Below are 115343 nucleotides of genomic sequence, written 5' to 3' on the forward strand. Positions count from 1 at the left end.
GCACTTCCTGTTCTTTGGCCGGACTGGAGCTGAACGCGGTAACCTCGCAGCCCATCGCGTGCAGCAGCTTAATGGCGATATGGCCGAGGCCGCCGATACCGATCACCCCAACGCGACTGGTGGCGGTAACGTGGTGCATCAGCAGCGGTTTGAAGACGGTGATGCCGCCGCACAGCAGAGGGCCTGCGGATTCAATATCGATGCTTTCTGGAAGCGGGATCACCCATTGCCAGTCTGCTCGCAGCTTCTCGGCAAAGCCGCCGCGATTGAGGATAGTCGGCACCGATCCTTCCAGACAGTTAATCTGATTGCCGCTGATACAGGCATCGCAGTGCCCGCAGCTGCGCGCCGTCCAGCCAATCCCGACGCGTTGACCTACCTTCAGACCTTTATCCTGCGCGGCGCTGCCGAGTGCCACGACGCGGCCAATTACCTCATGCCCGGCAACCAGCGGATACTGAGAAAAGCCCCATTCGTTGTCGATCATCGACAGATCGGAGTGGCAGATACCGCAGTAATCTACCTGTACCTCAACATCTTCCGGCTTGAGTTCACCCGCATCATATTCATAGAGTTCAAGTTCGCTGCCCGCCTCTTTTGCGGCATAGCTTTTTATAATAGACATCGTGTTTCCCTCAGTGTGGTGTTGAACTGGAAGTGTAGAGTATGGGAAACGGAGTCGCTTCGCAGAAGGAGGGGTTAAGGAGGTGCCCGCCGTGGGGTTGTGCTGATTTTTTCAACACTTAGCGAGCCGGGCATATGCTACCGCTTGCATGGTGGCGTGTGACAGGTATAATCCACAACGTTTTCCGCATACCTCTTCAGTGCCGAAGTGGCGAAATCGGTAGACGCAGTTGATTCAAAATCAACCGTAGAAATACGTGCCGGTTCGAGTCCGGCCTTCGGCACCATAAGCATGTAAATGGACCTCAACTGAGGTCTTTTTTTATGCCTGAAATCCGCGCTACACAAGGCTTTCCGCGATTTTCCTTTCAATAGAAGTCAATCTGAGTCAACCCACATCAAGTCGCTTGTGAGTATAGAACCGAGTATATATGCTGGTTCGATAATGGTTGTATACTCACAGCGGCACATGGAAGGAGAACTTTTATGGCTCTGACAGATATTAAAGTACGTTCTGCAAAACCGCAGGAAAAGGAGTACACCTTAGTCGATGGGGATGGCATGTTTTTGCTCATTCACCCTAACGGCTCAAAATACTGGCGGTTCCGCTTTCGCTTTGGTGGTAAGCAGCACCTGATGGCGTTTGGGGTTTATCCTGAAACTTCATTAGCTGATGCTCGTCAAAAGAGGGAAGAGGCCAGAAAGCTTGTTGCTGCAGGTATCGATCCCCGTGAACACAAACGTGCAGTGAAAGAAGAGCAGGCGAAAGAGGCTATTACCTTTGAGTCAGTTGCCAGAGAGTGGCACGCAGCAAATAAAAAATGGTCAGAAGAGCATAGCCGACGGGTGCTGAAGAGCTTGGAAGATAATTTGTTCCCAGCAATTGGGAAGCGCAGTATTGATAGTTTTAGTACGCGCGATCTCCTTGTTCCTATCAAAGTAGTTGAGGCTACAGGGCGTCTTGAGGTGGCTTCGCGTCTTCAGCAGCGTACCAATGCGATTATGCGTTATGCAGTGCAAAGCGGTTTGATCGATTACAATCCTGCTCAGGAGATGGCTGGGGCAGTTGCTTCAAGTAATCGTGTCCATCGACCAGCACTTGAACTGAAACGCTTACCTGAACTACTCCACCGAATTGATAGCTACAACGGACGGCTTTTAACCCGTCTGGCAGTTGAGCTCACGTTATTAATCTTTATTCGTTCCAGTGAATTGCGCTTTGCGCGTTGGTCTGAAATCGATTTTGAAACGGCAATGTGGACAATACCGGCTGAACGAGAAGCTATTGAAGGAGTGAAGCATTCACAGCGTGGCTCGAAAATGCGTACGCCTCATTTAGTACCGCTGTCTCGCCAGGCATTAGAAATTCTGAAACAGGTTCACAAGCTTAGTGGCGAGCGTGATTTTGTTTTCGTTGGCGATCATAACCCTCGTAAACCGATGAGTGAAAACACGGTGAACAAGGCGCTGCGCGTGATGGGATACGACACGAAGGTTGAGGTTTGCGGGCATGGATTCAGGACGATGGCATGTAGCTCGTTGATTGAATCGGGGTTATGGTCAAGGGATGCGGTAGAACGACAGATGAGTCATATGGAACGTAACTCTGTTCGGGCGGCATACATTCATAAGGCTGAGCATTTGGATGAGAGACGATTGATGCTGCAGTGGTGGGCGGATTATCTGGATGAGAATCGGAATAGAATGGTTAGTCCATTTGACTTTGGGAAGAAAAGTTAGACTTTAGTTTTTAACCAGCTGTTGAAATCGGCGATTTAATGTGATCATTATCATTGATAATGATTATAGAATCTAGTTATGACGCTTACAGCGTGAGTCTAAGTTAATGATTCTTTATATAAGGTTGTTTACAATTGCTGGTTGTTTTTTCAACATAATCATGCTGTTATGTTATTTTTGAGATGGTTTGACACGATGGGAAATGATAAAAATGTGAAGCTGGGTAGATCGAGGTCTAGTATGATTATCTTGTATCTGCTAGAGTCTCGTATAAGGGAAAATAGAGAAAGATATAAATGAGCGACATTGAGAAAGACAATATGCTACTAAATAAAGTCACCTCGAGTTCTAAAGGTGATAAAGCCTATTGGTCATTTAAGGGGCGAGCAAAAAGACAATATTGTCATGCTTTGATTCAATATCCAGCAATGATGGTTCCAGCTATGCAAGGGGAACTTATAGATGCTGTACTAGAAATAGATTCAAACATAACAAGTATAATCGATCCCTTTGTCGGTTCTGGTACTACTCTTGGTGAAGCTATGTGCCGAGGCCTTGATTTTGTTGGGATTGATATCAATCCCCTTTCAATATTGGCATGTGAGGTTAAGAGTGGTCCATTATATATCGAAGCATTTAAGGAAAAATGCCATATTTTACTTGAGAAAGTGCGTTCTGATATTCGAGTAGATGTGGCTGTTCAAATAACAAATATTGATAAATGGTTTACTAAAGAGGTTCAGTTGGCTCTAAGTAAGATATATAGAGCTATTCAAAGTGAAAATTCTAAGTGGGCTAGGAAAATATTTTGGCTCTGCATGAGTAATACTGTTCGTACAGTATGTAATTCTAGAGGCTCAACGTTTAAACTTCATATTAAATCAATTGAGCAAATAGGAAATACCCCTAATACCTTGGATGTTTTTACAAAAAACATTGAAAAAACTATAGTCGCATTACGTGAACAAAAAAAAATACTTAGTGAAATGGGAAGCTTAAATAAGTCTATTTCTAAGAGTAAAATAAAAATAATACATACTGATACCTCGAAAAAAATAGGTAAAGATATTCAATGTGATCTTCTGGTCAGTTCACCACCATATGGTGATAATAATACTACCGTAACATATGGGCAATTTTCTTATTTATCCTTGAAGTGGATCGATGAAAAGGACATTGATAATCTAAAAATCAAAGGCTTACTTGAAACTCAAAATAAAATCGATTCGAGTAGCCTTGGTGGATCCATTAAGGGGGCGAGTGAGAAATTTGAGCTGCTAAAATATAAGTCTTCTTCTTTATGTAATACTGTGAAGGCGATTTCAGCCGTTAATTCAGAGAATGTTAAAAAACTAATTACGTTTGTTTTTGATCTGGACCTTGCCTTGGATAATGCATTATTAACTCTGCGTAAGAATGCATACATGATTTGGACATTAGGTAATAGAAGAATTTCAAATATTGAAGTGCCTCTTGACAAAATAATGAGGGAAATTCTAGAGCATAAAGGCTGTGTCTTTATTCATCAAGTGGAAAGGGAAATTTTATCCAAAAGAATGGCAATAAAAAATAGTATTGCAAATACAATGGATAAAGAGTTGATTCTGATGATGAGAAAATAACTCTATTTCAGGTGGTGTTATTTTTATATTAAAGTAAGGGTTTTGTATATGGTTTCTACTTCATTAAAGTTTGGAGGGAAAATAATTGAGGAACTATCTCAAAAAATTCCCTCATCATTATTTGCGTTAAATGAGTTGGTTAAGAATTCGTATGATGCGTTCTCTCCTGATGTTAGTATTACAGTAGTACCATCGGAATTGATGATAATTATTTCTGATAATGGCAATGGCATGTCAATAGAAGAAATTAATTCGTTATTTCATATTTCAAAAAGCAGTAAGGAATATGGGCGAGAAATAAGCCAAGATGGCGTGACTAGAATTATTCAAGGTTCAAAGGGACTAGGTTTTTTATCAGCTTTTAAGTTCGGAAATACAGTGGAATGGAAAACATGTAAAAATGGCGTGCGCAGTGTATTTTCTGTACGAAAAGCAGATTTGATTAATAAAGATGATATCTCTGGTATTGTCATCCCGATTAAAACTGATTCCAGTACCGAGAAAGGAACTGAAATTAAGATATATACTGATCAGCTGGGGATGGATGAACTACTTTCTGATTTATCAGATGACAAAGTCTCGAGTAAATTAGCGGCATCTATGCTCGATGAATCATTTAATATAAAAATTAAAATTGAAGGTAAAGATAGAGTAATATCAACAAATAGATTAAAGCCATTTATTTCTGAATGTGAAAATAGTCAGCTTTTTTATGTGAAATATAATTCAGTTAGAGAGATGATTGATTTTTATCATAAGGGTGATTTAATTGAGCAAACTCCTCTATCTATAGAGCGCACTGACTATAGTATTGATGTTGAACTTATTATTTTCCTTTTTAAAAAAGGTAAAAATACTAAATCAATATCTAATCTTCATAAAAGATTACATGATGGTTCTCTTTATCCTTTAGTATATATTAATAAAAATCTTTTTAATAATGTCACGATATTCGATCCGGATTTACTTCGAAAAAGAAGCTCAGGAAGTTCTTTACCTCAAATGATTGGTCGAGTGTCAATTCGAAGCCAAAATGGAAATATTGAATTTAACTCCGACAGAACTCATTTTGTTGAAAATAGCATCACTAAAAGTTTAACTGGCAGCCTTAAAAAATTGAATGAAACTATTCAGACCCGAGGGGCAGAACTAAAAAACCAATTAAAGGTTAACTCATCTTCTTCATTAACTGGGAAAGCATTTCCAAGTGATGATGCTACAATGATAAAAAATAAACCAGCATCAATTTCTGTAGATAGAAAGAAAATAACAAAATTTTATATTCCCTCGGAACAAATTGATTTGGATGAATATATTTATGCAATAAAAGATAGTAATGGGAATGATATTGATAAAAATAATGTAATAATAAGTGTTGATGATGTTGAGTCTACTAGCAGAATATTGGAAGCTATTGAAGAACCATGTGATTTACGTGTAGTGTTTCGATATGAAGATAGTATTACTGGCCTTGTTTCAGCGGATGTTTTTCTATCGTTTGAAAAGAAAATATCTAATATATCAGGAAGTAAAGAGGATAAATCATTATTTACAATACAATCCGCGTCTGGATATACAGTTAGAACTGGAACAGTGTCATCAATTATATATGCTATAGATAAGCTATATTCGTTAAAAGAAAAAGAGGGGTTTCTTCCTCTTATTGCATGTTCAATTCGTTCGATTTTTGAAATATCGCAAGATAAGCTTTTTAGAACTCATGGTTTTCTATTCCCTAAGTTTAAAACTCAGCTTTATACACCAGAAGCTAAAAGGGAGATGCAGGATCAATTACTTGGTAATATTATACATGTAATGCTATTATTGAAAAATAATCCAAAGCTACTTACAAAAGTGGCCGAAAGATTAGATATAAGTTACAAAACATTTGTTAATTCACTGAATATTGACGACTTTAAAGCTGCTGTAAAATATTCTCATGTTGGAGCTCATCAATCCACTCGTTTCTTATCAAAGCCAAAAATAGAATCTTGTGCAGACACTTGTGGTCTATTTGCTGTAATTTGTGATGTGTTGATTCATATGAAAAAAAATGACATTAATAGTCTGGGTATAAATAAGGTTGATGTGGCAGATCTAAATAACCACTTTAGAGTTTAGATTTATTCGTCTCAGGCGGGGATATGCACTAAGATAGACTATGTTGAGTTATTAGAATAATATAGTACGCTTGGTGTATATCTTTTGTTATTGTATTGTTTTTTGTTGCTAGTGTTTTCTTGGGCGTGAGCGGATTGTATTTAATGTTTTAGCATGATTTTTTTAAAGTAATGTGAATGTCTGAGGGGATGAAGATATAATTGATTGTCTTATAATGATAGTAACTCTCTATAGCCATACCTCAATGGGGAGCAGGTCAATGTTGCCCTGGATACTGTCGATAACAGGCGCACCTGGTGCTTCGGTATCAACAATGATGGTCCTCGGATTAGACGTCTTTAGACGTGTAGCTCGTTGATTTTTCGATGATAATGGAATAATTGCATGTGCCATCGACCAATTCAGATGGTTCAAAACGCCAGCCGCCATCGACGTTGACAATAGCAGTGCCGATTTCGGTACCATTCTGTTTAATGATGATATTCCGTTACCGGAAAAACGAGTTTAGGTCTAATACGCAATTATTTTAATCGGCGGCTGGTGATTTCTGGTGTTGACTAGTCGGTTACCCTCGGGAGTCTTCGCTAGGTTCCAGCCATACTCTCTGAGTTTGTCGATAATAAACCACTGAGCTTTATCAACATCGATAAGATTAGCGTGTTCAGTCACAAATGTGGCGTAAGCACGAATCGCCGACTCTCTTTTCTTATAAAAAAAATAATTTCTCAACGGGTGCTTCTTCGCTGCACAGACGGGGACGTTCAGGCCCTGGTAGGTTTCACCCAACCAAGGCTCAAACTGATCATTGGTTAAATCGTATACCCTAGCATTAAGCTCCACCCAATAGTGATGCTCATCCTTCGTTCGGTGGCTGCCTTTTACGATGCAGATAACCGCGCCTGGGTAAAGCCAGGTAAAGAACAGCCCAAGGAATACAGATGCTCCCTGACATGCATTTTTAGGAAAACTATAAAAAAACGGGATCCCTGCTTCATCCAGTTCACTATGCGTATGGTCAAATACCAGACGCAGATCTCTGGCAAACTGAATAGCCAATTTATCCATAACGCCCTCTTACGCCTTCATTCATTATCAATGACATGGAAAATACTCATTTCAAAGCCACAAAAATAAATATCACAATCGCTATAAGTACCAACAACATTATTTTATTGTTGTTTCCATAAGACGCATTCACAATGCTTCTTTTTTTCGCAAGCGTTACATCCATCGAGGGAAATACCTCTCTGAGGTTATCCTCACTACTTTTAATTTCTTTATTACGAATTTGTTCTACCGATAATTTTAGTTGTTCCGCCCACTTAGATTGTTTAAGCATCTCTTTATCAATACTCAATTTTTTGCTCAGCGTATTTAGCATCCTTTTCACCGTTGCTTTCGGATTCAGGTATAGCGCATCAACACAGCTTTGCAGCGCACCTTCACTATCCCCCATAAATACCTGAATCTCAGCACGAGCTTTTAATGCAGACGCACCATACGATATCCCATGTAACATCGAGAAGCAGGAGGTCAGGAACCGTTCAAGCGATGCCATTGCCACAGCGCATGTCTCAGGAGTTTTGCCATGTAGCTCGAAAAAATCAGGAAGGGCATTCGTCGTTCCGTAATCTGCAATGTTCACCCGGTGCAGATAGTACCCAGACCGATCGACAATATTTCCACCATCATCAATTTGCCACGAGCCGTAATGCCCCGACTCCACCATAAGAGCGCCATGGTCCGTAAAGGCATAGCCACTAGCCCAACCCCACTCTGGAAAAACTGAATAAATTTTCTCTCCAGTGGCGGTATCAATCTTTATAAACTTCCCCGCATCCTCTGTCTTCGAATTGCAGAGCTGTACATACAGGTATTTTTCACACGGCGACAATGTATAATTAAAATTCAGCGCACCTAACTTCACCCTAACCTTCGAGCTATCACTCACAATAAAAAACGTAGTTTCCAGTTTAGGTAGTGCTTCCTTAGTCGATACCTTTATACCCATTTCCCCTCCCTGCAACTCACCAACCCACCAGCCAAATAGATTAACACTGTGTCGGTCTCTGACCTCATATTCGGAAACGATTCATTCAACGTTGATTGATAACTATCAACCTGATGATAGCCAGTAGCCTAACGTCGTAGAGAAACCTGAGCAACGTCGACGCGACAATAAATTTCCCCTGTTACTGTAAATGTTCCTGGTGGCCCGCCGGCAAACTTCTGTAGCTTCGAATGCGCATCATGAGCGCCATTTTTAATTTAGCTTGGCACATATCATCATGGGCGATGAGCGAAAATGGCTCTGGATCCCGATGCCTGAATGATGGATGATAATGAAATAAATAATATCCAGAGACTGGAGTAAGGATGACCGCCCTAGTCCCTGAACTTGTGAATGCAGCAATTGATGCTACCGTATCACCAAGCGATTTGTTACGCCGGGGACTGGTTGTTGCGCGACGCTTGGCCGTACCTGAACGAGTCGACTGGCTCAGTTGCGAGCTGAATGGTTACTACTCGGAAGAGGTTCCTGACTATCGGCACTTACAGGGACAATTAATGGTCGAAAACCCTGTTCGCGGCCCAATCCCTTTTTTTGCGCCACCAGAAATGGCTGCACTGTTGTCAGACTTCGAAGTGAGACAGTCGGTGCCTGAGTTGATTGGGCTTGCTCAGAGTACAACAGGCCTCTACTGCCACTTCCCGGCAGACCTCGAACACATACTGATGAAAATGATACGCGAGGCAAACGGCGTGACGATGCGCCCAACACTGAAATTTTCCACCATACAGGTTCAGGGCATTATCGAGAAAGTGAGGAGCCGGATTCTTGAATGGGCGCTCGATCTGGAGGGGCAGGGAGTACTCGGTGAAGGAATGACATTTACACAGCAGGAGAAACAGATTGTGCAGCCACAACATTACCACTTCAGAGATGTAAGCAGTTCCCAAATTCAGATTGGCTCGAATAGCTCAAGTCAGACCCAGACACAAACAGGTGGTGACATGGCAGCGTTGTCGGCCTTGATCGCGCTATTACATGATGCTATCAGGCAGGGAAACATCGAGACGGAAGCTCGTGAAGAATTACAGGCCGAACTGGCGACCCTGCAAGAGCAAGCGGCATCACCAAAGCCCAAATGGGCCGTCATAAAAGCTACAGCAGGGAGTATCAAAGCTGTGCTGGAAAACGCTGCTGGCGGCATCCTTGCGGCCCAGGCGCTACCATACCTGACTGCGCTTCTGTGATGCTTGTGCAAAACCACCTGAACTACCTGATTATAATTCACAGTTGAGTTCCCCTCGCCAGTTAACGGGAATGTATTAATGTGTTAACCCGTCCCCGTTTTTGCTGTCGCCAGCGGTTGACACATAGCCTGAACATGTGTTTGCAACTGGTTCAATGGCGCACTAAAAGTGCCTTTACCCGTGCGATTAACGATAATTGGAGTAATGTTCGTGACACTACAGTGATCAGTGTCCGTCACGGTCAGCCATGCATCACGGATGATCTCACTTATTGCCTGCTGGGCATTCTCAATAAGTTGTACGTTGCTTATAGCCCCCAGCGTATCGAGATTCATCAGCAACACCATTTTGCACTCTGCCATACTAACCGACTCCCATATCCATCGCAGGATAGTTGGCGGTGAACTCTGGCGCGCCTGCTGACGTTGCCACGAATATTCACCAATGCACTGCCAGACCTCGGTACGGAAGCGCGCAATCAATGTCGGCTTATCCGCCATGGTTTCACTATGTGGTAACAACGCAGTAAAGCTGAATGCTACCAGTCGAGGATAATGGTCAACAGCCTGTTGCAAAAAAGCACGTATGTTTAGCCCTTCCGCCGCATTATCAGTGGCCAGGGTGACTGGGTTATGATTCATAATGGATTGTCTTTGTTCTTTTGCGGAAAAAATTGGGGGTCATGGATTGTTGCTCTGATAACTTGCTCATCACCATTCGAAATGGTGAGTGCCAGCAACAGGGGAGTTTTTAAGAAGCGGTCGCTAAACGCCGCGGGAACCCAACGGGGCATACAGAAATCCGGCAAGCACTTGCCACGCGTAAAGCCAGCGGCAGTAATGCATAACGGATGATGCGGCCCTTCCAGGCTGACCGTGGTCATCCAGGGCTAATGTCGCAGCAGTAATTCAGTTGCCGGCTGGATTTTTCAATGCTGTAAATGCCCGTCCCACACGACACACAATATTTATCCTCGCTGTAATGACCACCGTACCAGACGCAGTACCAGGAGAGCGTTGTCACCGGCGCATCCAGTTTGTTGATGATACTGCGTAATTTTCTGTGGCGGGCCTCCGCCTTCGCTTCCGGATCCAGATGGGCACAGTTCATCAGTACTTGCCGTGCCACTGAGCGCTGGTTGTGTTCAAACCAGGCCGGGTCGCCTGAAGAACCGGCATGCAGTACCATGCGACAACCACAGGAGGCGCAACTCCATATCTGCCCCGGTGCGCTCATGGCTTCGTCAGCCGTCACAAAATGACCTTCACGGTTATTTGCCAGGTGGCATTTCAACATGCGCATGCCATCACCTCCACTGTCTGCTTTTCAGCATCAGAAAGCATATGGCTGTGCTCACCGGTGCAGCAGGTCAGACAGTAGCGTTCACCGTGGTAATCACTGCCGCAGCCGTTACAGTGCCAGTCGGCCAGGAAAACCAGTGGGTGGGCATCCGGTACATAACATTGCAGTTGCCGGATATAACGGCTCTCCTTCACACCGGGCTTAACATACGGGCAGTGCTGCTGACCGTTCTTCGTGAGACCTTCCACTGTGTGCTCAAACCACGGCCGTTCCGTGTTGTATTCAGGATGGTATTGCAGTGCACTGCCGCAGAGGTGGCAGGTATAGCGGTCGTAAGGGGCGGTCTGTGCGGTACGGGCACCGGTCAGGAGACCGTTACCGTCGAGAGCGATAAAGGATTTTGCGTACATAGTATAGTTCCTTACCGCCAGACAGCACGCAGGCGTCAGCCGTCCCGGTATGGGCAGCATAGTCAGTGAGTGAATGGCGGATTAGTTAAGTGTTATCAGAGGAAGCGAAGTAAGCCCGTGTGGACTGTCGTTACTGTTCTTTGGTTGTCACATTAAGGCGTTGTGACGTAAAAAAACTCTCAGAGACTGCGTCGTGGTCGTCCCGTCAGTGGGTGCGGTGGTACTTCGTTGCAGCCGTAGAGCGGCAGGCCATGCTTCTGCTGGATTTTGGTCATATACGCCAGTACCTGACGGATGTTGTCGATACTGTCTGGGTCGCTGTAGCGTACCGGAATGTTGATATTGGCCTCGTAATGCTCTTTAAACTCACATCGGTGATACCAGCCTTCCCGGTCAGTGATATCGCTCCAGTACAAACCGGCTTGCTGCGCCCAGGGATAGGTATTCTGAGTTTTACTACCATCCAGCCAGAATACGACATGGGCATGGTAGTGGTGATCTTCGGTCCATTCGATAACCCAGAAGAAACCGACAACGGCTTCGAGTTGCATCATACGGTTCATCAGCTTTCTGACATCCCATTCGAGTTGCCGGTGATCCTGCAAGAAAAACTTAGCGGTATGATCCTGGTAGAATAGATCGATGCGTAAAGCACGCAGGCAGGAATAGCGTTCAACCATTTTGTCTATATGGTTGTTCAGGAGGGCTCCCAGGAACCAGTCTTGTTCCCATCGTTGTTTGTTTTGCATAGGATGAATTTCTTTAGTGCTGGTGAGGGCCAGCCAGTGAATGCACCAGGCCTTCAGGAGGGGCTATGGCTGAAGGAGTTGTATGGATTAGGGAGATGGTTGTAAAAAGGGAGTGCCTATTAATTAACCTAAATTAATTTTTACTCCCCAATTACCCCCAAATCCCTTGCAGGACTATGGATAAAGCCTAACTCAGTGGTTCCGCTGTCGTTCGCCACGCAAAGCAGACATACTCGTCCATCAGACGGGTCAGCGCAGGGTTTTCAGCCTGCCGGTCATTGATCCAGATATCCATCTCTTTGTCTTTTTTGAACCTAAAGTTGTCGGTCCAGTCATCAAGGCAATTACCCAGCATCAAATCGTACCAGCACAGCCAGACCAGCTTCAGACGCAGCTCAGCTACCGCTGAACTGGCGGAACAAACTGATGAGCCTGTTTGCCAGAGGACGCTGTTTTAAACGCACGCACTCAGACAGCAGAATACCTTCCAGCATGGGATGGTGAGCCAGCAGATGTTCCTTCCTAGGTAAATAAACTGACGCTCAGGTCATCATTGACCGTCAGCGATGCTGCTGCTCTGCCATAAATAATCCGGTGCAGGTACTGGGGGACAATAGCAATAACCTCTTCCGCTCCCGGAAACCTAAGGCTGCCAACCGTCAGGGTATGATGGTGGTAGATATTCTGGTGACACATGCCCGATCTAACCGTCAGCTTCGTAAAATCAGTCAACCAGGTTTGGTAGCATTTATAGAGTTCTTCGTAACGAGGTTTATAGTCTTTCATGGTTTATATTCCTTAAGGCTTAAATCGCAGACAGCAGAAAACCGCCGAGCGAGTCGGATAGTTATTTCCTTGCCGGGGGTTAGGTCAGAGTGGTGTTATTTACGGGACTGGTTAATACGTTCCTGAAGCCAGTTTTCTACTTCGCTCTTTAACCAGCGGGAACTTCGTCCCAGTTTGACTGGTTTGGGGAAGGCACCATCTTTGATGAGCTTATAAAACCATTTATCAGTAAGCCCTGTCAGGCTAGTGATAAATACCATGTCAATGAACTGGTCTTCCGCTCCTTTGATTCTGGCTGATGACGGGTCAGGAAGGCCTCGAGATGAGTGCGGCGGATGACGAACAGAGCGTCAGGAGGCAGCGTGTCCTGCAGGTAGCAGACGGACAGATTGAGCCGGGATTTAAGGTCATTGCGACCATTACCATACAGCTGGCCAATCAGCAGATGCAACTCTTCCTGGAGGTTGTTCTGCGTGGCGAGCAGTTCCAGTAAAAGCTCTCGTAACGATTTGCGGCAACAGAGTTGGTAGTAGCTGTCGTTCTCATCGCAGACCACAATACCAATCTGATTGCAGCAGTGGGTATCATTGGGGCAAGGATGATTCAGCGTCTGCGCCAGTTGCTGGTGGAGTAGCAGGCGTTCAAGGCCGATTAAGGGCAAATTCCACAGATGGCTGGTGGTCAGTTGCAGAGTCGGGTCGCGTCTGCACGGCGGCGAGTTCGCCATCACTTTGCGGTTGCCGGGTTTGTTGCACTGCGAAGGTGGAAAAGGAGGCTTGCTGAATCGGCAGGCAAAGCGGCAAGGGGGATTGAGTGGTCTCAGAAGTACGGGTGAAGGGAAGTAGACCGAGAGCGACAGATCACCGTGCAGGGCATGGCGGATCAGGTCGGCGGGCAGCAATGTGATGTTGTGCTGCTGGATGACTTCTGCGGCCTCGTCCAGCGTCAGCCACTCCTGGCGGATTTTGTGTGGGGGCATGGGGCGTTCCTTTTTGTTTTGTTGGTTGCGTGTGTGCTTGTTGATTGTGATAACCGGTGTGAGATGTTTTTGCTAAAACAACTAACCTGATCAGTTTAGTGAATTATTTTATTATTGGGTAAGAGCCAAAAGGTATTATGGTAATATAATGATTGAGTTAAAGTGTTATGCAGGTGAAAACAATAAGGTGATTAATTCTATATCGTTAATATGCTAATTGTTATAAATGGGCATTGGTCTATTAAATATGAACCATATTCAATGCTTGCAAATTCGACTTGAATTATTTATACCTATACTCATAGCCACTAATGGAGGGTATGTGATGTTGTCATTTGATACGAAGGCCGCGTTGGAACTGATCACACACTCTGCTGGTGGTTTTAGCTATGACACTCTTGCTAGGGCATTGATTTCAGATAAAAAAGTACAACCTTCCCAACATCTTTTGGCTGATTGCCGTGAGTTTTGCGAATCCCTGGAGTCGCAGGGGATTATTCAGCGGTGTGCATCCTGTCGCGAAGTTCAGGATGTGTATTACGAATATCGTGCCCACTAGACTGAACGTCAGTGTAGGGAAACACATTTTTATTTGTTCAGGCTTGCAACCTAATCTCTCATGCTGTAGCTTTGTGCGGGGATTTCTGAGGGTATTACTGTGAGCCAAATTAATCTGATAACAACATGTACAAATGGTAAGCACAGTAACGGTTATCCGATACTGAATCTAGCAACGTGGTCAACTTCTCTTTCCTGTTCCCAAAATTTAATCCAGGCATGGTGTAAGGCTGTTGATACGTCTATTTCTACTGGACATACTTTACCGGTCGAGAAAATGTATAAAGGTGGGCATTGGGCGACGGCAATGTCTATACATCAGCTATATCAAGTTGAATTGTGGGTCCTTTCTGCTGGACTAGGACTACTAAAACGTGGCGATAAGGTTGTACCATACCAGGCAACTTTTGCGGTTGGTCATAATGACTCTATTCCATTATTCAATGAATCGTATAACGGAAAAGAATTTCATCAGAGATGGTGGTCTGAATTAAATAAACATTCACCATTTCAGGAGAAGCATCCTGTTTCGTTGACTGATCTAATGAAGACCAGACCTGATGAGTATTTTATCATTTGCGGTTCGCCTGATTATATTAGCGCAGTTGGCCCAGATGTTATTACCGGTTTGCCTTATTTAAATTCAGCAAAAAAACAGGTATTGATAATATCTTCCTCTCGAGTTAAGTCGCCATTAAACCATTATTTACTGGAAAGTAACAAGCGAATTGCTGAATGGCTAAATTGCAACATGCTGATGCTGAATATAAAAATCGCGCAGTATGTAATAGAGCAGTTTACTCGAGAAGAATATGATAATTTGGGGTTATTAGCCGATAGGTTGAATAAACAGTTCTCTTCGTTGCCAGCGGCCTGCAAGAAACAAGGCGTGCGCAGGACTCCGGAAGAGGTCGAAGCCTGGGTATTACAACATCTCAAAGAGGTGCCTGATACCAGCGCATCACGTGCTCTGCGTGTCTTTCGTGATAGCGGCAACAGTTTTGAAGAGAAGCGATTTCGTGCCTTGTTCCACACTGTGCAGTTGCGCAATCAGTAATGTCCCAACAATGATAATGTGGTAAGATCCCGCGTTTTTTGAGACCAGACAGAGGCGTCACAGGAGAGCAGGGTTGTCGAAGCTAAAATACTTTTTCCCCGATAGTCAGGATTTTATCGATCCCAGTTTCGACTTCGTTCGCGAAACGCGCAACGAGCATCGCGTTCGTCAGCGTGACGACCACTATCCACATGAGGTCTTCCCACATCCTTACGACGGTATGCTGGTATCAAAAGCAGTGGTTGACGGTCTGGGCGGTGGGGAAAGTAAATACACCCGAGCACAGCGTTTACGCTACTTCCGTAATGGGATGAAACATTTCTTTCGTCTGCCTGATAATATGCAGACGATGGGTGACTGCGGCGCATTTACTTATGTAAATCAAGACGTCCCACCATATCGCGTCGAAGAAGTTATCGAGTTCTATGAAACATCCCGCTTCAACTATGGGGTTTCGCTCGACCATATTGTTTTTGGCTATGAAAAGCCGGGCGAGGTATTCGAAGCATCATTTTTGGCTGAGTGCCGCCGCCGCCAGGATATTACCCTGACTCTGGCTCAGGAGTTCTTAGTCAAGTCACAGAAAAGTTGTTTTACGCCTTTTGGTGTGGCGCACGGTTGGAGTAAGGAGTCTTACCGACAGTCAGTTGAAGCACTGTTGGCGATGGGGTATAAGAATATCACCATGGGGGGTATGGTACCGCTGAAAACGGCGCAGATCCTTGAAACCCTCGAAGAGATTAAACCGCTTCTCAAAAGCGATACCCAAGTTCATCTGCTCGGTATTGCTCGTCCGGAGAGCTTTACGGATTTTATTCGCCTTGGTGTTACCAGTATTGACTCCACCACACCGCTTCAGCAGGCGTTTAAAGATCGCAAAAACAATTACCACACGCCAGAAGGTCGTGCCTATACAGCAGTGCGCGTGCCGCAGTTCGATGCTAACCCAAGTCTAAGTCGTAAGATAAAATCTGGAGTGATCGACCAGGATGTGGCTCGTCATCTCGAGAAAGATGCTATGCATGCGCTGTTTGAGTACGATAACAACGCTTTATCTCTGGAGAAAACGCTGGAAGCTGTGTTGGCTTATGAGCGTTTACACTCAGGAGAGAAAGAGGCAGAGAAAATCCGAGTCGATTACGAACGTACTTTGGGTGATCGCCCCTGGCGGAAGTGCCAGTGCAATATTTGTAAATCCATTGGTATCAACGTGATTATTTTCCGTGGCGCCGAGCGCAATCGCCGGCGTGGGTTCCACAATATTCAAGTACTGTACAATCGCTTACAGCACACATTGTCATTACGCTCAGAGGATAAATCATGAGTGAGTTCCGTGTCCCCGCCTTGCGTATCCGCCAAGGTGAGAAGAGACAACTTTTTAGCCTGGCTATTGAAGGCAAACAAATTAATAAAATTGCCGCCATTTCACGTATTCGACGTGGAGATGAGAACCTGGTTGGGTATCAGCGTCCGGAAGTACGTAGCCATATTAAGGAAATCCAGCGCTACATTGAAAGCTCCAATCCAATGATTCCCAATCCGGTCATTATTGCTTTTGACCAGCGTGTTCGTTTTGAACCGCTGATGGAAAACAGTGATATGGGGCATCTCGTTATTCCGTATTCTGAAGAAGCCAATTTCGAGAAACCGGGGTTTATCGTTGATGGGCAGCAACGTACCGCTGCGTTACGAGAAGCGGACATCAACTCTTTTATGATGCCGGTCTCTGCGTTTATCGCTAATGATGCAGAAGAACAACGCGAACAGTTTATGCTGGTGAATTCCACCAAACCGCTGCCGAAAACGCTGTTGTACGAACTGGCCCCGCATACGCATGGCCGCTTGCCTTCCGATCTGCAACTGCGCAAATTCCCTTCACTGCTGACACAACGTCTTAACTTTGGTGAGGGACCATTGGCTGGGCGAATTAAGACTGCGACCAACCCGGACGGAGTGATTGCTGATAACTCAATGATCAAAATGATCGACTCAAGTTTACGTGAGGGAGCATTGTATCGCTTTCGTGATCCGGCAACTGGGCTTGGCGATGAAGCCAAAATGGTCAAGTTGCTGAATAACTTCTGGTCTGCTGTAGAAACTGTGTTTACTGACGATTGGGATAAAAAGCCTCGTTACTCTCGCTTGTTACACGGTGTGGGGATTCTTGCTCTCGGTAGCCTGATGGATGAAATTGATCAGGTGCATCAGGATTACAAAGGTGAACTAGGGTGGACCGAGATCCCTTCCTATTCTCGCTTTGTTGAAGAGTTAAATCGTATCAAGCCGCTTTGCGCATGGAGCAGTGGGGTGTGGAACTTAGGCACGGATATAGATGGTCATCCGATCGTTCGTAAGTGGAACGAGGTTCAGAATTTATCGAAAGATATATCATTGGTTACAGATTATCTGGTAACCAATTATATTAAAACAGCTAATGCTGATATTTAATTTTTTAGTTAAATCTAAAGCCTCATATTGTTAAATAGAGGCTTTATTTTTTTAATGAAATTATTTCATGATGGTACTAAGAGAGAGGTAATTAAGGTTTGTTTGATTTACTTTAATTTGACGGTATTAACTGATTGATTTAAATCTCTAAGTTATGTGATCAAGATCACCTACTAATTTATGTAGTAGCCCGACCTTGCCCTCCTGCAGATTTGCTTCATTGGTCTATACGCCGTATATTCATTCTAGATTGATTCATTTTTTGCGAATTACTTTCACTTCCTGATAGTTTAAAAATCATAATGACTACACATACTGGCGCGTTTTCCGAAGGTGACCTGGTAACATCGTCATTATTTGACGGTATTGCTAAAATTGTGAGCATTCTCTCTACTGAGCGTGCGGAGATAGCTTGGTTCTACTCTCCTTTAGAGGAGGAGGTTAACCGTCAGGAGGTGGACATTCACACACTGACGGTTGCTCCTCTATATGAGGAGAGCACCATTTACTTCCGCTCACCAGATAGCGGTATCTGGTGCAGGGGCCGATATGGCGGGCCACGACCAGACAATAAGCATTTGCTGATTATCCGTTCGGGCGACCATGCGGTCGTTGATTTGGCGGAGATGTACTACCCCAACTATGGGCAAGGGCAGGCAATGAACCCCGCTCATTTTCTGGCGGCACGCTCAAATGATGCCCCCTATTTCTACCCCCTGCGGGAAAAATTTGTCAGTGCGTGGATCAAACAGCGTGCTGCCTGTCGGTCAATGTCGTCGTTAATCAGCAGTCGTGTAGAGATTGAACCTCATCAAATAGCGGTTGTTCGCTGCATTCTTCAGGACCAGAACCCTAAATATCTGCTGGCAGACGAAGTCGGATTGGGCAAAACCATCGAAGCGGGACTGGTCATCCGCGAGCATATTCTGGAATGTAAACGTGAAGCCCGCGTACTAGTGGTGGTGCCGCAGGTATTGCAAGGACAATGGACGCAGGAACTGGTCGATCGCTTTGCTCTACAGGAAGTAATGAGCGGAGGGCGAAACAACCAGATCCGCCTGTGCTCTCCGGAAGAACTTTGCCAGCCAGAACTGATCGGCTGGAAGCCCACAATGATGGTAATCGACGAGGCCCATCAATTAGCCCGGCAGGCATGGGTCAATGATGAAGACGAACAGGCACAGTATGCCGCAATGACTGCGTTGTGCCATCAGGCCCGCATTGTGTTGCTCCTGTCTGGCACGCCGATGCACGGTAACGAACGTCACTTCCTGGCAATGCTGCACTGCATAAATCCACAGGCGTGGCAACTTAATGCTGTGGGAATCGAAAAATTTATGCGCCGCGTGGCAGAGCGCGAGCGTCTGGGTGGAATTTACAGTTCCTTGACCCCTGAAACGCCAAATGGGGTACTGGAAGAGGTTATCGAAGAGTTACGTCAGCTTTTTGCCGATGATGAGCAACTGCAGGCGCGGATTGATGTGCTGAGTCCTCTGGTCGACTTTTTTGCTCCTGATGAAAGCGAAGAGCGAACAGCGGCCATTCTGGTATTACGCCAGTGGATCGGCGAGCGCTACCGTCTTTTTCATCGCTTGCTACGTAACCGGCGTGAAGATCCCGCGTTGGAATATCTCTTTCCTGGGCTGGCCGGCCTGGAAAAATGTGTCTGGCCCGTCGCCTCGACCGAGCTCACGCTGGATGAAACCTTTGATGCCTGGCGTGCTGCAGCCTTACGTAATCCCGTGCAACACCAACATCTAGATGCCACGACGCTTGATAAATGGGTAGATGCGCTATTTCTCAACCCGCTGGTGATGTCCCGCCTGGCTAAAAATGCACTGGCAAACGGGACTGCCAGCGAAGAAGAGTCCAATTTTCTTGAGCAGATTATTGAAACGTCCCAGCAAGAGCAGAAAGCCAAAGATGCGGCGCTAATGAAGGCGCTGACCGGTTGGTTTGAAAAATGTCCTGATGGCAAAGCGGTCATCTTTTGCGGTGAAAGCTCTGAAGCCGCCTTCCTATCTACCAAACTGCAAATTCAGGCCCCCTGGGCGGTGGTTCGTCATTCGCCGGACCTGCGTAAGCAGAGCGAACTTCCGGATGACAGTTGGCAGGTACTGATCTGTGACAGGCGCGGTGAAGACGGACTGAATCTGCACGGAAAAAATCGTCTTGCGGTCCATTATAGTCTGAGCCGCGACTTTAACCGTTTTGAACAGCGGTTGGGGCGCTTTAACCGCTATTCTGGAAATCTACGCGGCGTTAAGCCTGTGAAAAGCCTGATTTTACTGCCGGAGCGTGATGGGCTACGTGCTGACTGGGTGAAACTACTGGACGAAGGCACGGGATTGTTTCATCGAAGCGTCGCCAGCCTGCAATTTGTTCTGTCTGAACAATTAGAGATGGTATGGCGTGATTACGTCGGGCAGGGGCTTGCCGTCTTCCATGAGGCGCAACAGCGCCTTTCGGGAGAAAACGGCTTCATCGCCCAGGAACGTAAGCGCGTTCTGGCTCAGGAAAACTTGTTATCCATGGAGCAGGAGGTCATTGCTGCACGCGAGTTTTCTGAGCAACTGGCCGAATCTGAAGATGAGGCTGAAGCGCAGGCAAAAGATATGCTGACCTGGATGCGCAAGGCATTAGGGTTTAAGCGAGAGCAATATCCTGAAGGAGGATTTCGTCTGCGCTTCGAGCGTGGCGAATATCAACGGCAAACGCTGGTGGACGTAGGAACGTTTATTGATAACTGCCTGCTTGGTCTGGATTTTTCAGAAGGATATCCCCCTTCCACAGCGTTGATGAGCTTGTCTCGAACGGAAGCCGGTAACCACAAACACGTTTACCCCTTGCGCTATGGACAGCCTTTTGCCGAAACCGTATGGCAACTGATGCAGAGCGATCCGCGAGGAGCAAGTATGGCGCTGCTTCGGGTTCTCTCCCCAGCGGTTGCGCTGAAGCAACCGCGCACCTGGTTCCATTTCCAGTGGCTGAGTGAAGCGCAGGTTGAAGGTGAAAATCAGCTAGCCGCGCAGCGTCGTGGTGATGAGTGCTTCAGCCCGGAGGTTCACAATTTCTGGCTGGATGACGGTGGAAAAGAGGCGGATCCGCAGGTCGTTGTTTCCCTGCTGGATAAACCTTACGATGAAGATGGCAATAGCTTGTTCCAGGATATTAATCTTCGGGAAGAGGTCTGGATGCGAATGCCGGATTGGTTTGAGCCGCATAACTGGAAAGAGACCGTACTTGCTGCCGCGGAGCAGGCCCGGAGAAACGTGGATGCTCACTATGGCGATCGTCCCGTCCGCCATCAATTGCTTGCAATGAAGGCGATTATTCTGTGTACCCGCGACATGCTGTAATCGGAAGCAACCATGGAAAATCAATGGCAACAACTTCGCGCGGTTCTGAACGGAGAACATAGCGAACGCGACGGGCTGAGTGGTCAGTTTTTTAACCGCCTGCTTTACTGTCTGGATGATGTACAGGCGGGAGAATGCGACCGCCTGCACGCATTTTATGATGCACTGCAATGCGCACGGGCATTTGGGCTGATGCCGTTAAGGCTGCCGTACCGACACCTTACCGAAGGCGCAATGCTCCAGCATTTTGGTTTGAGACGGGATCGTGACTACCCAGGTGAACTGTTTCTGACGCGCGAAGCGGAAGAGATTGATCCCTCTCTCTTACCCGTCTGGAAAGGCGAGCAGCGCCGTTTTCTGGAAACCCCACCGCTGGATGTCCTTTTGCCCTCTGTACTCAACGATCCGCGTTATACGCACTACACATCTGCAGGGCAACAGCAGGCGGTACGCACGGTGTTGACCAGCGACAGAGATAAAACGCTGCTGGTGAACCTGCCCACCGGAGCCGGCAAAACCTTTGTGATTCACTCCCAGATGCTGACTTCACCGCGCAGGCTCCTGACGCTGGTGATTGTGCCAACCGTAGCGCTGGCAATTGAACAGGCTCTGCGGGCGCAAGAGGTGATGCAACAGGCCGGGCAGGATCACGGTGGCAGCTACGTCTGGCATAGCGGCCAGTCGATTGAAGAACGGAATATGATGAAGTTGCGGCTGGCATCCGGCGAGCAGCGAGCGTTATTTTGCTCTCCGGAAGCAGCGACAGGCGGGCTCTTGTTACAGCTGTTCTCGCTTGCGGAGCGCGGACTACTGGGCGCCGTGATAGTGGATGAAGCTCACCTTATCGATCAATGGGGGGCGGAGTTCCGTCCCGAGTTTCAGCTACTGGCACCCCTGGTGCGATCGTTGAAGGCTACCTCTTCAGACGGTGTCAAAGTCGTTCTGCTTTCTGCCACGTTTAGTCAAAGCACCCTGAATACGCTCAAAGCGCTCTTTACCGGTAAACGACAGGCATCAGTGATTGAAGTGAACGGCAGTTTTCTGCGTCCGGAACCCGTGTGGTATGTCAGCGAAGCTGTCAGCCACGAGGATTACCTTACGCAGGTGGAAAACGCCATTGCTCGCTTGCCAGCGCCAATGATCCTCTACACAACCGAAGTGGAACAGGCCAAATTCTGGTACCAGTATCTACGTGAGCGTGGTTATCGGCGATGTGGATTATTCCATGGTGCAACGCCAATGCAGGAACGCGAAGGTCTTATCCACGCTTGGCGTAACGATGGGCTGGATATCATGGTGGCGACGTCGGCATTTGGCGTGGGGATGGATAAAAATAATGTCCGTTCCGTTCTGCATGTCGCAGTGCCTGAAAATTTTGATCGTCTCTACCAGGAGAGCGGTCGTGGCGGTCGTGATGGTAAAGCATCGGTCGCTCACATTATTTTCCATCACAAACAACTACAGATCGCACGCAACATTAACCGAACCAAACTGATCGGGGCCAGCAAAGGATATTTGCGCTGGGCCAAGATGCACCAGTTGCGCGAGCAGCATCAACCGGGTCAGTTCACCGTCCCGCTACGCGCGAAGCATGCCGACATTCGCATGGATTCGCAGAGCAATGTGGACTGGAATCTGCGTACCTTACTGTTAATGCAGCGCGCCGGTTTTATCGATATCACCTATCCACCGCCGGATCTTAGCGCTATCGCCCCGGACGAGCGTGATGAGTCCAGGGTCCATGCGTGGTTTGACCATTATTTCAACCATATTCAGATTTCTGTTCTCTGTGACGGCCATATGGATGAAGCGCAGTGGCAGAAGGAGATTCAGGCCCACCGTTCGCATGAACTGGCGATGCGAAAACAGGGATTTAGCGCGTTAGAAGGGTGGCTCAATGACCACACAATATCGTTGTGCCAGACGTTAGCGCAATTTTATACCCTCGATGGCTTTGTGCCGGAAATAGCCTGTGGCGGGTGTCCGGCCTGTCGGAGTAAAGGGTATCCTCCCTTTACTCCGACGCTCGGTCGTATAGCACACGTGACGGGCGAGACGATGCGGAACGTCATGGGAAATGAGCAACGCGTTTATTATTCTACTACGCTGACGAACCGGTTACTGCTGCGTCAGTGGAGTGACTGGATTGCCCGACTGCTGGCCAATCGCCAGATTCAGGCTATCCGCGCCAGCCAGAGCGTGCTCGCCCGGCTTGGTGAGGTCCTGTCCGCAGGTTTGCCTTTCTGGTGTTCACTTGCCGTTGATGAAGAAAACACCTGCTGGGATGAACTGGTACTAGTGTTGCCCGGCGAAACGATGCCTGAACTGGACATCTTCGCCAGCATCAATCGCATTATTGTTGCACCGGAACGTTTACAAGAACCGGGCTACCGCGGGCGTCGCTGGTGGGATGTTGATACCGGTGCCGTGGCATTAGAACAATTTCAGAGGAATATCAGCTAGTGGCAATTACCAACAACGCTGCCGCAGGGAGCCAGATCCGTCTGCTCTGCATGATCGATCGGGTGCTGAATCGGCGACTCGGAGAGGCCATCCCGATGGCAGATTTGATTGAATTACTGCGCCCGGAGATGCTGCCCGTCAGCGATGGGGCGAGAAAACGCCTGCCTGCCGAAGTCTCTTTCTGGGCAAAAGAAGGGTTATGGAAAAATGAGAGCGCTGGCCTCAGTCAACAGTCGCCACTTTCCAGCGAACGTAATCTGCCCGCACGGGTTTTGCGTACGCTAATTGACAGTGAGAAAACGACGCCGCTGCTGACCGGAACGCGCGGCCAGCCCTTGCTGATGTGCGTTACCTCCATGCTGGCGCAGGACAAATATACGATCCGCGGAAACACGCCGCTGACAAAAGAGGCGGTGCCGTTGGCCGTTGGCCCGATGATTAACAATAAATTAGCCGGTGAGGGGCGACGTAACCTCAACGTCTCTAACGAAGCAGAGCCATTCCTCGATTACTCATATTTCCTCGGTTTTACAGAACCTTATCTGGATGGCTGGGTGATGGACCCTACCCGCGCCATTGAAGGGGTTTTGGATAACCTGTCGCTTACCGCTGCGATGCCAATTCAGACATTCCTCAGCCAACTGGCAGAGCTTCTGCCAATGCTGGATGGAGGAGCCTACCGCCAGCAGGTTGAACCGATGATCTCCGCTGACAACTGGCAACCGCTGGAGAAACATATGATCAGCGCCGCGTTGAGCCAGGCGCTGCTCCGGCTTGAACTGACAATGCAGTTGGTTTTCACCACTCGTTCCGATGACCTTGACGCCATGGTCCTGCAAGCTCCGGATGGCAGTCTACGCCGTATCAGTACCGTGAGCCCAGGGGGGGCAAGAAAATGAGAATGATCGATTACTGGCCTTCCCTGCAAAACATCAATGAATGTATTCGCACCGAGGCGGAAGAGCTGGCGGAGTACACCTTACTGGCAGTGCATCAACCGGTGAATTTGCTGCGTCTCGATAAAGACGGCAACAACCTCGGACATGCGAAAGAAGAAGATTTGCTCAAGCACTTTCTGGAAACGCCGCGCCCAATTCCGATTGTGGGCAAAGCCGGAGTGGGTAAATCACACATCATCCGCTGGCTGGATGCGAAACTGCGGCTGCGTAAGGAGTACAAAGACAAGAAGTGGCATATTGTCCGTATTCCAAAAAGTGCCAGCTTGCGTGAGGTTCTCACCTCTATGCTGGCGGGCCTGGAGGGCGAGATCTTTGACGAAGCGCGGGAAGACATCAATAAGGTGTCGGAAAAACGTACGCCTCGCGAGATCGCTGAATGGCTGCTGATGCTGATGGGGCAAGAGCTGCGTAACCTGCATGAACGTAACAAGCAGGATATGGAAGCGCTGAAAAAACAGATGGCGGGTAGTACGCCTGAGCAGTTAATAGCTATCAAACCACAGGCGACCCGGCTACAGAAAATCCACGTCCACGCTGAAGATAATGCATTGCCAACGCTGATTAACGATGCTTACTTCAAGCAGTTTTTGCTGAAAGAAGAGCATTGTCTCTATCGCCTTGCCAACCGTCTGACCAACGGTGCAACCAGCAGCGATCTCGACGAGGGGGAACAGCAACTCCAGGCCAAAGATCTTGATTTCAGCTTTAATATTAACGATCTCAGTCTGCCTGCGCGTCAGTATATTCAGAAAAGCCGCCTGAATACGCATGAGGACGGGCGCAAAGATGCTTCGGAGATTCTCAACCTGGTGCTGGTTAAAGCGACGCAGGCGCTGTTTAACCAGCTCTTCAACTTCCGTGGCCGCAGTTTCTCTGACCTGTTTACCCAGATCCGTCAGGCGCTACATGAAAAGCAGATGACGCTGATGGTGCTGGTAGAGGATATGTCGCTCATCACCGCGATCGAGGATGTACTGATCGACAGCCTTGAAAGGGAAGGGATCCGCGACGGGAAAGAAGTGCTATGCCCGGTGTGTTCAGCTATTGCTGTTACTGACGGTTATCAGGGGTATGCCCGCCGTCGTCAGGGGATGCTGGATCGCGCGAAGGGTGAATGGGTGATCGAAGAGGTAGGGAGCGGGCGCGAAGAGACGCGACTGCGTATTGTCGATTTTTGTGGTCGATACATCAACGCGGCCCGCTTTGGGGGTGAAGCCTTACGCCAGCGTTGGGAGCAATCTGCTGATAAATCACACTGGCCACCTGACTGGGAAGCCAGCGCAAACGGCGACGAAATGGCCGAAGTGTTTGGTCGCAGCGAGCAAGGCTTTTCGCTGTTTCCCTTTAACACAAATGCTATCCATGCGTTGGCAGAGACATTCTGCCGCGACGATCGCAACGAATTAAAATTCAACCCACGTCAGATCATCAACCAGATTCTGTTGCGTGTACTGCAGCACTGTCGCCGTGATGCCGATGAGGGACGTTTTCCGCCGCCGCATCTTGGCGATGTTGCGGCGCCAGCAGGGCTTCGAAGCTGGCTGTTCCGTCAGGGCTTCGCCGACACCGAGCGTGCTGAATCCGTGGTCGCGCTGTGGGGTTATCCCGCCGATTCCGATGGCACTCTGGCAAGCACTCTGCCGCCTGATGTTGCCCGCAGTTTCGGTCTGGACGATCTGGCGCAGGTGTTGGAAATCACAAAAAGTGCTCCGGTCCATATTCAGCCGGTGGTGCCTACGCGGGTGACCAAAGTTGAGCCGCAGGTTAAAAAAACTGTTAAGCCAGAACCCACAACAGTTAAACCGAAAGTGAAAGAAGATAAAGATACCCTGGCTATCCGAGCGCTGGATGCGGCGGTGGGTGACTGGATGCTGAAAGGTGCGACGCTTGAGATCGATCCCGCGCGTTATATCAAAAGCTCCCTGGCCTTCTTCTTTGATAAGCGCGTCGTGGCGGAATGGGCGGGCAGTACCTATCGGCCAACACTTTGGTTAGGTAAATCCAACTTTGTCGCCGTTGAGTTACCTAACGCACAGGGCAACCGTGGCGTGCATGTGGTGAAATTTATTCCTCAGGCCGAATACGATAAGCGCTCGGTGCAACTAACGGATGCCGCGATGGCGTTAGCACGGTTTGGCTACTACAGAGAAAACTCCTTATCTAAAACCGAGGACTGGAGCTACGCAGATGGCAAAACGGATTACCTGATTATTCAGAGCTTCTGCGATCGCTGGGTTAACTATGCGCTGACGGAACTCGTTAAGCATAAGCGCAACGATCTGCCGCTGCTGCTCAGCGAGCAGATTGCGCTGGCCGACGCGCTGGGGGCCATTAAAACGGCGGATGGTTCGAAAGAGGTGCTTGCACGACTGCTGCAAAACAGCAAAACGCTTTCTGTGCAGTTTCGTTCCGGGATCACGAAGGCAATCACTGAACTGCGGGCAGAGGCATTAGCGAAGTGGGATGATGCCCAGGACGCATGGCTCAGCCTTGTGGCGCTAAACGATCATGCGCTGGAAGGCGATCTCCTGCTAAGTGCGATACAAAAGGCATTGAAGAAACGCTCAAAAAATACACATGCCGCCGTGGTGAAAAAGTCGCTCAGTGAAATCCGCCCCATACTGGATACCGCTGCTCTGTTTGCCGACTGTGAAAATGCGGATGATTTTTCCGAACTCGTCACCGGTTTGGCTACGTTAGTTAAATCTCTTGGGGACAGCGGCGATTATCCTGCGGATATCTCCCCGGACAGCAGCACGCTGACGGATTCACTGAATGCGCTAACTGAGGGGGGCATCTGGATGACGATCCTCAAATTGCGAGGCATTAATCAATCTGAAGATCCGCTGCGTCAATGGCAACTACTTTGCGAACTGGACGGTGTTTTAATTAACCGGCTCATGATGACAATGCAAAGCTGGCAGCAGGTACACAAACGTGTACTGGCGAATATTACCGCCTACAACCATTCACACGGTGGGCATCAGATCAGCGAATTTCGCACGCAGATTGAAAGCACGTTGCAGGAACTTCATCAGGTCCTCGACGCCATGCAGTCCGTTGCAGGGGAACAGTATGACAACGCTTAAGACCCAATTTACGCAACTGTGGGAGCAGTATCAGATAAAACAGCAGGTTCAGTCGCTGGAAGAGGTCTACGATCGGTACCGCACCATACGTGACGGCTTGCTGGATGTTGCCGAACCGCTGCAAAAAGCCCAAAAGAAATTTGAGGTGATCGGCATGCTACCGGAACCACATTCCACTATCGATTTTTCGCAAGAGGCGGCGCTTTTCGGCGGTGCCAAAACGCAGTTGGATGCGCTGACGGCACGCTTCAAAGAAAGTGGCGATAAAACCGAGCAGAGCGGGTTTTGGGAAACGGTGCGGGTTCTGAAGAGTGTACAGGAAAGTATTGATGATAAGGTGGATGCAACCTGGAAAGCGTTTGTTGCCGATCTTGAAGCACGCGCAATGCTGGATTCCGTCTTTTTGGAACAACAGCGCACGCTGGGGAACGTGTTGGTGTATGACGATTATCGCAAAGCGCGCGATAACTTTAATCGGCAGAAGTTAAGCGGACCAGACAGCCTGTCGGTGGTAAAAAACCTGCAGAAGTATAGTGATGAGATGGTCGCGCTTAAACGTTCAATGGACCCGGATGCACCAGACGATGTTCTGCGCTTTTTTGAGGCGTTGGACAGACATAATCATGCCTCGCTTACGCTGCTGACGCCGGGCGTGATTGCCTGGCTGGAAGAAAAAGGTATGCTGCCAGCGTTTAACGTGACACGTAAGAGAATGATTTAATGAAGGGAATCGAGCTTTCGCTTTTGCAACGCGTGCTGGATGCGCTGGAAGAACAAGAAAATGCGCTCCTGGTATGGGGCGACACGGGCGGTTTTTTTAATCTGGATGAGCTGTTAAGCACTATCGGACGGGTGTTACCTGAAGAAGATGCTGAAAAGGTTCTGGATGAGATGCTAGACGCCGCCATGTTGATTCAGGTGCCGCACATCAGTGGCACGCCTGTCTGGCGAACCCGAATGGGGGAAACGGTCCATCTCATGCGCAACCTACGCCAGTGGATGCATGAGCAAAAGCTGGAACAGAGCAAAACGCTGGTATCGGACTATCGCTTTATTCGTCGACCGCGCAGCTATCCCGATCGCGTTTACGAACCGGCAACGCTGATTACCGGCTGGAAAAAACAGCTGAACTTAAGCGATCGCGTCTGTGACATTATGTGCCAGGCCCTGGCGTCAGATAAGCCCTTCTTGCTGGCGGGTTTTCAGGTTCGCGCGACCGAACGCATTATGCAGTGCTGGCTGGAACATCAGGTGAAAAGCAATACGGCCAGCGGGACAATCGTCTGTGCTGGCACCGGTAGCGGTAAAACGTTGTCGTTTTACCTGCCTGCGCTAACCCGTCTTGCCGAAGAGATTTGTAACAACCCTGAGCGCAAGGTGCGCATTCTCGCCATCTATCCGCGAAAAGAACTGCTCAAGGATCAGTTTGCCGAAACGTTTTCACAGTGCCGCAAGCTTGACGAATTTATGCTGACGGCCGCCGGACGCAAGATTCGTATCGGTGCCTTTTTTGGCGATACACCGGTGAAGGCAGAATGGTCGAAGAAAGACGTTAAAGGGAAGGTTGGTCTACCGTTCGGCCTGATGAAATGCCAGCAGCCCCACCCGCAGCATCCTAAGCAGACTTGCGGAGGGGCGCTCATTTGGCGTCGTGAAGACATCTTTGACGAGCGTGAGGTGCTTACCTGTACGCAATGCCAGCATCAGCTGGATCAGAGTGAAATCATGATCACCCGTAATGCGCAGCAACAGCGCGGCGACGCCCCGGACATTCTGTTTACTACGACGGAAATGCTGAACCTCCAGATGAACTCCACCTGGAGCAACCATCTGTTTGGTGTCGGTGAAGGCTATGGGCCAACGTTGGTTCTGCTCGACGAGGTCCATACCTACAGCGGAACCACCGGCGCACAAACCGCGCTGCTGCTGCGGCGTTGGATGCAGCGCACCGATTGTTTGCCGCATTTTGTTGGACTATCGGCAACGCTTGCTGACGCGCAGCACTTCTTTGCCAGGCTGGTGGGTGCCCCTGAAGAGGAGGTAGCCCTGATCCAGCCCTACGCGGAAGAGATGATCGAAGAGGGGGCTGAGTACCTGCTGGCACTGCGAGGCGATCCTGTCTCTGAAACGGCATTACTCTCCACCACCATCCAAGCCAGTATGCTAATGGCGCGCATGCTGGATAGCAAAGCGAACAAGTCACAAGGTACCTGGGGGAAGAAAACTTTCATCTTCACTGATACCCTCGACGGTAACAACCGATTGTACCACGACCTCAGCGATGCCGAAGGCTGGGAGACGGGGCCAGGACAGTCGCGCATTGATCATTCACCGTTGGCCGTGTTACGTAGTCCTTTTGATAAAATGGCATCTGAGCGGTCGAAAACTGAACTGGGGCAGAACTGGAAGGCGGCTATGGATATTGGCCACGACCTCGCGGAAAACAAAGTCATTTCCCGAACGTCGAGTCAGGATGCCGGTGTTGATGCATCAGCAGATGTCGTGGTCGCCACTTCTTCTCTCGAGGTGGGATATAACGATCCGTTGGTTGGTGCCGTTCTTCAGCATAAGGCGCCGAACGATGTCGCCTCCTATTTGCAGCGTAAAGGACGTGCCGGTCGTCCAAGAGGCATGCGCCCCTGGATGCTGGTGGTGCTCTCCGAGTTTGGCCGCGATCGTGTTGAGTTCCAGCGTTATGAAGGGCTGATGAGCCCGGAGATCAAACGTCAGGGCCTGCCGTTGGGTAACCAGCACGTGCAGAAAATGCAGGCCGCAATGGCGGCCCTCGACTGGATCAGCAAAGTTGGTAAATTCAAAGATCTGTGGGGCATGCTGAAAAAAGCTGAGCATAATCAGCTGAAATATGATCGAATGTATGCCCCGCTTATCCGACTGATTGAAGAGGTACTGAGTGGTGGAAGACGGCTAAACGAGTTGACGCGCTACCTTCAGGACGCTCTGCAATTATCTGACGGTGCGGTGCAAAATATCCTTTGGAGCCCGCCGCGCTCAATTATGTTTGAGTTTCTCCCCTCCCTACTGCGTAACCTCAGAACGCGCTGGTCGGTTAACGGCGTGGAGTGGGCCGGTCTGCGCCCGAGTCAACCGAATGACGAGAGCGAACAACATCGGAGCAATTCACCCGCTCCGGAATACATCCCGCAAAATCTGTTCAGCGAGTTGAATTTGCCGGAACTGGACATTCGCCTGAAGCGTGGACGTGATGACGAAGAACAGTGGGAAACCCTCTCGTTCTGGCAGGGGATGCGTGAGTTTGCGCCAGGGCGTCTGTCTAAACGCTACGCCATTAAATCGAACAAAAGTACGGATTGGCTGGTCCCGCAAACATACGAACCGGTGGCAGGAGAAGGGCGGCAATATGTTGATTTCCAGATAAGCGATGCGTTCGGCGATAGCTGGCAAAAAGAGTGTGAAGTCGAGTATCAGGGAAAAACGATCAAGGTTGTTAAACCGTCAAAGGTCATGACCACCCGGGCTGATATTCGTCGTATAAATGATAAAAGTAATGCGCAACTGCAGTGGGTACTCCACGTCATTAACCCTGCGGTTGCGACGCCCGACGAGGTGCCAAAGGGACCCTGGAAGCAAACTCTGCACGATATCACGTTTTACAACCACCAGCATATGACGTCGCTGGAACTGGTTCGCTTTTCTACCGGATCGCAGGCGTCGCTCCGGTTCAGAAATAAGGAACGGGCTCACGTTGATTTCACCTGGGTGAATGGAGAGGAACAGGTTGGCGTAGGAAGTCGTCAATGGGTGGATGCAATGCGCTTGCGTTTTAACCTCTCGTGTGATGACGTGATGGGCCTGCTGCATCAGGCAGAAATCCAGCGAGGCATGCGCCCCGTTTATTTTCAACATCTTGTAAGGCAGTCATCTGAATTTGAATTTGATAGCTTTAACGCGGACTGGGCTATTGAATGTTTTATGGCTCAGCTTGCGGAGACGTTGGCAAGCGGCGCTCACACCTCGGTTGAGTCGGCGCTGCGAGAAATGGCTTCCGAAAAAGGGATGAAAAGGCTGGCTGATATCCCGGCCAGCCTGTTCCAGCCGGATACCGAAAATGAGGCTGGCACTGACCAAGCGCTACAGATCGGCCTCCATAAACTCCTTGAAAGACCGGATATACAGCAACTGCTGTTGAACTGCGCACAGGCACTCTGGAAACCCTTGGCTGAGATCGGCGGCTTTGTCGAATGGGCGCGGCAGGTATTAGCGGACACCTTGGCTGCGGGTGTGCAGCAAACGCTAAGTACGCTACTTCCGGATGTTGATGAGCGGGCGGTCGTGACAGACTCCTGCTGGATGAGCGATCTCCGCACGGGAGCAGAATGGCTGGAAATCTGGCTCTGCGAGATGGAGTCAGGCGGAAGCGGGATTTTGATCCGTTTACAGAAGAAGTGGGCTGAAGACCCTGTATCCTTCCTCAATGTGCTTGTGCGAAATCTTTCAGCCAGCGACTACGAGCAGATCGATTACGATCTGCGCACCGTGTTGCAGATGCTGCAAACAGATTACGCGCTTCGTATGGCGATCTCTGCCGTTCGTGAAGCCAGTAACATGGACGCCCGGCGGGAGGCTAACAAGAATCTTCATTTGCAGCTTTCACAGCGCGGTTTGCGCCTTTCCCACAGCTTTACAACGGTGCTGTACTCGCGGATCCTGCGGGCGGGTAGCGGCGATGACACAGACGCCCAGCTTTATCAGCTACTGTCGGACTGGTCGTCTCTTGAAACAAGAACGGGTATTGAGTTCAGTATGAATACCATGGCGCACGCACTGGCGGTGAATGCGCTTGGCGTCAAAACCGATGCATCCTTAGTGTTTAACGCGCAGTGCCGGAACCAAAACCTGCTCTGGCCGCGTGGTTACACGGTCCGGCAGGCAGAACTCGGTTTTTACAATATGTTTTGCTCGCGTAAAGTTACGACTGAGCGCCTGCTTGCCGGCGCGCTATTTAGTGAGCAGATCGAAAAGATCTCCCTTGATGAGGCTGACTGGCTTGGGCAACTGCATATGGCGTTGTGTAAAGCCGGTCGAGTTGAGCTACAACTCACGCGCGCGCAGCGAAATCAATTACATCAGATCATTAACACCGTGCAAATTGAACCCGTCGATCATTTAGGACTGCTGCTATATCCACGTCTTGGTGAAGTTCGTCGTGAGCAGGACGTGCTCATTTTACGTATTGAACTTGCGGAGGCGATGCAATGATCGGACGTGCAAAACAGCGCCAGATTTTTTTACACGGTGCCGCAGGGCAACGGCAATTGCGGGAAGTACTCAGCGCCCAACTTATCGCACTGATTATGCAGCCAGAGCCAATCTGGCTGGTGTCGCCGTGGGTGAGTAACTTCTCACTGTTGGACAATCGTTCAGGCAACTGGGACAGCATTGATCCCGCGTGGGGAGGCAGGGAGGTAGATTTCATTGAGCTGTTGGCCTGTGCGGTGAATAACGGCGCGCCGCTTTCGCTGGTGACCCGCGACGAACCGATGAACCGTATTTTTGTAAAAGCGCTGGAAAAACGTCTGAGCAACTTTGCAAACTTTCGTCTGGAATGGCGTAATCATCTGCATATAAAAGGTTTTCTGACGCAAAATGTGTTCCTCAAGGGCTCAATGAATTTTACCCGCAGCGGCGTTAATCGAAATGAAGAGTTTGTCGAACTGAACTGCGATTCGCATATGATCGGTGAAGCGATAACCGAATTTGAACGTCAGTATCTTTTTATTGGATCACAGGAAGCGTTCTGATGTGTGCAGACTGGCTGAAAAATTATTACGCTAAAGATAAATATCTGGATTATGACAAGGCGATGGTGGGGGGATACGGCATCCCACAAATGAACACGCTGATTCAACAGGCCGCAGCGTTACGGATGCCCTGCATCGTTCCTTCAACGCGAAAGAGAAAAACGGTGTTTTATGCCCTGGCAGAGAATGCAAAAAGCCTTGAAGAATTACGACGTATTCTAACCGCGGCGCTGGGTTCCGCTGACACTACTCCCGACATTAAATCGATCTTTCAATCTGACGATGACGGGGAACAGTTGCTGCTGGAGAAATCCCCGGACGGAATACTGGCCTTCGATTTCTTACCGGTGCCGGACGGCTCACCTCAGCAGGTAAAAGAGTGGCAGGTAGCGCGAATGAAGCGGGTATACGCCATGCTGCAACTGGTGATGGATCTTTATCATCAGCGACCCATTTTACATTCGCTAGTCAGTCGGCAAACCGGACGGATTCTCAGGGATTTCTACACGGCATGCCACGCGCGCGACGGCAAGATTGCCGAACAGTATCTGGAGGAGCTACGCGGTAATCAGGCACTGTCTTCTCTTAATCTCCTGTTTCTTGAACTACAGGGGATGGCGGCTTCGGCAAAATGGGGCGAGATTCTCAACCATCCTCGGCTGGAAGTATTGTTGCGCGGTCGTGTGCCGGAGCGTATCCAGCGCCTGTTGTTGCGATCCTCTGGCCATTTAATGCTTAACGCCATCCGCGATGCGCACTTCCCACTGGACAGGCGTGAAGACGCCAGGCGACTGGTACTGGGCTTATTGCCGCTGTACAAGCATAAGCCCCGCTTTGCTCATCAGGCGAGTTTCCTGCCTGACTGGCAACTGTGGACCATGGGGGCCGCGCTGCTGGGGATCGACGAATGGCAAACGGCGACGCCTCTGTTAGATACTGACTGGATACAGCAGGTCGAAGGGTGGGCGACAGGTGCAAGTTCGCTGCCAGCGCCGGTAGAAGCGGAAGAACAGGTGCTGATCCAGGCTCCAGTTATCATGCTGATAAGCCTTGAAAATGCTATCGATTTGCTACTCGAAGCCCTACTGGCGGACGCTGAGCGCGAAAGTGAGATATACGCGCAACTGGCGGCGATGCCTGAAGCAACACGACAGGCATTGGAAAAAATACCCAAACTATGGGAGGCGTGGCAGGCGCTGAAAAATCGCTGTGAACCGCAGGACTATGGTTGGAGTAGCTGGCTTGGAGATTTACAACAGTCTACGGAATCTGAACGGTTTGAATCACTGCGCCAGCAGGCGACTGTTCACTACATGGACTGGACACCGTCAACCTTCAGCGAAACGCAGTGGCATGCGCTGCTAGAGCAGCAGTCCAACGCCCAGTTGAGTAAAGTTTTACGAGACGTACTGCCAACCCTTCTGAACTGGCTGGAAGAATATGACGTTCAGGTATCTGCCTCCTTGTGGCCGGACTGGCTTATGCTGCTGGCTGTTGAGGATATCCGCTCAGAGGAGGATGTGCGTCTCGGTGGGATGATTCTGGATAAATTCCTTTCTGGTACCTTCACCCGCGAGGAATATGCGTCCGCAATTGAATCGGTAGCAATGCTGTGCTCTGAAAACCTGTCGGTAAGAACCTTAGGCTACTCGCTTGATATTGCTGAACTTCTTTATGATAAAATCTCCGCTGACGACGCCGCCAGATTAGGTTTTTGGGTCACGTTGCAGGAGTTGCTCAAGCAGCGCTGGGAGCGTCTGGATGTCAGTATGCAACTTTCCGCGCGCATGGTGGAAAGACTCTATCTCGGCGAACATGCCGGACACGTTTTCCCGGAAGAGGACAGTACGCCGGGCGTAGCGTCTTCGCTTCATCGCGATCTCGACGGTAAAACGTTGGCAATTTACAGCCTGATGGAAGGTGCGGCGAGACGCGGAAAAGAGGCTCTACTTAAGTTATATCCTGGGTTGAATGTGGAACTCAATCACGATCACGTAGCTACTCCGGCGCTGATAAATCTGGCGGAAAAAGCTGACTACTTTATCTTCGCCAGCGCTAGCTCAAAGCATCAGGCGTTCTATACCGTGACTGATTATCGCAAAGAGATAATCTATCCCTCAGGTAAAGGGGCGTCGAGTATGATCGCTGCCTTCGTCAGTGCGCTGGATTGAGTAAAAAAGGAATAGCTTCTGCTATTCCTTTTTTGTTATTCACCACGGTAGATGCAGCCTGCAGAGCATGTCTCTTTCACGATGACTGCGCTCAGGATCGGGAGTTGTGGTTTAACCTGATTCCAGATCCATTGAGCCAGCACTTCGCTTGTTGGGTTCTCAAGGCCAGGAATATCGTTGAGATAATAGTGGTCCAGGCTATCCAGCGTCGGTTTGAAGATAGCTTTCAGTTCAGCGAAATCAATAATCCACCCCGTGTGCTTATCCACCTCTCCGGTGATTTCAAGGCGAACAACGAACGAGTGCCCGTGTAAACGTCCGCACTTATGCCCATCAGGTACATTGGGTAGTCGGTGTGCGGCTTCAAATGTGAAATCTTTATACAGAGTCGTTTTCATAAGCACCTCAATTTTTGTTATAATGTAACAAATCAAAACTGAGATAGGAAGTACGTAACTTGAGTATGTTAAATAAAAATCTGGGTAGTTTGGCCAAGGTGCATTAACTCATTCATTTGTTAAACAAGTAAGATTGATTGGTTAGTTAGATGTATTGTCCTTACCGGCACCTTTCGTACGACGTATCACGCAACTACGTGGCCCTGCAGGAAAGTGACTATACCCACTACGCATTCAGCATCGCGCCAGAGGATTTTGAGCCGTTCTCGTATAAGCTGAAACAGGCGGGAGTGACGATCTGGAAAGACAATAAAAGCGAAGGGCAATCTTTCTATTTTCTTGACCCGGATGGCCATAAGCTGGAGCTGCATGTCGAAGATTTATCATCTCGACTGGCGCAATGCCGTGAGAAGCCTTACTCTGGAATGTGTTTCGGTCCTGGAAAATAATCACGCAACTTTGTGATCTTCCACGCAGTATTCAATTTTATGTCCCATTCTGGGGGCGAATCCCCTAATTAAAACCTCACAATCCATTAATTTTCAAGAAATTAAACGAAAAGGCGAGTCCGGCCTTCGCACTTATCCCCTTAACACCTCTCTCATGTACCATTCTACAAGCCCTTCCTGTTCATAATTCTTTCACACTTACGGCACGTCAATCAGCTTGTCGGCAGAACACAGAACAGCCTGTCGACAATCCTGCCTCCATTCATCATCTTCGACATCTGTACGTGCATAGTCTCGTTTGGTCCAATCGTTCCTTTATCAAAGCTTTTATGATGGGCCACATTGTTTGCGTATCTGTTGGATAGCGAATCCCACCTCGTCAGCAGAGAGTAATGTTCTTCATCAAAACCACTGGCAACGTTGTGTTCGACGGTCTCTTTTTATTCTCAAACTACGTGAACTTTGCTGCTTATCTACTCTCCCCAAATCCATGCCAAAAAATGTGAACCTCATCCCTGAAGCAAATCGTAATCTCTGAAATCGATCCGTATCGTAAACTTTACTTTACACTTTTGGTGATGTCAGTCACAAAATTAAGCGCGGAGGGTGATCGCAATCTCATAATATCCTGGTATACAAAATCGACAATGTGAGCGGAAAAGAGGCTGGAAAGTTAAGTTTTCACTGCTTTCTCTCTTTTACCGCGTCTGGAGGGAAACTGCAATTCAAAAGATAAAAAATAACTTGTTGAAATTGAGTCAGTAAAAAAATGCTATGTGATTTAAATCACGCGTATTTACAGATTTTATGATTTACGCCAATGGCGAATATTGACGGAGCTATTTTCTTCATGAATTAAATCTTGCATAGTGCCCTCACATTATTTCTCCCCCTGAATCAGGAGGCGGATAGTTATATTCCATCAATCTTTATTGATGGACCAGGTATGCTTTACTTCACATTAATACGAACATGACCACTGTTAACTGGAGAAACAAAATGAATTATCCGGCAGAACCCTTCCGTATTAAAAGCGTTGAAACTGTATCTATGATCTCGCGTGATGAGCGCATCCAAAAAATGCAGGAAGCGGGCTACAATACCTTCCTGTTGAACTCGAAAGATATCTATATCGACCTGCTGACGGACAGTGGTACGAACGCCATGAGTGATAAGCAGTGGGCCGGGATGATGATTGGTGATGAGGCCTACGCAGGCAGTGAAAACTTTTATCATCTGGAAAGAACGGTTCAGGAGCTGTTTGGCTTTAAACATATTGTTCCTACGCACCAGGGGCGCGGGGCGGAAAACCTGCTATCGCAGCTGGCGATTAAACCGGGGCAATATGTTGCGGGGAATATGTATTTCACCACCACGCGTTATCATCAGGAAAAAAATGGTGCCACCTTTGTGGATATCGTCCGTGATGAGGCGCACGATGCCGGTCTGAATATCGCCTTTAAAGGCGATATCGATCTTAAAAAGCTGCAAAAACTGATTGACGAAAAGGGCGCTGAAAATATTGCCTATATCTGTCTGGCGGTGACGGTGAACCTTGCGGGCGGCCAGCCGGTCTCGATGGCGAATATGCGTGCCGTCAGGGAGTTGACGCAGGCGCATGGCATTAAAGTCTTCTACGATGCAACCCGCTGCGTAGAGAACGCCTATTTCATCAAAGAGCAGGAAAAAGGCTTTGAGAACAAGAGCATCAAAGAGATCGTCCATGAAATGTTCAGCTACGCCGATGGGTGTACCATGAGCGGGAAAAAAGACTGCCTGGTGAATATCGGTGGGTTCCTGTGCATGAACGATGATGAGATGTTCTCGGCGGCTAAAGAGCTGGTGGTGGTATATGAAGGGATGCCATCCTACGGCGGTCTGGCCGGGCGCGACATGGAAGCAATGGCCATTGGTCTGCGTGAATCCATGCAGTTTGAGTACATTGAGCACCGTGTGAAGCAGGTTCGTTATCTGGGCGATAAGCTGAAGGCGGCAGGTGTGCCGATTGTTGAACCGGTAGGCGGCCATGCGGTATTCCTCGATGCTCGTCGCTTCTGCGAACACCTGACCCAGGACCAGTTCCCGGCGCAGAGTCTGGCGGCAAGCATCTATATGGAAACGGGCGTGCGCAGCATGGAGCGTGGCATCATCTCCGCAGGGCGTAATAAAGAGACGGGCGATCACCACCGGCCAAAACTGGAAACGGTACGCCTGACTATTCCACGCCGCGTTTATACTTATGCGCATATGGATGTGGTGGCCGATGGCATTATTAAACTCTATAAGCATAAAGAGGATATTCGCGGGCTGAAGTTTATTTATGAGCCTAAGCAGTTGCGCTTCTTTACTGCACGTTTTGATTATATTTAATGGTATTGATAGCCCCATTTTTAAATGGGGCTTTTTGTTTTTTATTATCCGAAGATGTACAAATGACAGCCGTAATTATAATTAATAGTCAACAGGAACATTTATCATGGATATTAATGCCATTGAACGACAGAGTTCCCCCGGACTTATTAGCGGGACGATGCTTGTCATCGCAACGGTAGTCGGCGGGGGAATGTTCTCCCTGCCTATTGCGATGGCGGGAGTCTGGTTTCCCGGCGCCTCTGTTATTCTGATCGTTATTGCCATCATGATGTTATTAACCGGCCTGATGCTGGTGGAAGTGAACCTTCACTATGGTGCCGGAGCCAGTTTTAACACCTTTACTCAGGATCTATTAGGGCGAAAGTGGAATATCGTGGTTGGTATCGCCTTTGGTTTTGTACTCTATATTTTAACCTATGCGTATATCTCCGGGTCATCGGCGGTGATGGCGCAGACGGTGTTTAAATATAGCGGTTTTCGTTTCCCGGCAAACATCTCCGTTATTGTCGTCAGTATGCTGGTTGGCGTAATCGCCTGGTACAGCTCGCTGCTGGTCGGGCGGATCACCACCATTCTGATCGTCGGTAAGTTTGTGGCGTTCTTTGCCACGTTCTCCGGGCTAATCGGCCATATTGAGGTGGCGAAACTGGTCGATAGCGTCGCCATCGCACTGCCGAATACGCAATATCTGCCCTATATTCTGATGACGCTGCCGTTCTGCATTATCTCCTTTGGTTTTCACGGCAATGTGCCGAGTCTGGTGAAACTGTATGGCACCCACGGCGTATCCCATATTACGCGTTCCATCGTGATTGGCACCCTGTTTGCCGTGCTGCTCTATATCTTCTGGCTGGCGGTGACGATGGGCAATATCAGCCGCGCCGAGTTTTCGCCGATCATTGCCAAAGGCGGCAATATTGATGTGTTTGTGGAAGCCATCAGTGGGCTGTTTACCAGTCGCTATATGGATTTAATCCTGACCTTTTTCGGTAACTTTGCCGTTGCCAGTTCGCTGCTGGCCGCTACGCTGGGTCTGTTTGATTATATTGCCGATCTGTTCCACTTCCCGGATAACGGCATCGGCAGACTGAAAACCGCGCTGGTGACCTATTTCCCGCCCGCTGCCGTCTGTTTCTTTTTCCCGAATGGTTTTGTCCACGCGATTGGCTATGCGGGACTGGCGTTTACCATCTGGAGCGTGATCCTGCCGCCATTTCTGGTGAAAGCGTCCCGTAAGCGTTTTGCCACGGCGCGTTATACCGCCCCCTGTAACAATACGGTGCTGAATCTGGTGATTGTCGGTGGAGGGATTGTGTATCTGACAGTGGTGCTGGATGTGTTTGGTTTGCTGCCGACGTTCCGTTAGCGGGAGGCGCTATGTTTCTGACATTACTCAGGTTACAGCATCCGCTGGTTTATCGTTACGCCTGGCTGAGGGTGTGGGTGGTGGTGTTAAGAAAATGCGGACTGCGCAAGAGTAAAACTCACAAAAGCAATCAGGCCTGTCGTTGACAGGCCTGCCTGGATTTACACCCGGAAGTAGCGTGGTGGAATCAACGTTGAGAACGCGTCGATCTTCTTCACCATCTTTTTCCAGAACAACATAACAACAATCCTCTGTTTAAAATGCAGGCGCTATTTTAGTCAGCGCAGGCATTGCGTAAAAGATCGCCGCGTCGTTCTTATCGTGTGCGCGGTGTAAAGCTTTTTGTTCACTCTGCAAAATGTGGATGAGTAACACGATCGGCAACCCTGCCGCCGGGTTGACAAGCGTTAAAATAGTATGGTGGGCAATCCCAGCCCGCGTTTCACTTCCCGTAGCGTTGTCTGTGTGACCTCATGCGCCCGTTCACTGCCTTGTTGCAGTATCTGCATCAGCATGCCTTTATCCTGAATATAGGTTGCCCGCCGCTCGCGCATTGGGGCAATCAACTCCTGCAAACAGGCTTCCAGTTCGTTTTTACAGGTGCGATCGCCAAGCCCGCCCTGCTGATAATGCGCTTTCATCGCCGCGACTTTCGTTTTGTCCGGGTGAAAGGCATCCAGCCAGGTGAACACGACATTTCCTTCGATCTGACCCGGATCGCTGACGTTAAGGTGGTGAGGATCGGTGTACATGGCGCTAACCGCTTTGTGGATCGTCTCTTCACTGGCGGAGAGTTGCAGGGTATTGCCGAGAGATTTTGACATTTTAGCGCCGCCATCGATGCCGGGCAGGCGGCCGGTGTCGCTCAGAATCGCCTGACAGTGGCGTAGCAGCGGGGCAGGCAGCAGGCTGTTCATCTTGTGTACGATTTCGTTAGTCTGCTCGATCATCGGCAACTGATCGTCTCCTACGGGCACATATTCCGCTTTAAACGCGGTGATATCCGCCGCCTGGCTGATGGGGTAGACCATAAATCCGACCGGTAACGAGCGGGTAAAGCCTTTCTGCGCAATTTCATTTTTCACCGTCGGATTACGTTCTACGCGGGCGACAGTGACGACATTCATATACAGCATGGTCAGTTCCGCCAGTGCAGGTAAGGTGGATTGCAGGCAGAGCGTGGTGAGTTCAGGGTCGATACCGGCGGCCAGATAATCCGCCAGCACTTCCGGGATGTTGTCGCGGATCTTTTGCGGGTTCGTACCGTTATCGGTCAGCCCTTGCAGGTCGGCAATCAGCACAAATTGTTGATGGGTATGCTGCAAAGCAACGCGCTGGCGCAGTGAGCCAATGTAGTGCCCGAGGTGCAGGGCGCCCGTAGGGCGATCGCCGGTCAGAATGGTGGGTTTTGTGTTCATCAAAGACTCCTTTACGTGAAAAAACCGAAAGACGTCTCTGGAACGCAATAGCCGCCTTTCGGCGGCTATTAATACGGGGATAAAACAGAACCGTGCCGCCTTTAGTCAGGCAGCCACCAGCGGTTATGGCGTTGGGGAATCGTAGTCTGTTTATTCATAAAAATGACCGTATCACGGTTAAGCGCAGGGGTAAACCTGCTATGTCAGGGTTGTTAATGGGCAACCTGTTCACTCTGCTTGCCATCAGCGCTCTTCAGCATTCTCTTTTTTGCGTAAACTGCCGCTGCTTAACAAGTTGAATCATGCTGATGACGGCGCCGAAAAATAAGGCCGCAGCGCCGCAAAGCGTTGCACTGGCGATCGCCTCCGTGCCGCTGCCTAACAGGCTGGTTAACAGTGGGCCGACGATCTGACCGATGCCGTAGGTAAGCGTGACAAGACCCAACAGATTGATATTCCCCGGCACGCTCAGCTGCCGCGCCAGCGGCATCACCAGAGAGGTTGTCCCCATGAACGTCGCGCCAAAACCAATGCTGCTGATAATAAGAAGCGGCAGTGCGTCGCTGGCGAGCGTGAGTATGACGCAGACCCCCTGAATCAGCAGATTCGCCGTCAGGCATTGTAATACGCCCCAGCGCTTTGCCGCCCACAGCCAGCCAAAACAACCGGGAACGATCGCCAGTCCCACCAGTGACCAAAGATGGGCGGTGAGTAGCGGCGAGCCCGCGTTTTTCGCCATCAGCGGCAGATAGGTGGCGACGATGATGTAGCCAAATCCGGCGAAGCCATACAGCAGCGCCAGTTGCCACCAGCGCATCAGCGGATGATGCGTCGGCGCCGGAGGGGCGGGCGGCAACGCGTGGGCGCGGGCAGGGATGAGGAACGCCAGGAGCAGCAGCAACACGGCGGAGATAACGGCAGCGCCTGACCACAGTGCATGGGAAGAAAGCGCATAGCGTAAACCGGCGATAACATATTCGTTGCCCAGCAAGATACCGGCGCCAACGCCGGAGAAAAGCGACGCAATCACAAACGGGTGACGGGTATGTTGCAGGACGATCATCGAGCCAAAAATCATCATTCCGGCGCTGGCGACCCCGGCCAGAAAACGGATCAGCATCACGATGGCAGGTTGCGTAAATATCGCCATCGCAAGGATTAATCCCCCGGTTGCTACCGCCGATGTCAACAGCATTGGCCGTAAGCGAGAGGGGAGGTGAAAGGCGCCGAAGGAGAACAACAGGCTGCCCGCCAGATACCCCGCGTAGTTGGCGCTGGCAATCCAGGAAAGCGCCGCGAAGGTAAACTGACCTTCAGACAGCAGGACTGGTAGCATAGGGGTATACAGAAAACGTCCGATCCCCATTCCCAGCGTTAGTACCATTAAGCCGAAGAGTGCCGTACTGATGGCATGACGGTTTGAATCGGCATTGCCCTGAACCATACTTGCTCTCACTTAGCGCGTTAATTTGTGTTTGTTATATTACATGTGTAAATGATAATAAAAAGTAAAAAATAGAGGGTGTGTGAGAGCCTGGCAAGGCATACGCGTTGGGAAATTCAGCAGGCGTCGATCGTTTTTACGCAGTGCCAGCCATCATCCATGCAGCGATAGATGGATTCGGTATGACCGGGGATAATCCACTGCGTTTCTTCGCCGGGGGCGCAGCGCAGGTAAATACATAACCCGCAGCCGCCGCGTAGCTGGCGTGGAATATCCGCCACCCGAAAGGTCATTCCCGCAGCCTGAAGCGCTTTGCGGGTCTGAATGACGCCCACCGTCGAATGAAATAAAAACAGATATTCCGTCATCCGCGTTTTCTCTGGCGTTGACCAATCAGCGCCGCACCAATGGCCCCGGCAAACTGCGCGTCAGGATGGGTGTAAACCGGCATCGCAACGTGGCTTTCCAGCATACGCGCGAATGCCGCACAGTGGCTGACGCCGCCGGTAAACAGCAAAGGTCCCCCGGCAGACAGTCGGCCGATAAAATTAGCGCTACGTCTGGCCATCGCGTTGATCACGCCGGAAAGAATGGCTTCTGGCGCAACGCCCGCAGAGCGCAGGCTGATCACTTCAGACTCGGCAAAAACCGTGCACATGCTGGTGATGGCATGAGGCTCAACGCCGTCGGTGATCGTATCCAGTTGATCCACGCTGGCGCCGAGGGTGCGCGAAATCACCTCCAGAAAACGCCCGGTTCCGGCGGCACATTTATCATTCATCAGAAAGTCGGTGAGATTACCGTCGTTATCTAGTTGAATAACCTTGCTGTCCTGGCCGCCAATGTCGATGACCGTGCGGGTTTCAGGAGCCAGAAAGCGCGCCCCCAGCCCGTGGCAGGAGATTTCCGTCACCTGTTTATCGGCAAAATCAACCAACTGGCGTCCGTAGCCGGTTAGCGTCAGAAACGGGCGCGTGTCCAGCCCTGCGCTTAGCGCTTCCCACGCCTGGTGGATAGCATCGGCGGGGCGAAACGGCGTGGGGCAGAGGAAACGGCGTGTGATAACACCCTCCGCCAGCAAAACGCCTTTTGTCGCCGTGGAGCCGGAATCAATGCCAATCGAATACGTCACGGGCGCTCCTTACAGCATTTCGATAAAGGCCGCGACGCGGGTGCTGAGTTGCCCGATATCCGAAGTGGAGTAGTCCGTTTCGATGGCGATATAAGGGATGTTGTGCTGCTGGCGTACGTGGCGCTTAATCGCCATAGACTCAACGGCATAGGTATGACAGGCCTGCAAAATCACATCCACGACGCCGTCCGCCTGATACTCCTCTACCATCTGGCTGAGCAACGTCAGCCGCTGGTCGTTGGGCGAAATGCAGGAACAGCCAATTGCGAGGTATTTGTCGGTCAGCGCGTCATAGGCATCGCCCGTCTCTTCAACGCACTGTTCGGTGGCTTTTGCCCCCGTGCAGTTTTCAAATCCGACGACCCAACCGCCGTTTTCTTCAATGGCGCGTACCACTTTTTCTGCCGCGCCGCCAATCGGGCAGCCGGTGATCAGAATACGCGGGCGGGCGTCCAGCCGCTTGCCGTCCTGCCACTCCTGGCGCACGCGGTCAGCCATGCCGTTGAGCTCGTCGATAAGCGCTTCTTTATCAAAACGAAACGTCGCGCCGTACACCACTTTCAGGATATCGCTGCCGCTAAGAGCAGGAGGATTAAGCTGGCCGACGCGGTAGAAATTGGCCAGCGCGCGGCGTTCGCGGTTTTTCAATACGATCGCATCGCGCAGGGCGGCTTCGCTGATGGGGCGGCCAAAATGCGTTTCCACAGCCTGTTGCAGACGCAGGATCTCTGCTTTCCATAACGCACGGGAGGCGGCGTCATTGGCGCTGTTGGGCAGTTGCATGACGTGTACGGCCTTAAATTCGGCCATGTATTCGTACATTTTCTTTTTGCCGTCGCAGGTGGTTTCGCCCACCACCAGATCGGAAAAATAAAAGTAGGGGCATTTGTCCGTTTTGCCGAAGCCGTAGCTGCTTTTGATCAGCGGACACAGGTTGCGCGGCAGATCCTTTTCGGCTTCTTCGATGGTTTCGTCCGACGTTGAACACAGGGAAACGACAACCGCACCCGCCGCCATTGGGATCTCCTGCGGCATAAACGTGCAGTAGGTGCCGACCAGCGGGGTCCCCTGTTCTTTAAGATCCATGACGGTGAGAAAGCCTTTCTGACGGGCGTCGGAGAACTGGTTAAAAATGGCGGGTAGATCGGTGATAAGCGACATGGTTTTCCTTCCCCGTAACACGGGAGACAATGAAAAGACCACGCATTATAACCCTGTAAAAACCAGGTGTTTATTGATCTGCTTAAAAGTTGGGTAACGTCAGCAGGGACGGTATTTGCGACAGCAGATACAAGACCAGCCCGATGGAGCCGCCGACCAGCGTGCCGTTGACGCGGATAAACTGCAAATCTTTGCCGATGTTCAGCTCTATCTGGCGTGACATATCGCGGGCATCCCAGCTCTTTACCGTGTCGCTGATGTGGCGCGTCAGAAACGCGGCGAACTCCGGCGCGACCCGGTGCGCAGCCTGTTCCAGATGGCCGTTGAGCGAAGCGCGAAGGGCATCATCCGCCACCAGCGTCTCGCCGAACCATTGCCCGGCATGGGCGATCCGCTGCTTCACGCGGGAACCCTCTGCGTTAATATCTGCCTTCAGCCACTGGCGTAAATCAGCCCAGAGTTCACCAAGATAATGGTTAAACGCCTCATCTTCTTTCAGGTACGCTTTGATGCTTTCCGCCCGGGAGGCCATCTCTGGATCGTTTTTGAGTTTGTCGATCAGCTTAAAGGTGGCGCGATCGAAGGCGTGGCGGATCTGGTGCGCCTGGTCGTGGCTGATATCATCCAGCAGCGAATTCACTGCGTCGGAAACCAGTTCTGCGCTGTGTTCCCCCAGCCATTCGGTCGGTAAAATTTTTGCTTTTAGCGGATGTTCCGTCTCCAGCCAGCGCACGATTTGCTGTGCGATAAACGCGCGTGAGCTGTCGCGCTGAAGCAGGGCGATCAACTGCGCGATCAGGGTGTCCAGCAGTACCTGATGACGATCGTTTTTGGTCATGCTCTCCAGCATTAACGCGCTGGTGCCAGAGAAGTCCACTTTATCGATCGCTTTGTGTACCGCCCGCTTGAGCAGGCGCTGAATACGTGCGTCGTCCGTCAGTTCGAGAAAACCGCTCATGATTTGCAGCAAATGCATCCCAACCCGCCGGGCGTTATCCGGCTGACTGAACCAGTTGCCGATCAGCAAGGCCGGTTCATGACGGCGAATGAGCGCGACCAGCGACTGGGTATCAAGAAATTTCTCCTGCACGAACTGGCCAAGATTTTCGCCGATTCGATCCTTATTACGCGGGATAATGGCGGTATGCTGCGCGATAAACGGGATCGGCACCCGACGAAACAGCGCCACGACGGCGAACCAGTCTGCCAGTGCGCCCACCATTGCCGCTTCCGCAATGGCTTTAATGCCGAGTACCCAAAAATTTGGCGGCAGGAAAAGCGTCGTGATGAACGTGGCGGCGGCAATCAGCAGCAGCGAGAGCGCCAGTCGTTTGGCGCGTTTGAGTTCAGCAATTTTATTCATAGCGTTAAGGATAGAGCCAGACGGGGGGATCGTGCAAAAGATCATCCCGGGATCCAGTTATCCCATGCAGGCAAGGTTCCCAGTTCCGCCACCAGAAAATCGATAAACGAACGCACCTTCGGGTTGCTGTATTTACTCGGGAAATAGAGCGCATAAAGGGCGTGCGTTTCGCAGGTGATGGTGCCGTCGAGCATCAGCGGCGTGATCTCCTCTTTCTGGATGTGATCGCCAATCAGGTAGGTCGGCAGATAAGCCACGCCCTGGTCTTCCAGCACCGATTTTAGCAATACCAGACTGCTGTTGGCCTGGATCGGCATATGCAGCTTTAACTGGTGCAGGCGCTCCTGCTCGTCCGCCACTTTAAGCACCGGGGTGAGTCCGGGATAGACCAGGCAATCATGGTTCACCAGCTCGACGCGACGCTGCGGCATCCCTTTTTTCGCCAGATAGCCGGGGGAGGCGCACCACGCCCAGCGGATCGGCACCAGCTTGCGCATGGCATAGTTTTGCGGCGGCGCGGTGGAGATGCGCAGAGCGATATCGAAATCCGTTTCGTTCAGATTCACAAAATTATCGTTGAGGTCGATGTAGAGATTCACGTCTGGATATTGAGTACGGTATTTATCCACCAGATTAACTAATCGGGAATATCCAAAGGCAATTGAACAGGTTATGCGTAATTCACCTTGTGGGCTGTGATAATAACCGGAAGTGGTATTTAAGGTTTCATCAAACTCGTTGAGTAATTTAGTCGCACGGTTAAATAAATATTGCCCGGCATCGGTCAGGGTAATACTGCGGGTGGTACGTTTAATTAACGTTGTACCCAGCGTATCTTCCATTGCTGCCAGACTTTTACTTACCGCTGAAGGTGACACGTTAAGCTGGGCAGCGGCTTCAGATAATCCACCGCAATCCACAATCTTGATAAAAAACTCTAAATGCTTCAGGGAAATGGATGTGTTCATTGTTTCCTTTTATTCACAAGTGATTTGCAAAAACGGTACGAATAGGCCGTTACATTCGCGTTTGAAACATGTAACTATTGAATCACAGGAAATAACTTGCTGACAAAATGAAAAAATAACAACTTAAGTGAGTTATGTCACAAATTAAACAGGAGGCAAAAGAAAGAACGCGAAAAATTGTGAATTTAATCTCATTTAATATAATTTAAATTAAAAGGTGCCTGTTATGTGGTCACGACTCGAACCCTACAGATCTTCACTTATTTTATTACTCGCTCTGGTTGTCGGCGGCTTATTAGGTATTTATGCTCCGACGTTTGCAAGTCAACTCCAGCCGATAGGTCAGATTTTCCTGAACCTGTTATTTATGATTATCGTTCCGCTGGTGGGGATCAGCGTAATGTCTTCTATCGCCAGCATGACCGACCTGAAACGTCTGGGACGCATTATGGCGATTATCTTTATCGTCTCTATCGCGATGGCTTTTATTCCGGCCGCCGGAATTGTGGCGCTCGCGCTCTGGTATAACCCGGCGCAGGGGGTGACTATCGATCTTTCACAATCCGTGCAGGCGGGCAGCGGCAAGATGGATTTTGTCAGTATGATCACCACCAGCGACTTTATCGGACTGTTTTCTAAATCGAATATTCTGGCGCTGATCGTGATGGCGATTATCGCCGGGATCGCCATTGGGCAGTCAGAACAGGCGGGCAAACGCATCGCCTCACTGCTGGAAGACGCCAACACGGTGATCATGAAGATTGTGGCGATCATCATGAAGGTGGCTCCCATCGGCCTCGGCTGTTACTTCGCTGCGACGATGGCCAGTCAGGACTCCGGCCTGTTGCTGACCTTTGCCCGGGCTATCGGCCTGTTCATGGTTGCCACTCTGGTTTACTACATCTTCGGTTCTGTTCTTTACTCCTACATTGGCGGCGGACTACCTGCGGTGAAGGCCTTCTGGCGTAACGCCATTGAACCTTCGGTGACCGCGCTGGGGACGTGTTCCTCGCTCGGCACGCTGCCGGTGACTCTGCGTGCGGGTAAGGCGATGGGCATTAACCCGGAAATCGTTGATGTCTCCATCCCGCTACTGGTTAACCTCAATAAGGGCGGCGTGGCGATGATTGCCGCATTGAAGATTGTTTTTATCTATTCCGTTTTAGGCATGGAGTTCACCACCGAAACGTTCTTCCTGACGATGCTGATTGCCGTACTCTCGGCGATTATCGTCGGCGGCGTCCCTGGCGGCGCATTCCTCGGTGAGATCTTTATTGTCACCACACTGGGGTTGCCGATGGAGGCCATTCCAATGCTGGTGGTGCTGGGCACGATTACGGATGCGCCAGCAACGCTTATCAACGTAATTCATGATTTGAACGCGGCGCAGATTGTGGAGCGTTTCGCCGGAAAGAAACCGGTGAACGCTGATATCAACACCACGGACGCAGTAGTCCCGGCTTTCCGCATGGATTAAGGATGTAACAGGAGACGTTATGAAAGATTCAGTTAAGCTCGACACGCAGTTAATTATCGCCGGACGCGACAAACGTTATACCCAGGGAGCGGTGAACCCGGTGATCCAGCGCGCTTCTTCACTGGTGTTTGATACCGTGAAGGACAAAAAATTTGCGACGGCCAATCGTGCGAACGGCGAGCTGTTCTATGGTCGCCGTGGTACTTATACCCACTTCGCATTTCAGAAGGCGATGAGTGAGCTGGAAGGCGGCGTTGGCTGTGCGCTCTATCCTTGCGGCGCAGCGGCGGTGACGAATGCGATTCTCGCCTTTGTGCAGGGCGGCGATCATCTCCTGATGACCGGTGCGGCCTATGAACCCACGCAGGACTTTTGCAATAAGATTCTGAGCAAGTTTGATGTATCAACGACGTATTACGATCCGCTGATTGGCGCGGGCATTGTCGATTTGATCCGCCCGGAGACCAAAGTGGTGTTCCTCGAATCACCCAGTTCCATCACTATGGAAGTTCAGGATGTACCGGGCATGGTGAAGGCGATCCGTGCGGTGAACCCGGAGATTGTCATTATGATCGACAATACCTGGGCGGCCGGCGTACTGTTTAAGGCGCTCGACTACGGCGTGGACATTTCAATTCAGGCGGGTACTAAATACACCATCGGCCATTCCGACGGTATGCTGGGAACAGCGGTGTCTAACGCCCGCTGCTGGGATCGTCTGCGGGAGAACTCTTATCTGATGGGGCAGACGCTGGATGCTGATACTGCTTATAACGGCAGCCGCGGTTTACGCACGCTGTCAGTTCGCCTGAAGCAGCACCAGGAGAGCAGTATTCAGATTGCCCGCTGGCTGTCGGCTCGCCCGGAAGTGGCGCGAGTGAACCACCCGGCGCTGCCGGAGTGCCCTGGACATGAGTACTTCCGGCGTGACTTTTCCGGTAGCTCTGGCCTGTTTTCATTCGTGCTGAAAAAGCGGCTGACCGATGAGCAGATGGCAAATTTCCTCGATAACTTCTCGCTGTTCCATATGGCCTACTCATGGGGCGGATTTGAGTCGTTGATTCTGGCGAACCAACCGGAAGAACTGAACAGTATCCGTCCTGCTGGCGATGTTGATTTCAGCGGCACGCTGGTCAGGGTGCATATCGGGCTGGAAGATGTGGGCGATCTTATCGCAGACCTGGACGCCGGGTTTGCGCGTATCGCTTAAAAAAGCAGGCCCCGTATAGCGGGGCCTGCTGTCGGCGCAGATAAGCGTAGCGCCATCAGGCATGAGTTTATTTCTCAGTTGCCAGTTCAGTCACCTCATACTGACGCACGCGCTGTAATAGCCCTCTCAATGTGAACACCGCCGCAATTCCTGCCACCACCGCCAACAGATGAAACGGAATCTTGCCGCCGTTAAACCACAGCCCGCGTCCGACTTCGATAGCGACGGCCATGACTGTCAGGATGACGATATTCAGCGACGCTGAGACGGTGCCTTTAGGCAGAGTGTTGGAAAACAGCGTAAAGCGGAACAACGTCGAGAAAATCATCCCGATCCCGAAAGCGTACAGACTGGTGCCCAGCACTGACCACAGCCAGACATGAGGCCACAACAGATTTCCTGCGATCAGGATGGCCAGACCGACAAGCTGTATCGGCGGCGCGCGCCAGATAAAACGCGGATCGCCAGGATCTTTCACCACCCGAGCGACCATCATATTGGCGATGATTACCGCGCCAAACACCGGCACCTGCGCCCAGGCGAACTGCGCGGTGGTCATGCCGCCCGCGTCGATTAAGATTACTGGCGAGACCGCCACCCAACTCATTAGCGGGATGTAGCTCAGCGAAAGCGTTGCGGCGCCGAAGAGGAAAATCCGGTTGTGAAAGACGTGGCGAAAATCACGGAGGACAGCGGGAATGCTAAACGGCGCCGCGCCGCGTTGTACCGTCTCTGGCATCGCCAGCGCCAGGCCGCACAGGGCGATCAGCCCCATCAGCGCAATAATGCCGAACAGGGCTTTCCAGTGAACAAAGTGCATTAGCGCAGCGCCTGAGAGCGGGCCGATAACCGGCGCAACCAGAACTATTGAGGTGATGATCGCCATCAGTTTTATGGCTTTGGTCTGGCCGAAGGCTTCCTGCACGGTGACGTAACCGACCGTGGCGATAAAACAGATGCTGGTGCCCTGAATGAAACGCGCGACCAGAAACTGCGTCATTGACGTTGTAAGGAGCGTGGCGGCGCAGGCAACGGTGAAAATAAGCGCGCCCGTAATCAGCACCGGTCGGCGGCCAATCCGGTCGGAAAGCGGGCCGAGCAACCACTGCAATGCCATCCCTCCGGCCAGATAGAGACTGACGGATGCCGGAGCCAGACTGACATCGGCATTGAAATCATGCACGACATGGATGATGCCCGGCTGAATCAAATCCGTCGACAGGTAGGCGGCAAAGTCGTACAGAATCAGCGCCATCGGGAAAAATAGCGTTGTCGCGCGCCGGGAGAAGAATTGACGTATCCGTTGCATATAAATCGCACTCCATGTCGGAGAAAACCCTGAACGGGTACAGTGAAACATTTCTGCGTGGCGTATTCAGAAAAAATGTACGCCTTGCAGAAAGGTGAATTTATCGTTGATAGCGCCTCGCAGCAACGCATAATACCGAATGTCGTTGGCATCCTGACAAGGTAAGGTGACGCCGGGTTGTTTAACACGCGATGGATTGCCATGAAAAAAGGAACGACATCCACCCCGCATGATGCGGTTTTCAAAACGTTTTTATGTCACCCCAATACCGCACGTGATTTTCTTGAAATCCATCTTCCTCTTGCGCTGCTTGAGCTTTGTGACTTGAGCACGCTGAAGCTGGAGTCCGGGAGCTTTATCGAGGAGGATTTGCGCGCTTATTATTCTGATGTGCTCTGGTCGCTGAAAACGACAGAGGGAGATGGCTATATTTATGTTGTGATTGAGCATCAGAGTTCACCGGATGCGCATATGGCGTTTCGTTTGATGCGTTATGCGATTGCCGCGATGCAACATCACCTGGATGCCGGGCATAAACGACTCCCCCTGGTGGTGCCGATGTTGTTTTATCACGGTATCGACAGCCCCTATCCCTATTCCTTATGCTGGCTGGATGAGTTTGCCGACCCGGAACTGGCGAGGCGGCTTTATGCTGCGGCCTTTCCGCTGGTGGATATCACCGTGACGCCGGATAGTGAGATCATGCAACATCGGCGTATTGCCTTGCTGGAGTTGATACAAAAACATATCCGCCAGCGTGACCTGATGGGGCTGGTGGAGCAACTGGCCTCACTTTTGGTGATGGGATACACTACCGACAGCCAGCTTAAAGTGCTGTTTAATTATATGATGCAGTGCGGCGATGCATCTCGTTTTAGCCAGTTTATTCACGAGGTGGCCGAACGTTCCCCCCAACACAAGGAGAGTCTGATGACGATAGCTGAACGATTACATGAAGCGGGTCGCCAGGAGGGTATGCAGCAAGGCCAACGGGCTGAGGCGCAGCGTATCGCGCGTACAATGCTGGAAGACGGCATCGATCGCGATACGGTTTTACGTATCACCGGACTTGCTGTTGAAGAGGTTATCGCGCTGAACCACTAAACACATATCCACCAGCGCATCACTGGCCCGGTAAACGCCGTTCTGCCGGGCGGGCTTATTCCATCGCCACTTTCACCGCCTCTCCAAGTTTTTGCATCACTTCACGATGTTTCTCGTTCGGCGGTAACGCACAGTTGATGCGCACGCAGTTGCGATACTTCCCGGAGGCGGAAAACAGTGACCCCGGCGCGACCTGGATTTTCAGGCGGCATAGCTGTCTGGCGACGCAGACCATATCGATATGCTCCGGCAGCTCGACCCATAGCATAAAGCCGCCTTTTGGTCGGGTGACGCAGATCCCGCAGGGAAAATATTCGCGTACCCAGCAGGTATAGATCTCCATGTTGCGCTGGTAGATTTGGCGCATTCGCCGGACATGACGGTGATAGTGGCCCTCGCGGACGAAGGTGGCCGCCGCCAGCTGCGTGGCGGGAACGTTGGTGCCGATGACGGCGTATTTCATATGCAGCAGGCGATCGTGGTAACGACCCGGAGCGACCCAGCCTACGCGCAGGCCCGGCGCGACGGATTTGGTAAACGAACTGCACAATAGCACCCGACCATCGATATCCCAGGAGTGGATGGTGCGGGGGCGCGGGTAATCCGTCGCCAGCTCGCCATACACGTCATCTTCAAAAATCACAATATCGTGGCGCTGCGCGAGGCTGAGCACTGCCCGTTTGCGTGCGTCCGGCATAATAAACCCGAGGGGATTATTGCAGTTTGGTACGAGGATAACCCCTTTAATCGGCCACTGATCCAGCGCCAGTTCCAGTGCTTCAATACTGATACCGGTATCCGGGTCGGTCGGGATTTCAATGACTTTTATTCCTAAGCCGCGCAGGAGCTGCATGGTGCCGTAATAGGCGGGGGATTCGACGGCGACAATATCACCCGCCTGGCAGACGGTCAGCAGCGCCAGCGACAAACCGCTCTGGCTACCGTTGGTGATAACGATATCATCAGCGCTGACGACCGAACCGCTGTCAAGCATCAGGCGGGCGATCTGTTCCCGCAGTTCGCGGTATCCGGCCAGTTCATCGTAGCCCAGCACCGCCCCCAGGTTATGTTGCGCCACGCGGCTTAGCTCGCGCCAGAGCGGTTTCAGGCTGGGTTGGTGGATATCGGGGACGCCGCTGCTGAAAGGAATAATTGATTTGTCGTTGTGCCCTTCCAGCATGTCCAGCACCTGATCCCACTGGGTGATCTCTACCGGTCGCTGTACCGGGCGTGACATCAGCGGCACCGGCGGTTGCGCCTTGCGCGGGGCGACAAAGTAGCCGGAACGCGGCTGTGGAGTGATAAGCTGCAACGTCTCCAGCGTCTGATATGCCTGCTGTACGGTACTGATGCTCACCCCATGCTCCTGACTCAGGCTACGCACCGAGGGCAATTTTTCCCCGTGGCGATACAGCCCTTGCTCAATACGCTCGGCCAGCAGATTAGCCAGATGTTGGTAACGCGTCATGCTGTATCCCTCACTCTTGCCATACAGATGGAAAAACCAGTACAGAACGGTGGTCGAAATCGCGTTCAGATACCGTTTTAGCCAATCTGTATGGCAAAGAAAAGTATTTTTTGAATCTGTATTGTGGTGGTGAAGATCCGGGAAGATAAAGCCTCTGACCAGGTGGGGAGGTGGAGTATGGAATTTCACGAGAATCGCGCAAAACAGCCGTTTATTGGTTTTGTTCAGGTCTGGCGGGCAATAAAAAGATGGCGACTGCGGGCGCAGACGCAGCGCGTATTGCAACGCATGAACGATGAACAGTTAAAGGATGTGGGGCTGCGACGGGATCAGATTGAGTGATCCACCGTAACATCACAGAGGCTGGGCTGTATTCAGTCCGGCCTTTTTTACATTCACGTAATTTATCAATTGATGCTTCCTTATCAGCTGTTTCTTGATACTTATCCTGATAAGTATTATTTTCCCATCTGCTAAGAGGGGAAAGAGAGATGACTGAAGATGAGCTGTTTGCCCGCCGTCCGATGGGGATGCGCATGGCAATGGTGGTACGCCAGTGGCGTGCAATTATTGATGCTGCCATCACCGATACCGGCCTGACGCAGTCAAGCTGGACGGTGCTGATGCAACTGCATCAGTTGGGTGATAACGTCTCGGTCAGCGAACTGGCGGAGGTGCAGGGCATTGAGCTGCCACCGCTGATGCGTACCCTCACGCAACTGGAAAAACAGGGCTATCTGGTGCGTTCAACATCGCCATATGACAAACGCATCCGCCTGCTGACGCTGACAGCGCAAGGCCGTTCAAGGCTGGAAGAACTGAACCGGGTGATTGAGACCTATCAGCAACGCGTCACCCGCACTATCCCGGAAGCGGAACTTGCCGCCTTCAGCGCCACATTAAATCAAATCGCCTGCAATCTGCGGTTAATCCGCGAAGAAGATAATTAACTCTAAAAAACTATGATGACCCCAGAACAAAAATTTGCCCGTTGGGTAAGGGTGAGTATTGCCGCTTTCCTTGCAATATTCGCCTGGTTTATTGTTGCCGATATCTGGATCCCGCTGACGCCGGATTCCACCGTGATGCGTGTGGTGACGCCGGTCTCCTCGCGCGTCTCCGGCTATGTCTCACACGTCTACGTACGCAACAATAGCCAGGTGAAAAAGGGCGACCTGTTGTATGAACTGGACCCAACGCCGTTTATCAATAAAGTTGAAGCCGCACAGATTGCCTTTGAGCAGGCGAAGCTGAGCAACCAACAGTTGGATGCGCAGATCGCCTCTGCGCGCGCCAACCTGCGCACCGCGCAATACACCGCCCGCAACGATAAGCTCACGCTTGACCGCTATCAGCGGCTGAGTGCGATGCAGAATGTTTCGCAGTCGGATCTGGATAAAGTGCGCACCACCTGGCAGACCAGCGAGCAGTCGGTGGCGGCGCTGAATGCCAGTATCCAGAACCTGCTGATCCAGCGTGGTGAACGTGACGACAGTCGCAATGTGACGCTGCAAAAATACCGCAATGCGCTGGAGGAGGCGCAACTGAACCTGGGCTGGACGAAGGTGCGGGCGGAAACCGACGGGACGGTGAGCAATCTCCAGCTCAACCCTGGGCTTTACGCCACCGCTGCCACGCCTTTGATGGCACTGGTCAGTAACCAGACCGATATTGTGGCCGATTTTCGTGAGAAAAGTCTGCGTCACACCCGCGTAAATACCGATGCCGCAGTGGTGTTTGACGCCATGCCGGGCAAAGTGTTTCCTGCGCATGTGACCAGCAGCGATGCCGGGATTCTGGCCGGGCAGGAAGCGGTTAACGGACAGCTGTCGCAGCCGGAACAGTCGACGCGCTGGGTGCGCGATGCCCAGCGTATGCGCATTCACGTTGCGTTGGATACCCCGCTGGAGAACCCCCTGCCGACCGGCGCTCGCGCTACGGTGCAGTTGTATAACAGCGAGGGGATGTTTGCCCGCACCTTTGCAGGGGCGCAGATCCACCTGGTAAGCTGGCTTCACTATGTCTATTAACACCCTGGCCCACGTCTTTACGCCGCACGGGAATATTGTCTACACCGCCAATGATTTTCGCCAGACTGTGCGTATTTCCGTTGCCGGGACGATAGCGTTGAGTATCTCGACCTTTTACAACGTGCAGTACGGCGTGTTTTTTGTGGTTTATCCGCTGATGCTGTTGTCGCTGGTGCCGGTGTTTAACCGCCATGTGGCTCGTCAGTTTGTATTCAGCGCAGCGGTGAACTGCGTTGAAATGGTGTTGATTGTCGGCTATCTCTCACAGTGGCCGGTAATTATGACGCTGGTGGTGTTTGGCCTGTACGTGATGCGCTTTCGTTTTATGAGCAAGGGGCCGCTGTTTTTGCTGGGGTCGATGGGCGTGGTGTGCCAGAGCACGATGCTCAACTTTATGAGTTACCCTGGCACCAACTGGCACACGCTGATGTTCTCCAATATGGAGGCCTGCGTGATGGCGGTAGCCCTGAGCGCGCTGCTGCACTATCTGATCCCGGATGTCGAACCGCGTCAGCCGCCGCCGCGTATTGAGAAAGATGATGCCCGTATTCGCCATGAGTCGCTGCTTTCCGGCACCGTGGCGACGATGATCTTTGTGATTTTCCAGATCTGCGATTTGAGCGATTCGCTGTCGGCGCTGATGGCGGGAATTTTGATTTTGTTTCCGATGCATTATCGTGGTGCGGTGATCAGCTCTATCTGGCGTGTCGTCGGCGTGGTGCTGGCCTGCCTGTATATTCTGCTGGTGCAACTGCTCATTTATGACTTCAGCAACCATATGCTACTGATGATGCCGCTGATCGGCCTCGGGCTAGGCTTCAGCGCTCGTCTGCATGTGATGGAAAAGGTTGGCGCGGGCGTCGGTTTTGCCAGTATCACCACCATCGGCATTATGTTCGGCCAGAACCTGCACCCGGACAGCGATCTGGTGTTCAGCGATCTGTACCGCATCACCTCAGTCACCGTCGCGCTGGTAGCGACGCTGACGATGGTGTTTCTGGTCCACCGCATCCTCAACTGCTTTGCAGCGACACGGTTTGTGATTACTGAGTGAGTGGGGGGAGGGGGAGTGAGTGCCGGATGGCGGCTGCGCCTTATCCGGCCTACGTAGTTGATTTGTAGGCCCGGTAAGCGCAGCGCCACCGGGCAATCCAGAATGAGGGTTACTTCTTCAGCCCCGCAAACGCGGCTCTGATCTCATCTTCCGGCAGTTGAATGCCGATAAACACCAGCGTGCTGTGCGGCTGTTCGTCGCCCCACGGGCGGTCCCAGTCGGCGCTGTATAGACGCTGGACGCCCTGGAACAGCAGGCGGTTCGGTTCGCCTTCAATCCATAGCATTCCTTTGTAGCGCAACAGTTTCTCGGCGGACTCCAGCAGCAGGTTTTCCATGACGCGGGAAACGTCGCTGATGTCTACCGGATAATCCAGCTCCACCACAATTGATGAGATATCGTTTTGTTTGTCGGCGATAAAGTGGAAGCGCGGTGTGGCGCTGACCACGTTCTCCTCCAGCATAAAGCCGTTGGTGTCGAACAACAGGGAGAGGTCGATATCGCCGTGCGTGACGGTGTAAACCGGGGCGCGGGCGTTGATGCGCGCTAAGCGTTCACGCAGTTTTTCGCTAACTCCCGCCACGTCGGTTTTGGTCAACAGGATGCGGTCGGCATAACCGACCTGCGACTGGGCGATGGTGAACTGGTTCATCTGCTCGTTGGCGTGTACCGCATCGACCAGCGAAATCACGCCGTCCAGCAGGTAGCGCTGGCAAATCACGTCATGGGAGAAAAAGGTCTGAATAATCGGGCCGGGGTCGGCCATGCCGGTACACTCAATCACCAGACGGTCGAAATGGATGTTGCCCTGGTCGAGATTGTCGAGCAGGTCTAACAGCGCGTCTTCCAGTTCACTGGAGCGGGTGCAGCAAATGCAGCCGTTAGTCAGGGTTTTGATCTGGGTGGCGCGATCGCCAATCAGCTGATCGTCAACGGAAACTTCGCCGAATTCGTTTTCGATAACGGCAATCTTGTAGCCGTGCTTTTCGTTAAGAATATGGCGCAGCAGGGTGGTTTTACCCGCGCCGAGAAAACCGGTGAGTAGGGTAACTGCAATCGGGGTCATCAGTGCCTCCATTAACAGCAGCGCATGCCGCCTTTTCCGTCGCCGCCGTAACGTGCCTGCTGGCGCTCGCGGAAGAATTCTTCATAGCTCATGTACGGCTTGTCTGGATGGTTGGTTTGCATATGCTCGACATAGTTGTCGTAGTCTGGAATGCCAATCAACATCTTCGCCGCCTGGCCGAGATATTTTTTTGCCTGACCTAAGTTACCAAACATTTTCTCATCCAGATATGAATAAAGCCCAGCGAACCGGGCGTTGGTTTTGCCGGATGGCGGCTTGCGCCTTATCCGGCCTACGTTAACTGCATTTTGTAGGCCGGGTAAGCGTAGCGCCACCCGGCATCCGATTAATGGTGTGAAGAGGTCTTCACGCCGCCTTCCGGCACCGGTACATACGGCGTCTCTTTATCGGTACGACCGTTGATGGTGCGGGCTTTCTGCCAGGTACGGAACCCATAGAAGATGATGCTGTACACCACTACCAGGAACAGAATACTCAGGCCTGCGTTGGTGTAGTTGTTCACGACGATGTGGTTCATATTGGCAATTTGCTGTGCGGTCAGTTCGCTGCCGTTGGCAATCTTCTCTTTGTACTGGTTAGCCATGTAGAAGAAGCCTTCCATCTGCGGGTTGGTGCTGAACAGTTTCAGACCCAGCGCCCAGGTGGTGCAGATCAGCAGCCATACTGCCGGGATAACGGTAACCCAGATGTATTTGGTGCGCTGCATTTTAACCAGTACCACGGTACCCAGAACCAGCGCCACGGCGGCCAGCATCTGGTTGGAGATACCGAACAGCGGCCACAGGCTCTTAACGCCGCCCAGCGGATCAACCACGCCCTGATACAGCAGGTAGCCCCACAGACCGACGCAACCCGCAGTACCGATGACGCCAGCAACCAGAGAGTCGGTTTTCTTCAGGAACGGGACGAAGTTACCCAGCAGATCCTGCAACATAAAGCGGCCGGAGCGGGTGCCTGCATCCAGCGCGGTCAGGATGAACAGCGCTTCGAACAGAATACCGAAGTGATACCAGAAGCCCATGTCAGCCATCGGCAACACTTTGTGGAATACGTGAGCGATACCGACCGCCAGCGTCGGTGCGCCACCTGCGCGGTTCAGTACCGACGGTTCGCCGATGTCTTTCGCGGTTTGCAGGATCTGCTCAGGCGAAATTACAAAGCCCCAGGAGCTGACGGTTGCCGCCGCGTGTGCGGTGACGTCTTTCAGCTGCGCCATAATCAGCGGCGCGTTCTCGCCACCCATTTCGTGCAGGTTCGGCATGGTGATACCGAGGCCCGCTGGCGGGGTGTTCATCGCGAAGTAGAGACCCGGTTCGATGATAGACGCCGCAACCAGCGCCATGATCGCCACGAAGGACTCCATCAGCATTGCGCCATAGCCGATGAAACGCGCGTCGGTTTCACAAGCCAGCAGTTTCGGCGTCGTACCGGAAGAGATCAGCGCGTGGAAGCCAGATACCGCGCCACAGGCGATGGTGATGAACAGGAACGGGAACAGCGCGCCTTTCCACAGCGGGCCTGTACCGTCGATGTACTGGGTCATCGCTGGCATTTTCAGCTCAGGGTTGAGGATCAGAATCCCCAGCGCCAGACCGACGATAACGCCGATTTTCAGGAAGGTTGCCAGATAGTCGCGCGGGGCGAGGATCAGCCATACCGGCAGCAGTGCGGAAATAAACGCGTAACCGATCAGCGCGAAGGTAATGGTGGTGTCTTTAAAGGTCAGCGCCGGGCCCCAGTACGGGTCGTGCGCAATCACGCCGCCGAAGTAAATAGAAGCAACCAGCAGCACGATGCCAATAACGGAGACTTCACCCACACGTCCCGGACGCAGGAAGCGCATGTAGATCCCCATAAACAGCGCGATAGGTACGGTTGAGCAAACGGTGAAGACGCCCCACGGGCTTTCGGCCAGCGCTTTTACCACGATCAGCGCCAGTACCGCGAGGATGATGATCATGATTAAGAAGCAGCCAAACAGGGCGATGGTGCCCGGCACCGGGCCCATCTCTTCTTTGATCATCTCACCGAGAGACGCGCCGTTACGGCGGGAAGAGATAAACAGCACCATGAAGTCCTGTACCGCACCGGCCAGCACTACGCCCGCCAGCAGCCACAGCGTACCCGGCAGGTAGCCCATTTGCGCGGCCAGAACCGGGCCGACCAGCGGGCCGGCGCCAGCGATAGCGGCAAAGTGGTGACCAAACAGTACGTAACGGTTTGTCGGGACGTAGTTCAGGCCGTCGTTATTAATGACCGCAGGCGTAGCACGCGTTGGGTCGAGTTTCATCACCTTCTGGGCGATGTACAGGCTGTAGTAGCGATAAGCCACCAGATAAACAGAGACGGAAGCGACCACGATCCACAGGGCGCTGACGTGCTCACCTCTGCGTAAGGCGACTACCGAGAGGCAGAATGCACCGATGATTCCAAGAATCACCCAGGGTATGTGCTTGAATATCTTTTTCGTATCCATAGTAAAACCTGGTTTTTAAGATTAATAATTGGCCGAAGCCGTTGGGTTTGAGTCTGTGTTTGAGGAGGTAAATTGACTGCTATGCTGAGGTGATCCTGCCAGAGATACGCGCGCGTAAAGTAAGGTAAATAAGTGAGTGGTTATATGTGGGCTTAAGCGGTCAGGAGTGTCAGTGAGTGGTTTTTCCGACGGAGGGATACGGTCATTTATGTGATTGAGATCGCTAATTAAAATCCAGCATTTCTTTTTCGTCGATCGTGAACGGCGAATCATTCGTGCTGATATCGTCCCAACCAGTACGAATTCGGTAAAGTTTTCCCTTTCCAGGCCGAAAATTCTGGTATCTGTCTAGCGGAAAGAGAAAACATGTTAAAACGAATCAAGATTGTGACCAGCTTGCTGCTGGTCCTGGCAATATTTGGCCTTTTACAACTCACCTCAGGCGGTTTGTTCTTTAACTCATTGAAGAATGACAAAGAGAACTTCACCGTTCTGCAAACCATTCGTCAGCAACAGTCCACGCTGAACGCCAGCTGGGTTGCGCTGCTGCAAACGCGAAACACCCTGAACCGGGCGGGTATCCGTTACATGATGGATCAGAACAATATTGGCAGCGGTGCGACCGTTACCGATCTGATGCAAATTGCGACGACCTCTCTGAAACTGGCGGAAAAACACTGGGCTGAGTACGAGGCGTTGCCTCGCGATCCGCGCCAGAGTGAAACGGCGGCAGTGGAGATCAAGCGTAACTACGATATCTACCACAATGCGCTGGCGGAGCTGATCCAGCTGTTGGGCGCAGGTAAGATCAACGACTTCTTCGATCAGCCCACTCAGGGTTATCAGGACGGTTTTGAGAAGCAGTATGTTAACTACATGCAGCAGAACGATCGTCTGTATGACATTGCGGTAGAAGATAATAACCGTTCATACAGCCAGGCAATGTGGGTACTGGCGAGCGTGTTAATTGTTGTACTGCTGGTGATCGTCGCCGTTTGGTTCGGTATTAAGCTCTCTCTGATCGCGCCGATGAACCGTCTGATCGAAAGTATTCGTCATATTGCGAACGGCGATCTGGTGAAACGCATTGATGTGGAAGGCTCTAACGAAATGGGACAACTGGCGCAGAGCCTGCGTCATATGCAGGGCGAGCTGGTTCGTACCGTCGGTGATGTGCGTAACGGCGCGAATGCGATTTACAGCGGCGCCAGCGAAATCGCTATGGGCAACAACGATCTCTCTTCCCGTACTGAACAGCAGGCCGCCTCTCTGGAAGAGACCGCCGCCAGCATGGAAGAGCTGACCGCCACGGTGAAACAGAACGCCGAGAACGCGCGTCAGGCCAGCCATCTGGCATTGAGCGCGTCTGAAACCGCGCAGAAAGGCGGTAAAGTGGTGGATAACGTCGTGCAAACGATGCGTGATATTGCTTCCAGTTCGCAGAAAATTGCCGACATCATCAGTGTGATCGACGGTATTGCTTTCCAGACCAACATCCTGGCGCTGAACGCGGCGGTAGAAGCGGCGCGTGCGGGTGAACAGGGTCGTGGTTTTGCCGTGGTAGCGGGTGAAGTTCGCAACCTGGCGCAACGCAGTGCGCAGGCGGCGCGTGAGATCAAGAGCCTGATAGAAGACTCCGTCAGCCGTGTGGATGTGGGCTCAACGCTGGTCGAAAGCGCCGGTGAAACGATGGATGAAATCGTGAACGCGGTGACGCGTGTGACCGATATCATGGGGGAAATCGCCTCGGCATCTGATGAGCAAAGCCGTGGTATCGACCAGGTTGGCCTGGCGGTAGCGGAGATGGATCGCGTTACCCAGCAGAACGCCTCGCTGGTGGAAGAGTCTGCCGCCGCCGCTGCCGCGCTGGAAGAGCAGGCCAGCCGCTTGACGCAGGCCGTTGCCGTATTCCGCATTCAGCAGGAACAGCAGCGTGCGCGTGATGCCGCAGCGGTGAAACCGGCTTCTGCGTCTGTACTGCCGCGTAAAGCAGCCGTCGCGGATAGCGGCGATAACTGGGAAACCTTCTAAGCCGTCATGCCGGATGGCGCTGGCGCTTATCCGGCCTACGGGTAGGGAGCTGCTGTGTTGCCGGATGGCGCTAACGCTTATCCGGCCTACGGGCAGGGAGCTGCTGTGTTGCCGGATGGCGCTAACGCTTATCCGGCCTACGGATAGGGAGCTGCTGTGATGCCGGATGAATCCGGCCTACGGTATGGATGCGGTGCTATGTAGGCCCGATAAGGCGACAGCCGCCATCGGGCGCTTCAGACCAGCCTCAGGCGCATGGCGCAGCGTGATTCATACGCCAGACCGTGCGCCGCTTCTTCCTCTCGCTTTTGACGTAACCCTGGCGACAGGTTCTCATCATCCAGCACCACAAATCCCATTCGCGCATAGAGCGGCGCATTCCACGCCACGTCCCGAAAGGTGGTAAGCGTCAGCGCATCAAAACCGCTGCTGCGCGCCTGCTCCGCGACGTACGCAATCAGTTGACGGCCAATGCCTTTTCCCTGCCATTCACACAGCAGAGACACCTCGGCGATAAACAGCGATGAATCCAGCGCTTCGGCCAGTAAAAAACCGACAGGACGCTCATCGGCCAGCGCCAGCCAGCTCAATCCTTTTGCGGTGTGTTCCCGGTGTTGTTCAACTGAAATAACAGGGCCGTCGGCTATCCATGCCAGCGCAGGCACGTCCCGAAAGCGTTGACCCGCAGAGCGTTCAATGGCGGGCATGACGGTGATATCAGCCAGCGTGGTAGGGCGAAAAGTCATCTTCATGCGCGGGAGTATAGCGTGGATTGCTCAGACCCGATAAACGTTGTGTTATCGGGCCTGTACTAAGGATTAGCCTTCGGCATTCACCACTTTAATCTCAACCATCCCGATACCGAGCTTACGCGGGGAGTGGCCGAGAATATTGCCTTCATTGGTCGATACCGGGTCGGGCGGCACAATCACCAGCGTACTGGCATTTGACGGGTTATCAAAATGCAGCGTTGTTGTGGTGACTTCGTTCTCTAACACCAGCGTCTGTTCTTCCTTGCCTACGCGAACAGGAATAGGGCGATTAGCATTCGCGCCAAAGGCTTTGGCGGTGATCACCAGATCGAATTTCTTCGGTAACGGCGTGTTGTATTCAATCTTCACTTCATCACCCAGTTGCGCATTAGACCAGCGCCCCCACGATTCCGGTCGTGAAATCCCGCTGAACTGCTTCACCTCTTCCGGCGCGCCAGCCACGTTAAAGATAAAACTGTCGGCTTTATAACGAATGTCGTTATCGACGATCTTCAACGTATCAACGTTGCCTTTGTAACGCTCCATATCGATAACCGTATCTTTAAACGCCGTTTTGCCTTTCCACTGTGCTTTATCGACGTGCTGGACGCTTTGTTGCCCGCCCAGTTGCCCTTGTGAAACGCACCAGTCGGTGGAGAGCGCCAGCTCCGGCGCCCACAGTTGCGCCATTTTGTAGCAGCGATCGACCCAGACGAAGTTATCGCGTGGGGCAAAATTAGCCAGCTGGAAACGCAGCGGGGCGGAGTATTCACTTTCCGGCAGCGGTTCGACGCGCTTATCCGACACTCGCAACAGCAGCGGCAGGCGGAAGTGGCTCCCTGAGAAAGCGATCATGTCTTTATCCCGATCGACGGTAAAATCCTTCATCTCTTTCGGGAAGTTCCACAGGCGAATAATGTCCGGCTTCATCGCCAGGATCTTCTCTTTGCTGTTCAGGAAGACTTCCGACAGCGACTGGCCGGAGAGGCTGCTGCGTCCCAGGCCGATAAAGTTATCCCCGCCCAGAATATCCAGCACGGTCGCGCCGTTATCCATCGTGTTGCGTTTCACCGCCAGCGTATCCTGCTGAGGCTGGTCGCCGCGCAGCACGAAAAACAGGTTGTTGCGATCCTGTTTGTTCAGGTACTTCCACGCGGTGTTGTTCATCGCCAGATGGTCGGAGGAAACCACGATGACGGTATTTTTAAACCACGGCGACGCTTTGATTTTATTGATAAATTCGGCAATGTTCTCCTGGCTGCAACTGACGGCGCTAAAGGACTGGTTCGGCTTACCGTCGAAGTCGTAACGCTTGCGGTTACAGGTGCGTGAGATAAACCCGTCCGGGTGGTGAGTATCCACCGTCAGCGTAAACAGCGAGAAACGCTGGCCGGAGCGAGAGAGTTCTTCAAACTTTTTCCATGCCTCGTCGAGCACCGTATCGTCGTAAAAGCCCCAGTCGTTACGATAGCTCGGGTCTGCCACCACGGTTTTTAACTCTTCCGCACCATACAGGTGATCGAAACCGTGGGATTTGAGGAACACGTCTTTTCCGGCGAAACGCAGATTTGCGCCCTGCACAAAATAGTTCTGATAGCCGGAGTTTTTCAGGATATCGCCCAGGCAGATATTCTGCGGGAAGAAGCTGGATACGGAAGCCGACGCGTTGCCTTCAAACGGCGCAAACAGCGGGATGCCGCACTGCGAGGCGACCATTCCGGCGATGGTGTAATCTGTGCCCGGCAATTGCATGGTGTGGCTGAAATCCAGCCCTTCGTTTTTCAGCGCTCCGAGTTCCGGCGTGAGATCCGGGAAGGCATCGTTATCAAAATAGGTGCGCTCCAGGCTTTCACCGTAGATATAGACCAGGTTGAGCTGCGGATTCGGGATCGTTTTCGACGGTTCTTTGTAATAAGCCGGGAAGTCCGGGTCGCCATCGCGCGACTGGGATTTGACCAGTTCGGAGATCTGGCGGAATGCCGGGCTGGCATCCACCGATCCCAGCGCCAGTAAGAGCGCCAGCAGGCTGTAGCCAAAATGGTGAGGATGGTGGCGACGCCTGCGCAGAACCCAGCCTAACGCGCCAAATACGGCGGCCAGCGCAAGTACGATACCGGCGCCGGGCAGAATATATTTGCTGACGCCGGCACCCGTCAGGCTGTTGGTCAGCGTGTAGAGAACCGCATCGTTAATGCCGTCACCGGTAAAGTAATCACTGGCATAGAGCGTAATATTTAAGACAACAAAAAGCCCAAGTACCGCTAAAATGGCGGCAAACCACCAGGTGTTGCGACCCGCTTTCCACGCATAAATCAGCACGGACGCGAGAAACAGGGCGATGGAAAGTAACTCAGACAACTGATGATCCTCAATAAATCTGCATTCGGCAGGCGGCGTAATCTCTTTTCAGGACATACAATGTAATGGCGATGTCATATTGCTGCAATTATGGTGACATTAAAATGTGCAGTGATTAAGAATTGGTTTAGAACCTGGCTTTTTTGATCGTCGTCACTTCCCGTGATGCGGGGAAGGCGAGACAGAGAGAAGTAGAAAGAGAGAGGTCAGGCCGCGCTCAACGCTAAACGGTTGAAACGCGGCATGTTGGCGTATCAGGAAATGAAGTTCATCCCCTGTTTTAACACCAGGTCGCAGGCTTTGGTTTTCACTTTTTCCGCCAGCGGCGTGCTGCCAATGTTATCCAGGCTAAGCTGTTCGCCGTTTTGGGTATTCAGCAGACCCTGAATGCCATCCAGATAATTGGTGTCCTGCTTCTGTTCGGCGGCGCCAAGTCCCAGTTTATCCAGCACCTGGTTTTTAACGTTTTCCGCATCGGTAACGGAAGTCAGTTTCTGTTTCGCGCAATACTGCAAAATACCCGCCGCGTTGTTCATGTTATCAGCGCTTAATGCCTGATTGCCGCCATTCAGCAGGCTGGTCAGAGAAGACAGCGACATGCCGCCCTGCTGTGAAGAACTGCTTTGTTTGCTCAGTTCGCTGGCGGCGCTGGAGAGAGAATCCTGCCAGGACGCGGCGAAAGCGCTGGTGGCGATAAACGCGCTGGCGGCAACCGCGCAGCACAGAAGACGTTTTGTGGTTTTCATCGTTATGACTCGTGTGTGTGTACCTTTCGTCGCAGTATAGCGCTTGCCTGGGTCGGAATGGTCTTAATACTCTTTGCCGGTGACGCGGCTACGGTAGCTTTCCCAGTTGAAGATCACCCACAGACTGTTTCCCAGACGCATACGATCCATTACGCGTTCGCCAAGGAGTTTGGTCATCTCATCCATATTGCTGTTGGTTAACATCCCGGTAGGGCGTTTGGATGATGAGCGGCGATCGACGATCTGGTTGATGATCACTTTTTCATAGCGGGATTCGGTCTGCATGCCGATCTCGTCGATCACCAGCAGATCCACATTGCTGAGATCGTTGAGCAACTGCTCTTCGCTGGTTTCGCGATTGCTAAAGGTGCCTTTCATCGCGGACATAATATCGGCGACGGTAATGATCAAAACCGATTTTCCGCGCAGCAGCAGTTCATTGCAGATTGCCGCCGCGAGATGGTTTTTCCCGGTGCCGGGTTTGCCCGAAAAGATAAAGCTGGCGATGTTGCCGTCGAACTCTTCGACGTACTGCCGCGCTTTGCTCAGCGCGTTCATCTGCCCGTCGTTCTCAACACGATAGTTATCAAACGAGCAGTTTTGATGCAGCGGACGGATGCCGGAACGGTTGAACGTGCGCTGCATTTTCATCGCCCGGTTTTCACGCGCCAGCGCTGCCGCACGCATTTCGCCTTGCTCTTTCTGCCATGCCAGCAGTTCTTCGCCCGTTTTGAATGCAGGCTCAACATTTGCTGGCATCATTTTTTGCAGACGTTTCATCAGGTCGCCAACGTTTTTCATCGTTACCCTCGAAAACCAGGTGGAATATGGTCGTCAGGTTCGCTGACGTTGTTCACATCACGTTTCGGCATACCGCCGTTACTGGCCCGGCTGATTTGCACGCTGCGCGCCAGCTTTTGCTGCCACTGGATGTGGTGAAAAATCTTACCTTCCGCTTGCCAGTAAGCCACAAACGAGGCCAGCTCTTCGGCGGTGACGGGTTCCCTTAGCGCGACGCCCCACAGCGCAGCCTGCCGCTGGAAGTCAGCATCCGGCTGCCAGTCTGCGTACATGGCGAATTTCCCCAGCGGAACGGCCACAGGCGCGGCCTGGGAGTCTCCGTAGAGTTGAGCATCCAGTGTGACATCGCTTCCCGGGCGCGATAACTTTTCCTCCAGTGCCAGCAGTTCCGCCAGACGTGCCGGCGTCACGGCATAAAATGCGGGCGCGTTATTGGCGAAGACCGCCACCGCGCCGCTTGCCGATTTTGCCAGCACCGCGTTGTGATCGTGTAATAAGGCGTCAATACCGATGACGTCCGGGGTCAAAATTCTGGAAGACATAATGTTTCTCAACAGGGAACCACAACCGAGAAGGAATACTGTTTTTATAGTAACACACAGACGGGAGATATCGGCAGGGTGAGGGAAAGCAGCCTCACCCTGCCTGAGAGCAGGGAGAAAAGCATCACACCCGTGGGCGTTTGCGATACAGCCACAGACCGGGAACGGAAAGCCCAATGGAAAGCGCGCCGACAATAGAGGAGGCTTTCAGGAAATTGGTCAGCAATGTGATCATCAACGGTTCGCTGTAGCCAAAGTGGCTGATTTTGACGGCGGATATCATTGCCGTATAGGCGGATATCCCCGGAAACATCGGGATGACTGCCGCGACGGTAAAGACTTTGGGGTGCGCCAGATACCAGCGTGACCACTGAATGCCGATGCTCCCTACCAGCAGCGAGGCCATAAAGGTCGACCATTCGATATTAAACCCGGCGGTCATCATCACCATGCGTGAGCCGTGGCCCAGCGCGCCGAGCAACGCACACCAGGGGAGCGCCCGGTGCGGCACGTTGAACACCATCGCAAAGCCCACTGCCGGGATTGCGGAGAGAATCATGTCCTGCATCAGCGCCAGAAGAAAATCGATTACACCCATCCGCGTAGCCCCCACAGCGTCATCGACATCACCACGCCGACGCACGTCGCCAGCGTTAACAGACTGGCAATCGCCCAGCGCGCCAGACCGGTATTAATGTGGCCCTTAAACATATCCGCGACGGAATTAATCAGCGGAAACCCCGGCACCAGCAGTAAGACGCTGGCGGCCATGGCGATGGTCGGGGTATGGCTGAAAGTGGGCAAGCGAAGCAAAAGGCCGGAAATGGTGGTGGCGACAAAAGCGGTGATGCAAAAGTTGATTTGTGGGTGTAAATGCCGGTGCGCCAGCATCTGGCGAATATACATCGCCACCATGCTGGCGAAAAAGGTAATCACCGCGCCATCCCATCCGCCGTTATTCAGTTTGCAGAAGCAGGCGCAGGAAAGCCCGACCATCAGCGACACCAGCCACCGCGGGTAGCGCAACGGTCTGAGCTGGCTAAAGCGCTTCTCTACGCCTTTTATATCCAGCAAATTATGTTCGGCCAGGATGACAATATGCTGCACCTCCGTGACAACGTGCATATTAATGCCGCGATCCTGGTTCTTACGTGTCGATGTCAGACACTGCCCATCTTTAATGGTGGTGAGAACGATAGCGTTGGAGGAGATGGCGCTTTCCACGCTGTCCATCCCTAACGCCAGCCCCAGGCGGGTGGAGAGTTCATCAACCAGCGCGCTCTCCGCGCCGTGTTGCAGTAAAAAAAGCCCGCATTGAATACATAACCGTGTAACCGTTCGCTGTAACGACTGCTCTGTTTGCATGACTCGCCCTGACTGAAAAGACGCGTTGCGTACCATCTGAATGACGAAAGTCTTCTTTGTATCATGAAGCCCGACCCTTTTGGCTCTGGCTAAGATCAATTTTGTGATGAAAAAAGAGGCAGGATGCCAGACAATCAGTCGCTGAATGTCATAATTGCAGTATATTGAATGCCTTACGTCGGACGTGAATGACAGGGAATGAAGTATCGTCTGTAACCTCTGAAATTAATGAGACGATATTCTTTTTTTGTGCTTCCTGAAAGCATAACTATCTGATGCAAAACATAGCGTGAGTTTATTAAATTCCCCTTGCATATGTTAGAAATGCTAATGATCTAATTTAGTTAATTTAATTGTACCGCAATTATTTTTAGCGGTAATTATGCAATAATAGTTTGGTGATTTTATACTATGCGGATCATTGTATAGAGTCGTTATTGCTATAACATTTCAAATAAAAGCCAAGGATAAACAATTCACTTCGTCTATTACCACGTCTGTTTTTCTCATTAATTATATTATTTATTAATGAGTGAACAGGAGGGGAGACCTGTGGATATGGAGGAGATATGTTGCCAGGATGCCGCAAAAACATAATTATTATCAGTAAAATACCTGTTATACAGACGGGGTTAAAAGAGGTGGTGCAGGGCCATTTCCCTGCTTATGAACTGATGTACTGCCGTTCCGTAGAAGAACTGACATTAATGCAGTTGCGCCGCTCCGATGTAGTGATTACGGATTTAACGGGAGAATGTAAACATCCCCGCGCTGTCTGCGAGCAATTTTACGCTTTATTATCTCAATACCATGATATTCACTGGATATTTCTTGTTTCCCGTGCGTTTTACTCACAGGCGATTGAGCTTCTGATGAGCCCCTTCAGTACGTTGCTGTCTGACGTTGAACCGGTTGAGAATCTGGTAAACGTGATTGAAGCAGGCAATGCCCATACGGACAGGATCAGTAAGACGCTGCTATCTCCCGCTCTGCCAGACGTCTCGAGTTTTGGCCATCGTCCGGTTGTTCTTACGCTGTCGGAACGGAAAGTGTTACGGCTTCTGGGTAAGGGTTGGGGGATTAATCAGATAGCGATGTTGCTTAAGAAGAGTAATAAAACGATTAGCGCGCAGAAAAACAGTGCGATGCGGCGTCTGTCAATACACAGCAATGCTGAGATGTATGCCTGGATAAACAGTTCTCAGGGAGCAAGAGAATTGAATTTACCTTCAGTTTATGGAGATGCTACTGAATGGAAAACAGAATTGCCAAGGGAAATGTCGCACTCATAGAGAAGTGCGTAATGAGCAGTATTGGAATGAAAAGTTTATTTGACGCGTTTCCTGATTGCCAATATAAACTTCATATTTTTCCAACTCAATCTGCTTTCCAGAAAGCGATGTTAAGTACTCCTTTTTCCGTCGTTATTTTTTCACTTTCTGCGATGCGGGAAGATCGCCGGTTGGGGCTGGCTTATCTGGCGGAACTGGCTGTGAATTTTCCTCGTGTGCGCCGACTAGTCATCGCGGATGATGATGCGGAAGCCCGGTTAATTGATTCGCTGTCGCCTTCGCCGTTAGATGGGGTCTTAAGTAAAGCGTCGTCACTGGCCAGTTTGCAGGAAAAGCTCTTTTTATTATTGAACAGTAAGCGAGAGGTGACGGAACATACTCTGAACCTCTGGTATCTCAATCAGAGTCGAATGATAAGCCCCACTGAGCGTGAAATTCTGCGTTTTATGTCGAATGGTTATTCGATGCCACAGATAGCCGTTCAGCTGGAACGCAATATCAAGACGATTCGCGCCCATAAATTTAATGTGATGTCTAAACTGGGCGTCAGCTCAGATGCCGGATTGCTTGATGCGGCGGATATCCTGCTGTCTCTGCGCGCCGAAAAGCCGGGTCGCTTATCCGCGTAATTCTGTAGTCGCTCTGTATTTACAGGTTGCTTGTGCCGGGTTTATCGCCCGGGCACAAATAGCATCACTGGCACACATCAATCCAGGTTGCTGAAGTGAGTTCTGCCATTCTGTCGGGGGAAATTCGGACTGCACTGTGCGTTGCCCCTGCTGCTGGTAAGACTTCAGCATAATGTTTTAATGAGACGTCGCAATAGACGGGCAGAGGCGTTTCCAGCCCGAAAGGGCAGACACCGCCGACCGGGTGCCCTGTGGCGATCACGACTTCATCGCTGCTGAGCATTCGCGCTTTCGCGCCAAACGTGCTCTTGAGTTTCTTATTGTCCAGGCGGGCATCGCCTTTGGCGACAACCAGAATAATGTCGTCTTTCACCTTAAGCGAAAGCGTTTTTGCTATCTGTCCTGGCGCGACATTGTGCGCTTTCGCTGCCAGTTCCACCGTCGCCGTACTCTGATTTAATTCGATGATTTCAATATCCGGGGCACGTTCGGCCAGAAACTGCCGTACCGATTGCAGACTCATTCTTTTCTCCTGACGCTGTATTAGCAGTCCTGTTTTTCAGAAAACCGCGTGGCGTAATTTGTCATAAGGAAAGCGGCACTGTAAATAATTTATGTAATAAACCAGCAGCATGAACGATTTTTCGATCGTCTTCACATTCACGGAAACCGGTTACAGTAACCGGTTGCAGTCCGGCGGGCGGGGATTAATACTGAACCTGTCACTTCCTCTGTATCACATAATAAGAGCCATTTATGAAACTTCATTCTCTCTGCTGTATCGCTGGTGTTCTCCCCGGCGCGGTCGCGAAAAGTAGTAATGGACCCTTACACGGCGGTGCTGCTGCCAGCACGTCTATGTTGTTTTGACTGACAGGAGAACGCTATGTCTACCAACCATGCTGTGTTTAATGTGATTTTTCGGTTTGTCGAAAACTACGTGAGTCCCGTTGCCGGACGTATTTCCTCACAACGTCATGTTATGGCAATTCGTGATGGCTTCATTTCGGCAATGCCGTTTATGATTGTCGGCTCCTTCCTGCTGGTTTTCGCCTATCCTCCTTTCTCACCGGACACCACCTGGGGATTTGCCCGTGGCTGGCTGGCGCTGGCGAAACAGTTTGAAAGCCAGATTTTGACGCCGTTTGATATGACGATGGGGATCATGTCCATCTATATCTGTGCGGCCATTGCCTATAACCTGGGCAAACACTATGTTAAATCGCATCAGTTAGATCCGTTTATGTGCGCCATGCTCTCGATCATGGCCTTCTTGCTGGTTGCCGCGCCGAAAACAAACGGCACTATGCCAGTTGACAGCCTGGGAGGAACGGGGATTTTTACCGCGATTCTGGTGGCGATTTACTGTGTTGAAATGATGCGCTTCCTGAAGGCGCATAACATTGGCATTCGCCTGCCCGACCAGGTGCCGCCGATGATCAAGAACTCCTTTGATCTGCTGATCCCGGTGCTGGTGGTGGTTCTGACCTTGTATCCGCTGAGCCTGGCGATCCAGTCGCAGTTCGATATGCTGATCCCACAGGCGATCATGGCGATCTTTAAACCGCTGGTTTCCGCTGCGGATTCGTTGCCCGCTATTTTGCTGGCGGTGCTGATTGGGCATCTACTGTGGTTTGCGGGGATTCACGGAGCGGCGATTGTCTCCGGGATGCTGCAAATGTTCTGGCTGACCAATCTCGGTATGAACCAGACCGCGTTGGCGCAGGGGGCGCCGTTGCCGCACATTTTCATGGAAGCCTTCTGGACTTTCTTCATCGTCATTGGCGGTTCTGGCGCCACGATGGGGCTGGTGATTTGTTATTTACGCAGCCGTTCCGTACATTTGCGCTCTATTGGCCGCTTAAGCGTCGTGCCGAGTATCTTTAATATCAACGAACCGGTTATTTTCGGGACGCCGATTGTGATGAACCCGGTGTTCTTTATCCCGTTCCTGCTGGCGCCAATGGTGAACGCCGTGCTGGCGTGGGCGGCGATGAAGCTGGATCTGATTGGGCGGGTGATTTCCGTGGTGCCGTGGACTGCGCCCGCACCGGTTGGCGCTGCGTGGGCACTGGGCTGGGACTATCGTGCGGCGATCCTGGTGGTCATACTGGCGCTGGTGTCCGCCATCATATACTTCCCGTTCTTTAAGGTTTATGAGAAGCAGCTTCTGGCGCAAGAGGCAGAAGAGGCCGGGCGTGCAGAAGAGGAGAGCCAGCAGATGGCCTGACGTGTTGAGCAAGGCGCTGCGGCGCCTTGTTTATTTCAGCGTACAGTCACCGCATTGCTGAACGTCTGGCAACCGGTAGCGTTGACAGCAGGTTCGGCGCACCAGCAGACCTTCGCGAGGGACGACGGTACGCCACAGCGGGTTATCCTGACCGCTGGAAAGTTGCTTTTCGAAGAAGCAGCTCTGGCGCAGCGTTGCCAACAATGCTTCGCCAAGCAGCGGTTTCATTTCGGTCAGATACCAGTTGATCAGATACCCGGTGTTACTCCAGATAAGCTTACCGTTAATATCGCCGGTTGATTCCAGTGCCTGAACGACCGGCATCAGCGCAGAGACGATCAGCGTTTCCATTCTCTGTTGAGGAGAATGCGCGGTTGCCCGCTCGTCCTGATGAACATCAACCCAAAAACAGGCTGCGCGTCCGGTTTCGTGGAACTCAACGTGCATGTGCTCGGGCGAAACGTCAATGGCCCTTTCCTGGGTGAGCAGGGCAAGCATCAGAGGCGGTACCATCAGACCGATATACCATTGCGCCCAAAGCGAAATGAGCGGCTTATTTTCGCGTGGTTGCGTCGGTTGATGACGATAAATATGGTCGGAATAGATAGCCAGCAGAGAGCGCATCGTACCCGGTCGAGCCCACTGCGCCAGCGTCATGGCGCCCGTTGGGTGCGGTTCGTCCAGCCGAATAAAATCAAGAAGATGTTCGCGCGTCCGGGTTATCGTTTCACGCACGGCTTCAGCCAGCGAGGGCATCTCAGGCTGGAGATGGGCTCGCCAGGTGACATCTTCAATGATCGGTGCGGAACGGTAAGGCATAGCGCTGTATATAAGGATAGTAATCTAAATGATAATGATTGCTAATCCTAATGATGGCGATAGCTGATGGCAAGCGCTTTGTCGTGACGCTGTGCGCGGTAGCACGATGATATCGCCCTGTGTCAGACCGTACGCAGTTCGTCACTCGCAAGAATGTTGTTGCGCCCCAGGTTTTTGGCTTCATACAGCGCTTTATCCGCCTTGACGATTGCAGCCTCCATGTCCTGACCCAGTAGCGGCGCGATGCCAACGCTGATGGTGACATTGGTCGCCACGCTGACATTAAACATATGTGGGATTTTGAGATCGTAGACCTTCTGGCGAATATGTTCGGCGGTCGTGCGCGCCTCCTGTGGATCGGTCGCGGTCAGCAGGACCATAAACTCTTCGCCGCCAAAACGGGTGACAATATCCCGGGAACGGACAGCGTCACGAATCGCGGCTGAAACGCGAATGAGAGCCTGGTCGCCCATCATGTGCCCATAGTGATCGTTATAAGCTTTGAAGTGATCGATATCCAGCAGCAATACGTAGTGTTCTTCGTGCGTTTCCAGAGCAAGGAGCGTATTCAGCTTATTTTGCAGGCCGCGGCGATTATACAGGCCAGTCAAAGGATCGAGCATACTCAGCCCGTTCAGCGTTTCTCTCTCTTCCAGCAGTTTGTACATCAGCTGTTGAGCGAAATCGTCATAGCGTTTTTGAATAACATGCTGGATGGCAATGCCCGCCATCGGGAGCGCCATGAGATAAATAATCCGTATGCCGTGTTCGCTGCCATTAAGCCACAGGCAGGCCAGAACGGAAGGCAATGAATGGAACGTAAACGCAATGATATTATTAGCAAAGGCGATGGAGCCAATAAATAACACGCAGAGAAGGGCGATGAGTAGAAAAGTATAATCGCTATGGTTCATAGCATTATATTTCAGTGTGATATGCCAGGCCCACAATATGCCTGATATAACAGAAATAAAGGGGATATTAATCTTTTTATGCGTATATTTTCCGTGCCATATCAGAAGTAACGTACTTGCAACAAAGAGCAGTATTGCCGGGACTGAAACAGCCCTGACCTCATAAAGAGGAAAGACAAGCGTAAACAGCCCGGACACCGCATTGAGAAACAGAAAAAGGCGTAAAGAGAATTGATATTTTTTGGTGCGTAGTGCGCGCCAGGATTGAGCTGTCATATCTGAATGTCGTTATTTATCTATGAATTACGCTGGTTGGGGCCAAAATGAAAAATAACGTGCGGGAAAAAGCCCGCATAAATAAACGTTTTTATTGTTTGTAAGTTAACCACTGCCCAATCTATCACCTTGCTGAATTCATGTCATCAATTGTTAAGACAATCTCATACAAGGAAGTGTGACGAACTGCTGACAAATGAGAAATTTTATCATATGCTATTGGTTATCATTATCGGTATCAGAGGTAAAGCCATGTTGCAGCGTACACTGGGCAGTGGATGGGGGATATTGTTGCCGGGTATTTTTATTACCGGACTGGCGTTTGCCGGCCTCTCCATTGACGCATGGAAGGTACTGATTGTATTAGGGTTACTGCTGACTTCGTTGATGCTGTATCACAAACGCTTACGGCATTTCGTCCTGCTGCCGTCATGTGTCGCGCTGATCAGCGGCATGGTGCTGGTTATGATGAATTTGAATCAGGGATGAACAAACAAGACGTAAAGCAGAGAAGGGAAATAAGATAATTGGTGCGAGGGGGGGGACTTGAACCCCCACGTCCGTAAGGACACTAACACCTGAAGCTAGCGCGTCTACCAATTCCGCCACCTTCGCACAGTCATCTTACTTTTTTGATATCGCCTCGTTGGTGCGAGGGGGGGGACTTGAACCCCCACGTCCGTAAGAACACTAACACCTGAAGCTAGCGCGTCTACCAATTCCGCCACCTTCGCCCAGTGCGAGCAATATCAACGTGGTTTTGGTGCGAGGGGGGGGACTTGAACCCCCACGTCCGTAAGGACACTAACACCTGAAGCTAGCGCGTCTACCAATTCCGCCACCTTCGCATACCATCGATTCTTAAAAAGAATCGCTACCACGGAGGCGCATTCTAGTGGTTTTCAGCTTTTCGTCAATAGTTAATTACGCAGGATGGATTGATTGCTGCAAAAATGGGCGCTAACCGTAGGCCGGATAAGCGAAGTGCCATCCGGCATCCGCAAACCATGCCGGATGGCGGTGCAGGCACCTTATCCGGCCTACGATGACCACTCTACTTCTTCGCCTGGCGCGTCATCACCGTGCGGTAAACTTTAAAGCGCCCGGTTTGCGCAATCACTTCGTGGAAGCCAAACGTTTCATCCAGCACTTTCGGGTAGGGCAGGAAGGCGTTAGCCACGATGCGCAGCTCACCGCCGCTGTTGAGGTGGCGAACCGCGCCGCGAATCAGCGTTTGCGCGGCATCCAGGCTGGTTTGTATTCCATCGTGGAACGGCGGGTTAGAGATGATCATATCAAAACGCCCTTTTACGTCAGAAAAGACGTTACTGGCGAACACCTCACCTTCAACGCCGTTTGCCGCAAGCGTTGCGCGACTGGCCTCAACGGCAGGCGCGGAAACATCACACAGGGTTAAACGCACTTTTGGCGAGTGGCTGGCTAAGGCCGCAGAGAGCACGCCTGCGCCGCAACCGACATCCAGCACTTTGCCTTTGGTATGTGGCGTCAGCGTGGAAAGCAGCAACTGGCTGCCGACATCCAGACCGTCGCGGCTGAAAACGCCGGGCAGCGTTTTGATGGTCAGATCGTTAATGCGGTACTCGCCCCAGTATTTTTCCGCATCAAAGACAGGCTGTTTTTCCAGACGGCCATGATACAGCCCGCAACGGCGCGCGCTGTCGATTTTGTTCAGCGGCGCGTAGTCGGCCAGCATTTGCTCTGCGCTGCGAACGCCGCTACGGTTTTCGCCCACCACGAAGATGTCGGTGCCGAGCGGCAGCAGCGACAGGATATTCATCAACTGGAACTGGGCTTCAGGTTTATTTTTCGGCCAGTAGTAGATCAGTGTGTCGCAGTCCGCGACGTCGTCAGCGTGGGCGACCAGGCTAAAGCGCGCCTTCTCGCCCATCAGCTGGCTTAACAGCTGCCAGTGGTGGAATTGTTGCGTATGCACGCGGCTGGCGGCGCTTTCGAAGCGGGCTGGCAGGTCATCCTGCAAATCTCCGGCAAACAGAATACGGCTTTGTTCGAAATCATCACTGTGGCGCAGCAAGACTTCACTTGCCGGGGTAAAAGCAGACATGAAAGGTTCCTCTATTGTTCCTGGCGGCGATTATAGTTGTTTGTTGGCGCAGTTTCGACGAATTTGCTATATTTGCGCCCCTGACAGACAGGAGCGTTTCGCTATGACATCCCGACGAGACTGGCAATTACAGCAACTGGGCATTACCCAGTGGTCGCTGCGTCGCCCTGGCGCGCTACAGGGGGAAATCGCGATTTCCCTTCCGGCGCACGTTCGTCTGGTGGTCGTGGCGGAAGAATTACCGGCGCTGACCGAACCCCTGATGAGCGATATTTTGCGCGCATTGACCGTCAGTCCAGACCAGGTATTACCGTTGACGCCTGACCGCGTCGCCATGCTGCCGGAAGGCAGCCGGTGCAACAGCTGGCGGCTGGGTACTGAAGAGCCTTTGCTGCTGGAAGGCGCTCAGGTGACAAGTCCTGCGTTTAATGAATTACGGGCAAACCCAACGGCACGCGCCGCACTATGGCAACAAATTTGCGCATATGAACACGATTTCTTCCCTCAATCCGACTGATTTACCTGCTGCGTTTCTGATTGAAAAACGCGCCCATGCGTTTCCGTGGAGTGAAAAAACCTTTGCCAGCAATCAGGGCGAACGTTACCTCAACTATCAACTGACGGTCGGCGGAAAGATGGCGGCGTTCGCGATTACGCAGGTGGTGCTGGATGAGGCGACGCTGTTCAATATTGCGGTCGACCCGGATTTTCAGCGTCGGGGGCTGGGGCGAGAACTGCTGGAACATCTGATTGATGAACTGGAAAAACGCGGCGTCCTGACGTTATGGCTGGAGGTGCGCGCCTCAAATGCCGCCGCCATCGCACTCTATGAAAGTTTAGGTTTTAATGAGGCAACGGTGCGCCGTAATTACTACCCGACGGCTGACGGGCGTGAGGACGCGATAATCATGGCATTGCCAATCAGTATGTAAGACAAGGTGGAATAATGAAGTGGGACTGGATTTTCTTTGATGCCGACGAAACGCTGTTTACGTTTGACTCGTTTACCGGCTTACAGCGGATGTTTCTCGACTATAGCGTCACCTTTACCGCTGAAGATTTTCAGGACTACCAGGCCGTCAATAAACCGCTGTGGGTGGATTATCAGAACGGCGCTATCACTTCGCTTCAGCTTCAGCGCCAGCGCTTTGTCGGCTGGGGCGAGCAGCTGAACGTCCCGCCTGAAGAGTTAAATGATGCGTTTATGAATGCTATGGCGGAGATTTGCGCACCGCTGCCGGGTGCGGTTTCGCTGGTTAACGCCCTGCACGGTAAGGTGAAGATGGGCATCATTACCAACGGATTCACCTCATTGCAGCAAATTCGCCTTGAACGAACAGGGCTTCGCGATCGTTTTGATCTGCTGGTTATTTCTGAAGAAGTGGGCGTGGCAAAGCCCGATCCGCGCATCTTTGATTACGCGCTGGAGCAGGCGGGCAGCCCTGACCGTTCTCGCGTGTTAATGGTCGGCGATACCGCAGAGTCTGATATTCTCGGCGGCATGAACGCCGGGCTTTCCACCTGCTGGTTGAATGCGCACCATCGCGAGCAGCCTGCGGGCATTGAACCGACCTGGACCGTGGCGTCATTAAGCGAACTGGAGCAACTCCTGTGTAAACACTGATTGCCTCCCCCCCGTTGATGGGTAAAATAGCCGCAATTTTTCGTATTCAACATGCGTGGTCAGACGCCGCGCTTACTCAAGAAGATTGAACTATGACGTTGTCTCCTTATTTGCAAGAGGTGGCTAAGCGCCGCACTTTTGCCATTATTTCTCACCCGGATGCCGGTAAAACCACTATCACTGAGAAAGTATTGCTGTTCGGACAGGCTATCCAGACTGCCGGGACGGTAAAAGGCCGTGGCTCCAGCCAGCATGCAAAATCTGACTGGATGGAAATGGAAAAGCAGCGTGGTATTTCTATTACCACGTCGGTAATGCAGTTCCCGTATCATGATTGCCTGGTCAACCTGCTGGACACCCCCGGGCACGAAGACTTTTCGGAAGATACCTACCGCACGCTGACGGCGGTGGACTGCTGTCTGATGGTGATTGACGCGGCAAAAGGCGTCGAAGATCGTACCCGTAAGCTGATGGAAGTAACCCGCCTGCGCGATACGCCGATCCTCACCTTTATGAACAAACTCGACCGTGACATCCGCGACCCGATGGAGCTGCTGGATGAAGTTGAGAACGAACTGAAAATCGGCTGTGCGCCGATCACCTGGCCGATTGGCTGCGGGAAGTTGTTCAAAGGCGTCTATCACCTTTATAAAGACGAAACTTACCTGTACCAGACCGGTAAAGGCCACACTATCCAGGAAGTGCGCATTGTAAAAGGTCTGGATAACCCGGAACTTGACGCTGCCGTAGGGGAAAACCTGGCGCAGCAGCTGCGCGACGAGCTGGAGCTGGTGCAGGGCGCGTCCAACGAGTTCGACCATGAGCTGTTCCTGGCAGGTGAAATCACCCCGGTCTTCTTTGGTACTGCGCTGGGTAACTTCGGCGTTGACCATATGCTGGATGGCCTGGTGGAGTGGGCGCCTGCGCCGATGCCGCGCCAGACCGATACCCGTACGGTAGAAGCGAAAGAAGAGAAGTTCACCGGTTTCGTGTTTAAGATTCAGGCCAATATGGACCCAAAACACCGCGACCGCGTGGCGTTTATGCGAGTGGTCTCCGGTAAGTACGAGAAAGGCATGAAAATGCGGCAGGTACGTATCGGCAAAGACGTGGTGATTTCTGATGCGCTGACCTTTATGGCGGGCGACCGTTCTCACGTTGAAGAGGCGTATCCGGGCGATATTCTGGGCCTGCACAACCACGGCACCATTCAGATCGGCGACACCTTCACTCAGGGCGAAATGATGAAGTTCACTGGTATACCGAACTTCGCGCCGGAGCTGTTCCGTCGTATCCGCCTGAAAGATCCGCTGAAGCAAAAACAGCTGCTGAAAGGGCTGGTTCAGCTGTCTGAAGAAGGCGCGGTACAGGTGTTCCGTCCGATCGCCAACAACGATCTGATCGTGGGCGCTGTCGGCGTGTTGCAGTTTGACGTGGTGGTTGCCCGTCTGAAGAGCGAATACAACGTTGAGGCTATCTATGAGTCCGTCAACGTCGCCACCGCACGCTGGGTTGAATGTACTGACGCGAAGAAATTCGAAGAGTTCAAGCGTAAGAACGAAGTACAACTGGCGCTGGATGGCGGTGATAACCTCACCTATATCGCACCGACAATGGTTAACCTGAACCTGACGCAGGAACGCTACCCTGACGTTCAGTTCCGCAAAACGCGCGAGCACTAATTGTCCCTCCAGGGCGCGTCATCCGGCGCGCCCTGTTACTTTCCCTGCCTTTTTAACCGCTTGCGGAATGTTCTTAAATCCCTCAGTTTTTCTTATGGTTGCTTGTTTTTTAAGCGTATCAGCAAGCGATTTTGCGATTGTGATCTATATTTAACAAAGTGATGACATAAATGACGACTTTTAACACTGTTCAATGCGTGAATACTGGTTGTTAAGGCCGTCATTTATCTTGTCTGCGATATTAATAACTGAATAAAGATGGGATTAGCGCCGCGATTCTGCATAAGTATGTTGATTGTGACGGCTGCCATCCATACAGGAATGAATCGATGACGACGACAAGACTGAAGATTTCTAAAACTCTCCTGGCCGTAATGTTGACCTCCGCTGTCGCGACCGGTTCTGCATTTGCGGAAACCTCTACGCTGGATAAGGCACAGTCCAGCGCAGAAAGCGCGGGACAGAAAGTCGATAGCTCTATGAATAAAGTCGGTAACTTCATGGATGACAGCGCCATCACCGCAAAAGTGAAAGCGGCGTTGGTGGATCATGAAAGTATTAAGAGCACCGATATCTCGGTCAAAACCGATAACAAAGTGGTGACATTAAGCGGCTTTGTTGAAAGCCAGGCTCAGGCTGAAGAAGCCGTGAAAGTGGCGGAAGGCGTTGAGGGTGTGACCTCCGTCAGCGACAAACTACATGTTCGCGACAGCAAGTCCGGCACGATGAAAGGCTATGCCGGGGATACGGCCACTACCAGCGAGATCAAAGCGAAACTGTTGGCGGATGACATCGTGCCTTCCCGCAAAGTGAAAGTCGAAACCACCGACGGCGTGGTGCAGCTCTCAGGAACCGTAGATTCTCAGGCGCAAATCGACCGTGCTGAAAGTATCGCAAAAGCGGTTGATGGTGTGAAAAGCGTCAAAAATGACCTGAAAACTCAGTAATTCGTCTTAATTCGCCCTCCCGACGTTTGTCGGGAGGCGCAATGTACACCACACTAAAAATATCGCGAATGAGCAACCTGAACGCTCATATCAAGCGGTCGACATTAACTATGGTAAAGGAGAGGCTTATGTTTCGTTGGGGCATTATATTTCTGGTTATCGCGTTAATTGCCGCCGCTCTGGGTTTTGGTGGACTGGCAGGCACCGCGGCTAGCGCAGCGAAAATTGTCTTCGTCGTCGGGATTGTCCTGTTCCTGATCAGCCTGTTTATGGGCCGTAAACGACCCTAGCACGTCACCCGTAATACCCATGATTCATGCTAAGCCAGTCCATCGGACTGGCTTTTACGGTTTTAGCTATCGCGAATTTGCGTTACTTTGTCATTCTATAAAATAAAACACAGGAAGGCAGAGGTGGGGCAGCGAATACCCGTGACGCTCGGCAATATTGCGCCATTATCATTAAACGCGTTCCGACCAGGCCGAATGGCTCTGGTGTGCGAGGGCGGAGGGCAGCGGGGAATCTTTACCGCTGGCGTGCTGGATGAGTTTATGCGCGCGAAGTTCAATCCGTTCGACCTCTACCTCGGCACCTCTGCCGGGGCGCAAAACCTTTCCGCCTATCTCTGTAACCAGCCCGGCTATGGGCGCAAAGTTATTATGCGTTACACCACGAAGCGGGAGTTCTTCGACCCGGTGCGTTTTGTTCGCGGGGGGAACCTGATCGATCTCGACTGGCTGGTGGACGCGACATCCGGGCAGATGCCGCTGGCGATGGACACCGCCGCGAGTCTGTTCGATAGCGGAAAATCCTTCTATATGTGCGCCTGTCGTGGGGATGACTACACGGCGAACTATTTCTCGCCAACGAAGCAAAACTGGCTCGATATTATTCGTGCGACCAGCGCGATTCCGGGGTTCTACCGTACAGGCGTGGCGCTGGATGGCATCAATTATCTGGACGGCGGGATCAGTGATGCGATCCCGGTACAGGAGGCGGCAAAGCGTGGCGCGAAAACGATTGTGGTGATCCGCACGGTGCCTTCGCAAATGTACTATACGCCGCAGTGGTTTAAGCGCATGGAGCGCTGGCTGGGGGAGAGCAGTTTGCAGCCGCTGGTGAATCTGGTACAGCACCACGAAACCAGCTATAGCGCCATTCAGCGTTTTATTGAGAAGCCGCCGGGTAAGCTGCGTATCATTGAAATCTACCCGCCGAAACCGCTGCAAAGCATGGCGTTGGGTAGCCGTCTTCCTGCGCTGCGCGAAGATTACAAAATCGGACGCCTGTGCGGGCGCTATTTTCTGGCGACGGTGGGGAAACTGCTGACGGAGAAACCGCCGCTCTCCCGCCACACGCCGAAGATTGTCATTCCTGGCCCGGTGGTGGTGCCTCCGGCGGCGGTGGCCAACGGTATGCACGTAGCAACGGTCAGCGGCGCGGCGCAGGCCAACGACACTACCTTCAATAATGAGGATCTGGCGTGAGTTGCCGATTTATCGACACGCATTGTCATTTTGATTTTCCGCCTTTCACCGGTGATGAAGCGGCCAGCATTCAGCGTGCCGCTGACGCGGGGGTTGGCAAAATCATTGTTCCGGCGACGGCTGCGGCCTGTTTTTCACGCGTGCTGGCGCTGGCGGAACGCTTCCCGCCGCTGTTCGCGGCGCTGGGGCTGCACCCTGTGTTTATTGAGCAGCACGCAGATGACAGTCTGGATCGCCTGCAACAGGCACTGGATCAACGCCCGCAGAAAGTCGTGGCGGTAGGGGAGATCGGACTGGATCTTTACCGCGATAATCCTCAGTTCGATGAACAAGAACGGCTCCTGGAGGCGCAGCTTAAACTGGCGAAACGCTACGATCTGCCGGTGATCCTTCACTCGCGTCGCACCCATGACAAGCTGGCGATGCATCTCAAACGCCACGCCCTGGCGCGAACCGGGGTGGTACACGGTTTTTCCGGCAGTCTGCAACAGGCGGAACGCTTTGTTCAGTTAGGCTACAAAATTGGCGTTGGCGGCACGATTACTTATCCGCGCGCCAGTAAAACGCGTGATGTGATGGCACAACTGCCGCTGGATGCATTGCTGCTGGAGACCGACGCGCCGGATATGCCGCTAAATGGTTTTCAGGGACAGCCAAACCGCCCGGAGCAGGCGGCACGGGTATTCAGCGAGCTGTGTGCGCTACGCGATGAACCCTCTGAGGTGATAGCCGAAACGCTGTATCGCAATACGGCGGCGCTATTTCGTCTCTGATTGCCGGATGCGACGCAAAAGCGTCTTATCCGGCCTACGGGCCGACATCATTTGTGGGCCAGATAAGGCGGCCAACGGGTCGACATCATTTGTAGGCCGGATAAGGCGCAGCCGCCATCCGGCGATTCACAAATATAAAGCTGGGAAAATCAGGTTATGCACCCCGTGCGCCCATAAGGCGTTTGCCAGTTGTTGCACGTCGTCAGGCGTTGCGCCCGGCCACGCTTTTGCTTCGCCATACACCCCATGCGCATGGAAAGCGTTTAACCGGACGGGAATATCGCCCAGACGGGAGATAAACGCGGCCAGCGGCGCTATCTGTTGCAGGTAATCCACCTGACCAGGAATCACCAGTAGCCGTAGCTCGGCCAGCTTGCCATGCTCCGCCAATATCCTGATGCTGTGCTTGATCTGCGCGTTATCCCGCCCGGTAAGACGCTGATGGCAGGCGCTATCCCAGGCTTTTAGATCGAGCATCGCGCCATCACAAACGGGCAGCAGTTTCTGCCAGCCGGTTTCGCTCAACAGGCCGTTGCTGTCGACCAGACACGTCAGCGTACACAACTGCGGATCGGCCTTGATCGCGGCAAACAGCGCGCAAATAAACGGTAACTGGGTGGTGGCTTCGCCCCCGCTGACGGTGATGCCTTCAATAAATGGCGACGCCTTACGGATATGGCCCAGCACCTCATCGACGCTCATCGTCTGCGCCATCGGCGTGGCCTGCTGCGGGCACATCCGTAAACAGGTATCGCACTGCTCGCAGACGTCAGCCTGCCACACCACTTTCCCCGCGCTGAAGCCCAGCGCCTGATGAGGGCACTGGGGAACGCACTCACCGCAGTCGTTGCAGCGCCCAATCGTCCACGGATTATGGCAATTCTTACAGCGCAGGTTGCACCCTTGTAAGAACAGGGCCAGACGACTGCCGGGGCCGTCTACGCAGGAGAACGGTATGATTTTACTGACTAAACACTTCATCCTTCGAACTGCCTCTTTGTTGGCTGCACTTATTCACCCCAGTCACGTACTACGTGTACGCTCCTGGGGGTCATTCGCTTGCCGCCTCGATGCCTCTCGAATGATTTTGCGTTAGGAAGCGCATCTGCTGTTCATGACTTATTACGCGTGCTTGTCGTTCCAGAATGCGCGTATTGCGCGCGGCTTCTTCCCCCAGCCAGGTGGTGTTTGTTCGCGATCCTTCGGCGCGATATTTTTCCAGATCCGACAGGCGCACCATATACCCGGTAACGCGCACCAGATCGTTGCCGCTGACGTTGGCGGTAAATTCCCGCATGCCGGCCTTGAACGCGCCCAGACAAAGCTGCACCAGCGCCTGAGGATTCCGCTTGATGGTTTCGTCCAGCGTCAGGATGTCGCTGATCCCGGCATGGTAGTGAGCATGATGGGGGGCGACGGTTTGCAGGTGGGTAATGGGATCGGGTTCATCGCCGTACGGTAAACGCGCGCCCGGCGTCGTACCGATATCGGAGCTGATGCCTGACTGGGCATGCAGCATCGCCCGCTGTTTCCAGCCATGCTTAACGGGCGTGTTTGCGACGAAATCGGCCAACTGCGCGCTGATGCGATAGCCCAGCGCATTGGCCGCGTCGTCTTTCCCGTAGCGCGCGTTCATCCCCGCGTTTTCACACAGCAGGTTTACCGCTTCGGCCAGGCCATACATCCCAAACATCGGTACAAGACGTCCGGGATCAAGCAACCCTTCTTGCACCAGGAAGCTATTCTCAAAGAAATGTGATTGTTCATAGAGGAAGTCACATCGGGCATCAATGATGGCGATCTGCTGCTGGCAGTAGTGCGGTAGCGTGCGCGTAAAGAAGTCATCGACAGAGGTGCTGCGCTCTGCAACGGCTTTCAGATTGATCCTGACCAGCGTGCTGCCGCCGCCCGCAAGCGGCAGAGAGTTGTAACAACTGACGACGCCATATTGACCTTTTGTGAAAATTTTATCATTTACCGGGCCATTAGAAATATGCGGTTTGCTGCATTCACAAATGTTTTTAGCGACATCAAGCAGTAAATCATCCGGTGTGATATCGGGATCGTAGATAAACGTCAGGTTAGGTGAAACCTGCTTTAACTCAGCATCGGCACGTAAAATAGCGCGGGTGACAGGCGTGTCGGCCGGGCCAATATTGGCATGCATAAAGGCGTCCGGCAGCGTTCTGTCGAGATAGCGCCAGAAACGTTTTATTCGAATATCGATCTCGTCTTGTGTTAGAATTTTAACATACGGCTGCAACAGCGCATCCAGTTGCCCCAGATAGACCGGCATCGATGTTACGGAAGGAACGTGATGGTAGAGGATGGTCAGCAAAGATAGCGCGTCATCCAGATCTTTTGCGCCTTCCAGCTCCAGCCACTGTGAGCCATTAGCCAGAAAACGGGCGTAATCGGGCAAAACATAACGAGGTTTGAACGGGGCATGACCTTCGAACATATCGCAGATAACCCCGTCGTCCAGCGCCTGGCGAGCCTCTGCGGGCAAGGCCGGATAAGGCAAAGCGTTCTCAGCTTCCAGCGCCAGAAAATGACGTTTTTGTTCGGGGCTGAGCACCGGACTGGTCACAATTTGCTGGCAACGATGTTGCAGCGCGGTTTCGCATGAAGTGGGCATCTTCGTTTCCTTTTTTGTGCCGAAGGTTAAGCGCCATTGTAGGAAGTTGCGTGATGATGGCTTTTGATCAGGATGCGCCTGTTGCCCACTCGCGAGGCCGGGAAAGGTCATTTATTTGAAGTAGATCTCGTTACAGTAATGCAAATTTGTACGTAGTTTTCATTAACTGTGATGTATATCGAAGTGTAATGGCGAGCGGATGTTAGAATACTAACAAACTCGCAAGGTGAAATTTTATACCGGCGATGAGCCAGGAGAATGTAATGACTGATTTAACCGCAAGCAGCCTGCGTGCGCTGAAACTGATGGACCTGACCACCCTGAATGACGACGACACCAATGAAAAAGTGATCGCGCTGTGTCATCAGGCGAAAACCCCGGTTGGGAATACTGCCGCTATCTGCATCTACCCGCGTTTTATTCCGATTGCGCGTAAGACTCTGAAAGAGCAGGGCACGCCGGATATCCGCATTGCGACCGTCACCAACTTCCCGCACGGTAATGACGACATTGACATCGCGCTGGCAGAAACCCGCGCAGCCATCGCGTACGGCGCGGACGAAGTTGACGTGGTATTCCCGTACCGCGCATTGATCGCCGGTAACGAGCAGGTGGGCTTCGATCTGGTGAAAGCCTGTAAAGACGCCTGTGCGGCGGCAAACGTGCTGCTGAAAGTGATCATTGAAACCGGTGAGCTGAAAGAAGAAGCGTTAATCCGTAAAGCATCTGAAATCTCCATCAAAGCCGGTGCGGATTTCATCAAAACCTCTACCGGTAAGGTTCCGGTTAACGCAACGCCGGAAAGCGCACGCATCATGATGGAAGTGATCCGCGATATGGGGGTTTCCAAAACCGTTGGTTTCAAACCGGCTGGCGGCGTGCGTACCGCTGAAGATGCACAGCAGTTCCTGGCCATTGCTGACGAACTGTTTGGCGCTGACTGGGCGGATTCCCGTCACTACCGTTTCGGCGCATCCAGCCTGCTGGCAAGCCTGCTGAAAGCGCTGGGTCACGGGGACGGCAAGAGCGCAAGCAGCTACTAAGCCTTATATTGCCGGAGTTGTAGTGACGTAGGCCGGATAAGGCGCAGCCACCATCCGGCATCAATACGACTGCCGGGTGGCGCGTTGCTTACCCGGCCTACAATGGCCTTCTACTCTTTTCCCCTGGGGGTTACCGTGTTTCTCGCACAAGAAATTATTCGTAAAAAACGTGATGGTCATCCGTTAAGCGACGAAGAGATCCGCTTCTTTATCAATGGTATTCGTGATAACACCATCTCTGAAGGGCAGATTGCCGCTCTGGCGATGACCATTTTCTTCCACGATATGTCGATGCCTGAGCGTGTGTCGCTGACCATGGCGATGCGAGATTCAGGAACCGTTCTGGACTGGAAGAGTCTCAACCTTAACGGCCCCATTGTCGACAAACACTCCACCGGCGGCGTGGGTGATGTGACTTCGCTGATGCTTGGCCCTATGGTGGCGGCCTGCGGCGGCTACATTCCGATGATCTCCGGGCGCGGCCTCGGTCATACCGGCGGTACGCTCGACAAACTGGAAGCGATCCCGGGATTTGATATTTTCCCGGACGACAACCGTTTCCGCGAAATCATTAAAGACGTGGGTGTGGCGATTATTGGGCAGACCAGTTCGCTCGCACCGGCGGATAAACGTTTTTACGCCACCCGCGACATTACCGCGACGGTGGACTCCATCCCGCTGATCACCGCTTCAATCCTCGCGAAAAAACTGGCGGAAGGGCTGGATGCGCTGGTGATGGACGTGAAAGTGGGCAGCGGCGCCTTTATGCCAACCTATGAACTCTCTGCCGCACTGGCAGAAGCCATCGTTGGCGTTTCCAACGGTGCAGGCGTGCGCACAACTGCGCTGCTCACCGACATGAACCAGGTGCTGGCCTCCAGCGCCGGTAACGCCGTCGAAGTGCGCGAAGCGGTGCAGTTCCTGACAGGTGAATACCGCAACCCGCGTCTGTTCGACGTCACGATGGCGCTGTGCGTGGAGATGCTGATCTCCGGCAAGTTGGCGAAAGATGACGCTGATGCGCGAGTGAAACTACAGGCGGTGCTGGATAACGGCAAAGCGGCGGAAATCTTTGGTCGCATGGTAGCGGCACAGAAAGGGCCGAGCGATTTCGTGGAAAACTACGCGAAATACCTGCCGACGGCGATGCTCAGCAAAGCCGTCTATGCGGATACTGAAGGTTTTGTATCCGCGATGGACACTCGCGCGTTGGGCATGGCGGTGGTCTCAATGGGCGGCGGTCGTCGCCAGGCGTCGGACACCATTGATTACAGCGTCGGCTTTACCGAAATGGCGCGTCTGGGCGACAGCGTTGACGGGCAGCGTCCGTTGGCTGTTATCCACGCCAAAGACGAAGCCAGCTGGCAGGAAGCGGCGAAAGCCGTCAAAGCGGCAATCAGCCTTGACGACAAAGCGCCTGAAATTACACCGACAGTCTATCGTCGTATTACCGAATAGCTGTATACTGATCTGATCGCTTTTTTGCAGCGCAAGATGTATGGAGAACAAGATGAAACGTGCATTTATTATGGTGCTGGACTCCTTTGGTATTGGTGCAACTGAAGATGCGGATCGCTTTGGCGACGTAGGTTCAGATACCCTGGGCCATATTGCAGAAGCCTGCGCCAGGGGCGAGGCCGACAATGGCCGTAAAGGCCCACTGAATTTGCCTAACCTGACCCGCCTGGGCCTGGTGAAAGCGCATGAAGGTTCTACCGGTAAAATTGCTGCGGGTATGGACGGCAATGCGGAAGTGATTGGCGCGTACGCGTGGGCGCACGAGCTCTCTTCCGGTAAAGATACCCCGTCTGGCCACTGGGAAATCGCGGGTGTTCCGGTTCTGTTTGACTGGGGCTACTTCAGCGACCACGAAAACAGCTTCCCGCAGGAACTGCTGGATAAGCTGGTAAAACGCGCCAACCTGCCGGGTTATCTCGGTAACTGTCACTCTTCCGGTACGGTCATTCTGGATCAATTGGGCGAAGAGCATATGAAAACCGGTAAACCGATTTTCTATACTTCCGCTGACTCCGTATTCCAGATCGCCTGCCATGAAGAGACCTTTGGGCTGGATAAACTGTACGAGCTGTGCGAAATCGCCCGTGAAGAGCTGACCGAAGGCGGCTACAACATTGGCCGCGTTATCGCGCGTCCGTTTATCGGCGATAAGGCCGGTAACTTCCAGCGTACCGGCAACCGTCACGATCTGGCCGTTGAACCACCGGCGCCGACCATCTTGCAGAAACTGGTCGACGAGAAAAAAGGGCATGTGGTTTCCGTCGGTAAGATTGCGGATATCTACGCCAACTGCGGCATCACCAAAAAAGTGAAAGCCACCGGCCTGGACGCGCTGTTCGACGCCACCCTTAAAGAGATGAAAGAAGCGGGCGACGAGACGATCGTCTTTACCAACTTCGTTGATTTCGACTCCTCCTGGGGGCATCGCCGCGACGTAGCAGGCTATGCTGCGGGTCTGGAGCTGTTTGACCGTCGTCTGCCGGAACTGATGGAACTGGTCGGTGAAGATGACATTCTGATCCTGACCGCCGACCACGGTTGCGACCCGACCTGGACCGGTACGGACCATACTCGCGAGCACATTCCGGTGCTGATTTATGGCCCGAAAGTGAAAGCGGGCTCGCTCGGTCACCGTGAAACCTTCGCGGATATCGGTCAGACGCTGGCAACGTACTTCGGTACGTCGTCGATGGACTACGGCAAAAACATGCTGTGATGCAATTGCCCGGTGGCGCAGGCTTACCGGGCCTACGGTTTTGTAGGCCTGATAAGGCGTAGCCGCCATCAGGCAATAACAACGAGATAAGGATAAAAGATGGCAACTCCACATATTAACGCAGAAATGGGTGATTTCGCTGACGTCGTTTTGATGCCGGGCGACCCGCTGCGTGCGAAGCACATTGCTGAAACTTTCCTTGAAGACGTGCGTGAAGTGAACAACGTTCGCGGCATGTTAGGTTTCACCGGGACGTACAAAGGCCGTAAGATCTCCGTCATGGGTCACGGTATGGGTATCCCGTCCTGCTCCATCTATACCAAAGAGCTGATCACCGATTTCGGCGTGAAGAAAATCATTCGTGTCGGTTCCTGTGGTGCGGTACGCAACGACGTGAAACTGCGCGATGTGGTGATTGGTATGGGGGCCTGCACCGATTCCAAAGTTAACCGTATCCGCTTCAAGGATCATGATTTTGCGGCGATTGCTGACTTTGACATGGTGCGCAACGCGGTAGACGCGGCGAAAGCGCTGGGTGTTGACGCACGCGTGGGCAACCTGTTCTCCGCCGATCTGTTCTACTCTCCTGACGGCGAAATGTTCGACGTGATGGAAAAATACGGCATCCTGGGCGTGGAAATGGAAGCGGCAGGTATCTACGGCGTAGCGGCTGAGTTTGGTGCGAAAGCGCTGACCATCTGCACCGTGTCTGACCATATCCGTACTCACGAGCAGACTACTGCCGCTGAACGTCAGACGACCTTCAACGACATGATCAAAATCGCGCTGGAATCTGTTCTGCTGGGCGATAAAGCGTAAAAAAGAAGGGGGCACTTTGCCCCTTACACCTGATGGCGCTTCGCTTATCAGGCCTACAAAATATTTTACGTGATTTGTAGGTCGGGTAAGGCCTGGCCGCCACCCGACATAAATGCTGCACAATCCTTTGTCAGCACTCTGAAGGGGCAGTTTGCCCCTTTTTCCTGCCTGTTTATTTACCGCCCTTTGGCGATTAATGCGTTAGCAACTCCCAGCTTAAATTACTCTCCATCTCAGTATTGTCGCTGACGTTACGGAACTGCTTTTCGTTCAGCACTGGCGTTAGCGTTAACGTAAAGTTCAACTGCTGCCCGCGCGCGGCTTCATTGTTCTCGATAGCGATAATGGCTTCGTTATTGTGCAGCAGCTGTGTATCGGCATGGCCGTCTGCGGGAATGAACTCATTGCGATCGGTTGTTTTCCCGATCATATAGCTGCGGCCATCCAGTATCATTTGGCTGGCTTTCAACGCCAGCCCCCCGCCGTTACCGAAAAGAAATCGCCCTTGTGGGCCTGCGGCGCCATGTACAAATAGCGCCATCACCTGTGGTTGCGGGCAATAGATGCTGACATTGATATCGCGCGAGGGCATTTTAAACCAGTTTTGCTGTGAGCCGACGTTGTCATTTCGCTGCATCGGGGGAAAGGCCACGGTAGCGCGAGAGAGCGATACCTGGCAGTTCTCATCTGCCCATGCCATGCGTGATCCCAGCGCTGCTAACGTACATACTGCAATGATCCACTTTCCGTATGACTTCATTGGCAAATACCCTCCGCCGTTTCGTAAAACGCCTCTTTATTCTGCACATTGCTTAATGTGTAAGTGATTTTGCAGATACGGTTCATATTGTCATCAACGCTATAGAGCGTTGGCGTTTCGTCAATATTGCTAATAAAGACGCGGCCGCTGTCCACTGCGCTGACCAGGTAGTTTCCTTTTTCATCAACAACAGACGTGCCTTTAGGAAGCCAGGATCCATCCTGCTGTTTTATCTTCAGCATGACGCGACGGGTGTTTAGCACGTTAAAATCCAGGTCGCTGACGGTGGCATGAGCGGGCACCAGTAGCTTTGTTCCGTTAGCCAGATCCATATTTTGGGGCAGCGTATTTGCATTCACCTCAATACGTGACTTACGCCACTCCGTCAGTCCAGGCACCACGGCCTGCCCCCAGAAATCTGTCCAAACCGGGCCTTGCGGCGTTGCGATTTCGATGCCGCTTTCCGGTTCGCTCAGGTGGGCAATACCAAAGGTATCTTTAATGGTATAGGGGGAGAAGGTTACCCCCTGGCGATGCAGGGCAATGCCGCCCGACAGCATTGCGCTGTAGGTACGCTGATCGTCATTGTTGGTTGTTGCGCCAAAGCTCATCTGCGTGTAGTGCAGGTTGCTGTTGATGTTGCCGTTGAGGGTGTTGAGATCGTTTCCGATATCGCGATCCGCCGAAACGGAGTAGCTGGTATTGTCGCTGAGAGGGCCACTGCTGCGTAAGCCATATGTCGTTCGGTCGCCCTGATTGCGCATATATGCGTTAATCGACTGCGACTGGAAAGGAATGTTGAGGTTGATGTAAAACACATCATCGTCATAGCTGTCATCGTTGATGTCGTCATTATCGTTATCGTTGCTAACAGAGTGCTGCCAGTTCACGTTTATTGACGCGTATTTAAATGTTTTTCCCCATGAAAGACTCACGTAACTGGAGTCTTCATAATCATCCGTGGCCTGATTATAGCTATAGGCTAACGAGAAGGTTCCTGCTGTTCTGCCGCTCCAGTTTACATTGGCGCTATAGCTGCTTTGATAGCTTGCGCTGTCGTCGTCCATCGCCTCGGACAACTCACGATAGTCGTCAGAATAACGTGCGGTGCTGACCCCAACAGAAACATGGCCGGGAAGTGTCAGCTGGTTTTGAATTTCCGCCTTTATACCGCTGCGCGTATCGCCGAAGGATTCGCGACTGCCCAGCAGACTGGCAAATACTTGCCATTTCTCGTTTGAACTCCACTCCAGCATTGCACCGCTTGCCTGATAATCCTCGGCAAGAACCCCCGCCGCCAGCAAACTTGTTTGTGGGGTAAGGCGCCAGCCGTCTGAAATGTTATATACCCAGGGGTCGCTGTAATCGCTGTCGACGTTGCGCACCTGGCCTACTGACATCATAAGCCCTTGTGGTCGCGGAAGGCCGTTCAGGTTGATTGAGGAGGCAGGTACGATGAAACTGGTTGTGACGTTGTCGGTTTCGACGATGCTGACCTGAAGATCGGCGTTATTTAACAGGATGGGGACATTGTCCAGCCTGAATGCCCCCGCGTTTACCAGCGTGGAATAAACAAGCTGCCCCGCCTGGCGGACTTCTACTCGCGCCTGGTTCGTGCGGGCAATCCCCGTCACGGTGACGCCTGAATTATCAGAGGTCATGCTGGACTCGGGGAGTAACTGAATGCCGCTGAGGGATGTTCCAGAAAACAGCGCCGATCTGGAGCTGATTTGCCCAACCTGGACACGCATCTGTTGCGCTTCAAAAACGTGTTCGCCATAAGTGAATAAATTTTTAGCGCTGCGATCGCCGTCAGAGTCCAGCAGAAAATAGCGGCTGCGCAATGCCCAGTTGGCCAGATTGGCGCCCGCTTCTATATCGCCCTGCGTGTAGTTATGGCTGTCGCCGCCGTTGTATTCATTTCGCGTGGAAAACAGGCTGTAGTTGAGCAGCCCGGCGCTGCCGCCGTGGCTATAGTTTTTCTCCCGGGACGCGCTATTTTCCAGTGCGTCGGGCGGAACAGTTAACTCCAGCATCTCCTTACCGGGAAGGGACTTTATGACGGCGGAGGGATAATCTTTTTGCAGGTCATGACAGTGTTCTTGCAGGGAAATCCCCAGAGGACGTAGCCCGATCGCTGTCAGAAAATCGTCATCTACGCAGAGTTGCCCTTGTTCGTCAAATTTGGCGCCCAGCGAACCTTTTTCTGACCCGTTTACGTTGATTAGAACGCTATGTACACCGGGCAAAAAACGCGGCTCTTCTGCGAAGTAATTTGCGATATTTTTACTGATGCCGCGCGTATTGAGTATATCGGTACTGAACGTTACCTCACGGGCTAACGCCGTTGAGGTTAATAACGTACATGAATATAACGCGATCTGAATATGGCGAGACAGCAGGTTGATTCCTTTCATATACACTTACTTTGTCCCCGTTTTTTATTGATTATGGTGTTAACGGCGCAGTGAAATTGGGTATGTCGATGCCGTAGCGGCTGGCCGGGAAGAAGCGTACAGATTGATCGGAAATGATGGATTTCTTGACGGTTACATCCAGAACTTCTCCGGGTAAAATATAGGTTTTTGCAATTTCCCCGGCCGTTTGCGAAGGTAAAAAAATCACCTGTTGCGCCAGGCGCACCACATAGGCGGAAGGGTTGCTGACTTTAATATGCTGCCCGGAGCCGGACCATTTCAGCAGTTTCCACGCATCGGTGACGACCGGTAAATTTTTGGGGCGAATTAATACCGGCAGATCCTGACGCAGATTGAAGTTAACTTTCATTGCGCCTTTAGACACGCCTGATGGCGGGATGCCTTCAAAGGTGACGCGTTTATAGTGCTCTTTGGTTAGCGGGGCGCTGCTTTCCATAATAAAGCGGACCTGCTGTTCCTGACCGGGTTCCACGCGTACGACGGGCTGTGTGACGTTGACGGTGATGCCACTGTCATCTTTTACATCTTCTATTGTGGTGTACAGCAACATCGGAATCGTATCGCTGTTTTTGACATTTATCGTTCCGCCATTATGGCTTTCTTCAATAACCAGTAGCGTGGAGGCGGGAACCATTCCTGCCGCATAAGCCTGAGATAAAGGTAAACAGAGAAGCGTGGCGGCAAATATATACGCTTTAACGGTACAAGATTTGTCAGACATTATTGTAATTCCTTCTATTGGAAAAACTCCCCACCCATCCATGTAGGGAGTTGTTGTACAGATATGATTAATAACGATGTGATTAGATATATCTCAGGGTAATGGTGGCGGAACCTGAAATATCGGTATCATCGCTAATGGCCAGTTTGGTGGTATTATCTACAGCCAGAGAAACCTTAAGCGGATAAGTTGCATTGCTATAGGCTGCTGGTTCCAGCGTGCCTTTGGCGCCGACGGTGATGATATCCTGCGTCCCTTCCTGGTTCCGAAAAGAAGTTGCCGTTGTCGCCTTAGCCCACGAACCCATACTTGCGGCGGCGCCTATAATATAGTCAACGTCAAAGGTGTCTTCGCCATTGACGGCTTGCGCGTTTGCTGCCTTGGCAGAATCGATGGATACGGCATAGGAGCCAATGTTGACATTGCCTGCTGTTTTACCTACGCCGAATGAGACTCCTTTACCTTTAATGATGCCGGTTATCCAGATCTCTGCGTTGCTATCCGCTTTGTTATCGGTCAGCGTCCAGCCTACTTTCGTGGCGCTGGGGCACTCGATGACCAGATCGGTGTCTTTCGTGGCGATATCGTTGACGGCCGTTGAACTAAGGTCGCTGATCAGATGCGAGCCGAAGTCAAGTGCGTTGCCGCCGTTGACTGTCGCGGTACAGCCACCGACCAGCAGTTTCCCCGTTACGCGCAGTTCAGTGGTGGCGCCGTCGGCCGCCCATGCGTTAGACATGGTCAGTGCCGCGATTGCGGTGGCAAGAAGTGCTTTTTTCATTTGTTGATCCTTAACTTGAATTGTGTGATGGTACGAAAAGGCATGTTACTTGCCTTCTGAATACGTTTTATATCAACCAGATAGCTATGGAATATGGTTGGGATAGAGTTATATTTCAGAAGTAATATATTATCTGGACACAGCAGACAGTGGTTTTAGTTTTATTTAAAACTGATTTCTGGTGATCTTTGTTATTTTTTGTTTTAGAGTTGCTGCTATTTTGTATGCGGTTGGAATATGGCGAGAGTGTATGTTTATATATTCACGCGGTGAATATTATTGATAAATAATATGCCAGCCTGAGCGTTAATCGGCAGGCTTTTAATGCATTGCTGATGGTTATTGAGAAAGTAACGTGCCGCCCTTGTTAAGGGGAAACGGGCACGTCCTGGAGAAGGTTAACGCACCGCCCGCGCAATCCACGCCGACAATTCCCGTAGCTCTTTTTCCTGCTCTGGAAAATCGACTAACAGCGCATCACACTCCTGTTGCAGCATATCCGCACGGTACAGACACCCCTGTAAACGGCCCGCCAGCGCTTCCAGCGGCGCAGGATTAAGGCTGTCGGTAAAAACCTGAGTGCGCGTGATGTGCCCTTTTTCAACGTCGAAGTGCAGTTCAACGCCGCCCCAGATAAAGCGTTCGTCCAGAAGATGCGTAAAAGCTGGCGCCTGGCCGAAGTTCCATTCCCAACTGCTCTGGCGAGCAAACGTTTCGGCAAAATTGGGCAGATCCGGCGTTTTATCTGGAGAGATTATTTCGGCTTCCACGCGTTCGCCGTAGTGGCTGAAGAACGCCTCGGTAATGGCGTCGCAGATGTGTTCATGGGTAATACCAGGCAGCAGTTCGACCAGATTGGCGACGCGCCCGCGTACGGAAGCGATCCCTTTGGCCTGTAATTTTTTCTTATCAGGATTGAGGTAGTTCGCCAGACGGCTGAGATCGGCATTCAACAGCAATGTGCCGTGGTGGAAGCCGCGATCTTTGGTTTCCCGATAGGCGGAGCCGGAAACCTTGCGGTCGCCTTCCGGCGTTTTCACCACCAGATCGTTACGACCGGAAGCCTCTGCGGTAACGCCCAGCGCGTTCAGCGCATTGAGCACTATCGCGGTGGAGATCGTTTTGTCGTACTCCGGCTTCCCGGCCATAAATGTAAAACAGGTATTGCCGAGATCGTGGAACACCGCGCCGCCGCCGCTGCTGCGACGCGCCAGCCGGACATTGTCTTCTTCCATGCGCCGGGTGTTGCACTCTTTCCACGGGTTTTGCGCCCGGCCGATGACGACCGTATCAGCGTTGCGCCACAGGAACAAAACGCGCTGTGTCGCGGGCATCTGGCGAAAAATACACTCTTCAACCGCCAGGTTGAACCAGGGATCGTAAGAGTCAGAGATAAGCAGACGTAATGTCGTCATGGCAGTATTCCTTTTCGTGGTCTCAACTATATTAACGACAAAGCGGCGGCTATCCTATGGTTCTTTCTTCTCGCTCTCTTCCTCTTCCGGTACGGATTTACTGGCGGTGAGCAGGAAAGGCGATTGCTGCCAGCGCGTGCGTTTGCCCTGTAGCAAGGTGCGCGTGAGCACCACGCCAATTGCCAGTGACAGGAGCAGCATCAGGCGTAAAATGTTGGTGGTGTTATCGACCTGTTTCGCTTCGGTCGCCAGCGTATGCGTATCCAGCGTCAGGCGCAGATAGCCCAGCGGGCCATTTTTACCCTGAATAGGTTCGACAATCTGCTGATTAAAATAGCCGCCCGCTTTTTTACCGTCCAGCGCCAGCCTGTCGCGCACATTGACGCTTTCGCCTGCGCGCGTAATGAGATCGCCTTGCTCGTCGTAGACACCGGCATCCAGAATGCGGCTCTCTTCCGTTAGCTGGCGGAGTACGACGGCGATCCGCTTCTCATCCGGCGTTTCGGTGCGCATCAGCGGCGCGATATTTAAGGTCACCTGGCGCGCCAGCGTGCGGGCCAGTTCTCCGAGCTGCGGATTGCGCTGCCGTTGATGGTTTTGACTGAACCAGGACGCCCCCTGCATCAGCCCGACGAGCAGTGCGAGACAGAACAATACAATCACTGCACGATGAAGCCGGAATTTCAGTTTTGCGCGAGCCATATTCCACCTGCTGAAAATTTGAGGCTTAATGTTGCCAGAAGCGATGGTTACAGGGTAGCCTCATGCGTTATTTTCCCCAGGATGATTCCCGACCCGAACGATTTTACAGGAGCTTTAATGCCTAACATTACCTGGTGCGATCTGCCTGAAGATGTTTCTTTGTGGCCTGGTTTACCTCTTTCATTAAGTGGTGACGAGGTGATGCCACTGGATTACCACGCAGGCCGTAGCGGCTGGCTGCTGTACGGTCGCGGGTTGGATAAGCAGCGCTTAACGCAGTACCAGAGCAAGCTGGGCGCGGCGATGGTGATCGTGGCGGCCTGGTGCGTTGAAGATTATCAGGTGATTCGTCTGGCGGGTTCCTTAACGCCGCGCGCGACGAAGCTGGCGCACGGTGCCGGGCTGGACGTCGCGCCGCTGGGCAAAATTCCGCATCTGCGTACGCCAGGCCTGCTGGTTATGGATATGGATTCGACGGCGATTCAGATTGAATGCATCGATGAAATCGCGAAGCTGGCCGGGACGGGCGAAATGGTTGCGGAAGTCACGGAACGCGCGATGCGCGGCGAACTGGATTTTACCGCCAGTTTACGCAGCCGTGTGGCGACGCTGAAAGGCGCGGATGCCGATATTCTGCGCCAGGTGCGCGAGAATTTGCCGTTGATGCCGGGTCTGACGCAACTGGTGCTGAAGCTGGAAACGCTCGGCTGGAAAGTGGCGATCGCCTCCGGCGGGTTTACCTTTTTTGCGGAATACCTGCGTGAAAAGCTGCGTTTAACCACGGTGGTGGCGAACGAGCTGGAGATCATCGACGGAAAATTTACCGGCAATGTCATTGGCGATATCGTCGATGCCCAGTACAAAGCTAACACGCTGACCCGCCTGGCGCAGGAGTATGAAATTCCCGTGGCGCAGACGGTGGCGATTGGCGATGGCGCTAACGATCTGCCGATGATTAAAGCGGCCGGGCTGGGGATTGCGTACCACGCCAAACCGAAAGTGAATGAAAAGACGGAAATCACGATTCGTCACGCTGACCTGATGGGGGTGTTCTGCATTCTCTCCGGCAGTATGAATCAAAAATGATTGAATTGCCCGATGGCGCAGGGCCTACGGGAAAGTGATTGTAGGCCGGATAAGCGCCAGCGCCATCCGGCAACTGCATGAAATAAAGAGGTAAACCGTGGCAAAAGCTCCAAAACGCGCCTTTGTTTGTAATGAATGCGGGGCCGATTATCCGCGCTGGCAGGGGCAATGCAGCGCCTGTCATGCCTGGAACACCATCACCGAGGTGCGTCTTGCCGCGTCGCCAACGGTGGCGCGTAATGAGCGACTCAGCGGCTATGCCGGTAACGCAGGCGTGGCAAAGGTGCAGAAATTGTCTGACATCAGCCTTGAGGAGCTGCCGCGTTTTTCCACCGGGTTTAAAGAGTTCGACCGTGTGCTGGGCGGCGGTGTCGTGCCCGGCAGCGCCATCCTGATTGGCGGCAACCCCGGTGCGGGGAAATCCACGCTGCTGCTGCAAACGCTTTGCAAACTGGCCGAGCAGATGAAAACCCTGTACGTCACGGGCGAAGAGTCCCTGCAACAGGTAGCGATGCGCGCGCATCGGCTGGGATTGCCAACGGCTAACATGAATATGCTGTCAGAAACCAGTATTGAACAGATCTGCCTGATTGCGGAAGAAGAACAACCGAAGCTGATGGTGATCGACTCCATCCAGGTGATGCATATGGCGGATATCCAGTCCTCGCCGGGCAGCGTGGCCCAGGTGCGTGAGACGGCCGCTTATCTGACGCGCTTTGCCAAAACGCGCGGCGTGGCTATCGTGATGGTTGGTCATGTGACTAAAGACGGCTCGCTGGCTGGCCCGAAGGTGCTGGAGCACTGCATTGACTGCTCGGTGCTATTGGATGGCGACGCTGACTCCCGCTTTCGCACGCTGCGTAGCCATAAAAACCGTTTTGGCGCGGTAAACGAGCTGGGCGTTTTTGCGATGACGGAGCAGGGGCTGCGTGAAGTCAGCAACCCGTCCGCAATTTTCTTAAGCCGTGGCGATGAGGTGACTTCCGGCAGTTCGGTCATGGTGGTGTGGGAAGGGACGCGCCCGCTGCTGGTAGAGATTCAGGCGCTGGTCGATCACTCGATGATGGCGAATCCGCGTCGTGTGGCGGTCGGCCTGGAACAAAACCGTCTGGCGATTCTGCTGGCGGTGCTGCACCGTCATGGCGGATTGCAGATGGCCGATCAGGATGTATTCGTCAATGTCGTGGGCGGCGTGAAGGTCACGGAGACCAGCGCGGATCTCGCGCTATTGCTGGCGATGGTCTCCAGCCTGCGCGACAGGCCGCTGCCGCAGGATCTGGTGGTGTTTGGCGAAGTGGGGCTGGCGGGGGAAATTCGCCCGGTGCCCAGCGGTCAGGAACGTATTTCTGAAGCGGCTAAACACGGTTTCCGCCGCGCTATCGTACCGGCTGCCAACGTGCCGAAAAAGCCGCCGGAAGGGATGCAGGTTTTTGGCGTTAAAAAGCTTGCGGATGCGTTAAGTGTGTTTGACGACTTATAATCATCTGTATGTACTGATGTTGTATAATTTGCCGGATAGCGACGCAGTGCGTCTTATCCGGCCTACGGATTGATGTTGTAGGCCTGATAAGCGAAGCGCCATCAGGCATTGTTACGCGTTTTTTAGCAGGAGGCTCTTGTGTCATCGTTCGACTATCTCAAAACCGCGATCAAGCAAAAGGGGTGTACCCTGCAACAGGTGGCGGATGCCAGCGGCATGACCAAAGGGTATTTGAGCCAACTTCTGAACGCGAAGATTAAAAGCCCCAGTGCGCAAAAGCTGGAGGCGCTGCATCGTTTTTTGGGGCTGGAGTTTCCCCGGCAGCGGAAAAACATCGGCGTGGTGTTTGGCAAGTTCTACCCCCTGCATACCGGGCATATCTATTTGATTCAGCGCGCCTGTAGCCAGGTGGATGAACTGCATATCATTATGGGTTATGACGATACCCGTGACCGCGAACTGTTTGAAGACAGCGCCATGTCGCAACAGCCTACCGTGTCGGATCGTCTGCGTTGGCTACTACAGACCTTTAAATATCAGAAGAATATTCGTATTCATGCCTTCAATGAGGAAGGGATGGAGCCGTACCCGCACGGCTGGGATGTGTGGAGCAACGGGATCAAAGCCTTTATGGAAGAGAAGGGGATTCAGCCCAACTGGATCTACACGTCCGAGGAAGCCGATGCGCCGCAGTATCTCGAACACCTGGCTATTGAAACGGTGCTGGTCGATCCGAAACGAACCTTTATGAGTATCAGCGGGGCGCAGATCCGTGAAAACCCGTTCCGCTACTGGGAATACATTCCGACGGAAGTGAAGCCCTTTTTCGTGCGCACCGTGGCAATATTAGGCGGGGAGTCGAGCGGGAAATCCACGCTGGTGAACAAGCTCGCCAATATTTTTAATACCACCAGCGCGTGGGAGTACGGGCGCGACTATGTCTTCTCGCATCTGGGCGGTGACGAGATGGCGTTACAGTATTCTGATTACGATAAGATCGCGCTGGGCCATGCGCAATATATTGATTTTGCGGTGAAATACGCCAATAAAGTGGCCTTTATCGATACCGATTTCGTTACCACGCAGGCCTTTTGTAAAAAATACGAAGGGCGCGAGCATCCGTTTGTACAGGCGTTGATCGATGAATACTGCTTTGATCTGGTGAGCCTGCTGGAGAACAATACGCCCTGGATCGCGGATGGGTTACGGAGTCTGGGCAGTTCGGTGGATCGTAAAGAGTTCCAGAATCTGCTGGTGGATATGCTGCGGGAGAACAACATCAATTTCGTCCACGTAGAAGAGGCCGATTACGATGGTCGATTTTTGCGCTGCGTGGAGTTAGTGAAAGAGATGATGGGCGAGCAGGGTTAAGCCTGAAGCGCCGGATGGCGGCCTACAAGGTGTAGGCCGGATAAGCGTAGCGCCATCCGGCATCTGATACATTACTTAGCGATACGTTTGTACTTGATACGCTTCGGCTCCAGCGCGTCGGCGCCCAGCGTGCGTTTCTTGTACTCTTCGTACTCGGTAAAGTTACCTTCGAAGAACTCCACCTTGCCTTCATCCTGGTAATCCAGAATGTGCGTGGCGATACGGTCGAGGAACCAACGGTCGTGCGAGATAACCATTGCACAGCCTGGGAACTCCAGCAGGGCGTTTTCCAGCGCGCGCAGGGTTTCAATATCCAGGTCGTTGGTCGGTTCATCGAGCAGCAGCATATTGCCGCCAACCTGCAACAGCTTCGCCAGATGCAGACGACCGCGCTCACCGCCGGACAGTTCGCCCACGCGTTTACCTTGATCGACGCCTTTGAAGTTAAAGCGACCCACATAGGCGCGGCTTGGCATTTCGGTGTTGCCGATCTTCATGATATCCAGCCCGCCGGAAACTTCTTCCCACACGGTTTTGCTGTTATCCATCGCGTCACGGAACTGGTCAACGGAAGCCAGTTTTACGGTTTCCCCCAGCGTGATGGTGCCGCTATCCGGCTGTTCCTGACCGGACATCATGCGGAACAGGGTGGATTTACCCGCGCCGTTCGGACCGATGATGCCGACAATCGCGCCTTTCGGTACTGAGAAGCTGAGATCGTCGATCAGCAGGCGATCGCCGTAGGATTTACGCAGGTTGCTGACTTCAACGACCTTGTCGCCCAGACGTGGTCCAGGTGGAATAAACAGTTCGTTGGTTTCGTTACGTTTCTGGTATTCGGTGCTGTTCAGCTCTTCAAAGCGCGCCAGACGGGCTTTGCCTTTAGACTGACGGCCTTTAGCACCCTGACGCACCCACTCCAGCTCTTTCTCAATGGATTTACGGCGGGCCGCTTCCTGAGAGGCTTCCTGCGCCAGACGCTGATCTTTCTGTTCCAGCCAGGAGGAGTAGTTGCCTTCCCACGGAATTCCTTCGCCACGGTCAAGTTCGAGGATCCAGCCTGCCACGTTGTCGAGGAAGTAACGGTCGTGGGTAATCGCCACAACGGTGCCTTCGAAGTCGTGCAGGAAGCGTTCCAGCCACGCGACGGATTCCGCATCCAGGTGGTTGGTCGGTTCGTCGAGCAGCAGCATGTCCGGTTTTTCCAGCAGCAGACGGCACAGCGCGACGCGGCGGCGCTCACCACCGGAAAGATTCGCGATTTTGGCATCCCAGTCCGGCAGACGCAGGGCGTCAGCGGCGCGCTCCAGCTGTACGTTCAGGTTGTGGCCGTCATGCGCCTGGATGATCTCTTCCAGCTTGCCCTGTTCGGCGGCCAGCTTGTCAAAGTCCGCATCTGGATCGGCGTACAGCGCGTACACTTCATCCAGACGTTTCAGGGCGCCGACCACTTCGGCCACCGCCTCTTCGATCGATTCGCGAACGGTATGTTCAGGGGTGAGCTGAGGTTCCTGCGGCAGGTAGCCAATTTTGATGCCTGGCTGTGGGCGAGCTTCGCCCTCAATATCTGTATCGATGCCAGCCATAATGCGCAGCAGGGTAGACTTACCGGCGCCGTTCAGACCCAGTACGCCGATTTTCGCCCCAGGGAAGAAGCTCAGCGAGATGTTTTTCAAAATATGACGTTTCGGCGGAACCACTTTGCCGACACGATGCATGGTATAAACGAATTGAGCCACGTTGGACTTCGCCTCTATAGGTTTATCGTGATGAAGAATAATTTTCAAAGGCGAAGTGTAGCCTTTTTCCCGGGCTAATCCCAGCCAGCAACTCTCACTCGCAATAAAAGTAAAAAAGTGTCCGTAACATGGCGCATTTAGCAATGTCTGGTTAGCATAAATTCATTACGCGGCATGATGCTGCATTGATGTATCACGACAAGAGGAAGAGCTTGTGGACAAAGCCAAACCATTTACCTGGCGTCTTATCGCCGCCAGCGTATGTCTGCTGACGGTAAGTCAGGCGGCGCGAGCGGATTCTCTGGATGAGCAGCGCAATCGCTATGCGCAAATCAAACAGGCCTGGGATAACCGACAGATGGATGTCGTTGAGCAGATGATGCCTGGCCTGAAGAATTACCCGCTGTATCCCTATCTTGAGTATCGCCAGATCACCGACGATCTGATGAACCAGCCTGCGGTCACCGTCACCCAGTTTGTGCGCGCCAACCCTACGCTTCCTCCTGCGCGTACGCTGCAATCGCGTTTCGTTAATGAGCTGGCGCGTCGCGAAGACTGGCGTGGACTGCTAGCGTTCAGCCCCGAGAAGCCGGGCACCACCGAAGCGCAATGTAATTACTACTACGCGAAATGGAATACCGGGCAGACGGAAGAGGCCTGGCAGGGGGCGAAAGCGCTTTGGCTGACCGGGAAAAGCCAGCCGAACGCCTGTGACAAACTGTTCAGCGTCTGGCGCGCTTCCGGCACCCAGGACCCGCTGGCCTGGCTGGAGCGCATCCGCCTGGCGATGAAAGCAGGCAACACGGGGCTGGTAACGGTGCTGGCCGGGCAGATGCCTGCGCAGTACCAGACCATTGCTTCGGCGATCATCGCGCTGGCGAACGATCCCAATAGCGTGATGACTTTTGCGCGTACGACCGGCGCGACCGATTTTACCCGTCAGATGGCGGCAGTGGCCTTTGCCAGCGTGGCGCGTCAGGACGCAGAGAATGCGCGTTTGATGATCCCGTCACTGGTGCAGGCCCAGCAGCTTAATGAGGAGCAAACTCAGGAACTGCGCGATATCGTCGCCTGGCGGCTGATGGGGAATGATGTGACCGATGCGCAGGCGAAGTGGCGCGATGATGCGATTATGCGTTCGCAATCCACCACGCTGGTGGAACGCCGCGTGCGGATGGCGCTGGGTACCGGCGATCGTCGTGGGCTGAATACCTGGCTTGCCCGACTGCCGATGGAAGCGAAGGAGAAGGATGAATGGCGCTACTGGCAGGCGGATTTGTTGCTTGAACGCGGGCGTGAGGCAGAGGCAAAAGAGATCCTCCATGCGCTGATGCAACAGCGTGGTTTCTACCCGATGGTCGCCGCGCAAAAGCTGGGTGAAGCGTATGTGCTGAAGATCGACAAAGCGCCGACGGCAGTGGACGCTTCGCTTACGCAGGGCGCGGAAATGGCGCGAGTACGCGAACTGATGTACTGGAACCTGGATAATACGGCGCGCAGCGAGTGGGCGAATCTGGTCTCCAGCAGGACGAAGTCGGAGCAGGCGCAGCTGGCGCGTTATGCCTTCAATAACCACTGGTGGGATCTGAGCGTGCAGGCGACGATCGCAGGGAAACTGTGGGATCATCTGGAAGAGCGTTTCCCGCTGGCGTATAAGGATCTTTTCGCCCGTTACACCGGCGGCAAAGCGATCTCGCAAAGTTACGCTATGGCGATTGCGCGTCAGGAGAGCGCCTGGAATCCGAAAGTGAAATCCCCGGTAGGAGCCAGCGGTCTGATGCAAGTTATGCCGGGCACGGCGACGCATACGGTGAAAATGTTCTCGATACCGGGCTACAGCAGCCCCAGCCAGCTGCTTGACCCGGAGACGAACATCAACATTGGCACCAGTTACCTGCAATACGTTTATCAACAGTTTGGTAATAACCGTATTTTCTCTTCAGCGGCTTACAATGCCGGGCCGGGGCGCGTTCGTACCTGGCTTGGCAACAGCGCAGGGCGCATCGACGCCGTCGCGTTTGTTGAAAGTATTCCGTTCTCAGAAACGCGGGGCTACGTGAAGAACGTGCTGGCTTATGATGCCTACTATCGCTACTTCATGGGCGATAAACCAACGTTGATGAATGACGCAGAATGGCAGCGCCGTTACTGATCGCATCGGTTATGTTATGCTATCGTACTCGTTAAAGAGTACAATCGGGGGAGGCAGATACGTTTCCCCCTGCAACGATGGCGACATTCTATGACTCAGCAATCACCCTATTCAGCAGCGATGGCAGAACAGCGTCACCAGGAGTGGTTACGCTTTGTTGAGCTGCTCAAGCACGCTTGTGCGGAAGACCTGCACCTTCCCTTACTCAATTTGATGCTGACGCCGGATGAGCGTGAGGCGCTGGGAACGCGCGTGCGTATCATTGAAGAGTTGTTACGCGGTGAAATGAGCCAGCGCGAGCTTAAAAATGAGCTGGGGGCGGGCATCGCCACCATTACGCGCGGTTCCAACAGCCTGAAATCCGCACCGGTAGAGTTACGCCAGTGGCTGGAGCAGGTGTTGCTCAAGAGCGAAAGGTAATTTCGCCTGATGGCGCTACGCTTATCAGGCCTACAGAAACGGTGAACGTAGGCCGGATAAGGCGAAGCCGCCATCCGGCGTGGATCGCGAGCCCTACCGATACACCGCATTATGAAACGGACTGAGCGCCAGAATCACCGCCTGGTGATAAACGCTGGAGCGGGTCAGTTTTCCGGCGGTAAACACTCCGATAGCCCCCTCTTTACGGCCAATCTCATCAATACCGGTATACTGCGACATCACCGGGCCGAGCGCTTCGCCCTGACGAACTTTTTCAAGGATAACCGCAGGAAGCGGCAGCGTTGCCGAGCGCGCCTCGCCTCGCTGGGCGGCATTCTCTATTACCACCCAACTGAACGTACTGTCATCATCAATCCCCGCTTCGATAGCCACCCAAAAATCGGCCTGAGGACGCAGACAGCGCGCATTTTCTACCCGATTCCGTGCGCCAGCGCGCGTTTCCTGACTTCCAAAAGGTTGTTCCGGCACGCCGCTCTCGACGGAGACGGACTCAATATGGCAGGATCCTTCACCGAAAATCTCGTTAAATGCTTGCAGAATTGCCTGAATTTTAGCGGGATTGGTGGTTGCTGAGACAACATGGTGCATAATCAGAATTACTCAGAAATGAATGTCATCGCAGTATAACGGATAAAAAGCATGTTACAGGTATACCTTGTTCGCCACGGTGAAACGCAGTGGAACGCCGAGCGACGTATTCAAGGCCAGTCTGACAGTCCGCTGACCGCTAAAGGTGAGCAACAAGCTATGCAAGTGGGAGAACGCGCCAGAACGCTCGGCATCACCCATATCGTCAGTAGCGATCTCGGTCGCACCCGCCGCACGGCTGAAATCATCGCCCAGGCATGCGGTTGCGATATCACTTTCGACGCCCGCCTGCGTGAGCTGGACATGGGCGTGCTGGAAAAACGACACATCGACACCCTCACCGAAGAAGAAGAGAACTGGCGTCGCCAGTTAGTGAACGGCACGGTTGACGGGCGCATTCCTGATGGCGAATCCATGCAGGAACTGAGCGATCGCGTCAATGCCGCTCTCGCGTCCTGTCTGGAACTGCCGCAGGGCAGCCGCCCGCTGCTGGTCAGTCACGGTATCGCGCTGGGTTGCCTGGTCAGCACCATTCTGGGATTACCGGCCTGGGCGGAGCGTCGGTTACGTCTGCGTAACTGCTCTATTTCCCGCGTCGATTATCAGGAAAGTTTGTGGCTGGCGCCTGGTTGGGTCGTTGAAACGGCAGGGGACGTCTCGCATCTCGATGCCCCTGCGTTAGATGAGCTACAGCGTTAACGGCGAACGGGGATCAGGAATTCGCAACGCAGGTTAATAGGGCGACCGCCTGTTTTGGCATCTTCTGCCGGGTAGTATCGCTCTATATCCTGCCCTTTACGGCGGGTCAGGTTCAGCATCGGCATACAGGTGCCGTATACCGTCAGGATAAACTCCTGTACCCCGGTTCCTAAACCTTCGTAGGTGAACATCACATATTCGCCGCCTTGTAGGGTAACAGGCTGCGCTGACGGCACATACCCGTTGGCATGTTCTTGCGGTAGCGCGGTGGTGTAGAACACCTCCTGTTCGTCATCTTTCTCCAGGCTGGGGCGCGTTTCGTTAAGGCCGTAGAGCAGCGGAGGAATCGTTGGCGCCTGGCTGAGAAAGTCTTGCCAGAACTGTACGCGCATTTCGTGTCGAAAATCGGAGATTTGCTCCAGCGAACAGGAATAGCTCTGGGTGGTGCCGAGCAGTTGCGTATCTTCCAGGGTGACAAACTGATGCTCAGGCATGGCGAACTCACCCAGACGCATCGGCGGACGAATGCCAAAGGCGCTCCATTCTGGAGAACGGCGATATAACGCCGGCGTCTGAGAGAACTGCTTTTTAAACGCGCGGGTAAAGGTTTGCTGAGAATCGAAGCGGTACTGCAACGCGATATCCAGAATCGGACGCGCCGTCAGGCGCAGGGCCACGGCGGATTTAGATAAGCGGCGAGCGCGGATGTAAGCGCCAATAGCATGGCCCGTCACGTCCTTAAACATTCTTTGCAGGTGCCACTTGGAATAACCTGCTTTTGCCGCCACATTGTCAAGCGACAGAGGCTGATCCAGATGGCCTTCCAGCCAGGTTAAGAGGTCGCGAATAATGCCAGCCTGATCCATAAAATATCCTCATCCTTTCCACAACGAGCACCTGACATCAGGTAAGTGGATAATAGCATTTTTTGCTGTTTTAGCATTCGGTGTTTTTTTTGCTCATCTGTGCTTTTTTGGGGCACACTAAAGCATGATTATTCTAATCCTGTGATCTGTAAACAGTTTATCCAGACGTGTCGAATAATTGCGCAGTGTAACTTTTATGAATGGTAACAATATGAAATACAAGAGCTTAATACTTTCCTCAATTCTGTTGATGCTGGGGCAGTTTGCGCATGCAGAACAGGTGGGTTCCGTCGATACCGTATTTAAAATGTTTGGGCCTGACCATAAAATCGTCGTCGAAGCGTTTGACGATCCCGACGTCAAAAATGTGACGTGCTATGTAAGTCGGGCGAAAACGGGGGGGATTAAAGGCGGTCTGGGACTGGCTGAAGATACCTCCGACGCGGCGATCTCCTGTCAGCAGGTAGGGCCGATTGAGCTGAGCGATAAAATTAAGAACGGGAAAGCGCAAGGGGATGTCGTTTTCCAGAAACGCACGTCGCTGGTGTTTAAAAAATTACAGGTCGTGCGTTTTTATGATGCCAAACGCAATACGCTGGCGTATCTGGCCTATTCTGACAAGGTCGTTGAAGGGTCGCCAAAAAATGCCATAAGCGCGGTGCCCGTTATGCCGTGGCGGTAACGTTCCTGACGCGTCATCTGGAAGTGATTCCCGTTATGGTCGGATAAGTCATTGACAGACAATAAAAAACGGCGCGTTTTGCGCCGTTTTTGCTGCCGGTGGTAACCGATTAGTCCTGTAGATCACCGCAGAAACGGTAACCTTCACCGTGAATGGTCGCGATGATTTCCGGGGTATCCGGCGTGGATTCGAAATGCTTACGAATACGACGGATAGTCACGTCAACAGTACGGTCATGCGGCTTCAGCTCGCGACCGGTCATTTTCTTCAGCAGTTCTGCACGAGACTGGATCTTGCCCGGGTTCTCGCAGAAGTGAAGCATGGCGCGGAATTCGCTGCGTGGCAGTTTGTACTGCTCACCATCTGGGCCGATCAAAGAACGGCTGTTGATGTCGAGTTCCCAACCGTTGAACTTGTAGCTTTCGACGCTACGGCGCTCTTCACTGACCGTACCCAGATTCATGGTACGGGACAGCAGGTTGCGCGCACGGATAGTCAGTTCGCGTGGGTTAAACGGCTTGGTGATGTAATCGTCTGCGCCGATTTCGAGGCCGAGGATTTTATCGACTTCGTTATCGCGGCCAGTCAGGAACATCAACGCAACGTTAGCCTGTTCGCGCAGTTCACGCGCTAACAGAAGACCGTTTTTCCCTGGCAGGTTGATATCCATGATCACCAGGTTGATGTCATATTCAGAGAGGATCTGATGCATTTCCGCGCCATCTGTCGCTTCGAATACATCATAGCCTTCCGCTTCGAAAATACTTTTCAACGTGTTGCGTGTTACCAACTCGTCTTCAACGATAAGAATGTGCGGGGTCTGCATGTTTGCTACCTAAATTGCCAACTAAATCGAAACAGGAAGTACAAAAGTCCCTGACCTGCCTGATGCATGTCGCAAATTAACATGATCGGCGTAACATGACTAAAGTACGTAATTGCGTTCTTGATGCACTTTCCATCAACGTCAACAACATCATTAGCTTGGTCGTGGGTACTTTCCCTTTGGACCCGACAGTGTCAAAAACGGCTGTCATCCTAACCATTTTAACAGCAACATAACAGGCTAAGACGTACCGGACACCCAATAAAACTACGCTTCGTTGACATATATCAAGTTCAATTGTAGCACGTTAACAGTTTGATGAAATCATCGTATCCAAATGCTAGCGTTCATCACAAATTTGCAATAATCCAACTAGTTGCGCATGCCAACTAATAAATGTAATGAATCCAATAGGTGTGATTCATTCTAAATTAAATTATCCTAAATAAACAGAAGGATATGTAGTATTTCTTAACATAAAACGCAATAGTAAAGATAAGAAATAGTTTAGTGCCTTTTACTGAATGTGAAATGGTTTTTCAACGATTTTCGTTAAAAAATTGTAAATTCGTGCTGCGTAATATGTTGACATTGGTCACATTATTGCCAGCGGCTGGTCAAAAAGAGAATCGAAATGCGTGTAACAATTATTCTGGTCGCGCCTGCCAGAGCGGAAAATATTGGCGCGGCGGCACGGGCAATGAAGACGATGGGTTTTGGCGATATGCGTATTGTCGACAGCCAGGCGCACCTGGAGCCGGCGACCCGTTGGGTCGCACATGGTTCCGCTGATATTATTGATAATATTAGTGTTTATCCAACGCTGGCGGAAGCGCTGCACGATGTTGATTTCACTGTCGCCACCACGGCCCGCAGTCGCGCGAAGTTCCACTACTACGCAACGCCCGCAGAACTGCTGCCGCTGTTGCAGGAAAAATCGCAGTGGATGAACCATGCGGCGCTGGTTTTTGGCCGGGAAGATTCGGGCCTGACGAACGAAGAACTGGCGCTGGCGGACGTTTTAACCGGCGTGCCAATGGTTGCTGATTATCCTTCACTCAATTTAGGGCAGGCGGTAATGGTGTATTGCTATCAATTAGCAGGCTTAATGCAACAACCGGCGAAACAAACAGAGGCGACTGACGCGCCGCAATTGCAGGCGTTACGCACACGCGTTTCGCAGTTACTGGCGACGCTGGATGTTGCTGATGACATCAAACTGGCGGACTGGCTGCAACAACGACTGGGGCTGTCAGGGCAGCGCGACACGGCCATGCTGCACCGTTTATTGCATGATATTGAGAAAAATATAACAAAATAAAATCTTGTTAAATTACTTAATGTAAGATTTTAAATCTGGTTTCAAGAGGTTACTTCATTCCGTATTGGTTGAAAATAAATGCGCAAGCAGCAGCTCGTGAACATGTTGCGGAATGTGATCAAATTAAAAATTTATTGACTTAGGTCACGAGATACTTTAACCCTTTAAAGATACAAGACAGACAGATAATAATTACAGAGTACACAACATCCATGAATCGCATCAGCACCACCATTACCACAACCATCACCATTACCACAGGTAACGGTGCGGGCTGACGCGTACAGGAAACACAGAAAAAAGCCCGCACCTGAACAGTGCGGGCTTTTTTTTCGACCAAAGGTAACGAGGTAACAACCATGCGAGTGTTGAAGTTCGGCGGTACATCAGTGGCAAATGCAGAGCGCTTTCTGCGTGTTGCCGATATTCTGGAAAGCAATGCCAGGCAGGGGCAGGTAGCGACTGTTCTCTCTGCCCCCGCCAAAATTACTAACCATCTGGTGGCGATGATTGAAAAGACCATCAGCGGTCAGGATGCTTTACCGAATATCAGCGATGCCGAACGTATTTTTTCCGAACTTCTTACGGGTCTTGCAGCCGCTCAGCCGGGGTTCCCGCTGGCGCAGTTGAAAGTTTTCGTTGAGCAAGAATTTGCGCAAATCAAACATATCCTGCACGGAATCAGCCTGCTGGGCCAGTGCCCGGATAGCATCAATGCTGCGCTGATCTGCCGTGGCGAGAAGATGTCGATCGCGATCATGGCTGGCCTGCTGGAAGCGCGCGGTCATGGCGTGACGGTTATCGATCCGGTCGAAAAATTATTGGCGGTCGGGCATTACCTCGAATCGACCGTTGATATCGCCGAATCTACGCGCCGTATCGCGGCGGGCCGCATTCCGGCTGACCACATGGTGCTGATGGCAGGTTTCACCGCCGGTAACGAAAAAGGCGAGCTGGTCGTGCTGGGCCGCAACGGTTCTGATTACTCCGCTGCGGTGTTGGCTGCCTGCTTACGCGCCGACTGTTGTGAGATCTGGACTGACGTTGACGGCGTGTATACCTGTGACCCGCGCCAGGTGCCGGACGCCAGGTTGCTGAAGTCGATGTCCTATCAGGAGGCGATGGAGCTTTCTTACTTCGGCGCCAAAGTCCTTCATCCTCGCACCATCACCCCCATTGCTCAGTTCCAAATCCCATGCCTGATTAAAAACACCGGAAACCCGCAAGCCCCTGGTACGCTGATCGGCGCCAGCGTGGATGAAGACGAACTGCCGGTGAAAGGGATCTCGAACCTGAACAATATGGCGATGTTCAGCGTTTCCGGCCCAGGAATGAAAGGGATGATCGGGATGGCGGCGCGCGTCTTCGCGGCAATGTCCCGCGCGGGGATCTCCGTGGTGCTGATCACGCAATCCTCTTCTGAATACAGCATCAGTTTCTGCGTACCGCAGGGCGACTGCGCGCGGGCCCAGCGTGCAATGCAGGATGAGTTCTACCTGGAACTGAAAGAAGGGTTGCTGGAGCCGCTGGCGGTGACTGAACGTCTGGCGATCATCTCGGTGGTTGGCGACGGTATGCGCACGCTGCGCGGCATCTCGGCGAAGTTCTTTGCGGCGCTGGCGCGCGCGAATATCAATATTGTCGCGATTGCGCAGGGCTCGTCCGAACGATCGATTTCGGTGGTCGTGAATAACGATGACGTCACAACGGGCGTGCGTGTTACCCACCAGATGCTGTTCAATACCGATCAGGTGATTGAAGTGTTCGTTATCGGCGTTGGCGGCGTTGGCGGCGCGTTACTTGAGCAGCTGAAACGCCAGCAGTCCTGGCTGAAAAACAAGCATATCGACCTGCGCGTCTGCGGCGTGGCGAATTCGAAAGCGCTGTTGACCAATGTGCATGGCCTGAACCTGGATAACTGGCAGGCGGAACTGGCGGAAGCGAAAGAACCGTTTAATTTAGGGCGCTTAATTCGCCTGGTGAAAGAGTATCACCTGCTTAACCCGGTTATTGTTGACTGTACCTCCAGCCAGGCGGTGGCGGATCAATACGCCGACTTCCTGCGTGAAGGCTTCCATGTGGTAACGCCGAACAAAAAAGCCAACACGTCGTCGATGGATTACTACCATCAACTGCGTTTTGCCGCAGCGAAATCCCGACGTAAGTTCCTGTACGACACCAACGTAGGCGCGGGCTTGCCGGTTATCGAGAACCTGCAAAACCTGCTGAACGCGGGTGACGAACTGCAACACTTCTCCGGCATCCTGTCTGGATCGCTCTCTTTTATTTTCGGCAAGCTGGATGAAGGCATGAGCCTTTCGGCCGCGACCACGATGGCGCGCGAGTTGGGCTATACCGAACCCGATCCGCGTGACGATCTTTCCGGGATGGATGTGGCGCGCAAATTGCTGATCCTCGCTCGTGAAACGGGACGTGAGCTGGAACTGTCCGATATCGTGATTGAGCCGGTGCTGCCGGAAGGTTTCGACGATTCCGGCGATGTCGCCACGTTTATGACCAATCTGCCGCAGCTTGACGACGCGTTTGCCGCCCGCGTGGCGAAAGCCCGTGATGAAGGCAAAGTATTGCGCTATGTTGGCAACATTGAAGACGACGGCGTGTGTCGCGTGAAGATCGCCGAGGTTGACGGCAACGATCCGCTGTTTAAAGTGAAAAACGGGGAGAACGCGCTGGCGTTTTACAGTCACTATTATCAACCGCTGCCGCTGGTTCTGCGCGGTTACGGTGCGGGGAACGATGTGACGGCGGCGGGTGTTTTTGCCGATCTGCTGCGCACCCTTTCATGGAAGTTAGGAGTCTAAAATGGTGAAAGTCTATGCTCCGGCTTCCAGTGCCAATATGAGCGTCGGATTTGATGTGCTTGGGGCGGCCGTCACGCCGGTTGATGGCTCACTGCTGGGCGATGTGGTCTCGGTGGATGCGGCAGAAAGCTTCACGCTGAATAATTTAGGGCGTTTTGCCGACAAGCTGCCGTCAGCGCCGCGTGAAAATATCGTTTATCAGTGCTGGGAGCGTTTTTGCCAGGAGTTGGGTAAACAGATACCGGTGGCGATGACGCTGGAAAAGAACATGCCGATTGGTTCCGGGTTAGGGTCCAGCGCCTGTTCCGTAGTCGCCGCGCTGGTGGCGATGAATGAGTTCTGTGGCAAACCGCTGAACGACACGCGTCTGCTGGCGATCATGGGGGAACTGGAAGGGCGTATCTCTGGCAGCATTCATTACGATAACGTCGCGCCGTGCTTTCTCGGCGGCATGCAGTTGATGATCGAAGAAAACGGCATTATCAGCCAGCAGGTGCCAGGATTTGATGAGTGGCTGTGGGTACTGGCCTATCCGGGGATTAAAGTTTCGACGGCTGAAGCGCGGGCGATTTTACCCGCGCAGTATCGCCGTCAGGACTGTATCGCCCACGGGCGGCATCTGGCCGGGTTTATTCATGCCTGCTATTCCCGTCAGCCGCAGCTTGCTGCGAAGCTGATGAAGGATGTGATTGCCGAACCGTACCGCGCTCGTCTGCTGCCGGGCTTCAGCCAGGCGCGTCAGGCGGTGGCGGAAATTGGCGCGCTGGCCAGCGGTATTTCCGGGTCCGGGCCGACGCTTTTCGCGCTCTGTGATAAGCCGGATACGGCGCAGCGTGTAGCAGGCTGGCTGGGTAAAAATTACCTGCAAAATCAGGAAGGCTTTGTTCATATTTGTCAGCTGGATACGGCGGGCGCACGAGTACTGGGATAAACAATGAAACTCTACAATCTGAAAGATCATAATGAGCAGGTCAGCTTTGCGCAGGCCGTTACGCAGGGGCTTGGCAAGAATCAGGGGCTCTTTTTCCCGCACGACCTGCCGGAATTTAGCCTGACTGAAGTTGATGAGATGCTGAATCAGGACTTTGTGAGTCGTAGCGCAAAGA

100 protein-coding genes, 4 tRNA genes, 3 pseudogenes and 1 other annotated feature (2 of these 108 cut by a window edge) are annotated in these 115343 nt (G+C 52.2%); of the genes and pseudogenes, 58 read left to right on the forward strand and 49 right to left on the reverse strand.

All coding sequences use genetic code 11. From position 1 onward, the window contains the following. Positions 1-625: the 5' portion of an NADPH-dependent aldehyde reductase Ahr gene (ahr, locus tag OGX93_RS12720; RefSeq protein ID WP_012134312.1), read on the reverse strand. 395 nt of this gene lie to the left of the window's left edge; the window shows 625 of its 1020 coding nt (coding positions 1-625); it begins with the start codon at positions 623-625; its stop codon lies beyond the left edge, outside the window. A gap of 201 nt (positions 626-826) precedes the next feature. On the opposite strand from ahr, the gene OGX93_RS12725 reads away from it, so the two are divergent. The 5 genes and pseudogenes from OGX93_RS12725 (at position 827) to OGX93_RS12745 (ending at position 6107) form a co-directional block, all read left to right on the forward strand. Next, positions 827-911 (forward strand) — tRNA-Leu (locus OGX93_RS12725). A 199-nt stretch (positions 912-1110) separates the two neighbouring features. Beyond that, positions 1111-2364: a tyrosine-type recombinase/integrase gene (locus OGX93_RS12730; RefSeq protein WP_286449903.1), complete on the forward strand. Its 1254-nt coding sequence runs from the start codon at positions 1111-1113 to the stop codon at positions 2362-2364. 296 nt (positions 2365-2660) lie between these two features. Further along, entirely contained in the window at positions 2661-3986 is a 1326-nt protein-coding gene (locus OGX93_RS12735; RefSeq protein WP_286449902.1) for a TRM11 family methyltransferase, read from the forward strand. A 48-nt stretch (positions 3987-4034) separates the two neighbouring features. Beyond that, a pseudogene (locus OGX93_RS12740) lies at positions 4035-4751 on the forward strand (ATP-binding protein); the annotation flags it as partial. Next, positions 4725-6107, forward strand: coding sequence for a hypothetical protein (locus OGX93_RS12745; protein WP_502873168.1), 1383 nt, complete (start codon positions 4725-4727; stop codon positions 6105-6107). The pseudogene OGX93_RS12740 and the gene OGX93_RS12745, both read left to right, overlap by 27 nt. Positions 6108-6617: 510 nt before the next feature. Here OGX93_RS12745 and OGX93_RS12750 read toward each other — a convergent pair. Together OGX93_RS12750 and OGX93_RS12755 are read right to left on the reverse strand one after the other, a co-directional pair. Then, positions 6618-7172: a hypothetical protein gene (locus OGX93_RS12750; RefSeq protein WP_286449901.1), complete on the reverse strand. Its 555-nt coding sequence runs from the start codon at positions 7170-7172 to the stop codon at positions 6618-6620. A gap of 46 nt (positions 7173-7218) precedes the next feature. Beyond that, positions 7219-8118 carry a hypothetical protein gene (locus OGX93_RS12755; protein ID WP_286449900.1) on the reverse strand — a complete coding sequence of 300 codons (900 nt, stop codon included), beginning with the start codon at positions 8116-8118 and terminating at the stop codon, positions 7219-7221. 365 nt (positions 8119-8483) lie between these two features. On the opposite strand from OGX93_RS12755, the gene OGX93_RS12760 reads away from it, so the two are divergent. After that, positions 8484-9365 (forward strand): AbiTii domain-containing protein, encoded by an 882-nt coding sequence (locus OGX93_RS12760; protein WP_286449899.1) that lies wholly within the window; start codon positions 8484-8486, stop codon positions 9363-9365. Between the two features lie 83 nt (positions 9366-9448). Here the strand turns inward: OGX93_RS12760 and OGX93_RS12765 are convergent, their stop codons facing one another. From OGX93_RS12765 to OGX93_RS12795, 7 genes and pseudogenes are all read right to left on the reverse strand, one after another. Next, positions 9449-10006 (reverse strand): UCP030791 family putative phage-derived protein, encoded by a 558-nt coding sequence (locus tag OGX93_RS12765; RefSeq protein WP_286449898.1) that lies wholly within the window; start codon positions 10004-10006, stop codon positions 9449-9451. A 238-nt stretch (positions 10007-10244) separates the two neighbouring features. After that, positions 10245-10667 (reverse strand): putative zinc ribbon protein, encoded by a 423-nt coding sequence (locus OGX93_RS12770; RefSeq protein ID WP_286449897.1) that lies wholly within the window; start codon positions 10665-10667, stop codon positions 10245-10247. Continuing rightward, positions 10655-11077, reverse strand: a complete 423-nt coding sequence (locus OGX93_RS12775) for a putative zinc ribbon protein (RefSeq protein WP_286449896.1) — start codon at positions 11075-11077, stop codon at positions 10655-10657. The genes OGX93_RS12770 and OGX93_RS12775 overlap by 13 nt, the downstream gene beginning before the upstream one ends. A gap of 179 nt (positions 11078-11256) precedes the next feature. Then, entirely contained in the window at positions 11257-11826 is a 570-nt protein-coding gene (locus OGX93_RS12780) for a YagK/YfjJ domain-containing protein (protein ID WP_286449895.1), read from the reverse strand. A gap of 187 nt (positions 11827-12013) precedes the next feature. Then, positions 12014-12612: pseudogene (locus OGX93_RS12785) on the reverse strand (hypothetical protein). A gap of 95 nt (positions 12613-12707) precedes the next feature. Next, entirely contained in the window at positions 12708-12872 is a 165-nt protein-coding gene (locus OGX93_RS12790) for a helix-turn-helix transcriptional regulator (protein WP_200076058.1), read from the reverse strand. Next, positions 12851-13591: a hypothetical protein gene (locus OGX93_RS12795; protein ID WP_233596916.1), complete on the reverse strand. Its 741-nt coding sequence runs from the start codon at positions 13589-13591 to the stop codon at positions 12851-12853. The genes OGX93_RS12790 and OGX93_RS12795 overlap by 22 nt, the downstream gene beginning before the upstream one ends. Before the next feature lie 658 nt (positions 13592-14249). Between OGX93_RS12795 and OGX93_RS12800 the strand changes: the two genes are divergently transcribed. The 11 genes from OGX93_RS12800 (at position 14250) to dpdD (ending at position 35475) form a co-directional block, all read left to right on the forward strand. Next, positions 14250-15206, forward strand: a complete 957-nt coding sequence (locus tag OGX93_RS12800) for a hypothetical protein (RefSeq protein WP_286449894.1) — start codon at positions 14250-14252, stop codon at positions 15204-15206. A gap of 73 nt (positions 15207-15279) precedes the next feature. Continuing rightward, a complete protein-coding gene (dpdA, locus tag OGX93_RS12805) occupies positions 15280-16530 on the forward strand; it encodes a tRNA-guanine transglycosylase DpdA (protein WP_200076057.1) in 1251 nt (416 codons plus the stop codon). Then, on the forward strand, positions 16527-17654 hold the full coding sequence (gene dbpB / locus OGX93_RS12810) for a DGQHR domain-containing protein DpdB (RefSeq protein WP_286449893.1): 1128 nt from the start codon (positions 16527-16529) through the stop codon (positions 17652-17654). Before dpdA ends, dbpB begins: the two co-directional genes overlap by 4 nt. A gap of 302 nt (positions 17655-17956) precedes the next feature. Then, positions 17957-21013, forward strand: coding sequence for a protein DpdE (gene dpdE / locus OGX93_RS12815; RefSeq protein ID WP_233596915.1), 3057 nt, complete (start codon positions 17957-17959; stop codon positions 21011-21013). A gap of 12 nt (positions 21014-21025) precedes the next feature. Continuing rightward, positions 21026-23476 (forward strand): protein DpdF, encoded by a 2451-nt coding sequence (gene dpdF / locus OGX93_RS12820; RefSeq protein ID WP_286449892.1) that lies wholly within the window; start codon positions 21026-21028, stop codon positions 23474-23476. Continuing rightward, entirely contained in the window at positions 23476-24375 is a 900-nt protein-coding gene (gene dpdG, locus OGX93_RS12825) for a protein DpdG (RefSeq protein ID WP_086776562.1), read from the forward strand. The genes dpdF and dpdG overlap by 1 nt, the downstream gene beginning before the upstream one ends. Before the next feature lie 2 nt (positions 24376-24377). Beyond that, positions 24378-27524: a protein DpdH gene (dpdH, locus tag OGX93_RS12830; RefSeq protein ID WP_353622169.1), complete on the forward strand. Its 3147-nt coding sequence runs from the start codon at positions 24378-24380 to the stop codon at positions 27522-27524. Next, entirely contained in the window at positions 27511-28245 is a 735-nt protein-coding gene (dpdI, locus tag OGX93_RS12835) for a protein DpdI (protein WP_200076054.1), read from the forward strand. Before dpdH ends, dpdI begins: the two co-directional genes overlap by 14 nt. Beyond that, complete coding sequence (gene dpdJ, locus OGX93_RS12840) at positions 28245-32762, forward strand: protein DpdJ (protein ID WP_286449890.1); 4518 nt, start codon at positions 28245-28247, stop codon at positions 32760-32762. The genes dpdI and dpdJ overlap by 1 nt, the downstream gene beginning before the upstream one ends. Then, entirely contained in the window at positions 32759-33304 is a 546-nt protein-coding gene (gene dpdK / locus OGX93_RS12845; protein ID WP_000580208.1) for a phospholipase D-like domain-containing protein DpdK, read from the forward strand. The genes dpdJ and dpdK overlap by 4 nt, the downstream gene beginning before the upstream one ends. Then, positions 33304-35475 (forward strand): protein DpdD, encoded by a 2172-nt coding sequence (gene dpdD, locus OGX93_RS12850; RefSeq protein ID WP_286449889.1) that lies wholly within the window; start codon positions 33304-33306, stop codon positions 35473-35475. The genes dpdK and dpdD overlap by 1 nt, the downstream gene beginning before the upstream one ends. Positions 35476-35510: 35 nt before the next feature. Here the strand turns inward: dpdD and queD are convergent, their stop codons facing one another. After that, complete coding sequence (gene queD, locus OGX93_RS12855) at positions 35511-35873, reverse strand: 6-carboxytetrahydropterin synthase QueD (protein ID WP_286449888.1); 363 nt, start codon at positions 35871-35873, stop codon at positions 35511-35513. A gap of 170 nt (positions 35874-36043) precedes the next feature. On the opposite strand from queD, the pseudogene OGX93_RS12860 reads away from it, so the two are divergent. The 4 genes and pseudogenes from OGX93_RS12860 to OGX93_RS12875 all read left to right on the forward strand — a co-directional run. Next, a pseudogene (locus tag OGX93_RS12860) lies at positions 36044-36322 on the forward strand (VOC family protein); the annotation flags it as partial. A 999-nt stretch (positions 36323-37321) separates the two neighbouring features. Then, a complete protein-coding gene (locus OGX93_RS12865; protein WP_049010418.1) occupies positions 37322-38692 on the forward strand; it encodes a tyrosine phenol-lyase in 1371 nt (456 codons plus the stop codon). A 106-nt stretch (positions 38693-38798) separates the two neighbouring features. Next, on the forward strand, positions 38799-40061 hold the full coding sequence (locus OGX93_RS12870) for an aromatic amino acid transporter (RefSeq protein WP_012134247.1): 1263 nt from the start codon (positions 38799-38801) through the stop codon (positions 40059-40061). Between the two features lie 11 nt (positions 40062-40072). Then, entirely contained in the window at positions 40073-40207 is a 135-nt protein-coding gene (locus tag OGX93_RS12875; protein ID WP_286487807.1) for a hypothetical protein, read from the forward strand. A 261-nt stretch (positions 40208-40468) separates the two neighbouring features. Here the strand turns inward: OGX93_RS12875 and trpS are convergent, their stop codons facing one another. The 7 genes from trpS to OGX93_RS12910 all read right to left on the reverse strand — a co-directional run bounded on the left by trpS (position 40469) and on the right by OGX93_RS12910 (position 47547). Next, positions 40469-41479 (reverse strand): tryptophan--tRNA ligase, encoded by a 1011-nt coding sequence (gene trpS, locus OGX93_RS12880; protein WP_286449887.1) that lies wholly within the window; start codon positions 41477-41479, stop codon positions 40469-40471. 253 nt (positions 41480-41732) lie between these two features. Further along, a complete protein-coding gene (locus OGX93_RS12885) occupies positions 41733-42923 on the reverse strand; it encodes an MFS transporter (protein ID WP_104867815.1) in 1191 nt (396 codons plus the stop codon). 116 nt (positions 42924-43039) lie between these two features. After that, complete coding sequence (locus OGX93_RS12890; protein ID WP_047459160.1) at positions 43040-43291, reverse strand: putative Se/S carrier protein; 252 nt, start codon at positions 43289-43291, stop codon at positions 43040-43042. Then, a complete protein-coding gene (gene yjiL, locus OGX93_RS12895; protein ID WP_047459158.1) occupies positions 43288-44055 on the reverse strand; it encodes a putative 2-hydroxyacyl-CoA dehydratase activator YjiL in 768 nt (255 codons plus the stop codon). The genes OGX93_RS12890 and yjiL overlap by 4 nt, the downstream gene beginning before the upstream one ends. A 9-nt stretch (positions 44056-44064) precedes the next feature. Further along, positions 44065-45216 carry a double-cubane-cluster-containing anaerobic reductase gene (locus OGX93_RS12900; protein WP_047459155.1) on the reverse strand — a complete coding sequence of 384 codons (1152 nt, stop codon included), beginning with the start codon at positions 45214-45216 and terminating at the stop codon, positions 44065-44067. Between the two features lie 82 nt (positions 45217-45298). After that, positions 45299-46579 carry a DUF445 domain-containing protein gene (locus OGX93_RS12905; protein WP_058669144.1) on the reverse strand — a complete coding sequence of 427 codons (1281 nt, stop codon included), beginning with the start codon at positions 46577-46579 and terminating at the stop codon, positions 45299-45301. Positions 46580-46620: 41 nt separating this feature from the next. After that, a complete protein-coding gene (locus tag OGX93_RS12910; protein ID WP_012134237.1) occupies positions 46621-47547 on the reverse strand; it encodes a LysR family transcriptional regulator in 927 nt (308 codons plus the stop codon). A 226-nt stretch (positions 47548-47773) separates the two neighbouring features. Here OGX93_RS12910 and OGX93_RS12915 point away from each other — a divergent pair, with 226 nt between their 5' ends. Both OGX93_RS12915 and metC read left to right on the forward strand, forming a co-directional pair. Next, positions 47774-49024 (forward strand): dicarboxylate/amino acid:cation symporter, encoded by a 1251-nt coding sequence (locus OGX93_RS12915; RefSeq protein ID WP_047459152.1) that lies wholly within the window; start codon positions 47774-47776, stop codon positions 49022-49024. Between the two features lie 19 nt (positions 49025-49043). Then, positions 49044-50234 carry a cystathionine beta-lyase gene (metC, locus tag OGX93_RS12920; protein ID WP_012134235.1) on the forward strand — a complete coding sequence of 397 codons (1191 nt, stop codon included), beginning with the start codon at positions 49044-49046 and terminating at the stop codon, positions 50232-50234. A gap of 67 nt (positions 50235-50301) precedes the next feature. Here metC and mdtM read toward each other — a convergent pair whose 3' ends face one another. Further along, positions 50302-51543 (reverse strand): multidrug efflux MFS transporter MdtM, encoded by a 1242-nt coding sequence (gene mdtM, locus OGX93_RS12925; RefSeq protein WP_286449886.1) that lies wholly within the window; start codon positions 51541-51543, stop codon positions 50302-50304. 201 nt (positions 51544-51744) lie between these two features. Here mdtM and OGX93_RS12930 point away from each other — a divergent pair, with 201 nt between their 5' ends. Further along, positions 51745-52647: an Rpn family recombination-promoting nuclease/putative transposase gene (locus tag OGX93_RS12930; protein ID WP_199976455.1), complete on the forward strand. Its 903-nt coding sequence runs from the start codon at positions 51745-51747 to the stop codon at positions 52645-52647. Positions 52648-52702: 55 nt separating this feature from the next. On the opposite strand, the gene OGX93_RS12935 is transcribed toward OGX93_RS12930, so the two are convergent. Next, a complete protein-coding gene (locus OGX93_RS12935; RefSeq protein WP_047459146.1) occupies positions 52703-54115 on the reverse strand; it encodes an aminotransferase-like domain-containing protein in 1413 nt (470 codons plus the stop codon). Between the two features lie 177 nt (positions 54116-54292). Here OGX93_RS12935 and OGX93_RS12940 point away from each other — a divergent pair, with 177 nt between their 5' ends. The 4 genes from OGX93_RS12940 to OGX93_RS12955 all read left to right on the forward strand — a co-directional run bounded on the left by OGX93_RS12940 (position 54293) and on the right by OGX93_RS12955 (position 57199). Continuing rightward, the gene (locus OGX93_RS12940; protein ID WP_071818873.1) at positions 54293-54457 is read left to right on the forward strand and encodes a DUF1127 domain-containing protein; all 165 of its coding nucleotides are present in this window, start codon (positions 54293-54295) and stop codon (positions 54455-54457) included. Between the two features lie 149 nt (positions 54458-54606). Continuing rightward, on the forward strand, positions 54607-55065 hold the full coding sequence (locus OGX93_RS12945; protein WP_012134229.1) for a MarR family winged helix-turn-helix transcriptional regulator: 459 nt from the start codon (positions 54607-54609) through the stop codon (positions 55063-55065). A 12-nt stretch (positions 55066-55077) separates the two neighbouring features. Next, positions 55078-56145 carry an HlyD family secretion protein gene (locus OGX93_RS12950; RefSeq protein WP_047459142.1) on the forward strand — a complete coding sequence of 356 codons (1068 nt, stop codon included), beginning with the start codon at positions 55078-55080 and terminating at the stop codon, positions 56143-56145. Beyond that, complete coding sequence (locus OGX93_RS12955) at positions 56135-57199, forward strand: DUF2955 domain-containing protein (protein ID WP_012134227.1); 1065 nt, start codon at positions 56135-56137, stop codon at positions 57197-57199. Before OGX93_RS12950 ends, OGX93_RS12955 begins: the two co-directional genes overlap by 11 nt. A gap of 109 nt (positions 57200-57308) precedes the next feature. Here OGX93_RS12955 and yjiA read toward each other — a convergent pair whose 3' ends face one another. The 3 genes from yjiA to btsT form a co-directional block, all read right to left on the reverse strand. Next, a complete protein-coding gene (gene yjiA / locus OGX93_RS12960; protein ID WP_047463784.1) occupies positions 57309-58265 on the reverse strand; it encodes a GTPase in 957 nt (318 codons plus the stop codon). Positions 58266-58276: 11 nt separating this feature from the next. Then, complete coding sequence (locus OGX93_RS12965) at positions 58277-58480, reverse strand: YbdD/YjiX family protein (protein WP_024130742.1); 204 nt, start codon at positions 58478-58480, stop codon at positions 58277-58279. Positions 58481-58611: 131 nt separating this feature from the next. Further along, positions 58612-60762, reverse strand: a complete 2151-nt coding sequence (gene btsT / locus OGX93_RS12970) for a pyruvate/proton symporter BtsT (protein WP_047459136.1) — start codon at positions 60760-60762, stop codon at positions 58612-58614. A gap of 366 nt (positions 60763-61128) precedes the next feature. On the opposite strand from btsT, the gene tsr reads away from it, so the two are divergent. Continuing rightward, positions 61129-62793 (forward strand): methyl-accepting chemotaxis protein, encoded by a 1665-nt coding sequence (gene tsr, locus OGX93_RS12975; protein WP_012134223.1) that lies wholly within the window; start codon positions 61129-61131, stop codon positions 62791-62793. 236 nt (positions 62794-63029) lie between these two features. Here the strand turns inward: tsr and OGX93_RS12980 are convergent, their stop codons facing one another. From OGX93_RS12980 to OGX93_RS13010, 7 genes are all read right to left on the reverse strand, one after another. Then, on the reverse strand, positions 63030-63545 hold the full coding sequence (locus OGX93_RS12980; RefSeq protein ID WP_101744255.1) for a GNAT family N-acetyltransferase: 516 nt from the start codon (positions 63543-63545) through the stop codon (positions 63030-63032). Positions 63546-63611: 66 nt separating this feature from the next. After that, positions 63612-65903 carry a phosphatidylglycerol--membrane-oligosaccharide glycerophosphotransferase gene (gene opgB, locus OGX93_RS12985; RefSeq protein WP_058668532.1) on the reverse strand — a complete coding sequence of 764 codons (2292 nt, stop codon included), beginning with the start codon at positions 65901-65903 and terminating at the stop codon, positions 63612-63614. 254 nt (positions 65904-66157) lie between these two features. After that, positions 66158-66649, reverse strand: a complete 492-nt coding sequence (locus OGX93_RS12990; protein WP_058668533.1) for a YjjA family protein — start codon at positions 66647-66649, stop codon at positions 66158-66160. Positions 66650-66712: 63 nt separating this feature from the next. After that, entirely contained in the window at positions 66713-67450 is a 738-nt protein-coding gene (gene dnaC / locus OGX93_RS12995; RefSeq protein ID WP_049008305.1) for a replicative helicase loader DnaC, read from the reverse strand. 2 nt (positions 67451-67452) lie between these two features. Further along, complete coding sequence (dnaT, locus tag OGX93_RS13000; RefSeq protein ID WP_286449885.1) at positions 67453-67992, reverse strand: primosomal protein DnaT; 540 nt, start codon at positions 67990-67992, stop codon at positions 67453-67455. Positions 67993-68116: 124 nt separating this feature from the next. Continuing rightward, positions 68117-68590 (reverse strand): threonine/serine exporter, encoded by a 474-nt coding sequence (locus OGX93_RS13005; RefSeq protein WP_012134217.1) that lies wholly within the window; start codon positions 68588-68590, stop codon positions 68117-68119. After that, positions 68581-69357, reverse strand: coding sequence for a threonine/serine exporter family protein (locus OGX93_RS13010; RefSeq protein ID WP_024130740.1), 777 nt, complete (start codon positions 69355-69357; stop codon positions 68581-68583). The genes OGX93_RS13005 and OGX93_RS13010 overlap by 10 nt, the downstream gene beginning before the upstream one ends. A gap of 569 nt (positions 69358-69926) precedes the next feature. On the opposite strand from OGX93_RS13010, the gene OGX93_RS13015 reads away from it, so the two are divergent. Together OGX93_RS13015 and bglJ are read left to right on the forward strand one after the other, a co-directional pair. Continuing rightward, positions 69927-70649: a LuxR C-terminal-related transcriptional regulator gene (locus OGX93_RS13015; protein ID WP_058668534.1), complete on the forward strand. Its 723-nt coding sequence runs from the start codon at positions 69927-69929 to the stop codon at positions 70647-70649. Beyond that, positions 70610-71278 (forward strand): DNA-binding transcriptional activator BglJ, encoded by a 669-nt coding sequence (bglJ, locus tag OGX93_RS13020; protein WP_052194420.1) that lies wholly within the window; start codon positions 70610-70612, stop codon positions 71276-71278. Before OGX93_RS13015 ends, bglJ begins: the two co-directional genes overlap by 40 nt. A gap of 64 nt (positions 71279-71342) precedes the next feature. Here the strand turns inward: bglJ and OGX93_RS13025 are convergent, their stop codons facing one another. After that, the gene (locus tag OGX93_RS13025) at positions 71343-71801 is read right to left on the reverse strand and encodes a YbaK/EbsC family protein (RefSeq protein ID WP_012134213.1); all 459 of its coding nucleotides are present in this window, start codon (positions 71799-71801) and stop codon (positions 71343-71345) included. Between the two features lie 363 nt (positions 71802-72164). On the opposite strand from OGX93_RS13025, the gene OGX93_RS13030 reads away from it, so the two are divergent. Further along, a complete protein-coding gene (locus OGX93_RS13030) occupies positions 72165-73508 on the forward strand; it encodes a PTS sugar transporter subunit IIC (RefSeq protein WP_024130738.1) in 1344 nt (447 codons plus the stop codon). A 30-nt stretch (positions 73509-73538) separates the two neighbouring features. On the opposite strand, the gene fhuF is transcribed toward OGX93_RS13030, so the two are convergent. Both fhuF and OGX93_RS13040 read right to left on the reverse strand, forming a co-directional pair. After that, on the reverse strand, positions 73539-74327 hold the full coding sequence (fhuF, locus tag OGX93_RS13035) for a siderophore-iron reductase FhuF (protein ID WP_012134210.1): 789 nt from the start codon (positions 74325-74327) through the stop codon (positions 73539-73541). A 122-nt stretch (positions 74328-74449) separates the two neighbouring features. Then, entirely contained in the window at positions 74450-75517 is a 1068-nt protein-coding gene (locus OGX93_RS13040) for a GGDEF domain-containing protein (RefSeq protein ID WP_104867805.1), read from the reverse strand. A gap of 252 nt (positions 75518-75769) precedes the next feature. On the opposite strand from OGX93_RS13040, the gene OGX93_RS13045 reads away from it, so the two are divergent. Further along, positions 75770-76006, forward strand: coding sequence for a DUF1435 domain-containing protein (locus tag OGX93_RS13045; RefSeq protein ID WP_080516675.1), 237 nt, complete (start codon positions 75770-75772; stop codon positions 76004-76006). A 39-nt stretch (positions 76007-76045) separates the two neighbouring features. Here the strand turns inward: OGX93_RS13045 and OGX93_RS13050 are convergent. The 4 genes from OGX93_RS13050 to rsmC form a co-directional block, all read right to left on the reverse strand. After that, positions 76046-76132, reverse strand: a tRNA-Leu gene (locus OGX93_RS13050). Between the two features lie 32 nt (positions 76133-76164). Beyond that, positions 76165-76251: transfer RNA gene (locus OGX93_RS13055), tRNA-Leu, on the reverse strand. Positions 76252-76278: 27 nt separating this feature from the next. Continuing rightward, positions 76279-76365, reverse strand: a tRNA-Leu gene (locus OGX93_RS13060). A 206-nt stretch (positions 76366-76571) separates the two neighbouring features. Then, on the reverse strand, positions 76572-77600 hold the full coding sequence (gene rsmC, locus OGX93_RS13065) for a 16S rRNA (guanine(1207)-N(2))-methyltransferase RsmC (protein ID WP_047459087.1): 1029 nt from the start codon (positions 77598-77600) through the stop codon (positions 76572-76574). Between the two features lie 103 nt (positions 77601-77703). On the opposite strand from rsmC, the gene OGX93_RS13070 reads away from it, so the two are divergent. The 8 genes from OGX93_RS13070 (at position 77704) to OGX93_RS13105 (ending at position 84113) form a co-directional block, all read left to right on the forward strand. After that, a complete protein-coding gene (locus OGX93_RS13070; RefSeq protein ID WP_024130737.1) occupies positions 77704-78117 on the forward strand; it encodes a DNA polymerase III subunit psi in 414 nt (137 codons plus the stop codon). Next, positions 78086-78532, forward strand: coding sequence for a ribosomal protein S18-alanine N-acetyltransferase (rimI, locus tag OGX93_RS13075; protein WP_012134203.1), 447 nt, complete (start codon positions 78086-78088; stop codon positions 78530-78532). The genes OGX93_RS13070 and rimI overlap by 32 nt, the downstream gene beginning before the upstream one ends. A 14-nt stretch (positions 78533-78546) precedes the next feature. Then, positions 78547-79224 (forward strand): pyrimidine 5'-nucleotidase, encoded by a 678-nt coding sequence (yjjG, locus tag OGX93_RS13080; RefSeq protein WP_286449884.1) that lies wholly within the window; start codon positions 78547-78549, stop codon positions 79222-79224. A gap of 92 nt (positions 79225-79316) precedes the next feature. Further along, the gene (gene prfC / locus OGX93_RS13085; RefSeq protein WP_286449883.1) at positions 79317-80906 is read left to right on the forward strand and encodes a peptide chain release factor 3; all 1590 of its coding nucleotides are present in this window, start codon (positions 79317-79319) and stop codon (positions 80904-80906) included. A gap of 329 nt (positions 80907-81235) precedes the next feature. Continuing rightward, positions 81236-81853, forward strand: coding sequence for a molecular chaperone OsmY (osmY, locus tag OGX93_RS13090; RefSeq protein WP_047459081.1), 618 nt, complete (start codon positions 81236-81238; stop codon positions 81851-81853). 128 nt (positions 81854-81981) lie between these two features. Then, positions 81982-82143 (forward strand): DUF1328 domain-containing protein, encoded by a 162-nt coding sequence (locus tag OGX93_RS13095; protein WP_047459078.1) that lies wholly within the window; start codon positions 81982-81984, stop codon positions 82141-82143. A gap of 123 nt (positions 82144-82266) precedes the next feature. Next, positions 82267-83340 carry a patatin-like phospholipase family protein gene (locus OGX93_RS13100; protein ID WP_286449882.1) on the forward strand — a complete coding sequence of 358 codons (1074 nt, stop codon included), beginning with the start codon at positions 82267-82269 and terminating at the stop codon, positions 83338-83340. Beyond that, positions 83337-84113 (forward strand): metal-dependent hydrolase, encoded by a 777-nt coding sequence (locus OGX93_RS13105; RefSeq protein WP_115182023.1) that lies wholly within the window; start codon positions 83337-83339, stop codon positions 84111-84113. Before OGX93_RS13100 ends, OGX93_RS13105 begins: the two co-directional genes overlap by 4 nt. A gap of 126 nt (positions 84114-84239) precedes the next feature. Here OGX93_RS13105 and OGX93_RS13110 read toward each other — a convergent pair whose 3' ends face one another. Continuing rightward, positions 84240-85094, reverse strand: coding sequence for a YjjW family glycine radical enzyme activase (locus OGX93_RS13110; protein ID WP_049011482.1), 855 nt, complete (start codon positions 85092-85094; stop codon positions 84240-84242). 70 nt (positions 85095-85164) lie between these two features. Next, entirely contained in the window at positions 85165-86751 is a 1587-nt protein-coding gene (locus OGX93_RS13115; RefSeq protein ID WP_286449881.1) for a YjjI family glycine radical enzyme, read from the reverse strand. A gap of 263 nt (positions 86752-87014) precedes the next feature. Here OGX93_RS13115 and deoC point away from each other — a divergent pair, with 263 nt between their 5' ends. From deoC to deoD, 4 genes are all read left to right on the forward strand, one after another. After that, complete coding sequence (gene deoC, locus OGX93_RS13120) at positions 87015-87794, forward strand: deoxyribose-phosphate aldolase (protein ID WP_024130733.1); 780 nt, start codon at positions 87015-87017, stop codon at positions 87792-87794. A 135-nt stretch (positions 87795-87929) separates the two neighbouring features. Continuing rightward, a complete protein-coding gene (gene deoA, locus OGX93_RS13125; RefSeq protein ID WP_286449880.1) occupies positions 87930-89252 on the forward strand; it encodes a thymidine phosphorylase in 1323 nt (440 codons plus the stop codon). 52 nt (positions 89253-89304) lie between these two features. Then, positions 89305-90528 carry a phosphopentomutase gene (gene deoB / locus OGX93_RS13130; protein ID WP_200076040.1) on the forward strand — a complete coding sequence of 408 codons (1224 nt, stop codon included), beginning with the start codon at positions 89305-89307 and terminating at the stop codon, positions 90526-90528. A gap of 99 nt (positions 90529-90627) precedes the next feature. Next, a complete protein-coding gene (gene deoD / locus OGX93_RS13135; protein WP_012134191.1) occupies positions 90628-91347 on the forward strand; it encodes a purine-nucleoside phosphorylase in 720 nt (239 codons plus the stop codon). A gap of 193 nt (positions 91348-91540) precedes the next feature. On the opposite strand, the gene OGX93_RS13140 is transcribed toward deoD, so the two are convergent. The 6 genes from OGX93_RS13140 to OGX93_RS13165 all read right to left on the reverse strand — a co-directional run bounded on the left by OGX93_RS13140 (position 91541) and on the right by OGX93_RS13165 (position 98164). Continuing rightward, positions 91541-92107: a DUF1120 domain-containing protein gene (locus OGX93_RS13140; RefSeq protein WP_115609648.1), complete on the reverse strand. Its 567-nt coding sequence runs from the start codon at positions 92105-92107 to the stop codon at positions 91541-91543. Beyond that, positions 92104-94524, reverse strand: coding sequence for a fimbrial biogenesis outer membrane usher protein (locus OGX93_RS13145; protein WP_286449879.1), 2421 nt, complete (start codon positions 94522-94524; stop codon positions 92104-92106). The genes OGX93_RS13140 and OGX93_RS13145 overlap by 4 nt, the downstream gene beginning before the upstream one ends. A 31-nt stretch (positions 94525-94555) precedes the next feature. After that, entirely contained in the window at positions 94556-95266 is a 711-nt protein-coding gene (locus OGX93_RS13150) for a fimbria/pilus chaperone family protein (protein ID WP_233619317.1), read from the reverse strand. A gap of 82 nt (positions 95267-95348) precedes the next feature. After that, positions 95349-96047 (reverse strand): DUF1120 domain-containing protein, encoded by a 699-nt coding sequence (locus OGX93_RS13155; RefSeq protein WP_286449877.1) that lies wholly within the window; start codon positions 96045-96047, stop codon positions 95349-95351. A gap of 398 nt (positions 96048-96445) precedes the next feature. Further along, positions 96446-97462, reverse strand: a complete 1017-nt coding sequence (gene lplA / locus OGX93_RS13160; RefSeq protein ID WP_012134186.1) for a lipoate--protein ligase — start codon at positions 97460-97462, stop codon at positions 96446-96448. Between the two features lie 54 nt (positions 97463-97516). Continuing rightward, a complete protein-coding gene (locus OGX93_RS13165) occupies positions 97517-98164 on the reverse strand; it encodes a YtjB family periplasmic protein (RefSeq protein WP_286449876.1) in 648 nt (215 codons plus the stop codon). Between the two features lie 117 nt (positions 98165-98281). Between OGX93_RS13165 and serB the strand changes: the two genes are divergently transcribed. From serB to nadR, 3 genes are all read left to right on the forward strand, one after another. Further along, positions 98282-99250: a phosphoserine phosphatase gene (gene serB / locus OGX93_RS13170; RefSeq protein ID WP_047459052.1), complete on the forward strand. Its 969-nt coding sequence runs from the start codon at positions 98282-98284 to the stop codon at positions 99248-99250. A 97-nt stretch (positions 99251-99347) separates the two neighbouring features. Then, the gene (gene radA / locus OGX93_RS13175; protein WP_024130728.1) at positions 99348-100730 is read left to right on the forward strand and encodes a DNA repair protein RadA; all 1383 of its coding nucleotides are present in this window, start codon (positions 99348-99350) and stop codon (positions 100728-100730) included. Between the two features lie 138 nt (positions 100731-100868). After that, entirely contained in the window at positions 100869-102101 is a 1233-nt protein-coding gene (gene nadR / locus OGX93_RS13180; RefSeq protein ID WP_286487808.1) for a multifunctional transcriptional regulator/nicotinamide-nucleotide adenylyltransferase/ribosylnicotinamide kinase NadR, read from the forward strand. Between the two features lie 71 nt (positions 102102-102172). Here nadR and ettA read toward each other — a convergent pair whose 3' ends face one another. Continuing rightward, positions 102173-103840: an energy-dependent translational throttle protein EttA gene (ettA, locus tag OGX93_RS13185; RefSeq protein WP_071257493.1), complete on the reverse strand. Its 1668-nt coding sequence runs from the start codon at positions 103838-103840 to the stop codon at positions 102173-102175. A gap of 214 nt (positions 103841-104054) precedes the next feature. On the opposite strand from ettA, the gene sltY reads away from it, so the two are divergent. Further along, positions 104055-105992 (forward strand): murein transglycosylase, encoded by a 1938-nt coding sequence (gene sltY, locus OGX93_RS13190; RefSeq protein ID WP_275155237.1) that lies wholly within the window; start codon positions 104055-104057, stop codon positions 105990-105992. Positions 105993-106082: 90 nt separating this feature from the next. After that, positions 106083-106412, forward strand: a complete 330-nt coding sequence (gene trpR / locus OGX93_RS13195) for a trp operon repressor (protein WP_024130726.1) — start codon at positions 106083-106085, stop codon at positions 106410-106412. A 93-nt stretch (positions 106413-106505) separates the two neighbouring features. On the opposite strand, the gene yjjX is transcribed toward trpR, so the two are convergent. Then, a complete protein-coding gene (gene yjjX, locus OGX93_RS13200; protein WP_012134176.1) occupies positions 106506-107021 on the reverse strand; it encodes an inosine/xanthosine triphosphatase in 516 nt (171 codons plus the stop codon). Positions 107022-107072: 51 nt separating this feature from the next. Here yjjX and gpmB point away from each other — a divergent pair, with 51 nt between their 5' ends. Continuing rightward, positions 107073-107720: a 2,3-diphosphoglycerate-dependent phosphoglycerate mutase GpmB gene (gene gpmB / locus OGX93_RS13205; RefSeq protein WP_012134175.1), complete on the forward strand. Its 648-nt coding sequence runs from the start codon at positions 107073-107075 to the stop codon at positions 107718-107720. On the opposite strand, the gene robA is transcribed toward gpmB, so the two are convergent. After that, positions 107717-108586 carry an MDR efflux pump AcrAB transcriptional activator RobA gene (robA, locus tag OGX93_RS13210; protein ID WP_012134174.1) on the reverse strand — a complete coding sequence of 290 codons (870 nt, stop codon included), beginning with the start codon at positions 108584-108586 and terminating at the stop codon, positions 107717-107719. The genes gpmB and robA overlap by 4 nt on opposite strands. Before the next feature lie 211 nt (positions 108587-108797). Here robA and creA point away from each other — a divergent pair, with 211 nt between their 5' ends. Continuing rightward, on the forward strand, positions 108798-109268 hold the full coding sequence (gene creA / locus OGX93_RS13215; RefSeq protein WP_024130725.1) for a protein CreA: 471 nt from the start codon (positions 108798-108800) through the stop codon (positions 109266-109268). A gap of 109 nt (positions 109269-109377) precedes the next feature. On the opposite strand, the gene arcA is transcribed toward creA, so the two are convergent. After that, complete coding sequence (gene arcA / locus OGX93_RS13220; protein WP_001194359.1) at positions 109378-110094, reverse strand: two-component system response regulator ArcA; 717 nt, start codon at positions 110092-110094, stop codon at positions 109378-109380. Between the two features lie 95 nt (positions 110095-110189). On the opposite strand from arcA, the gene yjjY reads away from it, so the two are divergent. The 6 genes from yjjY to thrC form a co-directional block, all read left to right on the forward strand. Beyond that, a complete protein-coding gene (gene yjjY, locus OGX93_RS13225; protein ID WP_001541509.1) occupies positions 110190-110330 on the forward strand; it encodes a YjjY family protein in 141 nt (46 codons plus the stop codon). A 398-nt stretch (positions 110331-110728) separates the two neighbouring features. Continuing rightward, entirely contained in the window at positions 110729-111415 is a 687-nt protein-coding gene (locus OGX93_RS13230) for a tRNA/rRNA methyltransferase (RefSeq protein WP_110494700.1), read from the forward strand. Between the two features lie 212 nt (positions 111416-111627). After that, positions 111628-111693, forward strand: coding sequence for a thr operon leader peptide (thrL, locus tag OGX93_RS13235; protein ID WP_060815970.1), 66 nt, complete (start codon positions 111628-111630; stop codon positions 111691-111693). Then, positions 111629-111749, forward strand: a sequence feature (Thr leader region). (Overlaps the previous gene by 65 nt.) A gap of 25 nt (positions 111750-111774) precedes the next feature. Continuing rightward, positions 111775-114237, forward strand: coding sequence for a bifunctional aspartate kinase/homoserine dehydrogenase I (gene thrA, locus OGX93_RS13240; protein WP_049010533.1), 2463 nt, complete (start codon positions 111775-111777; stop codon positions 114235-114237). 1 nt (position 114238) lies between these two features. Then, a complete protein-coding gene (gene thrB, locus OGX93_RS13245; protein WP_286449874.1) occupies positions 114239-115168 on the forward strand; it encodes a homoserine kinase in 930 nt (309 codons plus the stop codon). A gap of 3 nt (positions 115169-115171) precedes the next feature. Further along, a protein-coding gene (gene thrC, locus OGX93_RS13250; RefSeq protein ID WP_071257499.1) for a threonine synthase crosses the window boundary here: on the forward strand, positions 115172-115343 show its 5' portion. The gene runs 1115 nt beyond the window's last position; the window shows 172 of its 1287 coding nt (coding positions 1-172); it begins with the start codon at positions 115172-115174; its stop codon lies off the right edge, out of view.

The sequence above is a fragment of the Citrobacter sp. CK195 genome (assembly GCF_030333365.1).
Classification (GTDB): domain Bacteria; phylum Pseudomonadota; class Gammaproteobacteria; order Enterobacterales; family Enterobacteriaceae; genus Citrobacter_B; species Citrobacter_B koseri.

What these genes read in the sequence shown, in the direction of transcription:
- OGX93_RS13150 (WP_233619317.1), bottom strand. Translation starts at nt 95,266, where the DNA reads ATGTCTGACAAATCTTGTACCGTTAAAGCGTATATATTTGCCGCCACG.
- OGX93_RS12935 (WP_047459146.1), bottom strand. Translation starts at nt 54,115, where the DNA reads ATGACGCGTTACCAACATCTGGCTAATCTGCTGGCCGAGCGTATTGAG.
- OGX93_RS13005 (WP_012134217.1), bottom strand. Translation starts at nt 68,590, where the DNA reads ATGGGTGTAATCGATTTTCTTCTGGCGCTGATGCAGGACATGATTCTC.
- OGX93_RS12955 (WP_012134227.1), top strand. Translation starts at nt 56,135, where the DNA reads ATGTCTATTAACACCCTGGCCCACGTCTTTACGCCGCACGGGAATATT.
- metC (WP_012134235.1), top strand. Translation starts at nt 49,044, where the DNA reads ATGAAAGATTCAGTTAAGCTCGACACGCAGTTAATTATCGCCGGACGC.
- OGX93_RS12905 (WP_058669144.1), bottom strand. Translation starts at nt 46,579, where the DNA reads ATGAATAAAATTGCTGAACTCAAACGCGCCAAACGACTGGCGCTCTCG.
- OGX93_RS13045 (WP_080516675.1), top strand. Translation starts at nt 75,770, where the DNA reads ATGTTGCAGCGTACACTGGGCAGTGGATGGGGGATATTGTTGCCGGGT.
- OGX93_RS12965 (WP_024130742.1), bottom strand. Translation starts at nt 58,480, where the DNA reads ATGTTTGGTAACTTAGGTCAGGCAAAAAAATATCTCGGCCAGGCGGCG.
- OGX93_RS12910 (WP_012134237.1), bottom strand. Translation starts at nt 47,547, where the DNA reads ATGAACACATCCATTTCCCTGAAGCATTTAGAGTTTTTTATCAAGATT.
- btsT (WP_047459136.1), bottom strand. Translation starts at nt 60,762, where the DNA reads ATGGATACGAAAAAGATATTCAAGCACATACCCTGGGTGATTCTTGGA.
- OGX93_RS12765 (WP_286449898.1), bottom strand. Translation starts at nt 10,006, where the DNA reads ATGAATCATAACCCAGTCACCCTGGCCACTGATAATGCGGCGGAAGGG.
- OGX93_RS13140 (WP_115609648.1), bottom strand. Translation starts at nt 92,107, where the DNA reads ATGAAGTCATACGGAAAGTGGATCATTGCAGTATGTACGTTAGCAGCG.
- OGX93_RS12940 (WP_071818873.1), top strand. Translation starts at nt 54,293, where the DNA reads ATGGAATTTCACGAGAATCGCGCAAAACAGCCGTTTATTGGTTTTGTT.
- yjjX (WP_012134176.1), bottom strand. Translation starts at nt 107,021, where the DNA reads ATGCACCATGTTGTCTCAGCAACCACCAATCCCGCTAAAATTCAGGCA.
- fhuF (WP_012134210.1), bottom strand. Translation starts at nt 74,327, where the DNA reads ATGCCTTACCGTTCCGCACCGATCATTGAAGATGTCACCTGGCGAGCC.
- osmY (WP_047459081.1), top strand. Translation starts at nt 81,236, where the DNA reads ATGACGACGACAAGACTGAAGATTTCTAAAACTCTCCTGGCCGTAATG.
- OGX93_RS13070 (WP_024130737.1), top strand. Translation starts at nt 77,704, where the DNA reads ATGACATCCCGACGAGACTGGCAATTACAGCAACTGGGCATTACCCAG.
- dpdI (WP_200076054.1), top strand. Translation starts at nt 27,511, where the DNA reads ATGACAACGCTTAAGACCCAATTTACGCAACTGTGGGAGCAGTATCAG.
- OGX93_RS12775 (WP_286449896.1), bottom strand. Translation starts at nt 11,077, where the DNA reads ATGTACGCAAAATCCTTTATCGCTCTCGACGGTAACGGTCTCCTGACC.
- OGX93_RS13010 (WP_024130740.1), bottom strand. Translation starts at nt 69,357, where the DNA reads ATGCAAACAGAGCAGTCGTTACAGCGAACGGTTACACGGTTATGTATT.
- OGX93_RS13110 (WP_049011482.1), bottom strand. Translation starts at nt 85,094, where the DNA reads ATGAAGTGTTTAGTCAGTAAAATCATACCGTTCTCCTGCGTAGACGGC.
- OGX93_RS12915 (WP_047459152.1), top strand. Translation starts at nt 47,774, where the DNA reads ATGTGGTCACGACTCGAACCCTACAGATCTTCACTTATTTTATTACTC.
- deoC (WP_024130733.1), top strand. Translation starts at nt 87,015, where the DNA reads ATGACTGATTTAACCGCAAGCAGCCTGCGTGCGCTGAAACTGATGGAC.
- dbpB (WP_286449893.1), top strand. Translation starts at nt 16,527, where the DNA reads ATGAGTGAGTTCCGTGTCCCCGCCTTGCGTATCCGCCAAGGTGAGAAG.
- OGX93_RS12755 (WP_286449900.1), bottom strand. Translation starts at nt 8,118, where the DNA reads ATGGGTATAAAGGTATCGACTAAGGAAGCACTACCTAAACTGGAAACT.
- OGX93_RS13145 (WP_286449879.1), bottom strand. Translation starts at nt 94,524, where the DNA reads ATGAAAGGAATCAACCTGCTGTCTCGCCATATTCAGATCGCGTTATAT.
- OGX93_RS12930 (WP_199976455.1), top strand. Translation starts at nt 51,745, where the DNA reads ATGAAAAAAGGAACGACATCCACCCCGCATGATGCGGTTTTCAAAACG.
- OGX93_RS12750 (WP_286449901.1), bottom strand. Translation starts at nt 7,172, where the DNA reads ATGGATAAATTGGCTATTCAGTTTGCCAGAGATCTGCGTCTGGTATTT.
- OGX93_RS12865 (WP_049010418.1), top strand. Translation starts at nt 37,322, where the DNA reads ATGAATTATCCGGCAGAACCCTTCCGTATTAAAAGCGTTGAAACTGTA.
- OGX93_RS12870 (WP_012134247.1), top strand. Translation starts at nt 38,799, where the DNA reads ATGGATATTAATGCCATTGAACGACAGAGTTCCCCCGGACTTATTAGC.
- OGX93_RS12735 (WP_286449902.1), top strand. Translation starts at nt 2,661, where the DNA reads ATGAGCGACATTGAGAAAGACAATATGCTACTAAATAAAGTCACCTCG.
- OGX93_RS12885 (WP_104867815.1), bottom strand. Translation starts at nt 42,923, where the DNA reads ATGGTTCAGGGCAATGCCGATTCAAACCGTCATGCCATCAGTACGGCA.
- OGX93_RS12745 (WP_502873168.1), top strand. Translation starts at nt 4,725, where the DNA reads ATGATTGATTTTTATCATAAGGGTGATTTAATTGAGCAAACTCCTCTA.
- yjiA (WP_047463784.1), bottom strand. Translation starts at nt 58,265, where the DNA reads ATGACCCCGATTGCAGTTACCCTACTCACCGGTTTTCTCGGCGCGGGT.
- rimI (WP_012134203.1), top strand. Translation starts at nt 78,086, where the DNA reads ATGAACACGATTTCTTCCCTCAATCCGACTGATTTACCTGCTGCGTTT.
- yjjG (WP_286449884.1), top strand. Translation starts at nt 78,547, where the DNA reads ATGAAGTGGGACTGGATTTTCTTTGATGCCGACGAAACGCTGTTTACG.
- OGX93_RS12780 (WP_286449895.1), bottom strand. Translation starts at nt 11,826, where the DNA reads ATGCAAAACAAACAACGATGGGAACAAGACTGGTTCCTGGGAGCCCTC.
- OGX93_RS13015 (WP_058668534.1), top strand. Translation starts at nt 69,927, where the DNA reads ATGTTGCCAGGATGCCGCAAAAACATAATTATTATCAGTAAAATACCT.
- creA (WP_024130725.1), top strand. Translation starts at nt 108,798, where the DNA reads ATGAAATACAAGAGCTTAATACTTTCCTCAATTCTGTTGATGCTGGGG.
- OGX93_RS13095 (WP_047459078.1), top strand. Translation starts at nt 81,982, where the DNA reads ATGTTTCGTTGGGGCATTATATTTCTGGTTATCGCGTTAATTGCCGCC.
- OGX93_RS13040 (WP_104867805.1), bottom strand. Translation starts at nt 75,517, where the DNA reads ATGACAGCTCAATCCTGGCGCGCACTACGCACCAAAAAATATCAATTC.
- prfC (WP_286449883.1), top strand. Translation starts at nt 79,317, where the DNA reads ATGACGTTGTCTCCTTATTTGCAAGAGGTGGCTAAGCGCCGCACTTTT.
- serB (WP_047459052.1), top strand. Translation starts at nt 98,282, where the DNA reads ATGCCTAACATTACCTGGTGCGATCTGCCTGAAGATGTTTCTTTGTGG.
- OGX93_RS12790 (WP_200076058.1), bottom strand. Translation starts at nt 12,872, where the DNA reads ATGGTATTTATCACTAGCCTGACAGGGCTTACTGATAAATGGTTTTAT.
- OGX93_RS12770 (WP_286449897.1), bottom strand. Translation starts at nt 10,667, where the DNA reads ATGCGCATGTTGAAATGCCACCTGGCAAATAACCGTGAAGGTCATTTT.
- gpmB (WP_012134175.1), top strand. Translation starts at nt 107,073, where the DNA reads ATGTTACAGGTATACCTTGTTCGCCACGGTGAAACGCAGTGGAACGCC.
- trpR (WP_024130726.1), top strand. Translation starts at nt 106,083, where the DNA reads ATGACTCAGCAATCACCCTATTCAGCAGCGATGGCAGAACAGCGTCAC.
- thrB (WP_286449874.1), top strand. Translation starts at nt 114,239, where the DNA reads ATGGTGAAAGTCTATGCTCCGGCTTCCAGTGCCAATATGAGCGTCGGA.
- OGX93_RS12900 (WP_047459155.1), bottom strand. Translation starts at nt 45,216, where the DNA reads ATGTCGCTTATCACCGATCTACCCGCCATTTTTAACCAGTTCTCCGAC.
- tsr (WP_012134223.1), top strand. Translation starts at nt 61,129, where the DNA reads ATGTTAAAACGAATCAAGATTGTGACCAGCTTGCTGCTGGTCCTGGCA.
- arcA (WP_001194359.1), bottom strand. Translation starts at nt 110,094, where the DNA reads ATGCAGACCCCGCACATTCTTATCGTTGAAGACGAGTTGGTAACACGC.
- deoD (WP_012134191.1), top strand. Translation starts at nt 90,628, where the DNA reads ATGGCAACTCCACATATTAACGCAGAAATGGGTGATTTCGCTGACGTC.
- thrA (WP_049010533.1), top strand. Translation starts at nt 111,775, where the DNA reads ATGCGAGTGTTGAAGTTCGGCGGTACATCAGTGGCAAATGCAGAGCGC.
- dpdD (WP_286449889.1), top strand. Translation starts at nt 33,304, where the DNA reads ATGTGTGCAGACTGGCTGAAAAATTATTACGCTAAAGATAAATATCTG.
- dpdJ (WP_286449890.1), top strand. Translation starts at nt 28,245, where the DNA reads ATGAAGGGAATCGAGCTTTCGCTTTTGCAACGCGTGCTGGATGCGCTG.
- yjjY (WP_001541509.1), top strand. Translation starts at nt 110,190, where the DNA reads ATGACTAAAGTACGTAATTGCGTTCTTGATGCACTTTCCATCAACGTC.
- OGX93_RS12950 (WP_047459142.1), top strand. Translation starts at nt 55,078, where the DNA reads ATGATGACCCCAGAACAAAAATTTGCCCGTTGGGTAAGGGTGAGTATT.
- rsmC (WP_047459087.1), bottom strand. Translation starts at nt 77,600, where the DNA reads ATGTCTGCTTTTACCCCGGCAAGTGAAGTCTTGCTGCGCCACAGTGAT.
- OGX93_RS13030 (WP_024130738.1), top strand. Translation starts at nt 72,165, where the DNA reads ATGTCTACCAACCATGCTGTGTTTAATGTGATTTTTCGGTTTGTCGAA.
- OGX93_RS12730 (WP_286449903.1), top strand. Translation starts at nt 1,111, where the DNA reads ATGGCTCTGACAGATATTAAAGTACGTTCTGCAAAACCGCAGGAAAAG.
- OGX93_RS13025 (WP_012134213.1), bottom strand. Translation starts at nt 71,801, where the DNA reads ATGAGTCTGCAATCGGTACGGCAGTTTCTGGCCGAACGTGCCCCGGAT.
- OGX93_RS12945 (WP_012134229.1), top strand. Translation starts at nt 54,607, where the DNA reads ATGACTGAAGATGAGCTGTTTGCCCGCCGTCCGATGGGGATGCGCATG.
- dpdE (WP_233596915.1), top strand. Translation starts at nt 17,957, where the DNA reads ATGACTACACATACTGGCGCGTTTTCCGAAGGTGACCTGGTAACATCG.
- queD (WP_286449888.1), bottom strand. Translation starts at nt 35,873, where the DNA reads ATGAAAACGACTCTGTATAAAGATTTCACATTTGAAGCCGCACACCGA.
- OGX93_RS12795 (WP_233596916.1), bottom strand. Translation starts at nt 13,591, where the DNA reads ATGCCCCCACACAAAATCCGCCAGGAGTGGCTGACGCTGGACGAGGCC.
- OGX93_RS12980 (WP_101744255.1), bottom strand. Translation starts at nt 63,545, where the DNA reads ATGAAGATGACTTTTCGCCCTACCACGCTGGCTGATATCACCGTCATG.
- OGX93_RS12760 (WP_286449899.1), top strand. Translation starts at nt 8,484, where the DNA reads ATGACCGCCCTAGTCCCTGAACTTGTGAATGCAGCAATTGATGCTACC.
- OGX93_RS13165 (WP_286449876.1), bottom strand. Translation starts at nt 98,164, where the DNA reads ATGGCTCGCGCAAAACTGAAATTCCGGCTTCATCGTGCAGTGATTGTA.
- trpS (WP_286449887.1), bottom strand. Translation starts at nt 41,479, where the DNA reads ATGAACACAAAACCCACCATTCTGACCGGCGATCGCCCTACGGGCGCC.
- dpdK (WP_000580208.1), top strand. Translation starts at nt 32,759, where the DNA reads ATGATCGGACGTGCAAAACAGCGCCAGATTTTTTTACACGGTGCCGCA.
- dpdF (WP_286449892.1), top strand. Translation starts at nt 21,026, where the DNA reads ATGGAAAATCAATGGCAACAACTTCGCGCGGTTCTGAACGGAGAACAT.
- mdtM (WP_286449886.1), bottom strand. Translation starts at nt 51,543, where the DNA reads ATGCAACGGATACGTCAATTCTTCTCCCGGCGCGCGACAACGCTATTT.
- robA (WP_012134174.1), bottom strand. Translation starts at nt 108,586, where the DNA reads ATGGATCAGGCTGGCATTATTCGCGACCTCTTAACCTGGCTGGAAGGC.
- OGX93_RS12990 (WP_058668533.1), bottom strand. Translation starts at nt 66,649, where the DNA reads ATGAAAACCACAAAACGTCTTCTGTGCTGCGCGGTTGCCGCCAGCGCG.
- OGX93_RS12875 (WP_286487807.1), top strand. Translation starts at nt 40,073, where the DNA reads ATGTTTCTGACATTACTCAGGTTACAGCATCCGCTGGTTTATCGTTAC.
- dnaT (WP_286449885.1), bottom strand. Translation starts at nt 67,992, where the DNA reads ATGTCTTCCAGAATTTTGACCCCGGACGTCATCGGTATTGACGCCTTA.
- deoB (WP_200076040.1), top strand. Translation starts at nt 89,305, where the DNA reads ATGAAACGTGCATTTATTATGGTGCTGGACTCCTTTGGTATTGGTGCA.
- lplA (WP_012134186.1), bottom strand. Translation starts at nt 97,462, where the DNA reads ATGACGACATTACGTCTGCTTATCTCTGACTCTTACGATCCCTGGTTC.
- bglJ (WP_052194420.1), top strand. Translation starts at nt 70,610, where the DNA reads ATGGAAAACAGAATTGCCAAGGGAAATGTCGCACTCATAGAGAAGTGC.
- OGX93_RS13155 (WP_286449877.1), bottom strand. Translation starts at nt 96,047, where the DNA reads ATGAAAAAAGCACTTCTTGCCACCGCAATCGCGGCACTGACCATGTCT.
- OGX93_RS13230 (WP_110494700.1), top strand. Translation starts at nt 110,729, where the DNA reads ATGCGTGTAACAATTATTCTGGTCGCGCCTGCCAGAGCGGAAAATATT.
- dpdH (WP_353622169.1), top strand. Translation starts at nt 24,378, where the DNA reads ATGATCGATTACTGGCCTTCCCTGCAAAACATCAATGAATGTATTCGC.
- OGX93_RS13115 (WP_286449881.1), bottom strand. Translation starts at nt 86,751, where the DNA reads ATGCCCACTTCATGCGAAACCGCGCTGCAACATCGTTGCCAGCAAATT.
- OGX93_RS12890 (WP_047459160.1), bottom strand. Translation starts at nt 43,291, where the DNA reads ATGACGGAATATCTGTTTTTATTTCATTCGACGGTGGGCGTCATTCAG.
- dnaC (WP_049008305.1), bottom strand. Translation starts at nt 67,450, where the DNA reads ATGAAAAACGTTGGCGACCTGATGAAACGTCTGCAAAAAATGATGCCA.